The organism is Bacillus sp. AK031 (genome assembly GCF_053903065.1).
On record NZ_CP096424.1, the window covers coordinates 173015 to 288357 of the forward strand.

115 protein-coding genes, 5 pseudogenes and 2 riboswitches (2 of these 122 running past the window's edge) are annotated in these 115343 nt (G+C 44.1%); of the genes and pseudogenes, 90 read left to right on the forward strand and 30 right to left on the reverse strand.

Features of this window, described 5'->3' with window-relative positions; translation table 11 throughout:
- The 3 genes in view from M1E09_RS00825 to cls are tightly spaced (at most 51 nt apart) and all read right to left on the reverse strand, a layout consistent with a single transcriptional unit that may run on beyond the window.
- A protein-coding gene (locus tag M1E09_RS00825; protein ID WP_456273018.1) for a Dph6-related ATP pyrophosphatase crosses the window boundary here: on the reverse strand, window positions 1-327 show its start. The gene continues 336 nt to the left of window position 1, outside the view; the window shows 327 of its 663 coding nt (coding positions 1-327); the start codon lies at window positions 325-327; the stop codon falls past the left edge of the window.
- Window positions 328-344: 17 nt separating this feature from the next.
- Window positions 345-1298, reverse strand: a complete 954-nt coding sequence (gene uvsE / locus M1E09_RS00830) for a UV DNA damage repair endonuclease UvsE (protein ID WP_456273019.1) — start codon at window positions 1296-1298, stop codon at window positions 345-347.
- A 51-nt stretch (window positions 1299-1349) separates the two neighbouring features.
- Window positions 1350-2549 (reverse strand): cardiolipin synthase, encoded by a 1200-nt coding sequence (cls, locus tag M1E09_RS00835; RefSeq protein ID WP_456273020.1) that lies wholly within the window; start codon window positions 2547-2549, stop codon window positions 1350-1352.
- A gap of 251 nt (window positions 2550-2800) precedes the next feature.
- On the opposite strand from cls, the gene M1E09_RS00840 reads away from it, so the two are divergent.
- Together M1E09_RS00840 and M1E09_RS00845 are read left to right on the forward strand one after the other, a co-directional pair.
- Complete coding sequence (locus M1E09_RS00840; RefSeq protein WP_456273021.1) at window positions 2801-4918, forward strand: (Fe-S)-binding protein; 2118 nt, start codon at window positions 2801-2803, stop codon at window positions 4916-4918.
- Between the two features lie 584 nt (window positions 4919-5502).
- The gene (locus tag M1E09_RS00845; protein ID WP_456273022.1) at window positions 5503-6690 is read left to right on the forward strand and encodes an acetyl-CoA C-acetyltransferase; all 1188 of its coding nucleotides are present in this window, start codon (window positions 5503-5505) and stop codon (window positions 6688-6690) included.
- Here the strand turns inward: M1E09_RS00845 and M1E09_RS00850 are convergent.
- The gene (locus tag M1E09_RS00850) at window positions 6680-6877 is read right to left on the reverse strand and encodes a hypothetical protein (RefSeq protein ID WP_456273023.1); all 198 of its coding nucleotides are present in this window, start codon (window positions 6875-6877) and stop codon (window positions 6680-6682) included. The two genes, M1E09_RS00845 and M1E09_RS00850, sit on opposite strands and share 11 nt — an antisense overlap.
- Before the next feature lie 38 nt (window positions 6878-6915).
- Between M1E09_RS00850 and M1E09_RS00855 the strand changes: the two genes are divergently transcribed.
- The 7 genes from M1E09_RS00855 (at window position 6916) to M1E09_RS00885 (ending at window position 17569) form a co-directional block, all read left to right on the forward strand.
- On the forward strand, window positions 6916-7767 hold the full coding sequence (locus M1E09_RS00855) for a 3-hydroxybutyryl-CoA dehydrogenase (protein WP_456273024.1): 852 nt from the start codon (window positions 6916-6918) through the stop codon (window positions 7765-7767).
- A 77-nt stretch (window positions 7768-7844) separates the two neighbouring features.
- Complete coding sequence (locus M1E09_RS00860) at window positions 7845-8981, forward strand: acyl-CoA dehydrogenase (RefSeq protein ID WP_456273025.1); 1137 nt, start codon at window positions 7845-7847, stop codon at window positions 8979-8981.
- Between the two features lie 106 nt (window positions 8982-9087).
- A complete protein-coding gene (locus M1E09_RS00865) occupies window positions 9088-10227 on the forward strand; it encodes an acyl-CoA dehydrogenase (protein ID WP_456273026.1) in 1140 nt (379 codons plus the stop codon).
- Between the two features lie 302 nt (window positions 10228-10529).
- The gene (locus M1E09_RS00870; protein ID WP_456273027.1) at window positions 10530-11159 is read left to right on the forward strand and encodes a TetR/AcrR family transcriptional regulator; all 630 of its coding nucleotides are present in this window, start codon (window positions 10530-10532) and stop codon (window positions 11157-11159) included.
- Between the two features lie 21 nt (window positions 11160-11180).
- A complete protein-coding gene (gene icmF / locus M1E09_RS00875; protein ID WP_456273028.1) occupies window positions 11181-14447 on the forward strand; it encodes a fused isobutyryl-CoA mutase/GTPase IcmF in 3267 nt (1088 codons plus the stop codon).
- A gap of 657 nt (window positions 14448-15104) precedes the next feature.
- Window positions 15105-15659 carry a DNA-directed RNA polymerase subunit delta gene (rpoE, locus tag M1E09_RS00880; protein WP_456273029.1) on the forward strand — a complete coding sequence of 185 codons (555 nt, stop codon included), beginning with the start codon at window positions 15105-15107 and terminating at the stop codon, window positions 15657-15659.
- Between the two features lie 308 nt (window positions 15660-15967).
- Window positions 15968-17569, forward strand: coding sequence for a CTP synthase (locus M1E09_RS00885; RefSeq protein WP_456273030.1), 1602 nt, complete (start codon window positions 15968-15970; stop codon window positions 17567-17569).
- A gap of 87 nt (window positions 17570-17656) precedes the next feature.
- Here M1E09_RS00885 and M1E09_RS00890 read toward each other — a convergent pair whose 3' ends face one another.
- Window positions 17657-18175, reverse strand: coding sequence for a DUF2529 domain-containing protein (locus tag M1E09_RS00890; RefSeq protein WP_456273031.1), 519 nt, complete (start codon window positions 18173-18175; stop codon window positions 17657-17659).
- Between the two features lie 299 nt (window positions 18176-18474).
- Here M1E09_RS00890 and M1E09_RS00895 point away from each other — a divergent pair, with 299 nt between their 5' ends.
- The 40 genes and pseudogenes from M1E09_RS00895 to spoIID all read left to right on the forward strand — a co-directional run bounded on the left by M1E09_RS00895 (window position 18475) and on the right by spoIID (window position 55791).
- Window positions 18475-18837, forward strand: a complete 363-nt coding sequence (locus tag M1E09_RS00895; RefSeq protein WP_456273032.1) for a response regulator — start codon at window positions 18475-18477, stop codon at window positions 18835-18837.
- Between the two features lie 165 nt (window positions 18838-19002).
- The gene (locus M1E09_RS00900; protein ID WP_456273033.1) at window positions 19003-19860 is read left to right on the forward strand and encodes a class II fructose-bisphosphate aldolase; all 858 of its coding nucleotides are present in this window, start codon (window positions 19003-19005) and stop codon (window positions 19858-19860) included.
- 114 nt (window positions 19861-19974) lie between these two features.
- The gene (gene fsa / locus M1E09_RS00905) at window positions 19975-20625 is read left to right on the forward strand and encodes a fructose-6-phosphate aldolase (protein WP_456273034.1); all 651 of its coding nucleotides are present in this window, start codon (window positions 19975-19977) and stop codon (window positions 20623-20625) included.
- Between the two features lie 658 nt (window positions 20626-21283).
- A complete protein-coding gene (locus tag M1E09_RS00910; protein ID WP_456273035.1) occupies window positions 21284-22570 on the forward strand; it encodes a UDP-N-acetylglucosamine 1-carboxyvinyltransferase in 1287 nt (428 codons plus the stop codon).
- Between the two features lie 118 nt (window positions 22571-22688).
- Window positions 22689-23651 (forward strand): class II fructose-bisphosphatase, encoded by a 963-nt coding sequence (gene glpX, locus M1E09_RS00915; RefSeq protein ID WP_456273036.1) that lies wholly within the window; start codon window positions 22689-22691, stop codon window positions 23649-23651.
- 295 nt (window positions 23652-23946) lie between these two features.
- A complete protein-coding gene (gene rho / locus M1E09_RS00920) occupies window positions 23947-25212 on the forward strand; it encodes a transcription termination factor Rho (RefSeq protein ID WP_456273037.1) in 1266 nt (421 codons plus the stop codon).
- 282 nt (window positions 25213-25494) lie between these two features.
- A complete protein-coding gene (gene rpmE / locus M1E09_RS00925) occupies window positions 25495-25707 on the forward strand; it encodes a 50S ribosomal protein L31 (RefSeq protein WP_456273038.1) in 213 nt (70 codons plus the stop codon).
- A 360-nt stretch (window positions 25708-26067) separates the two neighbouring features.
- Entirely contained in the window at window positions 26068-26682 is a 615-nt protein-coding gene (locus M1E09_RS00930; RefSeq protein ID WP_456273039.1) for a thymidine kinase, read from the forward strand.
- A gap of 120 nt (window positions 26683-26802) precedes the next feature.
- On the forward strand, window positions 26803-27234 hold the full coding sequence (locus M1E09_RS00935) for a hypothetical protein (RefSeq protein ID WP_456273040.1): 432 nt from the start codon (window positions 26803-26805) through the stop codon (window positions 27232-27234).
- A gap of 173 nt (window positions 27235-27407) precedes the next feature.
- A complete protein-coding gene (gene prfA / locus M1E09_RS00940) occupies window positions 27408-28478 on the forward strand; it encodes a peptide chain release factor 1 (RefSeq protein ID WP_456273041.1) in 1071 nt (356 codons plus the stop codon).
- Window positions 28478-29347 (forward strand): peptide chain release factor N(5)-glutamine methyltransferase, encoded by an 870-nt coding sequence (gene prmC, locus M1E09_RS00945; protein WP_456273042.1) that lies wholly within the window; start codon window positions 28478-28480, stop codon window positions 29345-29347. Before prfA ends, prmC begins: the two co-directional genes overlap by 1 nt.
- Window positions 29348-29572: 225 nt before the next feature.
- On the forward strand, window positions 29573-30337 hold the full coding sequence (gene spoIIR / locus M1E09_RS00950; protein WP_456273043.1) for a stage II sporulation protein R: 765 nt from the start codon (window positions 29573-29575) through the stop codon (window positions 30335-30337).
- A gap of 109 nt (window positions 30338-30446) precedes the next feature.
- Window positions 30447-30890: a GNAT family N-acetyltransferase gene (locus M1E09_RS00955; protein WP_456273044.1), complete on the forward strand. Its 444-nt coding sequence runs from the start codon at window positions 30447-30449 to the stop codon at window positions 30888-30890.
- A 262-nt stretch (window positions 30891-31152) separates the two neighbouring features.
- Window positions 31153-32199 (forward strand): L-threonylcarbamoyladenylate synthase, encoded by a 1047-nt coding sequence (locus tag M1E09_RS00960; protein ID WP_456273045.1) that lies wholly within the window; start codon window positions 31153-31155, stop codon window positions 32197-32199.
- A gap of 105 nt (window positions 32200-32304) precedes the next feature.
- Window positions 32305-32859, forward strand: coding sequence for a manganese efflux pump MntP (locus M1E09_RS00965; protein WP_456273046.1), 555 nt, complete (start codon window positions 32305-32307; stop codon window positions 32857-32859).
- A 190-nt stretch (window positions 32860-33049) separates the two neighbouring features.
- Entirely contained in the window at window positions 33050-33502 is a 453-nt protein-coding gene (locus M1E09_RS00970) for a low molecular weight protein arginine phosphatase (protein ID WP_456273047.1), read from the forward strand.
- A gap of 161 nt (window positions 33503-33663) precedes the next feature.
- A pseudogene (locus tag M1E09_RS00975) lies at window positions 33664-33834 on the forward strand (methyl-accepting chemotaxis protein); the annotation flags it as partial.
- Window positions 33835-34284: 450 nt separating this feature from the next.
- Window positions 34285-34821: pseudogene (locus tag M1E09_RS00980) on the forward strand (methyl-accepting chemotaxis protein); the annotation flags it as partial.
- A gap of 196 nt (window positions 34822-35017) precedes the next feature.
- Window positions 35018-35464 (forward strand): ribose 5-phosphate isomerase B, encoded by a 447-nt coding sequence (gene rpiB, locus M1E09_RS00985; RefSeq protein WP_456273048.1) that lies wholly within the window; start codon window positions 35018-35020, stop codon window positions 35462-35464.
- A gap of 39 nt (window positions 35465-35503) precedes the next feature.
- The gene (locus M1E09_RS00990) at window positions 35504-36070 is read left to right on the forward strand and encodes a TIGR01440 family protein (protein WP_456273049.1); all 567 of its coding nucleotides are present in this window, start codon (window positions 35504-35506) and stop codon (window positions 36068-36070) included.
- Between the two features lie 229 nt (window positions 36071-36299).
- The gene (locus M1E09_RS00995) at window positions 36300-36836 is read left to right on the forward strand and encodes a sigma-70 family RNA polymerase sigma factor (protein WP_456273050.1); all 537 of its coding nucleotides are present in this window, start codon (window positions 36300-36302) and stop codon (window positions 36834-36836) included.
- Window positions 36829-37830, forward strand: a complete 1002-nt coding sequence (locus M1E09_RS01000) for an anti sigma factor C-terminal domain-containing protein (protein WP_456273051.1) — start codon at window positions 36829-36831, stop codon at window positions 37828-37830. Before M1E09_RS00995 ends, M1E09_RS01000 begins: the two co-directional genes overlap by 8 nt.
- 202 nt (window positions 37831-38032) lie before the next feature.
- On the forward strand, window positions 38033-39274 hold the full coding sequence (locus tag M1E09_RS01005; protein ID WP_456273052.1) for a serine hydroxymethyltransferase: 1242 nt from the start codon (window positions 38033-38035) through the stop codon (window positions 39272-39274).
- A gap of 153 nt (window positions 39275-39427) precedes the next feature.
- The gene (gene upp / locus M1E09_RS01010; protein ID WP_456273053.1) at window positions 39428-40057 is read left to right on the forward strand and encodes a uracil phosphoribosyltransferase; all 630 of its coding nucleotides are present in this window, start codon (window positions 39428-39430) and stop codon (window positions 40055-40057) included.
- 19 nt (window positions 40058-40076) lie between these two features.
- Window positions 40077-41225, forward strand: coding sequence for a non-hydrolyzing UDP-N-acetylglucosamine 2-epimerase (gene wecB / locus M1E09_RS01015; RefSeq protein WP_456273054.1), 1149 nt, complete (start codon window positions 40077-40079; stop codon window positions 41223-41225).
- 158 nt (window positions 41226-41383) lie between these two features.
- Entirely contained in the window at window positions 41384-43576 is a 2193-nt protein-coding gene (locus tag M1E09_RS01020) for a S8 family serine peptidase (RefSeq protein ID WP_456273055.1), read from the forward strand.
- A gap of 675 nt (window positions 43577-44251) precedes the next feature.
- A complete protein-coding gene (locus M1E09_RS01025) occupies window positions 44252-44473 on the forward strand; it encodes an AtpZ/AtpI family protein (RefSeq protein WP_456273056.1) in 222 nt (73 codons plus the stop codon).
- 6 nt (window positions 44474-44479) lie between these two features.
- Window positions 44480-44854, forward strand: a complete 375-nt coding sequence (locus M1E09_RS01030) for an ATP synthase subunit I (RefSeq protein ID WP_456273057.1) — start codon at window positions 44480-44482, stop codon at window positions 44852-44854.
- Window positions 44855-44876: 22 nt separating this feature from the next.
- Window positions 44877-45587: a F0F1 ATP synthase subunit A gene (gene atpB, locus M1E09_RS01035; RefSeq protein ID WP_456273058.1), complete on the forward strand. Its 711-nt coding sequence runs from the start codon at window positions 44877-44879 to the stop codon at window positions 45585-45587.
- 76 nt (window positions 45588-45663) lie between these two features.
- Window positions 45664-45876, forward strand: a complete 213-nt coding sequence (atpE, locus tag M1E09_RS01040; protein ID WP_006838507.1) for a F0F1 ATP synthase subunit C — start codon at window positions 45664-45666, stop codon at window positions 45874-45876.
- A gap of 167 nt (window positions 45877-46043) precedes the next feature.
- Complete coding sequence (locus tag M1E09_RS01045) at window positions 46044-46559, forward strand: F0F1 ATP synthase subunit B (protein ID WP_456273059.1); 516 nt, start codon at window positions 46044-46046, stop codon at window positions 46557-46559.
- Window positions 46556-47095 (forward strand): F0F1 ATP synthase subunit delta, encoded by a 540-nt coding sequence (locus M1E09_RS01050; RefSeq protein WP_456273060.1) that lies wholly within the window; start codon window positions 46556-46558, stop codon window positions 47093-47095. The genes M1E09_RS01045 and M1E09_RS01050 overlap by 4 nt, the downstream gene beginning before the upstream one ends.
- Window positions 47096-47197: 102 nt before the next feature.
- Complete coding sequence (gene atpA, locus M1E09_RS01055; protein ID WP_456273061.1) at window positions 47198-48706, forward strand: F0F1 ATP synthase subunit alpha; 1509 nt, start codon at window positions 47198-47200, stop codon at window positions 48704-48706.
- Window positions 48707-48814: 108 nt separating this feature from the next.
- A complete protein-coding gene (locus M1E09_RS01060) occupies window positions 48815-49672 on the forward strand; it encodes a F0F1 ATP synthase subunit gamma (protein ID WP_456273062.1) in 858 nt (285 codons plus the stop codon).
- Between the two features lie 82 nt (window positions 49673-49754).
- Window positions 49755-51173, forward strand: a complete 1419-nt coding sequence (gene atpD, locus M1E09_RS01065; protein ID WP_456273063.1) for a F0F1 ATP synthase subunit beta — start codon at window positions 49755-49757, stop codon at window positions 51171-51173.
- Between the two features lie 22 nt (window positions 51174-51195).
- On the forward strand, window positions 51196-51600 hold the full coding sequence (locus M1E09_RS01070; RefSeq protein ID WP_456273064.1) for a F0F1 ATP synthase subunit epsilon: 405 nt from the start codon (window positions 51196-51198) through the stop codon (window positions 51598-51600).
- A 271-nt stretch (window positions 51601-51871) separates the two neighbouring features.
- Entirely contained in the window at window positions 51872-52123 is a 252-nt protein-coding gene (locus M1E09_RS01075; protein ID WP_456273065.1) for a DUF1146 family protein, read from the forward strand.
- A 243-nt stretch (window positions 52124-52366) separates the two neighbouring features.
- On the forward strand, window positions 52367-53110 hold the full coding sequence (locus M1E09_RS01080; protein ID WP_456273066.1) for a YwmB family TATA-box binding protein: 744 nt from the start codon (window positions 52367-52369) through the stop codon (window positions 53108-53110).
- Window positions 53111-53142: 32 nt separating this feature from the next.
- Entirely contained in the window at window positions 53143-54459 is a 1317-nt protein-coding gene (murA, locus tag M1E09_RS01085; RefSeq protein WP_456273067.1) for a UDP-N-acetylglucosamine 1-carboxyvinyltransferase, read from the forward strand.
- Between the two features lie 318 nt (window positions 54460-54777).
- Window positions 54778-55791 (forward strand): stage II sporulation protein D, encoded by a 1014-nt coding sequence (gene spoIID, locus M1E09_RS01090; RefSeq protein WP_456273068.1) that lies wholly within the window; start codon window positions 54778-54780, stop codon window positions 55789-55791.
- A gap of 53 nt (window positions 55792-55844) precedes the next feature.
- Here spoIID and M1E09_RS01095 read toward each other — a convergent pair whose 3' ends face one another.
- Window positions 55845-56282, reverse strand: a complete 438-nt coding sequence (locus M1E09_RS01095; protein ID WP_456273069.1) for a VanZ family protein — start codon at window positions 56280-56282, stop codon at window positions 55845-55847.
- 198 nt (window positions 56283-56480) lie between these two features.
- Between M1E09_RS01095 and M1E09_RS01100 the strand changes: the two genes are divergently transcribed.
- Together M1E09_RS01100 and M1E09_RS01105 are read left to right on the forward strand one after the other, a co-directional pair.
- Window positions 56481-57389 carry a peptidoglycan DD-metalloendopeptidase family protein gene (locus M1E09_RS01100; RefSeq protein ID WP_456273070.1) on the forward strand — a complete coding sequence of 303 codons (909 nt, stop codon included), beginning with the start codon at window positions 56481-56483 and terminating at the stop codon, window positions 57387-57389.
- A 298-nt stretch (window positions 57390-57687) separates the two neighbouring features.
- Window positions 57688-57882, forward strand: coding sequence for a hypothetical protein (locus M1E09_RS01105; RefSeq protein ID WP_456273071.1), 195 nt, complete (start codon window positions 57688-57690; stop codon window positions 57880-57882).
- Window positions 57883-58072: 190 nt separating this feature from the next.
- On the opposite strand, the gene M1E09_RS01110 is transcribed toward M1E09_RS01105, so the two are convergent.
- Window positions 58073-58207 (reverse strand): hypothetical protein, encoded by a 135-nt coding sequence (locus M1E09_RS01110; protein ID WP_456273072.1) that lies wholly within the window; start codon window positions 58205-58207, stop codon window positions 58073-58075.
- A 38-nt stretch (window positions 58208-58245) separates the two neighbouring features.
- On the opposite strand from M1E09_RS01110, the gene spoIIID reads away from it, so the two are divergent.
- From spoIIID to M1E09_RS01150, 8 genes are all read left to right on the forward strand, one after another.
- Window positions 58246-58509 (forward strand): sporulation transcriptional regulator SpoIIID, encoded by a 264-nt coding sequence (gene spoIIID, locus M1E09_RS01115; protein WP_006838368.1) that lies wholly within the window; start codon window positions 58246-58248, stop codon window positions 58507-58509.
- A gap of 594 nt (window positions 58510-59103) precedes the next feature.
- Complete coding sequence (gene mreB, locus M1E09_RS01120) at window positions 59104-60105, forward strand: rod shape-determining protein MreB (RefSeq protein WP_456273073.1); 1002 nt, start codon at window positions 59104-59106, stop codon at window positions 60103-60105.
- Between the two features lie 106 nt (window positions 60106-60211).
- Window positions 60212-61051: a flagellar hook-basal body protein gene (locus M1E09_RS01125; RefSeq protein ID WP_456273074.1), complete on the forward strand. Its 840-nt coding sequence runs from the start codon at window positions 60212-60214 to the stop codon at window positions 61049-61051.
- A gap of 20 nt (window positions 61052-61071) precedes the next feature.
- On the forward strand, window positions 61072-61905 hold the full coding sequence (locus M1E09_RS01130) for a flagellar hook-basal body protein (protein ID WP_456273075.1): 834 nt from the start codon (window positions 61072-61074) through the stop codon (window positions 61903-61905).
- A gap of 14 nt (window positions 61906-61919) precedes the next feature.
- Window positions 61920-62204 carry a DNA-directed RNA polymerase subunit beta gene (locus M1E09_RS01135; RefSeq protein ID WP_456273076.1) on the forward strand — a complete coding sequence of 95 codons (285 nt, stop codon included), beginning with the start codon at window positions 61920-61922 and terminating at the stop codon, window positions 62202-62204.
- Window positions 62205-62314: 110 nt separating this feature from the next.
- Window positions 62315-62749 carry a 3-hydroxyacyl-ACP dehydratase FabZ gene (fabZ, locus tag M1E09_RS01140; protein WP_456273077.1) on the forward strand — a complete coding sequence of 145 codons (435 nt, stop codon included), beginning with the start codon at window positions 62315-62317 and terminating at the stop codon, window positions 62747-62749.
- Between the two features lie 251 nt (window positions 62750-63000).
- The gene (locus tag M1E09_RS01145) at window positions 63001-63324 is read left to right on the forward strand and encodes a hypothetical protein (protein WP_456273078.1); all 324 of its coding nucleotides are present in this window, start codon (window positions 63001-63003) and stop codon (window positions 63322-63324) included.
- Window positions 63325-63479: 155 nt separating this feature from the next.
- Window positions 63480-63863 (forward strand): hypothetical protein, encoded by a 384-nt coding sequence (locus tag M1E09_RS01150; RefSeq protein WP_456273079.1) that lies wholly within the window; start codon window positions 63480-63482, stop codon window positions 63861-63863.
- Window positions 63864-63900: 37 nt separating this feature from the next.
- On the opposite strand, the gene M1E09_RS01155 is transcribed toward M1E09_RS01150, so the two are convergent.
- Window positions 63901-64230 carry a helix-turn-helix domain-containing protein gene (locus M1E09_RS01155; RefSeq protein ID WP_456273080.1) on the reverse strand — a complete coding sequence of 110 codons (330 nt, stop codon included), beginning with the start codon at window positions 64228-64230 and terminating at the stop codon, window positions 63901-63903.
- Window positions 64231-64831: 601 nt separating this feature from the next.
- Window positions 64832-64925, forward strand: a riboswitch (cyclic di-GMP riboswitch).
- 36 nt (window positions 64926-64961) lie between these two features.
- Here M1E09_RS01155 and M1E09_RS01160 point away from each other — a divergent pair.
- Window positions 64962-65090 (forward strand): anti-repressor SinI family protein, encoded by a 129-nt coding sequence (locus M1E09_RS01160; protein ID WP_456273081.1) that lies wholly within the window; start codon window positions 64962-64964, stop codon window positions 65088-65090.
- A gap of 30 nt (window positions 65091-65120) precedes the next feature.
- Here the strand turns inward: M1E09_RS01160 and M1E09_RS01165 are convergent, their stop codons facing one another.
- The 3 genes from M1E09_RS01165 to M1E09_RS01175 form a co-directional block, all read right to left on the reverse strand.
- Entirely contained in the window at window positions 65121-65441 is a 321-nt protein-coding gene (locus M1E09_RS01165; RefSeq protein WP_456273082.1) for a helix-turn-helix domain-containing protein, read from the reverse strand.
- 104 nt (window positions 65442-65545) lie between these two features.
- On the reverse strand, window positions 65546-65986 hold the full coding sequence (locus tag M1E09_RS01170; protein WP_456273083.1) for a YwpF family protein: 441 nt from the start codon (window positions 65984-65986) through the stop codon (window positions 65546-65548).
- A 339-nt stretch (window positions 65987-66325) separates the two neighbouring features.
- A complete protein-coding gene (locus M1E09_RS01175) occupies window positions 66326-66925 on the reverse strand; it encodes a class D sortase (RefSeq protein WP_456273084.1) in 600 nt (199 codons plus the stop codon).
- Between the two features lie 359 nt (window positions 66926-67284).
- On the opposite strand from M1E09_RS01175, the gene M1E09_RS01180 reads away from it, so the two are divergent.
- From M1E09_RS01180 to M1E09_RS01210, 7 genes are all read left to right on the forward strand, one after another.
- Window positions 67285-68349: a hypothetical protein gene (locus M1E09_RS01180; RefSeq protein WP_456273085.1), complete on the forward strand. Its 1065-nt coding sequence runs from the start codon at window positions 67285-67287 to the stop codon at window positions 68347-68349.
- Between the two features lie 42 nt (window positions 68350-68391).
- Window positions 68392-68967 carry a signal peptidase I SipW gene (gene sipW, locus M1E09_RS01185; protein WP_456273086.1) on the forward strand — a complete coding sequence of 192 codons (576 nt, stop codon included), beginning with the start codon at window positions 68392-68394 and terminating at the stop codon, window positions 68965-68967.
- 91 nt (window positions 68968-69058) lie between these two features.
- Window positions 69059-69895, forward strand: a complete 837-nt coding sequence (locus tag M1E09_RS01190; RefSeq protein ID WP_456273087.1) for a TasA family protein — start codon at window positions 69059-69061, stop codon at window positions 69893-69895.
- A gap of 67 nt (window positions 69896-69962) precedes the next feature.
- Complete coding sequence (locus tag M1E09_RS01195; protein WP_456273088.1) at window positions 69963-70562, forward strand: TasA family protein; 600 nt, start codon at window positions 69963-69965, stop codon at window positions 70560-70562.
- 134 nt (window positions 70563-70696) lie between these two features.
- On the forward strand, window positions 70697-70999 hold the full coding sequence (locus tag M1E09_RS01200; protein WP_456273089.1) for a DUF5658 family protein: 303 nt from the start codon (window positions 70697-70699) through the stop codon (window positions 70997-70999).
- A 232-nt stretch (window positions 71000-71231) separates the two neighbouring features.
- The gene (gene ssb / locus M1E09_RS01205) at window positions 71232-71624 is read left to right on the forward strand and encodes a single-stranded DNA-binding protein (protein WP_456273090.1); all 393 of its coding nucleotides are present in this window, start codon (window positions 71232-71234) and stop codon (window positions 71622-71624) included.
- Window positions 71625-71672: 48 nt separating this feature from the next.
- The gene (locus M1E09_RS01210; RefSeq protein ID WP_456273091.1) at window positions 71673-71858 is read left to right on the forward strand and encodes a hypothetical protein; all 186 of its coding nucleotides are present in this window, start codon (window positions 71673-71675) and stop codon (window positions 71856-71858) included.
- 262 nt (window positions 71859-72120) lie between these two features.
- Here the strand turns inward: M1E09_RS01210 and M1E09_RS01215 are convergent, their stop codons facing one another.
- From M1E09_RS01215 to M1E09_RS01245, 7 genes are all read right to left on the reverse strand, one after another.
- Window positions 72121-74943 carry a DEAD/DEAH box helicase gene (locus tag M1E09_RS01215; protein WP_456273092.1) on the reverse strand — a complete coding sequence of 941 codons (2823 nt, stop codon included), beginning with the start codon at window positions 74941-74943 and terminating at the stop codon, window positions 72121-72123.
- Window positions 74936-76573: an SWIM zinc finger family protein gene (locus M1E09_RS01220; protein ID WP_456273093.1), complete on the reverse strand. Its 1638-nt coding sequence runs from the start codon at window positions 76571-76573 to the stop codon at window positions 74936-74938. The genes M1E09_RS01215 and M1E09_RS01220 overlap by 8 nt, the downstream gene beginning before the upstream one ends.
- A gap of 200 nt (window positions 76574-76773) precedes the next feature.
- A complete protein-coding gene (locus M1E09_RS01225; RefSeq protein WP_456273094.1) occupies window positions 76774-78390 on the reverse strand; it encodes an alkaline phosphatase in 1617 nt (538 codons plus the stop codon).
- 95 nt (window positions 78391-78485) lie between these two features.
- Window positions 78486-79742, reverse strand: a complete 1257-nt coding sequence (locus M1E09_RS01230) for an efflux RND transporter periplasmic adaptor subunit (protein WP_456273095.1) — start codon at window positions 79740-79742, stop codon at window positions 78486-78488.
- A 15-nt stretch (window positions 79743-79757) separates the two neighbouring features.
- On the reverse strand, window positions 79758-80417 hold the full coding sequence (locus M1E09_RS01235) for a hypothetical protein (protein WP_456273096.1): 660 nt from the start codon (window positions 80415-80417) through the stop codon (window positions 79758-79760).
- 136 nt (window positions 80418-80553) lie between these two features.
- On the reverse strand, window positions 80554-80682 hold the full coding sequence (locus tag M1E09_RS01240) for a hypothetical protein (protein WP_456273097.1): 129 nt from the start codon (window positions 80680-80682) through the stop codon (window positions 80554-80556).
- Between the two features lie 15 nt (window positions 80683-80697).
- Window positions 80698-80788, reverse strand: a riboswitch (cyclic di-GMP riboswitch).
- A gap of 66 nt (window positions 80789-80854) precedes the next feature.
- Window positions 80855-81262 (reverse strand): helix-turn-helix domain-containing protein, encoded by a 408-nt coding sequence (locus M1E09_RS01245; RefSeq protein ID WP_456273098.1) that lies wholly within the window; start codon window positions 81260-81262, stop codon window positions 80855-80857.
- Between the two features lie 208 nt (window positions 81263-81470).
- Here M1E09_RS01245 and M1E09_RS01250 point away from each other — a divergent pair, with 208 nt between their 5' ends.
- From M1E09_RS01250 to M1E09_RS01325, 16 genes and pseudogenes are all read left to right on the forward strand, one after another.
- The gene (locus M1E09_RS01250; RefSeq protein WP_456273099.1) at window positions 81471-81983 is read left to right on the forward strand and encodes a hypothetical protein; all 513 of its coding nucleotides are present in this window, start codon (window positions 81471-81473) and stop codon (window positions 81981-81983) included.
- Between the two features lie 123 nt (window positions 81984-82106).
- Window positions 82107-82268 carry a hypothetical protein gene (locus M1E09_RS01255; RefSeq protein WP_456273100.1) on the forward strand — a complete coding sequence of 54 codons (162 nt, stop codon included), beginning with the start codon at window positions 82107-82109 and terminating at the stop codon, window positions 82266-82268.
- Between the two features lie 233 nt (window positions 82269-82501).
- Window positions 82502-83080: a transposase gene (locus M1E09_RS01260; RefSeq protein ID WP_456273101.1), complete on the forward strand. Its 579-nt coding sequence runs from the start codon at window positions 82502-82504 to the stop codon at window positions 83078-83080.
- A gap of 178 nt (window positions 83081-83258) precedes the next feature.
- Complete coding sequence (gene hutP, locus M1E09_RS01265; protein ID WP_456273102.1) at window positions 83259-83705, forward strand: hut operon transcriptional regulator HutP; 447 nt, start codon at window positions 83259-83261, stop codon at window positions 83703-83705.
- A gap of 195 nt (window positions 83706-83900) precedes the next feature.
- Window positions 83901-85373, forward strand: a pseudogene (gene hutH, locus M1E09_RS01270) (histidine ammonia-lyase); the annotation flags it as partial.
- Between the two features lie 58 nt (window positions 85374-85431).
- Complete coding sequence (gene hutU, locus M1E09_RS01275) at window positions 85432-87093, forward strand: urocanate hydratase (protein WP_456273103.1); 1662 nt, start codon at window positions 85432-85434, stop codon at window positions 87091-87093.
- Window positions 87093-88373 (forward strand): imidazolonepropionase, encoded by a 1281-nt coding sequence (gene hutI / locus M1E09_RS01280; RefSeq protein WP_456273104.1) that lies wholly within the window; start codon window positions 87093-87095, stop codon window positions 88371-88373. Before hutU ends, hutI begins: the two co-directional genes overlap by 1 nt.
- Complete coding sequence (gene hutG / locus M1E09_RS01285; RefSeq protein ID WP_456273105.1) at window positions 88351-89307, forward strand: formimidoylglutamase; 957 nt, start codon at window positions 88351-88353, stop codon at window positions 89305-89307. The genes hutI and hutG overlap by 23 nt, the downstream gene beginning before the upstream one ends.
- 160 nt (window positions 89308-89467) lie before the next feature.
- Window positions 89468-90622 carry an IS4 family transposase gene (locus tag M1E09_RS01290; protein ID WP_456273106.1) on the forward strand — a complete coding sequence of 385 codons (1155 nt, stop codon included), beginning with the start codon at window positions 89468-89470 and terminating at the stop codon, window positions 90620-90622.
- Window positions 90623-90769: 147 nt separating this feature from the next.
- Complete coding sequence (locus M1E09_RS01295) at window positions 90770-91507, forward strand: NERD domain-containing protein (RefSeq protein ID WP_456273107.1); 738 nt, start codon at window positions 90770-90772, stop codon at window positions 91505-91507.
- Between the two features lie 958 nt (window positions 91508-92465).
- Window positions 92466-93449, forward strand: a complete 984-nt coding sequence (locus M1E09_RS01300) for a LysM peptidoglycan-binding domain-containing protein (protein ID WP_456273108.1) — start codon at window positions 92466-92468, stop codon at window positions 93447-93449.
- A 546-nt stretch (window positions 93450-93995) separates the two neighbouring features.
- Window positions 93996-95270 carry a group II intron reverse transcriptase/maturase gene (gene ltrA / locus M1E09_RS01305; RefSeq protein ID WP_456273109.1) on the forward strand — a complete coding sequence of 425 codons (1275 nt, stop codon included), beginning with the start codon at window positions 93996-93998 and terminating at the stop codon, window positions 95268-95270.
- A 203-nt stretch (window positions 95271-95473) separates the two neighbouring features.
- Window positions 95474-97468, forward strand: coding sequence for a penicillin-binding transpeptidase domain-containing protein (locus M1E09_RS01310; protein WP_456273110.1), 1995 nt, complete (start codon window positions 95474-95476; stop codon window positions 97466-97468).
- Between the two features lie 111 nt (window positions 97469-97579).
- A complete protein-coding gene (locus tag M1E09_RS01315; protein WP_456273111.1) occupies window positions 97580-98107 on the forward strand; it encodes a DUF6241 domain-containing protein in 528 nt (175 codons plus the stop codon).
- 110 nt (window positions 98108-98217) lie between these two features.
- The gene (locus tag M1E09_RS01320) at window positions 98218-98385 is read left to right on the forward strand and encodes a hypothetical protein (protein WP_456273112.1); all 168 of its coding nucleotides are present in this window, start codon (window positions 98218-98220) and stop codon (window positions 98383-98385) included.
- Window positions 98385-98522, forward strand: a pseudogene (locus tag M1E09_RS01325) (transposase); the annotation flags it as partial. The gene M1E09_RS01320 and the pseudogene M1E09_RS01325, both read left to right, overlap by 1 nt.
- Window positions 98523-98575: 53 nt before the next feature.
- On the opposite strand, the gene M1E09_RS01330 reads toward M1E09_RS01325, so the two are convergent.
- The gene (locus M1E09_RS01330; RefSeq protein WP_456275061.1) at window positions 98576-98923 is read right to left on the reverse strand and encodes a hypothetical protein; all 348 of its coding nucleotides are present in this window, start codon (window positions 98921-98923) and stop codon (window positions 98576-98578) included.
- A 100-nt stretch (window positions 98924-99023) separates the two neighbouring features.
- Between M1E09_RS01330 and M1E09_RS01335 the strand changes: the two genes are divergently transcribed.
- Window positions 99024-99683 carry a hypothetical protein gene (locus M1E09_RS01335; protein ID WP_456273113.1) on the forward strand — a complete coding sequence of 220 codons (660 nt, stop codon included), beginning with the start codon at window positions 99024-99026 and terminating at the stop codon, window positions 99681-99683.
- A gap of 147 nt (window positions 99684-99830) precedes the next feature.
- On the opposite strand, the gene M1E09_RS01340 is transcribed toward M1E09_RS01335, so the two are convergent.
- Window positions 99831-100130: a hypothetical protein gene (locus M1E09_RS01340; RefSeq protein ID WP_456273114.1), complete on the reverse strand. Its 300-nt coding sequence runs from the start codon at window positions 100128-100130 to the stop codon at window positions 99831-99833.
- A gap of 560 nt (window positions 100131-100690) precedes the next feature.
- Between M1E09_RS01340 and M1E09_RS01345 the strand changes: the two genes are divergently transcribed.
- From M1E09_RS01345 to M1E09_RS01355, 3 genes are all read left to right on the forward strand, one after another.
- Window positions 100691-101575, forward strand: a complete 885-nt coding sequence (locus tag M1E09_RS01345; RefSeq protein WP_456273115.1) for a helix-turn-helix domain-containing protein — start codon at window positions 100691-100693, stop codon at window positions 101573-101575.
- Window positions 101576-101682: 107 nt separating this feature from the next.
- Window positions 101683-103029, forward strand: a complete 1347-nt coding sequence (locus M1E09_RS01350; protein WP_456273116.1) for a UDP-glucose dehydrogenase family protein — start codon at window positions 101683-101685, stop codon at window positions 103027-103029.
- Window positions 103030-103204: 175 nt separating this feature from the next.
- A complete protein-coding gene (locus tag M1E09_RS01355) occupies window positions 103205-104758 on the forward strand; it encodes an S-layer homology domain-containing protein (RefSeq protein ID WP_456273117.1) in 1554 nt (517 codons plus the stop codon).
- A gap of 100 nt (window positions 104759-104858) precedes the next feature.
- On the opposite strand, the gene M1E09_RS01360 is transcribed toward M1E09_RS01355, so the two are convergent.
- The 6 genes from M1E09_RS01360 to M1E09_RS01385 all read right to left on the reverse strand — a co-directional run bounded on the left by M1E09_RS01360 (window position 104859) and on the right by M1E09_RS01385 (window position 109303).
- Entirely contained in the window at window positions 104859-105611 is a 753-nt protein-coding gene (locus tag M1E09_RS01360) for a hypothetical protein (protein ID WP_456273118.1), read from the reverse strand.
- A 209-nt stretch (window positions 105612-105820) separates the two neighbouring features.
- A complete protein-coding gene (locus M1E09_RS01365) occupies window positions 105821-106804 on the reverse strand; it encodes an S-layer homology domain-containing protein (protein ID WP_456273119.1) in 984 nt (327 codons plus the stop codon).
- 373 nt (window positions 106805-107177) lie between these two features.
- Entirely contained in the window at window positions 107178-108110 is a 933-nt protein-coding gene (gene tagU / locus M1E09_RS01370) for a polyisoprenyl-teichoic acid--peptidoglycan teichoic acid transferase TagU (protein WP_456273120.1), read from the reverse strand.
- 507 nt (window positions 108111-108617) lie between these two features.
- Window positions 108618-108758 carry a YvrJ family protein gene (locus M1E09_RS01375; RefSeq protein ID WP_456273121.1) on the reverse strand — a complete coding sequence of 47 codons (141 nt, stop codon included), beginning with the start codon at window positions 108756-108758 and terminating at the stop codon, window positions 108618-108620.
- A 73-nt stretch (window positions 108759-108831) separates the two neighbouring features.
- On the reverse strand, window positions 108832-109047 hold the full coding sequence (locus M1E09_RS01380; protein WP_456273122.1) for a DUF2922 domain-containing protein: 216 nt from the start codon (window positions 109045-109047) through the stop codon (window positions 108832-108834).
- 37 nt (window positions 109048-109084) lie between these two features.
- Entirely contained in the window at window positions 109085-109303 is a 219-nt protein-coding gene (locus tag M1E09_RS01385; protein ID WP_456273123.1) for a DUF1659 domain-containing protein, read from the reverse strand.
- A gap of 903 nt (window positions 109304-110206) precedes the next feature.
- Between M1E09_RS01385 and M1E09_RS01390 the strand changes: the two genes are divergently transcribed.
- On the forward strand, window positions 110207-110491 hold the full coding sequence (locus M1E09_RS01390; RefSeq protein WP_456273124.1) for a hypothetical protein: 285 nt from the start codon (window positions 110207-110209) through the stop codon (window positions 110489-110491).
- Between the two features lie 56 nt (window positions 110492-110547).
- Window positions 110548-110751 (forward strand): hypothetical protein, encoded by a 204-nt coding sequence (locus tag M1E09_RS01395; protein WP_456273125.1) that lies wholly within the window; start codon window positions 110548-110550, stop codon window positions 110749-110751.
- Window positions 110752-111264: 513 nt separating this feature from the next.
- On the opposite strand, the pseudogene M1E09_RS01400 reads toward M1E09_RS01395, so the two are convergent.
- Window positions 111265-112271 (reverse strand): annotated as a pseudogene (locus M1E09_RS01400) (glycosyl hydrolase family 18 protein); the annotation flags it as partial.
- Between the two features lie 199 nt (window positions 112272-112470).
- Here M1E09_RS01400 and M1E09_RS01405 point away from each other — a divergent pair.
- Window positions 112471-112677, forward strand: a complete 207-nt coding sequence (locus tag M1E09_RS01405; RefSeq protein ID WP_456273126.1) for a hypothetical protein — start codon at window positions 112471-112473, stop codon at window positions 112675-112677.
- A gap of 316 nt (window positions 112678-112993) precedes the next feature.
- Here M1E09_RS01405 and M1E09_RS01410 read toward each other — a convergent pair whose 3' ends face one another.
- The 3 genes from M1E09_RS01410 to M1E09_RS01420 all read right to left on the reverse strand — a co-directional run.
- Window positions 112994-113332, reverse strand: a complete 339-nt coding sequence (locus M1E09_RS01410) for a DsrE family protein (RefSeq protein ID WP_456273127.1) — start codon at window positions 113330-113332, stop codon at window positions 112994-112996.
- Window positions 113333-113415: 83 nt separating this feature from the next.
- Window positions 113416-114957: a class I adenylate-forming enzyme family protein gene (locus tag M1E09_RS01415; RefSeq protein ID WP_456273128.1), complete on the reverse strand. Its 1542-nt coding sequence runs from the start codon at window positions 114955-114957 to the stop codon at window positions 113416-113418.
- Window positions 114958-115042: 85 nt separating this feature from the next.
- A protein-coding gene (locus M1E09_RS01420; protein ID WP_456273129.1) for a L,D-transpeptidase crosses the window boundary here: on the reverse strand, window positions 115043-115343 show its final stretch. It continues 1175 nt past the right edge of the window; only the last 301 of its 1476 coding nucleotides appear in the window; its start codon lies beyond the right edge, outside the window; the stop codon is at window positions 115043-115045.

The window sequence follows — 115343 nt, forward strand, 5'->3', positions numbered from 1 at the left end:
GCGGATATCTTCCAGAAAGATATCACCAAAAGCAACTGTTGAAATTCCTTGGGCTTCGAGGGATTTCAAGGCAGCCTTCATGCTGTTCTCGTATTCCTCATTGCTGGCTCCGGCTTTCATCATCACCGGGAAGAGGGGAAGGCCAAGTGCCTCTGCCTGCTTTTTCAATAATGACAATGGTATGTCATGCATCATGACTCTTTTTTCTTCGTCAGCTAGTGTGGTCAGCAGTCCTGCCGGTTTCCAGTCTGGCGAAGAGTGGAGGCGGTTGAGCATGAGCATGCTGTCACGTCCGCCGCTCCACGATAAACAAACGTTCTTTTTCATAGAGAAATTCCTTTCCGCTACCAGACTAGTGTTCCGCCGCTCACCCGTTTGACCCCGCGGATTTTAGCGATATCTTCGGTCAGTTTCAGCATGGCGAGGTCCTTATTTTTGGCTTCAATCATCACATCGATATCCTGGTCGAGTCCTTTCAGCATTTTTAAGTAAGGCTGTACAAATTCGATATCGACATTATCGGCATGCGACCGGAATGCTTTTTCAGATTTAGGTGAAGAAACATGGATTTTCGGCCTTAAATTACGATGCTTCCAGGTATCCATTATCCTTGGGAGGTAGTGTTCCAGGGGCTCGGGACTCGTGTTTGCAGCATGATGATGGACATCAAGAATCATAGGTATCTTCTCTTTTTCACAGACTTCCAGCGTTTCTTCCACATTGTAAGTCTTGTCATCATTTTCAAGTGTCATAATTTTTTTTACATGAGAGGGGAGCTTTCGCAGGTTCTCATGAAAGCGGCCCAATGCCTCTTCTTTGTTTCCGTAGGTACCGCCGATATGAATGTTGATCAGTGAGCGGTCCTCCACATTCATGGCTTCAAGCATCATATAATGAAAAACCATATCTTCCACAGCATTATCCGTAACGGTATCCTTCGGGCTTGTAAACAGGGTGAACTGGTTCGGATGGTAGCTTGTCCTGATATTGAACTTCTTGATGATCTCGCCAAGTTCCTCCCATTCCCGGCGGAAAGGGGAAACAAAATCCCACTGTACTTCCGGATGTGTCGCAAGCGGAACCATCGAACTCGACATTCTGTACAGATTGATTTCATGTGAAGCCAGGTAGTACAGGATGCGCTTTGTATGTTCAAGATTTGCTGCCGTTACTTCGAGCAGCTTTTGCTCCCGTTCTTCAGCAGGGAGTTCGCTGTATCGTTTAAATGTCATCGTTTTGGAGGGACTTGCATCCCATAATGCCAGAGCATTGGCGACAAATCCAAGCCGTAATTGCATAATTTCACTCCCGTACAAAAAATAATCTCCCCTCAACGGAAGGGAGGTTCATTACAATAATATCGCAATCATTGAAGCGATTCCTTCTTTGATCCTCGTGAATGTGCTGACCGAGTTCAATTCGTCCAGGTTCAAAGGGGTTGAGCCTTCAATATCCTTCTGCACTTCCTCCAACACTTGGTCAACGTAGGATTGAGTGTAAACAAAGTTATTCAGTTCGAGATTGACATAGAGGCTGCGCAAGTCGAAGTTGGCTGTTCCCATATCAGTGAATTTTTTGTCTACGATAATTAATTTGGCGTGGTAGAATCCGCCCCTGAATTGATGGATCTCCGCCCCGTACGGCAACAGTTTGCGGTAGTGTTTGTAAGAAGCCTCTTTTACAAGTAAATGATCAGCTTTATAAGGGGCGACAATCGTTACCTTAACACCCCTTTTGAGTGCCGCAATCAACGCATTCATCAATTCATCAGAGGGGATGAAATAAGGTGTCCCAATGAAAATCGATTCTTTGGCATTAGAGATGAAATTGACAAACTGGCTCTCGATCTTAAAGCCTTCAGAAGGGAAGAACCTATGTTCAACAGACCCCTTTTGCAAGTCGGGAAAACATTCACCGCTACTCGGAATTTCTTCCCCGGATGCCCGCAGCCAGTCGATGCAGAACTCTTTCTGCAAGTCGGCAGTGCCTTCTCCTTCGATTCTCATATGGTAATCTCTCCAAGGAGACAGATCCGGGTCTTCATCAATGTATTCCCTGCCGACATTGTATCCGCCCAGGTACCCTATTCTTCCATCAATTACGCTGATTTTCCGGTGGTTACGCTGCTGGATGGAAAAAAATAAATAGGGGAGGTGCGGCTTTTCACAGAAATAGACATCAAGGCCTTCAGCTCTTAATTCTTTAACCTTCTTTTTTGAGATATGGTAGCTTCCCCCCCTGTCCATAATCAGGCGGACCTTGAGACCTTCTTTCGCCTTCTTTACCAGCAGGTCAAAAAACTGCCTACCCAAATGATCATCTTTGACTGTATAAAAGAGACAGTTGATCGTGGAGGTTGCGCCTTCAATGTCGGAAAACATTTTTTCAAAAAACTTCGGTCCGGTAGAAATAAGTTCAATGTCGCTATGGCGTTTGGGATAATCCCTCCGGTATGCGTTCCGGACAAAATGTTTCCGCCCGAAATGAAAATCAACAACAGCCCAGACGATGATGGCCGCAGTTATTAATAAAATGATAAAAAACCACATATAATCACTCTTTCATTGCTAGTAAAGGTAGTATGCCCAACTTTCCTTTAATCATCTTTTCCCTTTAGCCCGCCTGTGAAAACGGGTTACGCTAAATTGCCTGCTTTTATAAAAAAATAGGTGGAAAATCGTTGACTGAATGCTCATTCACTATATAATAGAGGTAGGGAACATTCTGAATATTATTTCCTTTTTAAAATTTGCAACAAAGGGAGAAGAAATCAAGGTATTAAGAGGGGAGAGTCTATAACATGGACGTTTTGTTGTGGATAAACTGGATTGCATTCATTCTTGTAACCGCTTACGCAGTCAGTTTATTCGTATATGTTGTGAAAACAAGGATTGAGTATATCAAACTCGGGAAGAAAGTCGAGTTTGATAATAATGTGAAAGAACGCATGAAGAAAATTGCCGTGAATGTTTTCGGTCAGAAGAAGCTCTTGAAGGATAAGAAGAGCGGCGCGATTCACGTCATGTTCTTCTATGGATTTATATTAGTTCAGTTCGGTGCGATCGATTTTATCTGGAAAGGGCTTGCGCCTGGATCACATCTGCCTTTGGGGCCTTTGTATCCTGCCTTTACGTTCTTCCAGGAGATTGTCACACTGACGATTCTGATAGCGGTCGTCTGGGCTTTCCACCGCCGCTATGTTGAAAAGCTTGTCCGCTTGAAAAGGGGCTTTAAATCAGGTCTTGTACTACTTTTCATCGGCGGATTGATGCTTTCTGTACTTCTTGGAAATGGTATGGGGCTTATCTGGCATGGCCATGAGCTGGGCTGGACGGAGCCGATTGCTTCCTTGTTTGCCGGCGGTCTGGGCTGGATAGGAGAAACAGCGTCCATTGTCATTTTCTATGTGGCATGGTGGATTCACTTATTGTTCCTGCTTGCATTCCTTGTGTACGTGCCGCAATCCAAGCACGCTCACTTGCTTGCCGGTCCTGCCAATGTGTACTTTAACCGCCTGGACAATCCAGGAAAGTTAAAACCGATTGATTTTGAAGATGAAACCGCCGAGAGTTTCGGTGTGGGGAAAATCGAAGAATTCAATCAGCTGCAAATGATTGATTTCTACGCATGTGTTGAGTGTGGACGCTGTACCAATATGTGCCCGGCTACAGGGACAGGGAAAATGCTGTCTCCGATGGATCTGATCGTTAAGCTGCGTAACCACTTAACAAACCATGGTGCGGCCGTAACATCCAAGAAGCCTTGGGTGCCGACGATGGCTTTCAATAGTACACAAGGAAATCAGCTGGCAATGGCTGCTGCCGGTCAGGGTGCAGAAGAAGCTGCAGCAACACTGGACTACAGCCCAAGCTTGATCGGGGACGTCATCACGGAAGAAGAAATCTGGGCATGTACGACTTGCCGTAACTGTGAAGACCAATGTCCGGTCATGAACGAACACGTTGACAAAATCATTGACCTTCGCCGTTACCTTGTCCTGACTGAAGGGAAAATGGATGCCGATGCACAGCGCGCGATGCAAAATATCGAGCGTCAAGGAAACCCTTGGGGCCTTAACCGCAAAGAGCGTGAAAACTGGCGTGAGGGAAGAGAAGATGTTCATATTCCAACTGTAAAAGAAATGAAGAAAGCCGGAGAAGATTTTGAATACCTATTCTGGGTCGGCTCAATGGGATCATTTGATAACCGAAGCCAAAAAATAGCGCTTTCTTTTGCCAAGCTTTTAAATGAAGCCGGCGTCAAGTTCGCAATTCTTGGAAACAAGGAGAAAAACTCCGGGGATACTCCTCGCCGTCTGGGCAATGAGTTCTTATTCCAGGAGCTTGCAACATCAAACATTGCGGAATTCGAGAAACATGAAGTGAAGAAAATCATCACCACCGACCCGCATGCTTATAACATTTTCAAAAATGAATATCCTGACTTCGGCTTGGAAGCAGAAGTTTTCCATCACACGGAAGTACTTGCACAACTGGTCAAAGAAGGCAGGTTGAAACCGCAATACGAAGTGAATGAAACGATTACCTTCCATGATTCCTGCTACCTTGGCAGATACAACGAAGTGTACGAACCGCCTCGTGATATCCTGAAAGCCATTCCGGGAGTTAAGCTGCTTGAAATGGAAAGAAACAGACAAAACGGTATGTGCTGTGGAGCCGGCGGAGGCTTGATGTGGATGGAAGAAGACAAAGGCCACCGCGTCAATGTCGCCCGAACAGAGCAGGCGCTTGAAACCAACCCATCTGTCATTAGTTCCGGCTGTCCTTACTGTCTGACGATGCTATCAGATGGTACGAAGGCGAAAGAAGTGGAAGACAACGTTTCAACACTGGACGTAGCAGAATTGCTTGAGAAAGCAGTTTGCGGCGATCCGAAAGATACGACAATCGCTTCTTAATAAAAAATAAAATGTTAAGGCTGGTGGAAAGTTACGCTGAGTTGTTGGAGCGGAAGGCACTCGACTCCTGGGGGATTAGCGGGACAGGTGAGACCCCGCAGGCGAATCCAGCTCCAGCGGCCAGCACCTAGCGGATTTCGGTCTCCTTCCTTGCGATAAGTCATCATCAACTCATCTTGTTCGTTGTGATTCCTTTATCTCATGCAGGAGCCCTCCAATCCGTACGGTGCTGAACGGCCGCTTCCACTTTTTATGAAGCCAAGGAGGCTCACCGCCCGCCCCCTAGGAAAGCGAGTGGCTGGAGCGGAAACAACGGTTTTTTATTAAAGCCAACCTGTAAATAGTATCAATTTTCAGCAAAGTTATTCCATTCATACTATTTTTACTTTAGAATAGAATGGTAAAGGCTTACAAAATTGTTTTCTAAGAAATAACAGGGTCTGGTCCCGGATAGTATCGATTCGATGTTATGGCTGCCAGGCCCTTTCTTTTCATAACAGTTTTGAGCGAGCGTTCAGTCGAAAAGTTGAAAGCGGTATCAATTGTGGGAAAATTATAGATTTTACAGAAAAGGAGAGAGTGAAATGGGGAAAACAGTCATTCTTGATGGTGCACGCACACCGTTTGGTAAATTTGGAGGAGGCTTAAGTTCATTTACAGCATCGGAGCTTGGCGGACTTGCAGTAAAGGAAGCCCTGAAAAGAGCCGGCGTTGAAGGCAGCGACGTAGAAGAGCTTATCCTTGGATCGGTTTTGCAGGGTGGACAGGGACAAATTCCGTCACGCCAGGCATCACGCCACGCGGGCCTTCCTTGGAATGTAAGAACCGAAACAATCAACAAGGTGTGTGCATCCGGTATGCGAAGTGTCACGATGGCCGACCAGATCATCCGTGCAGGGGATGGGGAAGTCATTGTAGCAGGTGGTATGGAATCGATGTCAAATGCTCCGTACATCCTGCCGAAAGCACGCTGGGGAATGCGCATGGGCGACTCTCATGTAAAAGACCTGATGGTTCACGACGGACTCACTTGCAGCTTTAACAATGTCCACATGGGCACATACGGAAACAGCACTGCGAGCGAATTTGAAATTTCCCGTGAAGATCAGGACCGCTGGTCAGAACGCAGCCATAAGTTGGCGGTGAAAGCAACGGAAGAAGGCATTCTTTCAGAAGAAATCACAGCTGTTCAGGTACAGCAGCGTAAAGGCGATCCGATTACGGTGGACCGTGATGAAGCACCTAGAAAAGACACATCCATAGAAAAACTATCAAAACTGTCCCCAGTTTTTGGTTCAGATGGATCGATTACAGCAGGAAACGCACCGGGAGTGAATGACGGAGCAGCTGCTATGGTCTTGATGAGCGAAGAACGCGCCTCTAAAGAAGGGAAAGAACCTTTAGCTTACATCCTTGGCCATACGGCGATTGCACTGGAAGCTGAGAACTTCCCGCAAACTCCAGGATTAGTCATCAATGAACTTTTGAAAAAAACAGGCAAAACATTAGAAGAAATCGATTTATTTGAAATAAATGAAGCGTTCGCGGCAGTCGCATTGACGAGCGGGAAAATTGCGAATCTGGATGAAAGCAAAGTCAACGTGAACGGCGGAGCAGTGGCAATCGGCCACCCGATCGGCGCCAGCGGAGCAAGAATCATCCTTACACTGGCTTACGAGCTGAAACGACGCGGAGGCGGAATCGGAATTGCCTCCATTTGTTCAGGCGGCGGCCAGGGAGATGCGATTATGATTGAGGTGCCTAAGAAGTAAGAGGTTTTAGCTGGCGGGGGAGAAGCTCTTCTGGGAAGGCGGCGGTGAGAAAGGTGTCGGAGTTTGTCGGTTCGCCGATAAATGTCCACTTTCCGCCGATAAACCGGTGATTATCGCCGATAAATGCTTCGAAACCGCCGATAAACCGGCCAAAACCGTCGTTAAATTGAAAAACGCCGATGAACAAAGAAACCAACAGCATTAAACAAAGGGGAGAAACCATAGATGAGTATCAAAAAAGTAATGGTAGTAGGCGCAGGCCAGATGGGATCCGGAATTGCCCAAGTATGTGCACAGGCAGGATTCAGCGTGAAACTGAACGATTTGAAAGAAGATTTTGTACAGCGCGGCATGGGTGTCATCAATAAAAACCTTTCCCGCTCGGTGGAAAAAGGCAGAATGTCAGAAGAAGACAAAGAAAAGGTTCTTGCCAACCTAACCCAATCTACAGACCTGCAGGATGCCAGCGATGTAGACCTTGTGATTGAAGCAGCAGTTGAAAACATGGATATCAAAACAAAAATCTTTGCCCAGCTGGATGAAATTGCTCCGGCACATGCAATCCTCGCTACGAACACTTCTTCACTTCCGATTACGGAAGTGGCGGCAGCGACGAAACGTCCGGAAAAAGTCATCGGCATGCACTTCATGAACCCGGTACCGGTGATGAAACTCGTTGAGATCATCCGCGGACTGGCGACAGCAGATGAAGTGTACCAGGAAATCGAAGACATGACGAAAACATTGAACAAAGTCGGCGTAGAAGTGGAAGACTTCCCTGGATTCGTATCCAACCGTGTGTTGATGCCGATGATCAACGAAGCGATTTATACACTTTATGAAGGAGTGGCGACGAAGGAAGCGATTGATGAAGTCATGAAGCTTGGCATGAATCACCCAATGGGACCGATTACACTGGCTGACTTCATCGGGCTCGACACTTGCCTGTATATCATGGAAACCCTTCACGAAGGATTCGGAGACGATAAATACCGACCGTGTCCACTGCTTCGCAAGTATGTGAAAGCCGGCTGGTTAGGCAAAAAGACAGGCCGCGGTTTCTATTCTTACGAGTAAGTTGATTTTTATCAAAGCTAAAAAGCTGCCACAGGCAATACAGCCTGGCTGAGAATAACATCAGGGAGGAAAACAGGATGGATCTGCGTTTTACAGAAGAACAGCAAATGATGAGAAAAATGGTCCGCGATTTTGCCCAGACGGAAATCGCACCATTTATTGAAAGAATGGAAGAAGGGGAGTTTCCAAGAGAAATTCTGAAAAAGATGGCTGACCTTGGCCTGATGGGAATCACAATCCCTGAAAAATACGGCGGATCAGAGATGGACTTCACCTCTTATATCAGTGCCATCCATGAATTATCCAAGGTGAGCGCTACAGTGGGTGTGATCCTGTCCGTTCATACATCGGTCGGAACGAACCCGATCCTTTACTTCGGGACAGAAGAACAGAAGCAAAAGTATGTGACAAAGCTTGCGACGGGTGAATATTTGGGGGCATTCTGCCTGACTGAACCTGCTGCAGGTTCTGACGCGGGAAGCCTGAAGTCACGCGCTGTCAAAAAAGACGACCATTATGTGATAAACGGCTCTAAAGTATTCATCACAAACGGCGGCGAGGCAGATGTCTATATCGTCTTTGCTTCCACAGATCCTGAAAAAGGCGGACGCGGGGTTTCAGCCTTTATTGTGGAAAAAGATACACCGGGGCTTGTCATCGGAAAAGATGAGCACAAAATGGGGCTTCATGGCTCAAGAACAGTGCAGCTTACATTTGAAGATATGAAAGTTCCTGCTGAGAATCTTTTAGGAGAAGAAGGCCAAGGATTCAAAATCGCAATGGCTAACCTTGATGTCGGCCGTATCGGAATCGCTGCCCAGGCACTTGGAATTGCAGAAGCTGCTTTTGAATATTCAACTGATTATGCGAAAGAGCGTGTTCAATTCGGCAAACCAATTGCGGCACAGCAAGGAATCGGCTTCAAGCTCGCTGACATGGCAACAAGCGTGGAAGGAGCGAAACTATTAGTCTACCGCGCTGCCAACATGAGAAGCGAAGGCTTGAATTGCGGGAAAGAGGCGTCCATCGCCAAGTTGTTCGCATCGAAAGCAGCAGTCGATGTCACTACAGAAGCCATCCAGGTATACGGGGGTTACGGTTATACAAAAGAATATCCGGTAGAAAGATTATTCCGAGATGCGAAAGTGACCGAGATCTACGAAGGCACAAGCGAAATCCAAAGAATGGTTATCAGCAAGAACCTATTGAAATAAACGGCATGCTTTAATGCTCTAAAGCGCTAAGAGGGACTGTCCCTTATCGCGCTTTAAAGTGTTAAAGCGCCGACAACCTATTAAACAGACAAACGGGGGAAGAGAAATGAATTTCAAACTATCAGAAGAACATGAAATGATCCGCAAAATGGTCCGCGATTTCGCGAAGAACGAAGTAGAACCGACAGCAGCAGAGCGCGATGAGGAAGAGCGCTTTGACCGCGAGTTGTTCGATAAGATGGCTGAGCTTGGGTTGACAGGTATTCCTTGGCCGGAAGAGTACGGCGGAATCGGCAGTGATTACCTTGCATACTGTATCGCAGTTGAAGAATTATCACGCGTATGTGCTTCAACGGGCGTTACTCTATCGGCACACACATCTTTGGCGGGATGGCCGATCTATAAGTTCGGTAACGAAGAACAAAAGCAGAAATACCTTAAGCCGATGGCGCAAGGCGAGAAAATCGGCGGATATGGTTTGACTGAGCCGGCTTCAGGTTCAGATGCAGGCGGAATGAAAACGACTGCCAAGCTTGACGGCGACGACTATATTTTAAACGGATCAAAAATCTTCATTACGAATGGCGGTATCGCTGACATCTATGTTGTATTCGCTTTAACAGATCCTTCCCAAAAACAGAGAGGAACATCTGCATTCATCGTTGAGAGCGGATTTGAAGGCTTCTCAGTCGGCAAGAAGGAAAAGAAACTGGGTATCCGTTCATCACCGACTACGGAGATCGTTTTTGACAACTGCCGTGTGCCAAAAGAGAACATGCTTGGCCAAGAAGGAGAAGGCTTCAAGATTGCAATGATGACATTGGATGGAGGCCGTAACGGAATCGCTGCCCAGGCAGTTGGAATTGCACAAGGTGCCCTTGATGCTTCGATTGCTTATGCAAAAGACCGCGAGCAGTTCGGAAAACCGATTGCAGCCAACCAGGGTATCTCCTTCAAGCTGGCTGACATGGCGACAAGCATCGAAGCATCACGCTTATTGACTTATCAGGCAGCTTGGCTGGAGTCTGAAGGTCTTCCATACGGTAAAGAGTCTGCGATGTCGAAGCTGATGGCTGGTGACACGGCAATGAAAGTAACCACAGAAGCTGTACAGATTTTCGGCGGCTACGGATATACAAAAGACTATCCGGTAGAGCGTTACATGCGTGATGCGAAAATCACACAGATTTACGAAGGAACACAGGAAATCCAGCGACTGGTCATTTCCCGTATGGTGACGAAGTAATAATTGGATTTTTAAGGAGAAGGGGGAAAGTGGACCTTAGTTGAGACTTCTTTCTTAAAACAGGGTTTTATTCTAAGGAGGGCAGTTGATCTTAACGGTCCATGTGTTGATTGGAGCGGAAGGTGTGCGACCTCCTGCGGGATTAGCGGGACAGCTTGAGACCCCGCAGGCAAAGCCGAGGAGGCTCAACGCCCGCCCCGCGGAGTCGCACACCTGGAGCGGAAATCCCCCCTCAAAAGAACAAAGGGGATAATTTGATTTATTGGGAGAAAACAGGTGGTCAACAAAGGCGGTCGGTTAATGTGAATAAAAAGAGAGAAGTTCATGCTTCAGTAAAAGATGAACGGCTGGTAGAAAAGCGGCGCGATGAAATGATCCGCGGAGCTGTCTCTCTCTTCAAACAGAAGGGGTTTCACCGCACGACGACTAGAGAGATTGCCAAGGCGGCCGGTTTCAGCATCGGGACGCTGTATGAATATATCAGGGCTAAGGAAGATGTCCTTTACCTGGTTTGTGACAGTATTTATGAACAGGTTCGGACAGAGCTTCAGGGAATGGATACAAACAAGGGGACACTTCAAAGCCTGAAGCTCGGGATCGACCATTATTTCAGGGTGATGGACAACATGCAGGATGAAGTTCTTGTCATGTACCAGGAAGCGAAGTCGCTTTCAAAGGACGCACTTCCATACGTTCTGCAAAAAGAGCTTGAGATGGTCGGCATGTTCGAGACGTTAATCAAGAATTGCTGTGAAAATGGCGAGTTGAAGCTCGATGAAAGCAGAATCCACCTGCTTGCCCAAAACCTTTTTGTCCAGGGGCAGATGTGGGGATTCCGCCGCTGGGCACTGCGAAAGAAATATACACTCGAAGAATACATCGAGCTGCAGACAGAGCTGTTGTTTGCCGGTATCAACGGATTTTTAGAATAGTTAGCGAACAGGGGGAGAACGATGAGTACTGTTGAAATTTATAAACCAAAGCATCATGTTCGTTTTGTAACGGCTTCAAGCTTGTTCGACGGCCATGACGCTTCTATTAATATCATGCGAAGAATCATCCAGGCGAGCGGAGCGGAGGTGATCCATCTTGGACACAATCGTGCCGTAGAAGAGGTCGTCAATGCGGCTATCCAGGAGGATGTGCAGGGAATTGCCATCTCATCTTATCAGGGAGGGCATGTCGAGTACTTTAAGTATATGTACGACCTTCTGAAGGAAAGAGGGGCTTCACATATCCGCATTTACGGCGGAGGCGGCGGAGTCATTATTCCTCGGGAAATCAAAGAACTCCATGAGTACGGCATTGCCCGTATTTTTTCACCGGAAGATGGCCGGACTCAAGGCCTTCAAGGGATGATCAACAAAATGATCGAAGAGTGCGACTTCCCGACCGTCACATCTTCTGTCGGAGATGAACTGAACAAACTGCAGGCCGGAAATATCAACACTGTTTCCAAGTTGATCTCGCTTGCTGAATATCAAATTAACTCCAATGAAGAAGCGGCAGCAACAGCACAGTCGGTCCTTTCTGAAGTGAAGTCAATGGCAAGCGCTGTGCCGGTCGTTGGGATCACAGGAACAGGCGGGGCAGGAAAAAGTTCATTGACAGATGAGCTGATCAGACGTTTCCTGAATGAAATTCCGGAGAAAAAAGTCGCGATTCTTTCCATTGATCCGACCAAGCAAAAGACAGGCGGTGCGTTACTAGGTGACCGTATCCGCATGAACGCAATCTTCAACAACCGCGTATTCATGAGAAGTTTGGCAACACGAGGATCCAAGACAGAACTTTCATTGGCAATCAAGGATTCTATCAATGTTGTAAAAGCAGCAGGATACGACCTTGTCATAGTCGAGACATCCGGTATCGGGCAAGGGGATGCGGAAATCGCTGAAATCTGTGATCTGTCCATGTATGTCATGACAAGCGAGTTCGGTGCTCCGTCACAGCTTGAAAAGATCGATATGATCGATTTTGCCGACCTGATTGTTATCAACAAGTTTGAGCGCAAAGGGTCGGAGGATGCGAGACGCCAGGTGCAGAAACAGTATCAACGCAGCCATCTGCTGTTTGATAAAAATCTGGATGAAATGCCGGTATATGGTACGATTGCAAGCCAGTTCAATGATCCGGGCACGAATGCTTTGTTCGCGGCACTGGTTGAAAAAATCAATCATAAGTTGGAGCTTGGCTGGACAACGCCATTCTCTAAAGATGTTGATGTTGAAAAACAAAATGTCATCATTCCGAATGACCGCCGTTACTACTTAAGAGAAATCTCTGAAACAGTGAGAAATTATCATAGAAAAGCAGAAGAGCAAGTAGGCCTTGCGCGCAAACTGTTCCAACTGAACGGGGCAATTGATGCTGTGAAGGAACAGGAAGCGAATGAGGAAGTCGTGGCTTCTCTGGAAAGTTTGAAGAAAAATGTTGAAGAAAAACTGACTCCTGAATCAAAGAAAATCCTTGATGGATGGGAAGAATTCAAGGAGAAATATGGTGCAGAGCAGTATGTGACAAAAATCAGGGATAAAGAAATCATCACCGAGCTGAAAACGAAGAGCCTGTCCGGAATCCATATTCCGAAAGTCGCTCTTCCGAAATATAAAGATTTCGGTGAAATCCTTGGCTGGGTATACAAAGAAAATGTACCGGGTGCCTTCCCTTATACGGCAGGCGTGTTCCCGTTCAAACGAAAAGGCGAAGATCCTAAGCGCCAGTTTGCCGGAGAAGGAACGCCGGAAAGAACGAACCGCCGCTTCCATTACCTGTCTAAAGACGATGATGCGAAGCGCTTGAGTACGGCATTTGATTCTGTAACTCTTTATGGAGAAGACCCGGATCACCGACCTGATATTTACGGAAAAGTCGGGGAGAGCGGTGTCAGCATCTGTACATTGGATGATATGAAAAAGCTTTACGCAGGGTTTGACCTTTGCGCTCCCTCAACTTCCGTATCTATGACGATTAACGGACCTGCGCCTATCATCTTGGCCATGTTCATGAACACCGCGATTGACCAGCAAGTGAAAAAGAAAGAGGAAGAGCTTGGCAGAACGCTCAGCCTTGAAGAATTCACCGAGGTGAAAGAAGCGACATTGAATGTTGTGCGCGGAACTGTTCAGGCGGATATTTTAAAAGAAGACCAAGGGCAGAATACTTGTATCTTCTCAACTGAATTTGCGTTACGAATGATGGGTGATATCCAGCAGTACTTCATCGACCACAAAGTACGCAATTACTACTCTGTATCGATTTCCGGCTACCATATCGCAGAAGCGGGAGCGAACCCGATTTCCCAGCTTGCATTCACGCTTGCAAATGGCTTCACGTATGTTGAGTACTACTTGAGCAGAGGCATGGATATCAACGACTTCGCACCGAATCTATCATTCTTCTTCTCAAACGGACTTGATCCTGAGTATACCGTAATCGGAAGGGTTGCCCGCCGGATCTGGGCGACAGTCATGAGAGATAAGTATGGCGCGAACGAGCGAAGCCAAAAGCTGAAGTACCACATCCAGACATCCGGACGCTCCCTGCATGCACAGGAAATCGACTTTAACGATATCCGTACAACACTTCAGGCATTGATGGCTCTGCAGGATAACTGTAACTCCCTTCATACCAATGCGTATGACGAAGCGATTACGACACCGACAGAAGAGTCTGTCCGCCGGGCAATGGCGATCCAGATGATCATTACAAAAGAACATGGTCTTTCGAAAAATGAAAATCCGCTGCAAGGGTCCTTTATCGCAGAAGAATTAACGGATCTTGTAGAAGAAGCGGTTCTGACAGAATTCGAACGTATCAATGACCGCGGCGGTGTATTAGGCGCCATGGAAACTCAGTACCAGCGCGGAAAAATCCAGGAAGAATCCATGTACTATGAAATGAAGAAACATAGTGGTGAGCTTCCAATCGTAGGGGTGAACACGTACTTGAATCCTAACCCTCCATCCGAAGAACAGATGGACAGCATGGAACTTGCACGTGCAACGAAAGAAGAGAAAGAAACGCAAATCAGCAACCTGCGCAACTTCCAGGAGCGCAGCAAGGACAGCACAGAAGAAGCATTGAAATCATTAAAAGAAGCGGCTGTAGGCGGCGGCAACATCTTCGCCGAACTAATGGAAACCGTCAAAGTTGCAAGCCTGGGCCAAATCACAAGAGCACTATATGAAGTAGGCGGGCAATACAGAAGAAACATGTAAGCCCACATCAACTGATCCAAAGGCCAATGCCTTTGGATCAGTTATTTTAGCCTTTACCGCTTTAAAGCGACGAAAGGGACAGTCCCTCTTCGTGCTTTAAAGCGGTAAAGACTTATGACCTGTTTTTTAACACAGATTTAATATTACAATCGCTCATTTTCTACTATAATAGGAGAAGAGTAATGTTTTCGGTTGCACAGGACATATGGCAGGGAGTGACGTTGTGAAATATATTTTTAAGTACGGCCTGTTTATAACAGGGTGCGTAATTTCTATATATCTTTATCAAAATCTGCTGGGTTCAATCCCTCTCTTGCTGTTGTCTGTTTACTTTTTTTATGAAGCAATCACGGAGTTCTCCAGTAACTCAGTGAGAGAGAGGCACGCCAAGTTAGAAGGAAAAGGGGAATTGCCCTGAATCAGCTTGAAAGGAACAGCTGAACAAGGCAATTCTCTTTTATTTTACCCTCAGCAATCCCCAGGCGATTTTTTCTACATGAACTTGGAAAAAAATAAAAGAAAAACTGCATAAATCTAGCATAAACCCATCTATATTGTTTATAATGAATAATATGGTTTTTAGGCAAATTCGTGAATTATGCCCTTTAGTCACTCTTTATTTAATAGAGTGTGAAATAGAGAAAGGAAGTGCGTCAGATGAGTTTAAAGCAATTATCGACGGAAGAATTGCGTCAAAAGTCCTTCATTGAACTAGCACATGAACTGCTTTCAGAGAAAAAACAGGCAGTAGCGTTTAACGACTTATTAAAAGAAATCGGCAAATTGCAAGGATTATCAGAGGAGGAAATCCGCTCCCGTATGGTGCAGTTTTACACAGACCTGAATGTTGACGGCCGTTTCATCGCATTAGGTGAAAACCGCTGGGGCATCAGAGCATGGTATCCGGTCGACCAGATCGAAGAGGAAACCGTACCGACAATCAAACCTCGCAAGAAAAAAGCCAAGAAAAAAGAAGAAGATCTGGAAGAGGACTTCGATGAAGAGGATCTTGATTTTGACGATCTTGATGACCTGGATGAAGAAGATCTTACAGATGATGATGACGATCTCGATGACGACGATGATCTGGATGCAGATGATGATGAAGAAGAAGTCGATGATGAACTGATTGATGAAGACGAATATGACCTTGGCGACGATGAAGAGGAAGAAGAAGTCGACGAAGAGGACGATTCGGAAGAAGACAAATAATCTGTTCTTGACAACTTATGTCGAGGAAGGTAGTATTTTATTTGGGCTCCTTTTAGAAGGATCAGAACTTAAACTCAACGCTCCCCTTACTACGGTAAGCGGGGGCGTTTTTTGTTTTTTGCACCCCCTTGATGCTGATCCAATAAGCTTTTCCTGCTTTATTTTCAGGAGAACGCCGGCTGTTTTGCCAGCTGGCGCAGGAAGTTTGTTGAATCAGACCTTGGATTAATTTCATCTTATGAGACTAATGTTCAGCCCTGCTGAACATACTTTTTTTAGACACTAACTTGGAGAAGGGGGCACTTTGCATGACAAAGTATATTTTCGTAACAGGCGGTGTAGTTTCCTCATTAGGAAAAGGAATCACTGCTGCATCACTTGGAAGACTATTAAAAAACCGCGGGTTGAAAGTAACAACCCAAAAATTTGATCCTTATATCAACGTGGATCCTGGTACAATGAGCCCGTACCAGCATGGAGAAGTTTTCGTAACAGATGATGGTGCGGAAACAGACCTTGATTTAGGACATTACGAGCGTTTCATCGATATCAACCTGAATAAATACAGCTCTGTGACAACAGGGAAAATCTACTCAACTGTATTGAAAAAAGAACGCCGCGGCGACTATCTGGGCGGAACGGTTCAGGTTATTCCACATATTACAAACGAAATCAAAGAACGGGTTTTCCGTGCGGGCCGCGAAACCAACGCTGACATCGTCATCACGGAAATCGGCGGAACAGTAGGGGACATCGAATCCCTGCCATTCCTTGAAGCCATCCGCCAAATCAAGAACGATGTAGGACGTGACAATGTGATGTACATCCATTGTACACTTGTGCCATACATCAAGGCTGCCGGTGAAATGAAAACAAAACCGACGCAGCACAGTGTTAAAGAACTGAGAAGCCTCGGTATCCAGCCAAATGTAATCGTTGTGCGTACGGAAATGCCGATGACTCAGGATATGAAAGATAAAATTGCGTTGTTCTGTGACATCGATCAACGTGCGGTAATTGAAGCGATGGATGCGGATACATTATATGCTGTGCCGATTGCCCTTCAGGATCAGAAACTTGATCAGCTTACGTGCGAGCACTTGAAGCTTGATTGCGGTGAAGCAGACATGACAGAGTGGAATGAACTGCTCCACAGAGTGCGCAACCTGAGCAAGAAAACGAAAATTGCACTTGTCGGGAAATATGTAGAACTTCAAGATGCGTATATTTCAGTAGTGGAAGCCTTGAAACATGCAGGCTACAACTTTGATGCTGATGTTGAAGTGAAATGGCTGAACTCTGAGTTAATCAACAGTGAAAACGTGGATGAGTTGATGAGTGATGTTGACGGAATCCTCGTACCTGGAGGCTTCGGTGACCGAGGTGTCGAAGGAAAGATCACTGTCACAAAATATGCACGTGAAAACAAAGTGCCTTTCCTGGGCATCTGCCTTGGCATGCAGCTGGCTTCCGTCGAGTATGCCCGCAACGTGCTGGGTTACGAAACAGCCCACTCAGCTGAGCTAAATGCCGAAACACCATACCCGATCATCGACTTGCTTCCAGAGCAAAAAGATATCGAGGACATGGGCGGAACACTTCGCTTAGGCCTTTACCCTTGCAAACTGATCCCGGGAACAAAAGCATATGACGCTTATGCAGGTGAGGTTGTGTACGAACGCCACCGCCACCGTTATGAGTTCAACAATCACTTCAGGGACCAAATGGAAGAAGCGGGCTTCATCTTCTCCGGTACGAGTCCTGACGGCCGATTGGTTGAAATCATCGAGCTTGCGGATCACCCTTGGTTTGTGGCTTCACAATTCCATCCGGAGTTCACATCCCGCCCAACGCGTCCGCAGCCGCTATTCCGCGATTTCATCAATGCGGCATTGGAGAATGCGAAGTAATAATATTTAAATATGGAAAAGAGCCGGAACCTATTCAGATTCCGGCTCTTTTATTTGGTTGAATGGTGAGCTTTAGGGGATAACTACTCAATACTCCTCCAGCATCTCTTCCATCGAAAACCTGATCAGATAGTAGATATAAAGGGCTGCTATACTGGAAGGAAAGCCAACACGCTCTCCCATTTCTCCAGGAAGCATGCCTTTAATGAGCTTAGTGTCGATATGGATGTCAGCCAAGTCCACCAAACCATCATCCTCTGGGTTGGCAACCCCCGAAATGGCTGTAAAAGCAATACCTCTTTCTACAAGCTCACCAGCGAGACTAACGGCCTCTTCATCTGACGAAAAACGGGAAACAAGCAGCACGCGGTCCGCTTCAGTCAAATCTTCCACTGAATCAAGTGCCTTCGCACCTTCCAGCTTCTCATGCCCGTAAAGTGCCTCTAGCGTGACACTTTCCATTTCAGCAAACCCTTTTATGTAAATATGTCCTTCCCCGACAGAAGCCTGGGCAAGAAGGCGGGCTCCATCTTCAATCGAAAATTCCTCTTTATCGGCAATCCGGTTGAAAAGTCCCGAAAGCTGTGTCGTGAACATTTTAATCATTTATTATTTCTCCTTTCTCATAAGAAAGCCTTATCGGCAAAAAAACGATGAGCCAAATGGATACGTGATAAATTATAAATTTGCCAGGGCTGAATGTAAAATTATCCGAAAAAGAAGGAGTTTGGCAGTCCTGCGTTGAAGTATACTCTTGAATTAATATATCATGATACATAATTACTATATAACGTTTTATCCTGTAATAAAAAAGAGATTCAGCAAAAAAACGAACAAAACAGCACCGCATATGCGGTAGCTTTTACCACGTTTTACGTGTGAATAAGAGGGGAAGAGGTGGACTAATGAAAGAAAAAATTCTTATAGTTGATGATCAATTTGGTATCCGGATTTTATTGAATGAAGTATTGCAAAAGGAAGGGTACAACACGTTTCAAGCGGCCAACGGAATCCAGGCCTTGGATATCGTGGATAAGCACTCCCCTGATCTGGTATTGCTCGATATGAAGATACCGGGAATGGACGGTATTGAAATTTTAAAGAGAATGAAACAAAAGGATGCAGATATCCGCGTCATCATCATGACGGCATACGGAGAACTGGATATGATCCAGGAAGCCAAGGATTTGGGAGCATTGACTCATTTCGCCAAACCGTTTGATATTGATGACATTCGGAACGCAGTCAAACAATATGCGACAATGTAACCCTTTCCAAATAATTGAAAATACACAATAGTACTTCTTTTTATAAAAAAGGGGCGGTCTGTTGGTAAAATGTTATCCTTTTTGGTATTATACAGATGAAATTGCAAACACTGAGAAACGGGTAACCAGTTTACATACTGACTCAATAAAAGGAGGAAAAACTTCATGCCTTTAGTTTCAATGAAAGAAATGCTGATCAATGCAAAAAATAACAGTTATGCTGTCGGGCAATTCAATTTAAATAACCTTGAGTTCACTCAAGCAATCCTGCAAGCTGCAGAAGAAGAGAAATCACCGGTAATCCTTGGTGTTTCCGAAGGTGCAGCACGCTATATGGGCGGATTCAAAACAGTTGTGAAAATGGTTGAAGGTCTTTTGGAAGACTACAACATCACAGTTCCTGTCGCTATCCACCTTGACCACGGTTCAAGCTATGATAAATGTAAAGAAGCAATCGATGCAGGTTTCACATCTGTTATGATTGATGCATCCCACGGTCCTTTTGAGGAAAACATCGAAATCACTTCTAAAGTGGTTGAGTATGCACACTCTAAAGGTGTTTCTGTTGAAGCAGAACTTGGCGTTGTCGGCGGTCAAGAGGATGATGTCGTTGCGGACGGCGTTATCTATGCTGACCCTAAAGAGTGCCAGGAGCTTGTTGAGCGTACTGGCATCGATACATTGGCGCCTGCCCTTGGTTCTGTTCACGGACCATACAAAGGCGAGCCGAACCTTGGATTCAAGGAAATGGAAGAAATCGGTGCAGCTACTGGAGTGCCTCTGGTACTTCACGGCGGTACAGGAATTCCGACAAAGGACATCCAAAGAGCGGTATCTTACGGTACGGCAAAAATCAACGTAAACACTGAAAACCAAATCGCATCTGCGAAAAAAGTGCGCGAAGTACTTGCAGAAGATCCAAATATGTACGATCCACGTAAATATCTTGGACCTGCCCGCGAAGCCATCAAGCAGACGGTTATCGGCAAAATGCGTGAATTCGGTTCTTCAAACCAGGCATAAGCCAAATATAAATAGAATTCAATACAACCCTTATAGAAACCGCCTTAAGTGTATAAGGCGGTTTCCGTTCATTTAAACTGTTTTGAAAATTTAGTCGAAGGAAGTGGAATTGTAATGAAGTTTTTTATTGATACAGCCAATATGGATGAAATTCGTGAAGCGTTTGAGTGGGGAATCATTTCAGGAGTAACGACGAATCCTTCTCTAGTTGCAAAAGAAGAAGGAGTATCCTTCCATGACCGCCTGAAAGAAATTGCGGACCTTGTCCCAGGTTCTGTTTCTGGTGAAGTCATTGCACTCGATGCTGAAGGCATGATCAAGGAAGGCAGGGAACTTGCAGCTATCGCTCCGAATATCACGGTAAAAGTTCCAATGACACCTGAAGGGCTTAAAGCCGTTTCTGTCTTCTCAAAAGAGGGAATCAAAACAAATGTAACGCTTGTATTCAGTGCGAACCAGGCCTTGCTTGCGGCAAGAGCGGGAGCAACTTATGTATCGCCGTTCCTTGGAAGGCTGGATGATATCGGCCATGACGGAATGGAACTGATCGAGAAAATCGCTGAAATCTTTGCTATTCACGGGATCGAAACAGAAATCATCGCCGCTTCCATCAGACACCCGCAGCACATCACGGATGCAGCACTAAGAGGCGCGCATATTGCGACAACTCCATACAAAGTGTTGGGTCAATTGTTTAAACACCCGCTGACAGACAAAGGAATCCAAGCATTCCTTGATGACTGGAGTGCTAGAAAAGAAAAATAATCTAAGTGCCGGTGTTCTTATTCCAAATACAGATTTGGATAGGAATGCAATTCTTTAGATGTGTAAATCTATGCTTAGAAAAAAGTAAGGTTTCTTTTTAAAAGGCTCTTTTCGAATAGATGATGCCTTTGAACGCTATTTTACCCTCTCCCCTTTTACATAGGGGGATTGGAGCGGAAGCCGTGCGACCTCCTGCGGGACTAGCGGGACAGGTGAGACCAAGGTTACGTACCCACTGGAACGTAACCCCGCAGGCGAAGCCGAGGAGGCTCAACGCCCGCCCCGCGGAGTCGTACGGCTGGAGCGGAAATCCATAACTCTTCAACAGCTGAATCTTTCCGAAAAGAGCTTAATAAAACACATTAGTTTTTTCTGCAACACAGTATTAGTGTTGGATGAAAAACAACATATCGACAAGATTTATAGTAAAAATGATATAAATTTTAAAAAAATCTAATCACCTATACATGTTTTGGCGAATTATGTATAAACTAGTAGACAATACTTCTTAGAATTATTTTTATTGGTAAAAATACCCACAAAAATATCCGGAGGCAAAAAGCATCATTTGGGATGCTTCGGCTGAAAGGAACAACATGAATAAATCGTTGCTAAGTTTATGGAAAATTCATCATGGAAATATGGAAGGGAGTCTAAAATGGAAAAGCTAAAAATTGCAGGCGGTTATCCACTGAAAGGGACCATAAAGGTAAGTGGAGCGAAAAACAGCGCTGTAGCCCTCATTCCGGCAACCATTCTTGCCGACTCTCCAGTAACAATTGAAGGATTGCCTGATATCTCAGATGTCCAGACACTTCAGGCATTGCTTGAAGAAATCGGCGGACATGTTTCGTTTGAAGACGGTGAGATGAGAGTGGATCCGTCACAAATGATTTCGATGCCGCTGCCAAGCGGCAGAGTGAAAAAGCTGAGAGCGTCCTATTATTTAATGGGTGCCATGCTCGGCCGTTTCAAAAAAGCGGCGATCGGCCTGCCGGGCGGCTGCCATCTTGGCCCGCGTCCAATCGACCAGCACATTAAAGGATTTGAGGCATTAGGTGCCGAAGTGACCAATGAACAGGGTGCTATTTACCTGAGAGCGGACGAGCTTCGCGGTGCCCGTATCTATCTTGATGTTGTCAGCGTTGGTGCCACGATTAATATCATGCTGGCGGCTGTAAGGGCAAAAGGTCAGACAATTATAGAAAATGCTGCGAAAGAACCGGAAATCATTGATGTAGCAACACTTTTAACAAATATGGGTGCAAGAATCAAAGGTGCCGGTACGGATGTCATCCGTATCGATGGAGTCGAGAACTTAAGCGGCTGCCGCCATACAATTATCCCGGACCGTATCGAAGCAGGTACCTTCATGATTTTAGGTGCTGCGGCAGGTGAAGGTGTATTAATTGATAACGTCATCCCTCTTCACATGGAATCTTTGATTGCGAAGCTCCGTGAAATGGGTGTTCCAATTGAAACGAGTGATGAGCAGATTTTTATCGGAAAAGCCGAGAATCTGAATTCCGTGGATATTAAAACGCTTGTGTACCCAGGGTTCCCGACTGACTTGCAGCAGCCATTCACATCATTATTGACGAGGGCAAAAGGTTCTGCAGTCGTGACGGATACGATCTATTCGGCACGCTTCAAGCATATCGATGAACTTCGCAGAATGAATGCCAACATAAAGGTTGAAGGCCGTTCGGCAATCATCAACGGACCTGTGCAGCTTCAAGGCGCCAAAGTCAAAGCGAGTGACCTGAGAGCAGGTGCAGCGCTCGTGGTTGCGGGACTGATGGCTGAAGGTGTTACAGAAGTAACGGGACTTGAGCATATCGACCGCGGATATAGCAGCCTGGTTGAGAAGCTTGAAGGTCTGGGTGCGACAATCTGGCGTGAAAAGATGACGCCGGAAGAGTTAGAACAATTGAAAAGCTCCTGATAAACATGCTTTTTTAAAATAATCCTGTCTCTATTCACTTAATGTGTTACAATATATTTATTATTATGTTATACAATTCGCAAATAAAAATATAATTGTGACACAGGAGGCAGAAATCATGGAAAGAAGTTTATCAATGGAACTTGTACGAGTGACGGAAGGAGCAGCTCTTGCTTCAGCCCGTTGGATGGGAAGAGGAAAAAAAGACGAAGCTGATGGAGCAGCAACATCTGCAATGAGAGATGTGTTTGACACTGTACCAATGAAGGGAACAGTTGTCATTGGGGAAGGGGAAATGGATGAGGCCCCAATGCTTTATATCGGTGAAAAATTAGGGACAGGCTATGGCCCGCGTGTTGACGTAGCGGTTGATCCCCTTGAAGGCACAAACATCGTTGCATCAGGCGGCTGGAATGCTCTTGCTGTTCTGGCGGTCGCTGATCACGGCAACCTGTTGAATGCTCCAGATATGTACATGGACAAGATTGCGGTTGGCCCTGAAGCTGTCGGGCAGGTCGACATCAATGCATCCGTTCTGGATAACCTGAAAGCAGTCGCACGCGCGAAAAATAAAGATATTGAAGATGTAGTGGCAACGGTCCTTAACCGTGAGCGCCATGCCCATATTATTGCCCAGCTGAGAGAAGCGGGAGCACGAATCAAGCTGATCAATGACGGAGATGTTGCCGGTGCGATGAATACGGCATTCGATCATACGGGTGTTGACATTCTCTTTGGTTCTGGCGGAGCACCTGAAGGAGTTCTTGCCGCAGTAGCACTGAAATGCCTTGGCGGAGAAATCCAAGGGAAGCTTCTGCCGCAAAACGATGCCGAAGCGGAACGTTGTGTAAGCATGGGCCTTGATTGCAGCAAGATTTTGCGAATGGAAGACCTGGTAACCGGCGATGATGCTATCTTTGCAGCAACAGGTGTTACAGACGGAGAACTTTTACGAGGCGTCCAGTTAAAAGGGACTCACGGTTTGACACACTCTGTTGTCATGAGAGCCAAGTCCGGTACCGTCCGCTTCATCGACGGCCGCCACAGCTTGCAAAAGAAACCTAACCTGGTAATCAGATAATCATAAAGACAAAAGGTCAGCTTTGACGGCTCTGAACCGTTAAAGCTGGCATTTCCTATATAAAGAGAAAGATGCGGGTATTCCTCTGCCCGGCATGACTTTTCCTTCCCTTCTTATTCCTAGTTGATTTACCATGAAAAATGTGGTTAGATAGTAGTTGTTTTATTTTCAAATATATATAAATACTTCACAAGAAATTGCTTCTTTATTTCTTCATTTCAATTTTCCAGCAATTTTTTCCTATCATAACGTTCTCCATATGGTAGATTTCAAATAATTAAAGAGTGGTGTCATTATGGAATTAACGATCAAAAGCCTAGAAAACATGAAATTAAAAGAACTTTATGAATTAGCGAGAGAATATAAAGTATCTTATTATAGCAAGCTTACAAAAAAAGAGTTGATCTTCGCGATCCTCAAAGTGAGAGCTGAGAAAGAAGGATATTTCTTCATGGAAGGCGTATTGGAAATCATCCAGTCAGAGGGATTCGGATTCCTGCGCCCGATCAATTATTCGCCAAGTGCGGAAGATATCTATATTTCTGCGTCACAGATCCGCCGCTTTGACCTTAGAAACGGAGATAAAGTGTCCGGGAAAGTCCGTCCTCCTAAGGAGAATGAGCGTTATTTCGGGTTGCTGCATGTAGAGATGGTTAATGGAGAGGAGCCGGAAGCTTCAAAAGAGCGTGTCCACTTCCCTGCATTGACTCCTTTGTATCCAGATCGTCAAATCAAGCTGGAAACAACGCCTAACAAAATCTCCACACGAATCATGGATCTTATTTCTCCTGTTGGATTCGGACAGCGCGGATTGATCGTTGCCCCTCCAAAAGCAGGGAAGACGATGCTTTTAAAAGAAATCGCCAATTCAATCACGACCAACAATCCGGAAGCCGAATTGATTATTCTTCTGATCGATGAGCGTCCTGAGGAAGTAACCGATATTGAGCGCTCGGTTGAAGCGGAAGTTGTCAGTTCAACCTTTGATGAAGTGCCGGAAAACCATATTAAAGTGGCAGAGCTTGTATTGGAGCGCGCGATGCGTCTTGTAGAACATAAGCGTGATGTCATTATCTTAATGGATAGTATTACTCGTTTGGCCCGTGCTTATAACCTGGTGATCCCGCCGAGCGGCCGTACTTTATCAGGCGGTATCGATCCGGCTGCGTTCCACCGTCCGAAGCGTTTCTTCGGTGCCGCGCGTAATATTGAAGAAGGCGGCAGCTTGACTGTACTTGCAACGGCGCTTGTCGATACTGGATCTCGAATGGATGATGTCATTTATGAGGAATTCAAAGGGACAGGAAACATGGAACTTCATCTGGACCGCGCACTTGCAGAAAGAAGGATCTTCCCTGCGATTGATATCCGCCGTTCCGGAACGAGAAAAGAAGAACTTCTTATTCCTTCTGAAAACCTTGAGAAGCTGTGGGCGATCCGAAAAGCAATGTCCGATGCACCGGATTTTGCCGAAAAATTCCTGCGCAAGCTGAAGAAAACCAAAACAAACGAAGAATTCTTCGATATCCTGCATGAAGAATCAAAAGGCAGGCGCTCCTAGCGCTTGCCTCCTTTAAAGCGCTAAAAGGGACTGTCCCTCTTCGTGCGTTAAAGCGTTAAAGGGGACTGTCCCTTTTGCTGCTTTAAAGTGGTAAAGTGAAATCTTTTCCAGCATAAAACCAGGTTGCATTATTTGGGTGGACTTGTTATAATATTGTCAGTGTGTTTTTAAAGTGGATGCGGTAAGGGGCTGGTCAAACGGCTTATGCTCATATCGCATATTTTGGAATATGTAATATATAACTCTGTCTCAGATGATTCAGGGCGGAAGGAGATGAAAAAAATGAAACAAGGAATTCATCCAGCTTACAACAAAGTGATGGTTACATGTGCTTGCGGTAACGAATTCGAAACAGGTTCTGTTGAGAAGGAAGTTAAAGTAGAGGTATGTTCTGAGTGCCATCCTTTCTACACTGGTCGTCAAAAATTCGCTGATGCCGGCGGACGTGTTGATCGTTTCAACAAAAAATACGGCCTTAAAAACCAACAACAGTAATTTTAGAAAACCTATGGCCGGGTCCTGTGTCCCTTTAAGCCTTTGTGCGTAAAGAGGACCGGGATCCGCTGGTTTCTAATTTTTAAAGAAAACAGGCAAGGATAATTATGCTTGCCTGTTTTTTATTTCTCTTTTATGAGAAAATAATAAAGAAATGCACCTATAGAGGCAGTGGATACACTGTGCCTCTTTTTTTCTGAACTTATTCTGTTAAAGCATTCTTTCAAGGGGCTCCCAAGCTGTTTTTGAACTTATTTTTTTATCCTACAAGGCGGGCACTTGAATACATATGGATGCATGTCGATAGATGGAATGCGATTGAAACAAAAGTGCCAGACGAGGAAGGAGAGGGCTAATTTCATGTATCTCATGAAACAGACCGGTTGGTTGGAAGTAATCTGCGGAAGCATGTTCTCTGGAAAATCTGAAGAGTTGATCCGTCGCGTCAGAAGAGCGCAATTTGCCAAGCAGGAGATCAGGGTTTTTAAACCGAAATTAGATAACCGTTATAGTGAGGAAGCAGTCGTTTCACATAATGGAACTTCTGTCATTGCCAAGCCTGTGGAATCATCGGCAGATATTCTTGGAGAAGTGTCTGTGAGCGTTGATATCGTTGCGATTGATGAAGTCCAATTTTTTGACGAAGGCATTGTCGAAGTCGTTCAAAAGCTTGCCGACAGCGGACATCGAGTAGTTACGGCAGGTCTTGACCAGGATTTCCGCGGAGAACCATTCGGTCCGATGCCCCGCTTGATGGCTGGTGCCGAGCAGGTGACGAAGCTTCAGGCTGTTTGTTCTGTTTGCGGATCTCCTGCAAGCCGCACGCAGCGTTTGATCAACGGAGAACCTGCAGGCTATGATGATCCGATTATCCTGGTGGGTGCGTCCGAAGCGTATGAACCGCGATGCCGCCACCACCATCAAGTTCCAAAAGGAATCAGCGTCAGCCAGGAAGCTGTCGTTAAAAAAATATAGATATCTTTTATGCCAGGAGTGAGCGGACTCCTGGTTTTTTTTATGGGGAAAAACGCCAGTATAAGTGCGGAATAACCTTCTGTTCCTGGGACAACCTATGGTCAGGAGGTGTTTTTTAAAATGAAGAAATTCTCAATTGTTCTTTTGCTGTCAATCTTGCTGACCGCGTGTGGAACTCAGAATGATAATATGTATGTCCAAGATGAAGACCAGGACGGCAGAACCTTCGTCAATAATGACTTGAACGATGTTGATACAAACCAAAACGTCGATACACCGATGGAAACGAACCAGAATCCAAACTTTATCGACTTATCTGAAACACAGCCGAATAAAGGCACGGATGTCAACAAAGCCCGCGAAGTTATTGAAGTATACACGGATTATGAAGCAGATGAGGTCTGGATCAATGGCGAGCAGATGTGGGTGACAGCCCATACAGATGAACAGCTGTCACAGGACAAGCGGGAAAAGGAAGAGGCGGATCTTCGTAAACGCCTTACAAGAGCGATCCCTCGTTATAAAATCAATGTGAAAATTACAGAGCGGTAAGAGGGCAGCCCCTTTTACCGTTTGCTTCCTTATAAGGCGAGGTAGCTTTTTCCTGGAAAAATTCATAACGTCACCAGCGGTAGAAGAGGGATCTCTCTTTTACCGTTTCTTGTGTTTAAAAGCTGCATATAATATAATTAGACTGTTATGGATTAAAATTGAGGTGAATAGCTGTGTTCGATCGTTTACAAGCAGTTGAAGATCGTTATGAAAAGCTGAATGAGCTTTTGAGCGACCCGGAAATTGTGAATGACCCAAAGAAGCTAAGAGAATATTCAAAAGAACAATCTAACATCCAGGAAACTGTTGAAGCATATCGTGAATATAAGGAAGTTACGGCTCAGTTCAAAGATGCGAAATCGATGCTGGAAGAAAAACTTGACGCAGACATGCGCGAGATGGTGAAAGAGGAAGTATCTGAACTGGAAGACAGAATCGAAACCCTTGAAGAAAGGATGCGGATTCTGTTAATCCCGAAAGACCCGAATGATGATAAGAACGTTATCATGGAGGTCCGCGGGGCTGCGGGTGGAGACGAAGCTGCCCTGTTCGCCGGCGACCTTTACCGCATGTACAGCCGTTTTGCTGAGGCGCAAGGCTGGAAAACGGAAGTCATGGAAGCCACTTCGACAGGTGTCGGCGGTTATAAAGAGATCATCTTTATGCTGACTGGAAACGGAGCATACTCCAAAATGAAGTATGAAAACGGTGCCCACCGTGTTCAGCGTGTACCGGAAACAGAATCCGGCGGACGTATCCATACGTCAACAGCAACAGTTGCCTGCTTACCGGAAGCTGAAGAAGTCGAGATCGATATCCATGAAAAAGATATCCGTGTCGATACATTCGCATCCAGCGGACCGGGTGGACAAAGCGTTAACACGACGATGTCAGCTGTCCGTTTGACGCATATGCCGACAGGAGTCGTGGTTTCATGTCAGGATGAAAAATCCCAGATCAAGAACAAAGAAAAAGCGATGAAGGTTCTTCGTGCCCGTGTCTACGACAAGTTCCAGAGAGAAGTACAGGCAGAATACGATGCGAACCGTAAGTCGGCTGTAGGTACCGGTGACCGTTCCGAGCGTATCCGTACGTACAATTTCCCGCAAAACCGAGTGACGGACCACCGTATCGGTTTGACGATCCAAAAGCTCGACCAGATTTTAGAAGGTAAAATGGATGAAGTCATTGATGCCCTTATCCTTGAAGACCAATCTAAACTGCTTGAGAGAATGGAAGAATAATGAGCAGATGTACAACTGTGTTCGAAGCCCTCAAATGGGCTTCTTCTTTTTTAAAAGAAAATAAGCGGGATGAAAATGCGGGAGAACTTCTGCTGACACATTTGCTGGAGATGGACCGGTCACAGCTGCTGGCGAATCAGCGGATGGAAATCGGTGAGAAAGTAAGGATGGAGTTTGTCCGGGGAATCACGGATCATGTCCATGGAACACCGATTCAGCATATTATCGGATATGAGGAGTTTTACGGCCGAAGGTTCCGGGTCAACGAGAATGTGCTGATTCCGCGGCCGGAAACAGAAGAGCTCGTTTATTATATGCTGGAAAAAATGAAGAGGCATTTTGCCGGAGTTGAAGAGGGCTTGCAGCTTGCCGATATTGGGACAGGCAGCGGTGCGATAGCGGCTACACTGAAGCTTGAGCGTCCGGAGTTGTCTGTCTTGGCAGTAGATATATCCTCTTCAGCGCTGGAAGTTGCGAGCAGGAATGCAGAGGAGCTTGGCGCGCGGGTGGAATTTTTGGAAGGTGACCTGCTGCAGCCGTTGATTGATGGCGGCGTAAAACTGGATGTATTGGTTTCAAATCCGCCTTATATTCCATTGACGGATCTGCCGGAGATGTCAGTTGTCGTAAAAGACCATGAGCCACACTCGGCACTTTTTGGCGGAGAAGACGGGCTGGACTTTTACCACCGTTTCATGGAAGAACTGCCGGAAGTCATGAAGGAGAAATTCCTGATCGGGTTTGAAATCGGTGTCGGCCAGGGAGAAGCCGTGGCAGCCATGCTGCGAAGAGCCTTCCCATCCGCTGCTGCCGAAGTCATCCACGACATCAACGGCAAAGACCGGATGGTGTTCTGTACTTCAGGATGAATTTTTGCTTTAGTACACTAACGCATTATAGGGGACTGTCCCTCTTCGCGGATTAACGCATTAACGCGTCACCGTGCTAAGAGGGACAGTCCCTCTTGTTGCGTTAACGCAGGGAAGCAAAGTTATGATTCTAGTATTTATGTATTTCTGAAACTTTCTCGATTTTGCTAGTTTAAGAATCGCCATTTCTGTCCACACTGTTTTACTGAAGGGACGGTGGAGGAAATGAAATCAACTAAATTAGCATGGATGTACATTATTACTCTTTGTGTTGGAACGATACTGAGTTTATATATACCGAAACAGGAATCGATCTCGGCGGAACAACAGGTGCAGGTGATCCCGAATGAGGCGATCCGGTTAAGGATTCTGGCAGACAGCGACAGGGAAGAAGACCAGGCAGTCAAACGCATGATCCGTGACCGGGTCAATGAGGAAATCACAGCTTGGGTGGAAAGCCTGACTTCACTTGATGACGCTCGCTCTACCATCAAAGCCGGCCTTCCGGAACTGCAAGGTATTGCTGAAGAAGTCATGAAGGAACAAGGTTTGGATCAAACTGTGAATGTAGAGTTCGGCAAAGTGGATTTTCCTACTAAGCTATACGGACAGTTTTTATATCCTGCCGGCGAGTATGAAGCGATTCTGATTACTCTCGGCAGTGGAAAAGGCGCAAACTGGTGGTGTGTCCTGTATCCGCCGCTATGTTTCCTTGATTTTTCAAATGGAACAGCCGTACAGAGTCCCGGGTTTGAAACAAAAGCTGAAGCAAGTGAGCTGGAGACAGAGGCTGGGGGCCAAGTGGCAGAAGAGCCAGTTGAAGTTCAGCCCTCTGAAAAAACGAAAATAAGCGAACCCGGTGGACAAGTTGTGGATAAGCAGGAAACTAAAATGACAGCTACCGAAGAACAGCTTTTTGTAAAAGAAGAAGAAAGTGAAGTAGAGGTACGCTTCTTCGTAGTAGAATTCCTGAAAGGACTAGTAAAATAATGGCCAGCCTGTAAAAGAGATTCTTTCGAAAAAGAATCTCTTTTTTGTTCTATTTACTCTCTCACTACATATCTATTAAACATAGAGAAAATTGAAAGAGGTGCAGGAAATGTTGAAAACAATTAGAAGAGCTGTGGAAAATGATAAGGCGGCAATTCAAGCCTTCCTTGAAAAGGCGGGCTTAAGTGCGGCCGGAGTGGGAGAGTCCATCAGCAACTTTTTGATAGTGGAAGATGAAGAAGGCTCGATCAACGGTACGCTCGGCTTGGAAATCCATGAGAGAACGGGGTTGCTTCGCTCGCTTGTTGTAAAGCCGACGATGGATGGAGAGGATTTATTTGCGCTTTTCCAAGAGATTTTGCAGCTCGGAAAAGAAAAAGAGTTATCCACTCTCTACCTCGTATCCAACAAGCAGGCATCTGTGCAGTTTTTCCACCTGCTCGGCTTCAAACAAGTGGATAAGTCATCATATCCTGAAAAATTAAACCAATTCACGCACGCACAACAACTATCCACAGTGGATAACTGCACAATCATGACCTTTGAATTTTAATTAATTTAGCAAAGTAACGCGTTAAAGCGGTGAGAGGGACAGTCCCTTTCACCGCTTTAGTGTGTTAAAGTTATTTTCTAAGATGTTAACATAGTTATTCACAATTATTTGAAAGTTATACACATTTTGTGGATAAGAGTTGTATAACTTTTTCAATTCTTATATACTTGCAAAAGTAGAAATGATATAGGATAGTTAAAATTCAACGAAAAACAAGCTTTTTCGACATAAATCCTGTTTAACAAGACAAAGGTGGATCACAATGAAAATGAATTACTGGACTGTGGAGAATAATGTGGATATAAATAAAAGTTGTCCACAGATTGTGGAAGCATCTCAATTTTTAAGGGATAACGATGTTGTTGCCTTTCCAACAGAGACGGTTTACGGTCTCGGGGCGAATGCAAAATCCGATGAGGCAGTGGACAAAATTTTCGCTGCTAAAGGCAGGCCTAGCGATAATCCACTGATTGTCCACATATCCAACAAGGAACAATTATCTGAACTGGTTGAGGATATTCCGTCTTCGGCAGAGACGTTGATGGCGGAATTCTGGCCTGGTCCTTTGACGATTATTTTTAACAAAAAAGCAGGCGTTCTGTCTGAAAGAGTAACAGCGGGGCTGGATACGGTTGCTGTCCGGATGCCTGATCATCCTGTGGCGTTGGCGCTCATTGAAGCGTCAGGGCTGCCGATTGCTGCTCCAAGTGCGAACCTTTCAGGGAGGCCAAGCCCGACTGCCGCCCATCACGTTGCCAAAGATTTAGACGGCAAAATTAGCGGCGTGATTAATGGCGGGGAAACGGGAGTTGGGGTCGAATCGACGGTCGTTGACTGCACTTCTGACATTCCGGTCATTTTAAGGCCAGGCGGAGTTACGAGAGAAGAATTGGAGAAAGCAGCCGGTCCGGTATCTGTGGATCCTGCATTAAAAAGCGGTGAGGGCGCACCAAAATCACCGGGGATGAAGTATACTCACTACGCACCGGATGCACCATTAATTTTGCTGGAAGGATCAGACGAATGGATTCAGCGCCAGATTAATGAAAAAAGAAATGAAGGGTTAAAGGTTGGTATGCTGACGACGGTCGAAAACGAGACTCGCTTTGAAGCTGATCATATAATAGTTTGTGGAAGCCGTTCGAATCTCAGTACGGTTGCGCATTCACTATACGAAACCCTTCGCCATTTCAACGAAAGTGATGTCGATATCATTTTTTCAGAGACATTTCCCCAAGAAGGAGTCGGCATGGCGATCATGAACCGGCTAATGAAAGCCGCAGGATATAATGTAGTAAAAGAAAATTAACATGGACAGCAGAGCATTATCTGCTGTTCATTTTTATTTAACAGAAATAAATGCCTTTGGACGTGCATAGAGTGTGATGTAGGCACGTCCAAAGGAGGAAATGAAATGACGAGCATAATAGCGGAATTGTTTACGTTGATGTTGATGGCATTTGCACTTGGGATGGATGCCTTTTCGATAGGTATTGGAATGGGAATGGTTCAATTACGGTTAAGACAGATTTTTTACATAGGACTTACGGTAGGGATATTTCATGTATGGATGCCGCTTTTGGGAATGATTACAGGCAAGTTCCTGTCGGAAAAATTCGGATCATTCGCAGCTATTGCGGGCGGCGTTCTCCTCGTCGTGCTTGGGATCCAGATGGTGCTCGCCAGTTTTAAGGATGATGAAAGTTCGGTGATGACACCGGTCGGCTTCGGGTTATTGCTGTTTGCTTTGAGTGTGAGCCTGGACAGTTTCTCAGTAGGATTGACACTGGGAATTTTCGGGGCGAGAACCGCTGCAGCCGTCATCTGTTTCGGTGCAGCGGCAACGATATTGACTTGGATCGGACTGCTGATTGGCCGCCGTGTCCAGGGGTGGCTCGGTTCTTACAGCGAAGCACTCGGGGGCTGCATTCTCTTTGCCTTTGGAATCAAACTGCTGCTGCCGTTTTGATAGGGTGCTTTAGTACATTAACGCGCGATAGGGGACTGTCCCTCTTCGTGCGTTAATGCGTTAATACGCTAAGAGGGACAGTCCCTTTCAGTGCTTTAGTGCGCTGAAGGGACTTTTGTAATTTTGTCATATATTTTTGTTTGCAGAGCTATAGAGTTGTCGATAGATGGCTTATAATGGAGATAAGGAGATGGTTAAGTTGAATATTTTATTTGTTTGTACAGGAAACACTTGCCGCAGCCCGATGGCTGAAGCGCTGTTAAAACATAAAGGAAAAGACCGTTTCAAGGTGAAATCCGCCGGTGTTTTTGCGGCAGATGGACAAAATGCATCATTTCAGGCTCAAGAAATTCTAAAAGAAAACGATATAATACATGAACACCAATCCAGTTCTCTGACCCCTGAACATATTCAGTGGGCGGAATACATTTTTACGATGACCGAGGGCCACAAACAAAGTATCACCAGAATACATCCTCAAGCGGCAGACAAAACGTTCACTTTAAAAGAATTTGTCACAGAAGACGAGTTTGACCGTGATGTTTCAGACCCGTTCGGAGGAAGTGTGGATATCTATCGCGGTACATATAAAGAGCTGGATGGGTTGATTGACAAGATGATAGAGAAACTTAAGAATTCATGAGGAGTACGGAAGGGGAACTTGGCGTGAAAACGAAAGAGAAGAGAAGCTACAAATTCGGTTTGAGGAAGAAATTGGTCTTATTCATTACTTTTCTTGCAATCATTACTTACTCAACGAGTGCACTTTTTATTTATTACATCCGTCCTAATTTTGCCGCTGATATGAACGAGGCGGTCTTCACGACGGCAACACTTGCACTGGGAATCTTCTGGTCGGGTGTGCTTGCATTTTTTGCAGCAGGATTCATCACCAAGCCTCTTCAAAAATTGGAGAAAGCTGCAATCGAAGCTTCTCATGGCAACATTCAGGAAGATGTGGAGCTGCCGAAGTCGGATGATGAAATCCGCTCTCTGGGTACAGCATTTAATTCCATGCTCGCAAACCTGAGGGAAATGGTTCAAAACATTGATGATAATTTTAACAAAACCAATGATACAGTGATCAATATTTCGAGCGCTTCATCAAAAGCGTCCAAGCAGGCAGAGGGAATTGCGGTGACGATTGGAGAAATTTCTGCCGGTGCAGAGAGTTCAGCTGTTTCCATTCAGTCAACAGCGGAGTCAGTCGACGATGTCATCCGGATTGCTCAGGAAGTTCAGAACCGTTCGAAATCATCAGCGACAATCTCAACTGAAATGCTGAATGATCTTCAGGAAAGTAAAAAAGTAATCAACTCCCTTGTAGAGGGTATCGAAGGTCTTGCCAAAGGGAATGAAGGTTCACTGGAAGCCGTTCGCCGTTTGGAAGATAACGCGAAAAAAGTGGAACAGATCATCCAGCTTGTTGGAGATATTGCCGCCCAAACGAACTTGCTGGCGCTTAATGCGTCCATCGAAGCAGCAAGAGCCGGTGAACATGGAAAAGGATTTGCGGTTGTAGCCGAGGAAGTCCGCAAGCTTGCTGATGAAAGTGGAAAAGCAGTGCAGGGCATTTCAGACCTGATTAAAAACATTCAGTTGGAGGTTGGCAATGTAGTCGGCAGAATCACGACTCAAGTGGAAAACGCTAATAACGAAGTGAAAAAAGGCACCCAAACGAATGTGGTGATTGGTGAAATGACATCCACTATCAATGAGATGGCAGAATCCGTACAACAGATTTCCGGCCTGGTTGATGAGCAGATGCAATACATCGAATTAACATCCAGACAATCACAGGAAGTGGCGGCGATTGCCGAAGAAACGTCAGCGGGGTCTGTGGAAGTGGCTGCTGCAACGAAAGACCAGGCATCCGTGATGGAAAACGTGGAACAGCTCGCACTAGATTTGAAAAAGCAGGCCGAAAGCTTGAAAAATACGATTACCCGCTTCCACCTTTAGGAGCGGTTTAGGCTGTACTCTTTTTTGGAAGGGTGCAGCTTTTTTAGAGTTTTTTCCTGCGTGACTGTCACGCCCCGGAATTTGTCAGATTTTGTCGGGGGAGAATTAAGACATCGGCAAAAACAAAATTTCTTTATAATTTTTGAAGGGTATGTAAAAATTAAACTATAACTCAAAATGGCAGGAGGAATACGGCATGAAAGTCGCAATTGCATCAGATCATGGCGGAATAAACATTCGTGAAGAAATTAAAGGGTTAATGAGTGAAATGGGTATTGAGTTCGATGACTTCGGATGTGAATGCGATACATCCGTGGATTATCCTGATTACGCCCAGCCAGTGGCCGAAAAGGTGGCAAACGGCGAGTATGACCGCGGAATTCTTGTATGCGGAACAGGAATTGGCATGAGTATTTCTGCGAACAAAGTAAAAGGGATCCGCTGTGCGCTTGTGCATGATGTGTTTAGCGCGAAAGCTACCCGTGAACACAATAACACCAATGTCCTCGCAATGGGTGAAAGAGTCATCGGTCCAGGCCTTGCCCGCGAAATTGCGAAGGTATGGCTAGAAACAGAATTTGAAGGCGGACGGCATGAGCGCCGCATTGGTAAAATTACCGAGTATGAGGAGAAAAACAGCTGAAAACAGTTTTCTAAACGATGAGAAAAGGAGGCAGCAATCATGGATGTCGAAGTTCTCAAGAGTCAGCTTCAAACGATATTGGAGGAGTTTAAAGGTCAGGCTCCATTAAAAACAGGAAATCTTCTGGTAGTCGGCTGCTCAACATCTGAGGTAATCGGCCAGCGAATTGGGACAGCCGGCACGTCAGCTGCAGCAGAAATAATTTTTTCAGAGATACAATCATTTGCGGACAAGCAGGGTGCAGGCATTGCTTTTCAATGCTGTGAGCATCTTAACCGCGCATTGGTAATGGAAAGAGAGTGGGCTGAGAAAAAAGGGTATGAGGAAGTATCAGTAGTGCCTGTCAGAACAGCCGGCGGTGCGATGGCGACATTTGCTTACGAAAATTTCGAAGACCCTGTTGTCGTCGAGTTCATAAAGGCAGAAGCAGGCATCGATATCGGCCAGACCTTTATCGGCATGCACTTGAAGCACGTAGCCGTACCAATCCGGGTATCACAAAAAATGCTCGGTGAAGCACATGTCACACTCGCCAAAACCCGTCCAAAACTCATCGGCGGAACAAGAGCGGTCTATGAACCAAAACCAGAAAATAAATCCTGCTGACAAGGCAGTCAAAAAAGGCGGACAAACTTCCGCCTTTTTTCTTTGAGTGAATAAACACTTTAGTACATTAACGCGTGATAGGGGACAGTCCCTTTTGCTGCGTTAAACCACTAAAGGGGACAGTCCCTCTTTGTGCTTTAAAGTGGTAAAGCGAAACTTTTTGAAATTTTTTTGTAACATTTCTCCATGTCAAACGTTGTGTATATAAAGAGAAAAAGGGGGGGAGCTGGTGCATGATGAGAAGAAACGTAATCTGGAAGGGGTATACCGGAAGTATGCAGAACAGTTATTTTACTTTTTGGTAAAGCTTTCAGGTTCAAAGGAAACGGCTGAGGACCTTGTGCAGGAGACGTTTATACGTGCAACGGTTTCCCTCGAATTTTCCAAGACAGATAATGCCAAGGCCTGGCTGTTCAAAGTGGCTAGGAACGTTTACCTGGATGAATGGCGGAAGCGGAAAAGGCGGGAGAGATGGCCGTTTCTGTCCAGGTTGATGAAGGAAAAAGAACTGCTGAGCCCATATGGATTGCCTGAGGAAGAAGCACTCAAGAAGTCAACAATAGTGGAAATGAATGAGCTGCTCAAACATCTTCCGGAAAAACACAGGACGATTCTTTATTTAAGAGAATACGCGGAATTTTCCTATAAAGAACTCCAAGGGGCCCTGGATTTAACGGATGCCCAGGTGAAGACGGAGTTGTACAGAGCCAGGAAAAAATTGAGAGAACTATATGAAAAGCAAGAAAGGAGTGAAGACAGTGAGTGAGTGGAATAAAGATATCGAAAATAAAATCATGCGAAAATACCGTTTTAAGTTTACTGCCCGGATCGTCCAAGTCGTTATAGCCATTTTTCTTCTGTATTTCTTGTATATGACGGGAGTAAATATGATTGCAGATTCTCAGAAATGGGATCAGAAACATCTCCACAATATTAACCTGATGTTGGACTGGAAGTTCCCCAACATAAAAACAACGCAAACTTTTCCGATGAGTGAGACCGATGCCTTAATGACTCAGAGAATGGATGTGCCTCTGGTCGAGGAAATTGGAAAAGAAGATTTTCCGATAGGCACCATTCATATGGAAAAGGGCCTGCTCCCTGATAAGGGAGAACTGACCTATCAATGGGACCAGGAACAGCAAGATCGATTCTTCCATTTTTACCTGCCGGGATATCCGGAATCAGGCAAGAAATTTACTCCCAAACCAATAGAATCAGCATGGTCGACATTGGAAAAAGTACATGAGGGTACGGTAGCTGAAATGGCTTTTTCGATAACCGAATTCCAAGAGGCAAAAATTTTGCAAGAGAAATTGGAGGAGTACGATCTCAAGGTGTTGTGGATGCCGCTTTATACAGGTGAGTTCAAGGACTTCGAGCCTGGGTCCTATTCTTCGACCGGGAATAATATCATTCTTGAAGGACAGTTCGGGATATCAAGCGGCCGGGTGACCGGGGACGATTACGCCCCTGCCTCCCAGATGCTGCTTCACACCTCTCATATGGAAGAGTTGCAGAATCTTATGCTTGAGAGTATGGAAAGGCTGTTGAAAGAGGAAGACGAAAGCTATTACGAACGATTCCTCGGCTTAGATCACCTGCAAGAGCGGTATGATTATCTTAGAACAGAAGGCTTCCCCGTATATGGAGCAGTTGTCACAGGCCCTGTAAAAGAACTTCTCAAACTAAAAGAAATCGAAGGAATCCACGGAGCCCAAGTCGGCCGTATGGAATACTGGAACTGGGACATCTATTAAACTTCACTGCTTTACCACGTTAATGCGCGATAAGGGACTGTCCCTCTTCGTGCTTTAAAGCGGTAAAGCGCGCACATCCGCTTGCCATTTTTACAAGTTTATTCTCAAAGGGAAACATGATAGAATATAGAAGGAATTTGTAATTTTGAGATATTAGTAGAAACGGAATGTAAACGTTTCCGTAATTTGAAGGGGGATCCGTATGAGCAAGATTGCAGCACAAGACCAAGAGTTATACCAAGCTATTCAAGATGAACTTCATCGCCAGCAGACGAAAATCGAGCTGATTGCTTCTGAAAACTTCGTAAGCGAAGCCGTAATGGAAGCACAGGGTTCGGTATTGACCAATAAATATGCAGAAGGCTATCCTGGACGCCGCTATTATGGTGGATGTGAACATGTTGACGTGGCAGAAAACCTTGCGCGCGACCGTGCGAAGAAGATTTTCGGCGCAGAACATGCGAACGTACAGCCGCACTCTGGTGCACAGGCTAACATGGCGGTATACTTCACAGTTTTAGAGCAGGGAGATACAGTCCTTGGAATGAACTTGTCTCACGGCGGACACTTGACTCACGGAAGCCATGTTAACTTCAGCGGAATCCAATATAATTTCGTTGAATACGGAGTAGATAAAGACAAACAGGTCATCGACTATGATGATGTGCGTGAAAAGGCGCTTGAACATAAGCCGAAAATGATCGTAGCCGGCGCAAGTGCTTACCCAAGAGAAATCGATTTCAGCAAGTTCCGTGAAATCGCAGATGAAGTAGGAGCATACTTAATGGTGGATATGGCTCATATCGCCGGACTTGTTGCTGCAGGACTTCACCCGAACCCGGTTCCACACGCAGACTTTGTCACAACAACGACTCACAAAACGCTTCGCGGACCTCGCGGCGGGATGATCCTTTGCAAAGAAGAATTTGCGAAGAAAATCGATAAATCGATCTTCCCTGGAATCCAAGGCGGACCTTTAATGCATGTCATTGCAGCTAAAGCAGTCGCTTTCGGTGAAGCACTTCAGGGTGATTTTAAAACATATGCGCAGAACGTAATCGACAATGCAAAGCGCCTGGGTGAATCCCTTGTAAAAGAAGGCATGCAGCTTGTGTCTGGTGGAACGGACAATCACTTGCTTCTGATTGACCTGCGATCAATGGACCTGACAGGTAAAGTCGCTGAAAAAGTTCTTGATGATATCGGGATCACCACAAACAAGAACACAATCCCATTCGACCCTCAAAACCCATTCGTAACAAGCGGTATCCGTATCGGAACGGCAGCTGTGACGTCACGCGGATTCGGCGCTGAAGAAATGGATGAGATTGCATCAATCATCGCGTTTACATTGAAAAACCAGGAAGATGAGCAGAAGCTTCAAGAAGCACGCAATCGTGTAGAAGCACTTACGGGAAAATTCCCTTTGTATGCAGATAAATAATTTTGACCAAAAACCGCCACTCGTATGGCGGTTTTTTTACGGTAAAATGACATCTCTGTACAAACGTTGCCACTCACAGTTCTTTTAGGTAAAATAGGACGGAGCATAAATATAGAAAGCACAGTAATTTTACATAAAGAAGGAGAGATTTCAATGGGAAAAGTATATGTATTCGACCATCCATTAATCCAGCATAAGCTGACTTTCATTAGACAAAAAGAGACGGGAACAAAAGAATTTCGTGAACTGGTGGATGAAGTGGCTTCCTTAATGGCGTTTGAAATCACTCGTGATATGCCGCTTGAAGAAATCGAAATCGAAACGCCGGTAAGCAAGGCGATTACAAAAACGCTGGCTGGTAAAAAATTAGGAATCGTGCCGATCCTTCGTGCCGGCCTTGGTATGGTGGACGGAATCCTGAAGCTGATTCCAGCAGCAAAAGTAGGACATGTCGGCCTGTACCGTGATCCCGAAACATTGCAGCCGGTAGAATATTACGTGAAACTCCCAAGTGATGTTGAAGAGCGTGACTTCATCGTTGTCGATCCGATGCTGGCAACAGGGGGATCCGCAGTCGAAGCGATCAACTCCCTCAAGAAGCGCGGCGCCAAAAACATCAAGTTCATGTGTTTAGTTGCATGCCCTGAAGGAGTAGACGCCATTAAGAGTGCACACCCTGACGTGGATATCTTCATTGCAGCACTGGATGAAAAACTGAACGAAAAAGGCTACATAGTCCCAGGACTTGGCGATGCCGGTGACCGTTTATTTGGAACGAAATAAGAATAAAGCAGGTGAAATCATGAAAAAGCCTATTAAAGTAATGACCATTTTCGGTACAAGGCCGGAAGCGATCAAGATGGCTCCATTAGTATTGGAATTGAAAAAATATCCTGAGCACTTTGAAACCGTTGTGGCCGTTACAGCTCAGCACCGCGAAATGCTGGATCAAGTGCTTGAGATCTTTGATGTAAAGCCTGACCATGATTTGAATATCATGAAAGACAGACAGACACTCATTGATGTAACGACACGCGGACTCCAAGGTCTTGATAAAGTCATGAAGGAGGTCAAACCGGATATCGTGCTTGTGCATGGTGATACGACGACAACCTTCATCGCAAGCCTTGCCGCATTTTACAATCAAATTGCGGTCGGCCATGTTGAAGCAGGCCTTCGTACCTGGAATAAATATTCTCCGTTCCCTGAAGAGATGAACCGTCAGCTGACCGGAATAATGGCGGATCTGCATTTTTCACCTACAGAAAAATCAGCTCAGAACCTTCTTGGCGAGAATAAAAAAGAAGACAGCATCTTTATTACAGGAAATACGGCAATCGATGCCCTCAAGACGACTGTAAAAGATGAATATTCACACGAAGTGCTTGATAAGATAGGGGATGACAGGCTGGTATTGCTGACAGCGCATCGCCGTGAAAACCTAGGGCAGCCGATGAGGAACATGTTCCGAGCAATCAAACGACTTGTCGAAGAACATGATGATATTCAGGTTGTATACCCTGTCCACCTGAATCCGGCAGTGCGGGAAGTAACAGATGAAGTACTTGGAAACGATCCGAGAATTCATCTCATCGAGCCGCTCGACGTCATCGACTTCCATAACTTTGCTTCGAGAGCTTACCTGATCCTTACTGATTCCGGCGGTGTCCAGGAAGAAGCGCCATCACTTGGTGTCCCTGTTCTCGTGCTTCGTGACACAACGGAAAGGCCAGAAGGAATTGAAGCAGGGACTCTTAAACTTGCAGGTATAGAAGAAGAGAATATCTACAACCTTGCAAAAGAACTGATTACAGACCGAGCTGCATACGACAAAATGTCCAAAGCGGCGAACCCGTATGGAGACGGATTCGCTTCACTGAGAATCACAGAAGCAATCCGCTACCACTTCAATAACTTAGAAGAAAGACCAAAATCATTCAAACCGCAATAACCCAAAAATCCCGCCCCTTACCCCGAGGCGGGATTTTTTAGTACTTTAAAGCACTAAAAGGGACAGTCCCTCTTCGTACTTTAAAGCACTAAAGCGCCACCCCCATGCATACCATCCCCTTCCAAGAGAGAAGCTAATGAAAAAAATGGAGGGATTCTATGCGTAAATTTCTCATTTTCATCCTGATTCTCTCACTCCCTCTGAAAACAGAGGCGGCAAGTTTTGATATGCCGGCACTCCCTGAAAATCCGGACGAGGAAGAAATCATCATCATCCAAACAACCCAGCCGGTTGATAAAGCCTCCCTAAATAAAGAGCTCAACCGCTTTCCTTCTATAGAAATAAGATTCATTTTTGATGAACTGATCACAGGCTACTCCATCCAAGGAAAAAAATCAGAGATCACGAAATATATAGCGGCTCACCCAACGGCAAACCTTGTAACCACCTCCAAAGCCCAAACCTATAAGATCCAAAGGGACAGCACCATCCCATTCGTTGGCGCTGAAAAAACAAGGGGCTATTTCGATGCCAAAGGCGACAGGCTGACTGGAAATGGGGTGAAAGTCGGAATTATCGATACAGGGATGGATTTGCATCACCGTGACCTTTCCGTAAACTACAAAGGCGGCAGGGATGTGGTCGACGGTGATGAGGACCCGATGGAAACCATGGCGGGCGGCGGCTACGCGACCATCCACGGCACTCATGTAGCAGGGATTATAGGTGCGAACGGCTCTCTTCAAGGGATGGCTCCGGATGTAGACCTGTATATTTATCGAGCGCTTGGACCGGGCGGCCGCGGGTCAACTGATCAGGTACTCGCAGCCATCGAAGCAGCCGTTAAAGACAAAGTGGATATTATCAATCTGTCTCTAGGCAGTGAAGTAAATGGCCCCGACCTGCCATTAAGCCAGGCTCTCGACAAAGTGGCCGAAATGGGGATCCTCCCTGTCGTGGCCAGCGGGAATTCCGGACCGGGAGACTGGACAATTGGGACTCCTGCGACTTCCGCAAAAGCACTTGCCGTTGGCGCTTCAACTCCGCCGACAGATGTTCCATACCTCATTTATAACGGACAAAAAGTCCGCTTGCTTCCTATAGAAAGAAGTGCTAAGTGGCGGAACAAACGAAGGATCGACCTGTTTGACGGAGGCATCGGAACAAAAGACGAGCTGAAAGGAACTGCCGGAAAAATGGCATTGATAAAAAGGGGAACCCTGACCTTTGAAGAAAAAATAAACAATGCCGAAGAAGCAGGAGCAGAAGGAGTGCTCCTCTATAACAATACGGAAGGACCTTTCCAGGCGATGATCGGAAATCCAACAGACATTCCTGCTGCGGTTATTTCAAAAGAAATTGGGCAAGTTCTTCTTCAAGCCAGCCAGCCCCTTTCTATAAAAGTTAAAAACGAACAAGACAGACTCGCTCCTTTCAGTTCAAAAGGTCCCGTAACTGTGAATTGGATGATCAAACCCGATGTGACGGCTCCCGGGGTCGGAATCAACAGCACCGTCCCGGATGGATACCTGTCACTGCAGGGTACGAGTATGGCCGCACCGCATGGAAGCGGGGCTGCTGCTATTTTAAAACAGGCACATCCGGAATGGAGCGGAGCGGACATTAAAGCGGCATTGATGATGACTGCACAAGAAATCCAAAACGAAAAAGGAATTCCCTACAAGGTATATGAGCAGGGAGCCGGCAGAATCCAGGTCGATCAGGCGTTAAAACTCGAAACGCTCGTCCAGCCCTCTTCCATATCACTCGGAGGACTTGAAGGCCGATCCAAGAAGTTTTTAGAGAAAAAGCTGACTGTGAAAAATAATAGCTCGGAAACGAAAACCTATTCCATAAGCCCGGAAGCGGAAAAAAGAAATTTACGATGGGAACTGCCGCTCAGTTTTGACCTCAAACCGGGTGAAGAAAAAACGATGACAGTTAGGGCGATTATAAAAAGATTCCCTAAGAAACATGAACTATGGGAGGGGAGGCTGATTCTATCAGAAGGAACAAACGAATACCTGCTTCCATATCTGATTGCGGTTGGCACTCCTGACTACCCGCGGATCATGGGCTTCGCCGCAGTCCCGGGCGATGCTCCGGATACACTCAGGTATGAAGCCTATCTCCCGGGAGGAGCGGAGGAGTTTGCACTCGCTATATTCGATCAGCAGACGATGAAACTTATTTCCATCCTCGATCAACGAAAGCAGGCAGGGCATGGGATGATTTCAAAACAAGTAACACTTCCTTCTTATATAAAAGGGAAATCATTCTACGCAGTGGCGTTTGTGCGGAATAAAGGAGAAGAAGATTATCTGGAAAACCTGATTGAGTGGTATAGGTGAGGTAGGGTGCGAGTGGAAAATACTCATTAATATTCGTGTGATTATTCTTTTAGTGAGTTCTGAGTGCCATATTAGTAAATGGAGCGGAAAGTGCACGACATCCTTGGGATTAGCGGGACGTCTAGTTTCAGCGCACAGCCCTGGGGATAAGCAGGGCCCTTCCGCTTTGGATACAGGTGTGTTCAAGCTAACTTAACCATTGGAACGTGATACCGCAAACCAGCTCCAAGACCTCAACGGCTAGCGTCCTGCCCAATCCCTCCATCGCGATAAGTCATTTTTGAATCGCTATGGCTCTTCGTGATTATTCTATTTCAATGCGAGGCTGGGGCAGTCCGTAATCCGCTGAACGGGCCTTCCCGCTTCTTAGGCCAAGAATGGAAGCATTTACAAACCAACTTACCCTTACAACTTCACGCCCCTTCCTTTATAATGAAATAGGCAACGGAATTCCGCATATTTCTACAATTTTGTTCAAATTGTGAACAAAATAGAAACACGTGGAGGGGTTGTGAACTTTTTCACTGTAACTCATTGACATCATTTCAGCCCTATTGTATGCTTACAAAGGATATGAATGATAGGGTTTTCACAAACTTTATCAGGAAGAAAACGCTTTTACATTTATTGAAAGTGTAAGAGTTTACCGCAAACCCCGGAAATGTAGGGATGCCTATGCGTCAACGTAATAGACGCCCGTTACAGGCCATGGCTTTATACACAGCCATTCTCTCGCAACTTGTCGGATCCATGCTGATCGGTATCTTCGGAGGAAGATGGCTGGACAGTTACATGGATACCACACCACTTTTTTTAGTAATCGGACTACTCCTTGGACTAGCAACAGGAATTTATGCAATGCTCCGTACAGTCCGCACTTACTTTTCAGGAGACTAATGTTATATGCCGGAAATTCAACAGATGTTCATCAGACATCGCAAGTACATATTTTTCCTGCTCGCCATCTATGTTCTTGGCTGGGGATTCACGGACTATCAGTCAGTATTCCTCGGACTTATACTCGGGACAGGCATCAGCTTGTTCAACCACTGGGTAATGGTCAAAAGGACAGTTAAGTTTGGAGATAAGGTATTGGCAGGAGAAAAAGTTCGATCTTTGGGAACGTTTTCAAGAATGGCAGGAGCCGCTTTTGCAGTCATCGTTGCCATGGAATATCCGGACACATTCCATCTTCTGAGCGTTGTTATTGGATTAATGACATCATATCTTGTCATTATGATAGATTATTTGATTCAACAGCTTCAACTTCATAAATAGCGGGGAAGAGAGGTGAATTTCATTGCATCATGAAAATCCTACCGCTGAGTTTCTGGGCTTAACCTTTAACTTGGCAAATGTATTAATGATTACAGTAGCAAGTGCGTTAGTATTCCTGCTTGCGGTTGTATCAACCCGGCGATTAGCCATGAAGCCAACCGGTATTCAAAACTTTATGGAATGGGTCATGGACTTCGTCAAAAACATTGTAAAAAGCAACATGGACTGGAAAACCGGAGGAAGGTTCCACATCCTCGGAATAACATTGATTATGTACATCTTCGTATCTAACATGTTAGGTCTTCCGTTCTCAGTGGTCATTGACCACGAACTCTGGTGGAAATCACCGACAGCTGATCCTACCATAGCATTGACGCTTGCGGTAATGGTTGTTGGTCTATCACACTATTATGGTATAAAAATGAAAGGTTTCGGTGAATACGGAAAAGATTTCTTTAAGCCTATGTGGTTCTTGTTCCCGCTGAAAGTTATCGAGGAATTTGCAAACACTCTCACATTAGGTCTTCGTCTTTACGGAAACATCTACGCTGGTGAAATCTTGCTTACACTATTAGCAGGTTTGGCTGTTACAGGCGTAGGCGGCACCCTTGCAGCAGTATTACCAATGCTTGCCTGGCAGGGATTCTCGATATTTGTTGGTGCAATCCAATCATTTATCTTCGTAATGTTATCAATGGTCTACATTTCTCACAAAGTGAGCGCAGACCATTAATATATACCTGTTCAGCAATGAACAAAAACCTATTTAAGAAAAACTATTTTTCATACATTTAAGGAGGAACTTTATAATGGGTCTATTAGCAGCAGCAATCGCAATCGGTTTGGCAGCACTTGGTGCCGGTATCGGTAACGGTCTTATCGTATCTCGTACAGTTGAAGGTATCGCACGTCAGCCAGAAGCACGTGGTATGCTTCAAACAACAATGTTCATCGGGGTAGCACTAGTAGAGGCGATTCCTATCATCGCCGTTGTTATCGCGTTCATGGTACAAGGTCAATAATCGGAAGTTACACTCGTTCCAAAATGGCGAAGATCATTCCTTGAGAACCTTCGCCATTCCTTTATGTTCATGACTTCAATCACATGTTTTGTGAATATAGCAATACTTATAAGTTAAAAAAGCGGATCTAAAAGAGAAGCTATGTCTCTTGAAGGGAGTGAAATCGCGTGCTAACAAACGCATTTGTCCTTGGTGCAGCGGGATTTAACGGTGGAGACATCCTATTCCAGCTTGCCATGTTCATCATCTTGCTAGCGTTATTGAAGAAATTTGCATGGGGCCCATTAATGGGAATCATGAAAGAACGTGAAGATCATATTGCAAGTGAAATCAATGCGGCGGAATCAAGCCGTACAGAAGCAAACAATTTGCTTGAAGAACAGCGCCAGCTTTTGAAGGAAGCTCGTCAGGAAGCTCAAAACATGATCGAGAACTCCAAAAAGCAAGGTGACCAACAACGTGAAGAGATCATCGCAACAGCCCGCGCTGAAGGTGAGCGCATGAAAGAAGCGGCTAAGCGTGAAATCGAAACTCAGAAAGAACAAGCTGTCACTGCTTTGCGTGAGCAGGTTTCATCACTATCTGTCCTTATCGCATCTAAAGTGATCGAGAAAGAATTGAGTGTTGAAGACCAGCAGAAATTGATCAATGACTATATTCAAGAGGCAGGAGAAGAGCGATGAGTAATATTGCAGTAGCAAAACGCTATGCGATAGCTCTTTTCGAGATTGCCAAAGAACATAACCAGTTAGAATCAGTTGAAGTAGAGCTTCGCATAGTCAGAACAGTATTCGAAGAAAACAAAGAATTGGATATCCTTCTTGAAACTCCGCGTATTTCCGTAGAGAAGAAAAAGGAAATCCTCAAAGAAGCGTTCTCATCTGCTTCGCCATATGTAATGAATACTCTGATGCTTCTTGTGGATCGCCATCGCGCAAACCAGATTACAGCACTAATTGATGCTTATATCGACCTTGCAAATGACGAACGCGGAATTGCTGAAGCGAAAGTTTACTCTGTCCGTCCTCTGGATGAAGCAGAGAAAGCAGCGGTGTCTGCCTCTTTCGCGAAAAAAGTCGGAAAAAGTTCATTGCGCATTGAAAACATTACTGACTCGAGCCTTCTTGGCGGCATGAAGCTGAGAATTGGCAACCGCATTTTTGACGGAAGCCTTAAAGGCAAGTTAGAACGCTTAGAGCGTGAATTAATTCGTAAATAAGCCAGTCCGGACAACCCGGGAGCTGCTTGAACGATAAAACAGGGACTCTTACTTAAGAGTTACCCTGACAAAATCCAATGTAACCATAGAGGGGTGAAATTCATGAGCATTAAAGCTGAAGAAATCAGTGCGCTGATAAAAAAGCAAATTGAAAACTATCAGTCAGAAATGAAAGTAAGCGACGTAGGTACGGTAATCCAGATCGGGGACGGTATCGCACGTGCTCATGGCCTCGACAACGTCATGGCTGGAGAGCTTGTTGAGTTTTCAAACGGTGTCATGGGTATGGCACAGAACCTTGAAGAAAATAACGTAGGTATCGTAATCCTTGGACCTTACCGTGATATCAAGGAAGGCGATGAAGTTCGCCGTACAGGCCGTATCATGGAAGTTCCTGTAGGTGAAGAACTTATTGGCCGCGTTGTAAACTCACTTGGACAACCAGTTGATGGTCTTGGCCCAATCAATGCTACAAAAACTCGTCCAATCGAAAGTAAAGCAACAGGTGTTATGGACCGTAAATCTGTTCATGAGCCGCTTCAAACAGGTATCAAAGCGATTGACGCCCTTGTGCCAATCGGCCGTGGTCAGCGTGAGTTGATCATCGGAGATCGCCAAACAGGTAAAACTTCTGTAGCGATCGATACAATCCTTAACCAAAGAGATCAAGATATGGTATGTATCTACGTAGCTATCGGACAAAAAGAATCTACAGTACGTAACGCTGTAGAAACTCTCCGTAAGCATGGTGCGCTTGACTACACAATCGTAGTTACAGCATCTGCATCACAGCCGGCTCCAATGTTATTCCTTGCGCCATATGCAGGTGTAACAATGGGTGAGGAATTCATGTTCAACGGCAAGCACGTTCTTGTTGTGTATGATGACCTTTCCAAGCAAGCTGCAGCATACCGTGAACTTTCACTACTATTACGCCGTCCTCCAGGCCGTGAAGCATTCCCTGGTGACGTATTCTACTTGCACAGCCGTTTACTCGAGCGTGCAGCTAAATTAAGTGATGAGAAGGGTGCCGGTTCAATCACTGCACTTCCGTTCGTTGAGACGCAAGCAGGCGATATCTCTGCTTACATCCCGACAAACGTTATCTCTATCACAGATGGACAGATTTTCTTGCAGTCTGACTTGTTCTTCTCTGGTGTACGTCCAGCGATCAACGCCGGTCTTTCTGTATCACGTGTAGGTGGGTCCGCACAAATCAAAGCGATGAAGAAAGTATCTGGTACACTGCGTCTTGACTTGGCAGCATACCGTGAGCTTGAAGCATTCGCACAATTCGGTTCTGATCTTGATAAAGCGACACAAGCGAAACTAAATCGTGGTGCGCGAACAGTAGAAGTACTGAAGCAGGATCTTAACAAACCGTTAAAAGTTGAAAAGCAAGTTATGATTCTTTATGCATTGACGAAAGGACACCTGGATGATATTCCAGTTGGAGATATCCGTCGCTTCGAAGAAGAATTCCTTAGCTGGTTAGATCACAACCATACTGAGTTGTTAGACCATATTCGCACTACAAAAGGTCTTCCTGAAGACGATGCAATGAAAGCGGCTATTAACGAATTCAAGAAAACTTTTGCTAAGTCTGAATAATCGATTACCCAATATACACTCCGGCAGGCCTTTGAGCAGACAAGCACAAATGGCCCTGCCTTGTGTTTACGGTAAGGTCTGAAACAATAAAAAGGGTGGTGAGAACCAGTGGCATCGTTACGCGACATTAAATCTCGTATAACTTCTACGAAAAAGACGAGTCAAATAACTAAAGCTATGCAAATGGTTTCTGCATCAAAGATGGCCCGTGCTGAAACGAATGCAAAAGCATTTGTTCCTTATATGGAAAAAATCCAGGAAGTCGTTTCATCGATCGCTCTTGGAAGCACAGACGCATCCCATCCGATGCTAGTCTCCCGCCCCGTTAAAAAAACCGGCTACTTGGTCATCACATCTGACCGCGGTTTAGCGGGAGCATATAACAGTAATGTTATACGACTTGTCCATAATCAAATCAAAGAACGTCATTCATCCAATGATGAATTTGCTATAATTGCAATCGGCCGTATCGGCAGGGACTTTTTCCAAAAACGTGGCTTCAATGTAATCGAAGGCATTACCGGAATCCCTGATCAGCCGAGTTTCTCTGATATCAAAGATATCGCGAACAAAGCAGTCGGCATGTTCTCTGATGGCGCTTATGATGAGCTGTACTTATACTACAACCATTATGTGAGTGCCATTCAGCAAGATGTTACTGAAAAGAAGGTTCTGCCATTGACAGATCTTGATACTTCAGCAAAATTGACATCTTACGAATTTGAGCCTTCTGCAGAAGATATTTTAGAAGTACTGCTTCCTCAATATGCTGAGAGCTTGATTTACGGTGCATTGCTTGATGGTAAAGCCAGTGAGCATGCTGCACGTATGTCAGCGATGAAGTCTGCAACGGATAATGCGAAGGAATTAATCAACAGCTTATCCCTTTCTTATAACCGTGCACGCCAGGCTGCCATCACTCAGGAAATCACCGAAATCGTCGGTGGAGCAGCTGCATTAGAATAACCAATCACTACGGCTGGAGGTTTCATCCTGCCCAGCCTTTTTCTTATAATATGTCGTCAAATGCTAGATAGGAGGGAAAAAGATGAACAAAGGACACGTTCTTCAAGTAATGGGTCCGGTTGTTGACGTTAAGTTCGAAAGCGGTCAACTGCCTGATATCTTTAACGCTCTTGTTGTCAAACAAGAAGCGAAAGCAGATGCTAAAGGCATCGATTTAACACTAGAAGTTGCCCTTCACCTAGGTGATGATACGGTCCGTACAATCGCGATGGATTCCACTGATGGATTGACTCGCGGAATCGAAGTAGCAGACACTGGAGCTCCTATCTCAGTTCCAGTTGGTGATGTTACTCTTGGACGTGTATTCAACGTACTTGGTGAAACAATTGACCTTGATGAAGAAATCGACAAAAGTGCCCGCCGTGATCCAATTCACAGAGAAGCACCTAAATTCGATCAACTTTCCACAGAGGTTGAAATCCTTGAAACTGGTATCAAAGTAGTAGACCTTCTTGCTCCATATATCAAAGGTGGTAAGATCGGACTATTCGGTGGTGCCGGCGTAGGTAAAACAGTATTAATCCAGGAGCTTATCAATAACATCGCCCAAGAGCACGGCGGACTTTCCGTATTCGCTGGTGTAGGTGAGCGTACTCGTGAAGGAAATGACCTTTTCCACGAGATGAGCGATTCTGGCGTTATCAAGAAAACAGCAATGGTATTCGGCCAAATGAACGAGCCGCCGGGAGCGCGTATGCGTGTTGCCCTAACTGGTCTTACAATGGCTGAATATTTCCGTGATGAACAAGGACAAGACGTTCTTCTGTTCGTTGACAACATCTTCCGTTTCACGCAAGCAGGTTCCGAGGTTTCCGCCCTTCTTGGCCGTATGCCTTCAGCGGTTGGTTACCAGCCGACACTTGCAACGGATATGGGTCAATTGCAGGAGCGTATCACATCAACTAATGTAGGTTCTGTAACATCGATCCAAGCGATCTATGTACCTGCCGATGACTACACGGATCCAGCTCCAGCAACGACTTTCGCTCACTTAGATGCAACAACGAACCTTGAGCGTAAGCTTTCTGAGATGGGTATCTACCCTGCGGTAGATCCGTTGGCATCTACTTCCCGTGCACTTTCTCCTGAAATTGTTGGAGAAGAGCACTACAGTGTTGCACGTCAAGTACAGCAGACACTACAGCGTTATAAAGAACTTCAAGATATCATCGCAATCCTTGGTATGGATGAGCTTTCAGATGACGATAAATTGATTGTATCACGCGCACGCCGTGTTCAATTCTTCTTATCTCAAAACTTCCACGTTGCTGAACAGTTCACTGGCCAAAAGGGTTCATATGTTCAGGTTAAAGATACTGTTCAAGACTTTAAAGAAATTCTTGAAGGTAAATATGACCACATTCCAGAAGATGCATTCCGTCTAGTAGGTCCAATGAGCGACGTACTTAAAGCAGCAAAAGAGATGGGTGTAGAAGTATAATCAGGGACCAGGAGGGAATAAAATGAAGACATTAAAGGTCAATATTGTCACTCCCGATGGCCCAGTGTACGAATCTGAAGTGGAAATGGTAAGCACCAAAGCTCAGAGCGGTGAGCTTGGAATCCTTCCAGGACATATTCCAATGGTTGCTCCATTGCAAATCGGTGCCGTCCGTTTGAAAAATGGCAACGACACTGAGCTTGTAGCTGTCAGCGGCGGCTTCTTGGAAGTCCGTCCTGATCAAGTGACAATTCTGGCGCAATCAGCAGAGAGATCGCAAGCGATCGACGTTGAACGTGCCAAACAAGCAAAAACTCGTGCAGAAAGCCGCCTAGATGCGAGCAAGGAAGAAATCGACTTCCGCCGCGCAGAACTTGCACTGCGTCGTGCAATGAACCGTATCAACGTTCACGAACGCAATTTCTAAACCAAAAACCCAAACGCCTTTCCCAAGCGGAAAGGCGTTTTTTTATGTGGTACTTTAGTACTGTAAAGCGCGATAGGGGACAGTCCCTCTTATGACTTTAAAGCGGTGAAGCGCTAAGAGGGACAGTCCCCCTTAATACTTTACAGTGTTAAAGAACTCTGAAATATTTGTAAAATTTATTCATATGGGGTTTACATGTGCTACAATAGGGTATGTGTCGAAATTTGCTACAGGTTTATGTCGATTTTTTTACATAAAAGGAGTTTTATGAATGATTGAGGGATTCGGACAGCAGGCATTATTCAGTATGCTTGTTCATTTAGCTTTCATTGCTGTCAGCTTCTGGGCATTGCAGGCTTTGAACTTTGACAAGTTTCTAAGAGCCAGCAGGGTATTCCAGGCAAGGCTGCTTTTTATCTTGTTATCAATTGCAATAGGATCGATTGTCGGAAATTTCTTTCTTGACTATCTGATGTGGTCGCAGCAGCTGCAGTATATTTTGCAATCCGTCACCAATTTGTAAAAAAATAGGTCGTTGTACATGTATGCAAATGCTTCGGCATTGAGTATGATTTCTATTGTGTGTTTCTTTTCACAAATGCAGAGAAAAGCATACGAATCACCGTTCCATTGTCACAAACATCGAAGATAAGTCTAAACTATATAGAGAACAAAATTGCCTCAGGAATATGTAAAAAGATGAGGACAATTCCCAAGTATGTTCCGCCTTTTACAGGAAACACTGTGACTAAGGGGGAGAGGGATTATGAAGAGATATTTTACATTGCTGCTGGCAGGCTTAATGGGGATTTGTTTTATCATCGCTCTTAGCGGGAATTATACGAATGCGGCCAACCATTCATCAGATATAGAAATACTTGCAGATGCAGTAGAACAATCGGATGGGCGTATTACTGAATGGTCTCTATATGCAAGGGAAAATTTAAATTTCTCCACGGATAAAGGTTTTACAACTTTTATCAAAACTATGCAAGAGAATAACCCGGACTTTAGTTGGATTTATGACCAGGACAAAGACAGAAATGAACTAAAAGGTTTAATTCAACATTCAACCGGGGTAGAGATTATTAAAGTGGTGACGACAAAAGCTGACAACCACCACCTTTCGTATATGATATACGAATTCCGCGGAATCAAATGGAATCATCTTACGAAGCAAACTGTTCAAGACCATTATTTTCCTAAAGTGAAAGATCTTTTCGAAGGAGATCCATTAATTTTCTCTTGTATCAAAGGCGAATTCAGTGATACACTTGACGGAGTTTTATCAAAGCAATCTAACAAGTTACTATCTATTTTAGATGCAAATGAGTTGGAATCATTAAAAGAAAACGATTTTTATTCGATATCGGCTTTTTCTAATAAATTCGAACAACATGTGCCGACTGAAAATCAAGACATGAACTTGCAACTAGGCCTACGGAAAAAAGGAATGGGCGCACAGACAACCTTTGTCATTGGCACACCCATCCTTACGGTTGAATATTAATATAGAGAAATTGGACGCGGAGGGGAATACTCTTGGAAAAAATCATCGTCCGCGGCGGCCAGAGACTAAACGGCACTGTGAAAGCAGAAGGTGCAAAGAATGCTGTTTTGCCTGTGATCGCTGCTACATTATTAGCTAGTGAAGGAAAGAGCGTCATTAAGGATGTACCAACTCTCTCCGATGTATATACTATCAATGAAGTATTACGTCATTTAAATACAGATGTTACGTTTTTAAATAATGAAGTAACTGTAGATGCATCCAGAGAGTTATTTGTAGAAGCACCATTCGAATATGTTCGCAAAATGCGCGCATCTGTTCTTGTCATGGGTTCATTGCTTGGAAGAACAGGGAAAGCCCGTGTAGCTTTGCCTGGTGGCTGTGCAATCGGTTCAAGGCCGATCGACCAGCATTTGAAAGGCTTCGAAGCGATGGGAGCAAAAGTGAAAGTCGGCAACGGTTTCATTGAAGCTGAAGTTGACGGAAAACTTAAAGGTGCCAAAGTTTATTTGGATTTCCCAAGTGTGGGAGCGACTGAAAACATTATGATGGCAGCTGTACTTGCTGAAGGTACAACTGTTCTTGAGAATGTTGCAAAAGAACCTGAAATCGTTGACCTTGCAAACTTCCTGAACAAAATGGGAGCCAATGTTAAAGGTGCGGGTACAGGAACGATCCGAATTGAGGGTGTAGAACGCCTATATGGTGTTGAGCATAACATCATTCCTGACCGTATTGAAGCAGGAACATTCATGGTTGCTGCAGCCATTACAGGTGGAAATGTACTTGTAAAAGGTGCAATCCAGGAACACATGTCTTCCCTTGTTGCTAAAATGGAAGAGATGGGTGTTACGATCATTGAAGAAAAAGAAGGCTTGAGAGTGATCGGCCCGGATAAATTAAAGCCGGTCGATATCAAAACAATGCCTCACCCTGGGTTCCCGACAGATATGCAATCCCAAATGATGGCCCTGCTGCTTTGTGCAGAAGGAACCAGCGTCATTTCGGAAACCGTATTTGAAAACCGCTTCATGCACGTCGAAGAATTCCGCCGTATGAATGCTGACATCAAGATTGAAGGACGTTCTGTGATCATCAATGGTCCTGTTTCTCTTCAAGGTGCAGAAGTCGGTGCAACCGATCTGCGTGCAGCAGCAGCATTGACAATTGCCGGACTTGTGTCAGAAGGGTACACTCGTGTAACCGAACTTCATCACTTAGACCGCGGCTATGTGGACTTCCATAAGAAACTGGAAGCACTCGGAGCAGATATTGAGCGTGTCACTGAAGTGGAAGAAGACGTTGACGTAACAGCGAACGACCAAATCATTTCTGATCTAAATGCATAAATATAACTTTGATAAAGCTCTGTAGCCACAGAGCTTTTTTCAATTTTCAGAATAACATATCAGGCAAGCTCTTCCAAATGATAAGGCCAGAAATCCTTTGGGGTAATCATCCACTAAAGAGGGACTGTCCCCTATGCTGCTTTAACGCGCTAAAAGGGACAGTCCCTTATAACGATTTAAAGCATTAAAGCAAACACGCATTCAAACAATTTTTTCCCATTTCAAAGTTATAATTGCTTGTCCAAGCCCATACATATGAAGTGAGGTGGAGAAGTTCAGGACTTCTTCGCTTTAATTATTAACATGGAGGCATCGGACATGAAGCAATTCAAACCAGTACTCATTACAGTCGCAATTCTTATGGCAGTCACATTCCTCGTTCCTACACTCCTAGTGCTTCCCTTCTCAGGTGATGAAGCAGGCAGCGAACTAGATGAAACCACCAAGAAGCCGGAAAAAGCCACCCTTTTAGAAGATTCTGTAGAAGTTGCCGTATACAGATCTGCGAAAGAAATAATTGAAAAGATTCCCTTAGAAGAATATGTCGTTGGAGTCGTTGCAGGAGAAATGCCTGCTGATTTTGAAATAGAGGCGTTGAAGGCACAAGCATTGTCTGCACGGACCTTTGTAGTCACCCAGATGATGAATAAAGATGAAAATGTACCTGAAGGTGCAGATGTGACTGATACAGTAGATGATCAGGTATTCAGGAGTACCGAGGACCTGAAGCTGCAATGGGGTGCCGACTATCAGTGGAAAATGGATAAAATCACTCAGGCTGTCTTAGAAACCAAAGGAAAAATCCTTACTTATGAAGGAAATCCCATATCAGCGCAGTTTTTCTCAACCAGCAACGGATATACCGAAAACTCTGAAGCATACTGGGCCAATTCCCTGCCATATTTAAAAAGTGTGGAAAGCCCGTGGGATAAAGAATCACCAGTATTTAACGATCAAAAAGTAGTACCGTTATCTGAATTTCAAGAGAAGCTGGGTATCGCCCTTGAGGGGGATAACTCTGTCGGTACCATTACAAACCGGACCCCGGGAAAACGTGTCGGTACGGTCGTGATCGGCGGGAAGGAATTCACCGGCCGTGAGATAAGAGAAAAGCTCGATTTGCGTTCTTCCGACTTCACCTGGTACCGCAAGGGAGATCACATTGTCATTACGACCAAAGGGTTCGGCCACGGAGTCGGCATGAGCCAATATGGTGCCAACGGAATGGCCAAAGAAGGGAAAACCTATGAAGATATCGTCACTCATTATTATCAGGATGTGAAAATCTCTTCCTCTGAAACAATCCTTAAGCAGTTTACTGCAAAAAAATAGAAACAAAAGGAGCGGCCTGAATCAACAGGCCGCTCCTTTTTCCTTACAATAAATTATTCCCCGTTCAACTTCACCCGGACCCAATCCATTCCCCTGGCAATCACATGTGTCTTCTTCCCAAAATATGTCCGATTGACAATCAAAAGGCAAACTGCAACGCCCAGCAGGTCTTTCGCCGCGTCAATAAGCGTCGCTGACCGATAAGGAACGAACGACTGATGGATCTCATCCGTCAACCCGTAGAAGCCTGCAATCATAGCTGCAAGGAAGCTTGCGGCATATGTAAGGCGGCCATGCGCAAGCAATGCCAAGACAAATAATACATAAAGAATGGCAAATTCAATTAAATGCAAGGATTCTTTAAAGGTGCGGTCAAACCACTCATCCTGCATGCTGATAACCATATCATCCGGATTGCTCGACATATACCAAATCAACATCATATATAAAAATGGAGCAGCCGTGAGTGCCCATTTAATCAACTTTCTCATGAAAAATCCCTTTCTTATCAGAAATCTGCTTTTATTTATTTTACCACTTATCCAGTTTTCTTCCATGCTTTAAAAGAAAATGTGATAAATAATACATATTTATAATCAGTTTGTCGAAAGATAAGAAGTAAAAAATTTTTTCAGGAAGATGTATATATTTTTTTCAAAGTGTTCAGAATGATTGCTGAGGTGATGAAAATGAGAGAGGAAGAAAAGAAACAACCTTCTCAGAAATTTTTTAAAAAACGTTGGGCATACCCAGCAATCTATCTAGCAAGTGCAGCAATCATTATTACAGCAATCCTATGGTATCAAGCAGCTGGAAATGATGTTGCAGAGCAAGACCTTGGTTATGAAGAGGATGTTCAGACTGGTAATGAGTTTGATCGTCCAGCAGTTGAAGTTAACCGGACAATGGAAAATTTCGTGATGCCTGTAGCCAATGAAAATGAAGTCGTCATCGAAAAAGAATTCTACGATGTAACGGCTTCAGAGGAAGAACAAGAAGCAGCATTGATTGTGTACGACAATCAGTATCATCCGAACCAGGGGATCGACATTTCAATGGATGGCAAGGAATTTGATGTACTTGCAGCAATGAGTGGTACAGTTACAAAGGTTCAAGAAGATTCTCTACTTGGAAACATGATTGAAATTGAGCATGACAAAGGAATCGTTACACGCTATCAGTCAGTGAAAGATTTCGCAGTTAAAGAAGGCGATGCTGTTAAGCAAGGACAAAAGCTTGCTGCGGCTGGCCAAAGCTTGTTCAATGAAAAAGCTGGAGTTCATGTACACTTTGAAATCCGCAAAGATGATGTTGCCGTTAACCCAAGAGACTATGTGAATAAATCTTTAGCCACTTTGCAAGAAGTTACTTTCGATGAGAATCAATCAGGTGTAGATGCTGAAGGGGCAGAGGATCAAGAAGAATCCCATGTACCGGATGCAGCTGACAGCCAAAGTGAAGACGGTTCTGAAGAAGAAGGATCTGAAAGCACTCAAAGTGAAGACGATGCTGCTGAAGAAGGAACTGACACTGAGGACAGCGCAGACCAGGGTTCTGAAGAAGGAACTGAAGAAGATAACAGTTCAGAAAACGAATAAAAAAATAAACGAAGGGTTGTCCAAATTTGGACGGCCCTTTTTGAGTTAAAAAAATTTCCGGGGAAATTCGACTTCTTCAATATTATTAAAAGAAAATATTTTAACTCAAGGCAAGCGATTTTTAGACCTGCTAAAAGTATCCTGAAAAAATAACAGTCTATCCTGATAACTCTGAAATCCCGGTTCTTGTCTATGAAAAGTGATTGACCAGGGAAGCCGTGCTGGTATGATAGAACATACACCTTAATTTTCTGATAATTTATAAAAAGGACATTTTCAACTGTAAGGAGGAAAAAAGATGCTCTTATATTTATGTTTTATTGTAGTCACAGGGATATGTCTCATCATGGCCTTAAAAAAGAAAAAGGCCTTCTTTCTTGTCATTCCATTGGTTTCGATTTGCGTATATGGTATCGTTCAGCTGTTTCTGCTGCCATCCCCGCTTGTCGGTATCATAGATTTGGTATTTAGTTTCCATGATCTGCTTCAGTGATAAATGGCATTATACGTCCCACGCCATTTCCCCGCAAAATAATGAATAGAGAGTCTCACCGGAAGAATTCAGAAAATATCGACTAAACACTTGTCCTTATTCACTTTTTCGTGCATATATCTTGACCATGCTTAATAAAATGATACAAACCTGACAAAAAAGAGAGTGTTTGAGGTGAAGAGTCGTTATTTCAGACAGCGTAATATGCCATCGTCATGTTCATATCTTGTAGTGCCAGAAAGCCGACAAGCAATAAATAAAGCTTTCTGCCGCAAATAAAGCAGCAATTGCGGTTATCCAGTATAATAGCTAGAACGAGTCTCATTTCACACTTCTCCATCCAATTTAGGGAGGTAGAGTGGTGTGCACGATTACATCAAAGAGAGAACAGTAAAGATTGGGAAATATATCGTGGAGACAAAGAAAACCGTTCGCGTCATCGCGAAAGAGTTTGGCGTATCGAAAAGTACAGTCCATAAAGACCTGACAGAACGATTGCCTGAAATCAATCCCGAATTAGCAAATGAAGTAAAAGATATCCTCGATTATCATAAATCAATCCGCCATCTCCGCGGGGGCGAAGCAACCAAGAAGAAGTACAAAAAAGATGAGCTTGAGATCAATTAAAAAGTACCAGGTATCAAGATGTATATGATACCTGGTACTTTTTGTTGTTCTGCCTGGGTAAATGGGTGTTTAAAACATTTTTTATAAATGTGGTGCTGATTTCCGCTCCAGGTGCGCGACTCCGCGGGGCGGGCGGTGAGCCTCCTCGGCTTTGCCTGCGGGGTCTCACCTGTCCCGCTAGTCCCGCAGGAGGTCGCGCACCTTCCGCTTCAATCCATTGTAATATCCTTATATCAAAGTCAAACTTTATTTGATGTTATTCCTAGTCAGAAACTGCATATTTCTTCTCTACAAGCTAGCTTTCAAGCTGATCAATCACAATTTAGTTCATCTCCGCAAACCCGCCATTTGCAACACCTGCAAAAAAGCAGTCATTTTACATACCCAAACGTAATGAATTGTTAAACTGTTTTTCTTGACATTTTTTAGACAATTAGTATCTTTTTTCGACACCTATATGGTAAAATAATAAATTAGGTGAAGTTTTCCTTCACTGCTGAAATTTTAACAATAAAACCCACAACGATACATCTTGAAAATATAATGCAACAAATAAATGAACGCGTTGAAAAGAAGAAGGGAGAACGGAAACAGATGTTTGCGAAAGATATTGGAATTGACCTAGGAACGGCGAATGTACTGATACATGTAAAAGGAAAGGGAATCGTCCTTAATGAACCTTCTGTCGTGGCGATTGACCGTACCAACAATAAAGTCCTTGCAGTCGGTGAAGAGGCAAGGCGCATGGTCGGGAGAACGCCTGGCAATATCGCTGCAATGCGTCCGTTAAAAGACGGCGTAATTGCTGACTTTGATGTAACGGAAGCAATGTTAAAACACTTCATCAACAAATTGAATGTAAAAGGGTTCCTTTCCAAGCCTCGCATTCTGATCTGCTGCCCTACAAACATCACAAGTGTTGAACAAAAGGCAATCAGGGAAGCGGCTGAAAAAAGCGGCGGGAAAAAAGTTTACCTTGAAGAAGAACCAAAAGTCGCGGCAATTGGTGCCGGAATGGATATCTTCCAGCCTTATGGAAATATGGTTGTAGACATCGGAGGCGGAACAACGGACGTTGCGGTTCTGTCAATGGGAGACATTGTAACGGCTTCTTCCATTAAAATGGCCGGTGACAAATTCGACGCTGAAATCCTTAGCTATATTAAAAAAGAGTACAAGCTGCTGATCGGAGACCGTACAGCAGAAGATATTAAAATCAATATTGGAACGGTATTCCCAGGATCCCGTGACGAGTCGATGGAAATCCGCGGCCGTGACATGGTATCAGGACTTCCAAGAACAATCACTGTAAAATCAGCTGAAATCGAAGGGGCTCTCCGTGAATCGGTAGCTGTCATCGTGCAGGCTGCGAAAAACGTCCTTGAAAGAACACCGCCAGAGTTGTCAGCAGACATCATCGACAGAGGCGTAATCCTTACAGGCGGAGGAGCATTACTCCACGGAATCGACCAGCTTCTCGCTGAAGAGCTTAAAGTACCTGTCCTTGTCGCAGAAAATCCTATGGACTGTGTAGCAATCGGAACAGGCATCATGCTTGAAAACATCGATAAAATCAGCAGAAGAAAAATCAGCTGAATCCAATAAACACCAATTAAAAATACCAGTAAAGCCATAACATTCCCAGAAATGTTCCGATATAATGAAAGAAGAATGATTGTACGTAAAAAAAGAGGTGTAAACTATGCTGCGCGGATTTTATACGGTTGCTTCCGGAATGCTTTCACAGCAGCGGAAAACCGAAATGCTGTCAAATAACCTGTCTAACGCCAATACTCCGGGATATAAAGCGGACCGAACGTCCATGAAAGCTTTTCCGGAAATGATGCTGGCGATGAATGGCCAACAAAATATTCCGACTGAAAACGGACTTACACTCCCTATGTCCCAGCGTGTAGGAGCATTAAACACAGGTGTATATATGCAGGAAACGATGCCGGCATTTTTACAAGGTGATCTTCAGGAAACGGAAAGGAAGACAGATGTTGCGCTTGTAGACGGCAATATCCCTGTCGATCCGGAAACAGGCCTTCGCGGTGGAGTGTTCTTTGCCCTTCAAGGAGGGGATGGGACTCCCCGTTATACAAGGAATGGTAACTTTACTCTTGATGGACAAGGCTATCTGACTTCAGCAAGTGGGATGTATGTTCTTGATCAAAACGGCCAGACAATCCAGCTGCCGAAAGATGACTTTGCAATAACCGGTGAAGGCCGTGTGCTTGTTGACGGCGTTGAAACAGCAAGGCTTGGAGTTGGTTTTGCAGAGAACGCCAACTTGCTTGTAAAGCAAGGGGACGGGCTTTTCGTCACAGAAGATAACGAACCTCTTCCTGATGCATATAACAGTGATGCAACGTTCAGTATGCAGCAGGGCTCTATTGAACGCTCGAATGTAGATACAGCCAGGACAATGACGGACATGATGGCAGCATACAGGACATTTGAAGCAAACCAGAAGGTCCTGCAGGCATATGACCGAAGCTTGGAAAAAGCAGTAAATGAAATCGGCCGTGTGAATGGCTAGTCAGAAAGGGAGACTGACCGATGAACCGAACGATGATTAACGCAACCAATACACTGAATCAGCTGCAGAAACAAATGGATACGATCGGGCACAATCTCGCTAACAGCGACACCAACGGTTACAAACGCAGAGAAGCGATGTTTTCAGAACTGCTTTTCCAGCAAGTCAGCAACCATAAAGGTGATACCGATAACAATGGCCGGTTGACTCCGAACGGCATCCGCCAGGGAACGGGAGCAAGGCTTTCGCAATCTGAAATCAACTTGAAGCAAGGTGCACTGAAGACAACGGGTCGCAATCTTGATTTTGCCCTTACCAGCAGCAATCAATTCTTCAAGGTACTGGTTCAAGGTGAAGAAGGTGCAGATGTCCGTTATACCCGTGACGGCGCCTTCTACGCCAATCCGATTGGAAATGGTGAAATGATGCTGGTCAATGGACAGGGTCACCCTGTGCTCGATGAGAATGATAACTTCATTACCTTTGGTGAGAATATGAAGAGTGAAGATATTGTGCTTAAAGACAGCGGGCAATTGACCATTGCAGGCATCCCTTTTAATCTTGGTGTCGTATCCATTGAAAAACCACAGTTTATGCAGCAAATCGGCCAGAACCTCTTGGGTCTTCCAAATGATTATGAGGGGCTTGGTGTTAACGAAGGCGATATATTGACCAACTTAAATGGTGGTCTCAGAAACAATATTGGACTTGCCCAAAGCACCCTTGAAGCATCCAATGTCGATATAGGAAAAGAAATGACGGACATGCTGAACGTCCAAAGAGCTTATCAATTTCAAAGCCGCTCCATTTCGATGGCAGACCAAATGATGGGGCTTGTAAACGGAATCCGTTAAAAGGAGTTAAGACAATGACTGAAAAAGAGATTCTGCAAGAAGGAAAAACAAGAGAAGAAATCAAAGCTGAAAAAAAGGATAAAAAGAAAAATACAGCTGAGGAAAAGCCAGGCAGATGGGTGCGGATCCGTCTGCTTCCAATCTGGCTGCGCGTCCTTCTTTTTGTCATCCTTCTTGCCGGAAGTCTCATTGGAGGAGCCATGGTCGGCTACGGCATCATCGGGGACGGCAAACCAATGGATGTATTGGAGAAAGCAACCTGGCAGCATATCATTGATATAGTGTTGAAGGATTCATAATATTTCCGGTCTTCAATAAGAAGGCCGGTTTTGCTGTTTATAAAAGAGAAATTCAGGTAGAATGTATAGAAGAAGACAATACATAAACGTAAATAATAGGAGGCAATACAATGCTTGATATTACCCAGATTAAAGAAATCATCCCACATCGTTACCCATTCCTGCTTGTCGACAAGATCGTTGAAATCGAAGAAGGAAAAAAAGCGGTTGGAATCAAAAATGTGACAGCTAATGAAGAATTCTTTAACGGCCATTTTCCAAACTATCCAGTAATGCCTGGAGTTTTGATCGTTGAAGCTCTTGCTCAAGTAGGAGCAGTGGCTATGCTGAAAAAGGAAGAAAACCGCGGACGCCTGGCATTCTTCACAGGAATCGACAACTGCCGTTTCAAACGCCAGGTAAAACCAGGCGACCAGCTTCGCCTTGAAGTCGAAATGGTGCGCTTCCGCGGTGCCATCGGCAAAGGAAAAGCCATCGCAACAGTAGATGGAGAAGTAGCCTGCGAAACCGAAATGATGTTCGCGCTCGGAGAAAAACAAGAATAAATAACAAACAAAAGGCCCAGCTGTCAAACCAGCTGGGCCTTTTCAATGCAGCAACGCGTTACCACACTAAGAGGGACAGTCCCCTATTGCACATTAACGTTTTAACGCGCTAAGAGGGACTGTCCCTCTTAGCGCGTTAAAGGATTAAAATTTATGAATTTGCATGCAAGTTCCCAAAAAAATGGGGAATGCTATCAAAAGACCAGAGAGATAGGTCTCAAAATTTCTTGAATTGAAAGGAGTCATACACAATGAATAAAAAGCTATTAGCCATCCTTGGTGGATCAGCACTTTCCGCAATGCTACTTGCAGGTTGTAACGCCAACCAGGAGCCGCCTCCGGAAGATGAGGCTCCGATGGAAGAAGAAGCTCCTGATACAGACATGGGAGAAGATAACGGAGATATGGACATGGATATGGATACAAACGACGGTGAAGGTAATATCACTGAAGACGACAATGGAAACATTGACGATAACGAAAATGGCGACATGGGCAATGAAAACGGTGAAGGACCAGTTGATGAGCTTGAAGATGAGTTGACTGATGACGAAGAAAACAATAATAATCAGTAACACTGCAAAGAGAACCGGAATTCCGGTTCTTTTTTTTTGAGAGGATTTCCAACATTTTCAGTAGTGATTGTTTTCTCTCAATAACTCTAAGAGAGCTTAATGTGATATAGTAAGTATATTGGAGAGCATTTTATATTAGGAGGTACTTCGCCTGAATGATTAAAAATTTGCCACAGGGAATGAAGATAAGCATTTCCCGTTCAATCACGACCGCATTTGAAAGTTATATGGAAGAAATACATTGGAACGAAGATAAATTCGACTTGGCTGAATTTGCAAGAACTTGGCGAGAGTATATTACCAATAATGCATCTTGGTATAAGCAATTATCAGACCAGGAAAAAAATGACCCGGCATTTCATGAAGATCTGGCAAAAAAGATTAATGAAATCATAGAAAAAATCCTTTCGGAGAAACCATCTGAGCAGCAAATCGAAGAAATTGAAGAATTGCAAAAGCAGTTGAATACAGACTACCCTTATTCCTGCAAAGCGGAAGCCAGGTATGTTTTAAATATTCTTAAACAACAAATGAGCTAATAGGAAGAACTTGAAACCATGGTTTCAAGTTCTATTTCTATTCAGCACGCAAATTCCTCCTTTTTATCTCCATAAGTGTTGTGAAATGAATAAATTCTTCTTTAGTCAGGCCCTGCTGAATCGCATCCTTTAATAAGTGAATCCAATCATCCTCTACCTGCATATTTTCTGATTCGTCTAATATAATCATATCTAGAGGCACACCCAATGCATGAGCAATCTTTTCGAGCACATTTATCGAGGGATTTTTTTGCAGCCCCCTCTCAATGGAACTAATATAAGATTTCGATATATCGGCAGTAAAGGCTAACTCGTTTATGGTGATTCCTTTCCGTTCTCTGAGTAGTTTTATTTTTTCACCAACCATAGTCTGAACACCTTCTTCAAAAAGTTTTATTATTCATTATAACGAACTAAATGTTTTTTATAAAATTAGCATATTTAAGAAAGATTCAGTAAACAGAAGGGATTCTTAGAAAAGTGTTCTTTATTAAGAATAAATGAAAGAATTCAGTATTTAGTGTTGGAAGTTATATCCTTTATACTAGGACTATCAGATCGATATAACGAACGAAAGGGGTGGAACCATGTATAAGAAGAATTGCCAGCGCTGCAGCCGATCCTCATTCAGCTCTACAGAAATGGGAGAATGGATATGTCCATCTTGCGGAAATGACCTCACAGCTTCTCCATTTTTCGATGCATCAAGTTTCATTCAAATTAACCAGAAGGTTGTCCCTCTCGAAAAAAAACTAAAGGCTTACAGTAAAACATTCCCATGTAGAACAACGATCGTTCGACAAAAATCACTCTAAATTATTTTAATTTACTGAAAATTAACGCGGTTTAGCAGAAATTGTAAAAATTTATAGGATAAAAGTTGCCCATCACAGCAAATTTTTACACAAAATAGGTTTCTCTTATTAGTATAATGGTTATAGTTAAATAACTGGTTAGCCAACGGGATAGTCAGACAAAGGCAAACTCATTGAAAGGTGAGGACGCAAAGTCACAGATCTAAGGCAGGATAATCGATTTTGCTATGATGGCTGGATTGCCTGAAATACTAAGAGTATTTTAGGAGGAGATTTTACAGTGGTGGAAAAAGAATTAGATTTGGAATGGATTAACTTGATCAAGGAAGCAATGTCAGTAGGGGTCACCAAAGATGAAATCCTAGAATACCTACATACGAATAGAGAAGAACGAAAAGTACTTGTAAAATAAAAAAGCTGTTCCCGGCGAAGGGAACGGCTTTTATTTTTGATTCAGTTTCCATTTATTAAATTCAATGAACTCACGGAACTGCTCTTTGCTGATACCGGAATCCATCGCCTGTTCAACAATGCTGACCCAGTCTGAATCAATATGCTTGTCTTCCACCGTGTCATATAGCAAAGAATCAACCGGAACATTCAACGCTGAAGAGATCTTCTCCAAAAATTGAACCGATGGATTCTTCTGTAAGTTTCTTTCAATCGAACTCAAATAAGATTTCGCAACTCCGGCTTTCTCAGCCAGCTCCGTCATCGACATCTTTCTCTCTTGTCTAAGCTTCTTCACTCGTTCCCCGATCATTACCGTTCACATCCTGTACGCATAATCATCCTAACCTTACTGCTATTATACCACAAAGTAAATACAGACTTTAGTGGAATTTGTCATTTTTTGTCTAAAAAAGTTCAGTTGCTGGTTTTGGAAGCAACAGCAAGCCTCGGTTTAGATTTCATCTTATCTTTAAATTCCTGAACCAAGCCAGTTCCCTGGAATCCTTTTTCAACAAGATCATCAAGCAGGAGCTCCGCATACTCATTCCGCTGCTTCTTCAATTTACCTTCAAACAGAATGCTTAAGTTAAAATCCATTGACTTAATGCAGCTGATCCTTGTCATGAACGCCGCCGGATCATTATCCGGATGGGAAATGACTACCTGAACTTCCAAATCATCCTCTTCCTGCTGGGCATCACGGAAAAAGTCATAATACTCCTTCTTCATGCAACCCTCGATCAGCCAGGTGCCTTTTTCATCTTCTTTATTAATAATTAAACCGTCCACTATTTCAATATCCTTAAGATCATCGTTTTCAACAACTTGAAGTGTGATTACTTTAAAGGTTTTCATGAACGATCCTCCATCTCAATAGTTTGTACAAATTATAACATATTGAAGATTCAAAACATAATAGGGCAATTATATCTCTTTCAAACAGAGGTGTTGATTTCCGCTCCAGGCACTCGCTTTCCTGGGGGCGGGCGGTGAGCCTCCTCGGCTTTGCCTGTGGGGTCTCACCTGTCCCGCTAATCCCCCAGGAGTCGAGTGCCTTCCGCTCCAATCAACGTCGTGGGAATATAATAATAATCTGTTACCACGACGATCATTCTCAGCGCACACTATGAAGAAATAATATTCGTGCTCTTCAAAATGAGAATGGATAGTAAAAACATTGATTAGCAGCAGGCGCTACTCTACGCGTTTTGCGTTGATGATGTAGCGCTCTTCGGTGCTTGATAAATATTCGAATGGATAACAGGTTGATAAAGTCAGGATCTCGTCTGGCGATGTAGTCTGGACTACTGACATATCATCTTCCTTTACGATGAACATCTCGTAAATTTCATATGTGAACTTTCCGCTCTCCATTTCTATATGAAGAAGGTCGCCTTCTTTTAAATCCCCCATCTTTTTAAAAACGGTGTCCCGGTGGCCGGCGAGAAAAATACGGTCCTGCTGGTTCGGCAGCTTTGTTGAAGAATAGTGGCCGACTCCTTTTTCCAGTTCCTCTTCATCTGTTCCTTCTATAATGGGAAGTTCTCGATCGAGGGCGGGAATGTCGAGGATACCGAGGACATCTCCTTGTTCGAATGAGTAACTACTTATAGAAGGTTCTTTTTCATTCTCACTGTCAGGTTGTTCTTTAGGAAGAACTTGTGCTTTGGCTTCCTGGAGAGCCTTGTCTTGGTGTTGTTTTTGTGAGTATAGTTGGTATCCCGCATAGCCAATTAAGCTGATACCGCCGACCAGCATGGCGATACTTAGAAATCTTAGTAGTTTATTAAACAAGTTAATACCTCCTAATAGTGGAAAATATCTAATTTTATTTTCACATAAAAAAGAATTATTGTGTATTTCTTTTTCTTTTATATTCATCTATAAAATCTAAACCTATTGAAATCAAGGGTTTCAGGTGATTTACAGGCTACTTGTTCTTAATAAAACACATAAAGTTCATTATAAATTACAAAATAGTAAGAAAACTTGAGATATTTCCAGAAAATTCATGTTTAATGTTCTTTTTAACGAAAAAACGACCGAATTTCGGGTTTTTCAAACTAATATAAATGTCCTATACTCACATTAATAGTTCGCTAAAGAGAACAAAACAGCGAACAAAACTTAATAGTTAAAGGAAGTTGAGGGTTATGAAAAAACATTTCACCAACTTCGTTCTTAAAACCTTACATAAAGCAAAGCGTTCACTAAAAAGGACGGACGAGGGAGGGAGAACCATTAGATACTCTCGATTCAGGAAGTTTAGAAGGAAAAACAAGGGGTTAAGTGTTTTTGCTCAGGTGATTGCAATTTGGTACCTTGGGATGTTTGCTGCTACATATTTCACTAGTGATACTGGAGCTTACTTTAATGATGTTGAGAGTATTTCAGGAACAATTTCAGCCGCAGCAGATTATTGTGCTGAAGCAGAAGAAGATAGTGAATTTTGGAAAAAGTATTGTGAAGAGTTAAGCAACAAGCATGATAATTCAGGAATAGGAAATGGTCCAGATACTTCAGATCAAGATACTGGAGAGGGAACAGATCCCGACAACCCAGGTCATAACAAGGATGACTGTGATGATCATACAAGTGCCAATTGCTCTGAAAAGAAAAAAATCTCAAATCTAAAAGAGAATCATACCAGCAACTCAGTTACATTAACTTGGAGTAACCCAACCTTCCAAAAATTCACCTCAGTAACAGTCTTTAGAGATGGAACAGAGGTAAGTAAAAATATTGTTAACGGCCAGTATGAGGATGAAGCTCTTCAACCTTCAACTAGATACTCCTATAAACTAGTAGCCTTTGATAAAACAGGTGAAGAAATGGACGAATCCATCATAGAAGTAACAACAACAGCAACAACGGAACAACCTGAAGAGGAAACAAGTAAAGACCAAACGGAGGAACAGCCTGCTGGAGTAGATTCTGATGAGACACAAACAGATACCACGGCTCCTGCAGAAGTTACAAACATTAAGACACAGAGCAATGGTGCCAACATAACCTTTAACTGGATAAACCCAGCTGACTCTGATTTCGCCTATGTAAAGATTTATTTAAATGGAAACGAAGAGCCTATTGAAAAAGAAGTAACAGATATAACAGTATCAATAAAACAAAAACCAAAGGAGAAAGCGACGTATAGAATCACAACAGTAGATACTTATGGCAATGAATCCCCTGGTACATTAGTGACTGTCAATCAATAATTGGTTAATTTACTAAATTAACTTAACTGAAAGGTGATAAAAATGAATACAAAAAAAATAATGAAGATCAGTAGTAATATAGTCAGTATCGTGCTATTCATAGTTTTAGTTTTTATGATATTTGTGGTTATTTCTTCAAAGGCTTCTGGAGGAGAGCCCCAATTTCTAGGATACCAACTTAAAACTGTTTTATCTGGATCGATGGAACCAACCTTTAAAACTGGATCAATTATTGCTGTCAAACCAGTTGAAGATCCAACTAGCTTGAAAAAAGGTGATGTCATTACTTTCATGCAACAGGACAACAACATAGTTACCCATAGAATTACAGATGTAATAGAAAATGGAGATCAAACAATGTACCACACCAAAGGGGACAATAACACTGATCCCGACACAAATCCAGTTTTGGCTCCAAATGTATTAGCAAAGTATACCGGATTCACTATTCCATTCTTGGGATATTTCATAGATTTTGCAAAATCAAGTAAAGGTACTGCAATACTCTTAATAGTTCCAGGTATTCTACTGCTAGGGTATTCAGGATTCTCAATCTACTCAGCATTAAAAGAGCTTGATAAGAGTCAATTAAAAGAAGATGCACAAAAAACAGCTTAATCTTGGTTGTACTCCTTATAAAAATATAAGGGTTCAATATATAAACTACATACCTTCAAAAATGAAGGCAAAATTAGGAGGAGAAATTATTATGACAATTAAAAAGAAATTAGGTTTGGGAGTAGCATCAGCGGCATTGGGTTTATCTCTAGTAGGTGGCGGAACTTGGGCAGCATTTAATGACACGGCGACGATTAATAACCATTTTGCTGCTGGAACACTTGATCTGGAAGTTGGTAAAGTTGCTACTAAAGCAATTAACTTTGACTTAACAAATATGAAGCCAGGAGATAGTGTTAAAAGAGTATTTGAATTAAAGAATGCCGGAACTTTAGCCATCAAAGAAGTTTTACTAGATACTACTACGGATAACTTTGATGGTGGAACGGATTCACTTGAATCAGAATTCCTTTCTCAATTTGAAATCGATATCTTCCAAATTGACAATGAAGATGACGCTTCAAATAACTACCCTAAGGGAACCTTAGTAGAAAATAATCAAACTCTTACTTTAGCAGACCTTGTCAATAATACTTACTCTGGTAAAGTAAAAGCAAAATATCTCTCAAATGGAAAAATTAATCTAGCACCACTGGCTGTTGACCCGGGAGAGGAAGGATATAGAGGTATTCCAAATTCTCCAGTTGACTCCGATAAAGTTGTGATTGAAATCCGCTTTAAAAACGATCCAGATAAAGTGGCTGGAACTAATGAATATGTACAAAACAAATACATGGATGATAGTGTTGACTTCTTCTTCAACTTAGAAGCAACCCAGTGGAGTGGCGTAGAAGTCCGTTCCCAAGATGGAAATGGGAAAGTGAATAATGGTGTTCAAGGCTCTGCAGACGATACAACCACTCCGGTAACACAACCAAATCCAAGAACAACTGGCGATGATACACACACGGAAGAAGTAACAGACTGATATTAGTTAGCAATACAATGTAGGAAAGGCGGTTTATGCCGCCTTTTCTTATAAAAAGAGGGATATAATGAAAAAATCTTTCTACATGTCACTGGTTTTATTCATACTATTTTTAATACCCGCGGAAGCCTATGGAGAGACAAATAATCCTTTAGACATTTCTACAAGTCCTCACAAGATACTTTTTGATCTGACGAACCTTAAACCTGGAGATACGATGTCACGTGAACTACTAATAGAAAATAAAGGTGAACAAGAATTCGATTATGTTCTCTCTAATAAATTCTTAGAAGGGTCAAAAGAATTTTATAGTCATTTATTACTTACCGTTTCGGATGGAAAAGGAGTAGTTTACGATGGAAAGCTAAAAGATTTCTCAGAGCTGCCTTCTCGATCTTTAAAGATTTCCAATCAAGAGACTTTGCTTTTTAAAGTAGAAGTACCATATTACTTAGATAATGCTTATCAAGGTTTAAGCTGTGACTTCGAATTCAAACTATATGTAGAGGGCACACTGGGCGGTGTCCTACCAGCAGACGGTCCTAAACTCCCTGCTACTGCTACAGATATATTTCAAACCTTGTTAATAGGAGCGATACTTTTGATTTCAGGAATAACCCTGTTTAAGTATCAAAGCAGTAGAAAATTAAACATACAAAAAGATTGAAGGCATTGATCGTGAAAAAAACTCAATGCCTTCATAGTATTGTAACTACAAAATTTTCGTTGAAAATTCAGTTTGTTGGGTATTCTTTTAACAAACAGTTGTAAAATATAAATGTATCAAAAGCAGGTGCTACAATGAAAACCCTACTTCATCTTTTAGCATTACTTAACATCCTCGATGCACTAATAACCCTAATAGGCTTAAAGGGTAATCACATAGAAGAAGCTAACCCCCTTATGGGGAGCCTGTATACCACTCATCCATTACTATTTCTATTCACCAAGCTATCCCTTTCAGCGATTTTATATCTTGTTATCTACTATGATCATTTCCCAAAAAAGAAATGGTTCACGGCTCTAACCTATACTGCTGCCACCCTCTATACATTTACCCTCATCCTACACTCCATCTGGATCACCCAAGCTTTAACACATTAACGCAAAGAGGGATTGTCCCTCTTTGCGTTAATGTGTTAAAGGATAGAAAAATTTTATTTTCCTTATTATTGCTTTTTGAATTCTTCTCTTGTGTGAAAACCATGTTTTCACATTTATAAAACCAGTTTTTCTGTATTTTTATCCTTCTAAATTAATTATTCCTCTATTTTACATTCCGAACCAAACCGTCTATCCTATACTTACCAACGAAAGAAAAGAGGTGAGAGAAAACATGATAAACCAAGTCACGTTGGTAGGAAGATTAACAAAAGATCCCGAGATGCGTTACACGTCCGAGGGGAAGGCGGTGTTGAATGTGACGCTGGCGGTGAACCGGCAATTCAAAAATCACGAAGGAGAATATGAAGCGGATTTTGTGCTGTGTACGATGTGGAAAAGGGCTGCTGAAAACACGGCGCGGTACTGCAATAAAGGTTCTGTTCTAGGTGTAGTGGGACGCATCCAGACCAGGAATTATGATAATGAACAGGGGAAACGCACATATGTAACAGAAGTTGTGGCGGAACAGGTGAAGTTCCTTGATACGAAGCCAACGAAGCCGGCTTCTAAGCAAAAGCCGCAGGCGAAACAGCCGGAAGTGGAGAAGGCCATTCCGGTATTCTAAAAAATAGTCAGTTTGGTTTGTGATTAAATGAGAAGGAGCCTATCCTTTATGAACAGAAATGACTCATTAGAACGATTAATTGAAGATCTCATAAGAAAGCTTGCGCGGGCAAATGTTGAACTCTATTACTTATCGCAACGAGTGGAACTGCTGGAAAAACAACTATCACCTGATAAGCCTCAAAAAGTAAAAAAGACATTTTCCTTTGTTTCCAACACCTCTAAAGTTAACTAGCAAACGTTTCATTTCAAAAACCTGATTGAACAACCTCGATTCATACTTCTAGTCACCCTCCTATATAGAAAGTTAATCTGCATATTATACTTCGAACTATTTCTTCACTTTTTGCCAGTTCACTATGAGCTGGCTTTTTCTTATGAATTGGCGCCTCAACTCTTTAAAGCACTAAAAGGGCCTGGCCCTCTTAGTGCTTTAAAGGGTTAAAGGAACCATGAAAAAACTCAAACTGCCATCTGGGCAGTTTGAGTTGAAGGTGTTATTCCAACGACAACAAGCTGTGCAAATCCCGGTCGGAAAGTTCTGTCATCCACTGATCGCTTTGGATGATTTCATCATTCAATGCCTGTTTTTTCTCAAGCATCATGTCAATTTTCTCTTCCAACGTACCGGAAGCAATCATTTTATGGACATGGACGAAACGGCTCTGCCCGATACGGTAGGCCCTGTCGGTTGCTTGGTTTTCGACGGCCGGGTTCCACCAACGGTCATAGTGGACGACATGGTTGGCAGCGGTCAGATTCAAACCGGTTCCCCCCGCTTTCAATGACAACAGGAATACCGGGAACTCTCCATTTTGGAATCGCTCCACTAGGGTATCTCGCTGAGTCTTGCTCATGCTTCCATTCAGGAACGGAACATCGACGCCGAACTTCTCCTTCATGACGCTTTGGATCATCTCCCCCATTGAAATGTACTGGGTGAAAATCAGGCAGGCTTCACCGGAATCCAGGACGGCTTCAACGATATCCGTAAGCTTCCGCATTTTCTCCGAGCGTTTTTCGATATTCAATGGCTGTGGCTCTTTCAAGTAAAGAGCCGGGTGATTGCAGAGCTGTTTCAAGCGGTTGAGCATCTGCAGGACAAGTCCTTTTCGCTCAAAGCCGCTCAATGTTTCAAGCTGGGCAAAGGTATCTTTGATGAGCTGCTCATAAAGGGATGCCTGCTCAGCCGTGAGTGCACAGTATTCTTTTTGCTCGATTTTATCCGGCAGGTTGAGTTCGACCTCGGGATCCTTTTTCGTACGGCGCAATAGGAATGGCCTGATTTTTGCCTGAAGTTCTTTTACTTTCTTTTCATTTTCCTCTTTTTCGATGGGAAGGATATAGCTCTTTTGGAACTGCGTGAATCCTCCGAGATAACCGTGATTTAAGAAATCGAATATCGCCCACAGTTCTGACAAGCGGTTCTCCATTGGTGTTCCTGTTAAAGCAATGTGATGCTTTCCTTCAAGTTTTCGGATCGCCCGTGATTGTTTCGTGTTGGCATTTTTGATATTCTGCGCTTCATCAAGGGCGATTGCCGTCCACTCAACCGTTTCCAGCTCTTCAAAATCCAGATGGGACAATCCGTATGAAGTCAGGACGACATCGGCATCGAGTATCGAGCGTCCGAATTCGATGCCTTTATTGCGGTTGGGGCCATAGTGCAATTTTACCTTGAGATCAGGCGCGAATTTTTCAAGTTCGCGCTGCCAGTTTCCAAGGACGGAGGTCGGTGCGATGATCAGTGATGGCGCATTTGGATTTTCCTTCTCTTTTACCTCTTGCAAATAAGTGATCAGCTGTACCGTTTTTCCGAGTCCCATGTCATCGGCAAGGCAAGCGCCGAACCCGTATCTTCGTAAAAACAGCATCCAGCTCATGCCTTGCTGCTGGTAAGGGCGCAGTTCTCCTTGGAATTCAGCAGGTGTCGGTACAATCGGTACTTCTGCCGTATTCGTCAGGGTATCGATCATTTTTTTCATCGAGCGGTTCAAGTCGATTTGAATCTTGGCGAATTCATAAGGATCATAGTCGTCATCGTCCAGCATATCTTCGTCCTCATCACGGGGAACGAGCTGCTGTTCCAACATATCCTGAATTGAAATGCCTTCCTGTTTCGCCTTGCTCATCAGTTCCTGGATGCGGCGGATCATCCCCGGATCGAGTTTCATCCATTGGCCGCGGATTTTGACCAGGCGCCGCTGATCGTCGACAAGCCGTTGGAAATCATCTTCGGAAAGCTCCATTCCGTTCATTGACAGTCGCCAGTCAAAGTCGAGCACGGCATTCAAACCTACAAAGGAAGGACGGTAGGAACTGTCAGTGTTCTTGACTTTGGCTTTGACCGTCATCTGGGCATCCTTCATCGCTTGCCACCACGCCGGGAGCAGGATTTCGATGTCGAGGTCGAGGAACTTTTCGCTCAGAACGGTCAGGAAATCCCATGCATCATGCTCATCCAGCGAGTTCCGGATTTCGCCGCCCTGGTCCAGAAGCGGAAGCATTTTCATCCAGCGGTTCTGCTCTTGTTTCACTGTTTCTAAATGAGTTTTATAGGAAGGAGGAAGCCGGTCGTTCCCAAGGGAATACACTTTTTCTGTCCTTTTTTTATCGCGGAGAAACGTTTCCAGTTCCCACGGGTCATGCTCTTCCAATGGCTCTGTCAGGCGCAGCCCCAGCGTGAACGGAGTATCATCTTCTGTAAGGCCGACCCACTCACTCCATTTTTCTTCATCAAAATAGGCCTGGAGTTCTTCCGGGGTCAGCGTGCTCTCTTCTAATTTTTTCAAGCGGGTGAAAAGATGCTCGCTTCCTCCGGAGGAAAGGGACTGCCGCACGGACCGTTGATACCAGTCGGATACGAATTCTTCAGTGGATTCTTCACCGATATCCTCCTGCCAGAATTCTTGCGGGAAGTTATCCCATATTTCGTCTGGAACATGGAAAGACAGTCCACTTTCAGCCATTTCTTCAAACCGGGGAATCCACTTTCCTTCCAAAATCGAATCATAAATGACCGGTGCCGCTGCAAGGCACTTCTGGCCGAGCTCATCCCAGTGCCACTCAATCATGCCGCTGAAGGATTCGTTAGCAAATAAGAGAAGCAGCTCCCAGCTCGTGACTTCGATTCCTTTTCTTGTGCTATGTTCTTTCGGAAGAACCATGGTCCCGTAATAGCTTTCTTCATGCCAGAGGAAAAGCTGGCCTTTCCAGTCATCGACGGGGACTTCAAAGCCGCTGTCATTTTCGCAGTAAAGGAAGAAGCGCCCGTTATCCATTGGCTCAACAAATACGTGCAATAAGCGAGTTTTAAGCATCGATCAGCTTCCCCTTTCTGCATTCTTCGTGGAACGCGCGCAGGCGTTTTGTTTTTTCTAAAATAAGATCTAAGTAAGTTTGGAACTGATCCTGTTTCTTCAGTTTTTTATAGAGCGTTCGCAGTCTCTTTAAATATTTGACGGCCTGCTTATAATTGTCGCGGTTGCGTCCCGAAAGGTAAAATTCAATCCCTTCGTGGTAGAGGGGGAGGACCAGCTGCGGCGCTGCCTTGGCAGCGGTCTTGAGCCCCAGGTTTTCCATCTCCCTGAGGTCGTATCCGACAAAACGCTGAAGCTCGACCCATTCGCGGTACGATTTTACGCTGAGAAGGAACTCATTGTACCAGAAATAGCTGTATGGCAGGAGAGCGACAAGCAGCTTCTTGAGCAGGGCTGGTTCGTTCTCCGTCATCCAGTCGATCGGCAGCGTTCTGAGAAACCACCGTGAAAACGCTGTGCTCTCATATGAAGGCAGGCTGTTCACATAGGAGGGTACCTTTGGCAGGATGCTTCTTAGAAAGAGAGCGCCCTGTTCATATTTTTTATTTTGAAAAAGCTGTTCCAGCCAGAAGTCGGAGTAAGGAACAATGCTCGGTCCCATTTCTTCGATTTCCTTGGTTGCCAGGTCGTTATCCTCGAGCAAAATATACTGGTGCAGCAGGGCAAGCGAGTAAAACAGGTCTTCGGGCTTGCGTTCATCTTCGAGCCTTGCCACTTCAGCCTGGCGCCATGCCTTCTTTTTGAACAGGTAGTACCAAAGGAAGCGGTAGATCTCTGCTTTCGCCAGCGTGCTGTTCTCGGTTGAGGATGCCAGCTCTTCCGTCCGGTTCTTTAAAAATTCAATGAAAGGATCGAATCTGAATGGCATGGCATGGACGGACAGCTGCTTGACACTGTCGAACATTTCATCGACTAGAAACTCGTAAAGACTTGGGTCCTGTTTTTCTCCTTTATAAAACATCACCATCCGGTCAATGTTTTGAAAAAGAAAGAACGATGCATACAGCTGATAAAGCGGCTTCCACTCCCGTTCAAACGGCGCATCCTTCATCAGGCGGCGGAAGAAGTTCTGGATATGTAAGTCGAGCAGATGGGAATTGCGGTGAAAAGCCTCCTTATCCCACTGTTTAAGCTGATACTGAAGAAACTCCCACCATTCCTCAGGAGTATCCCCGCGCTGCTTACGTTCATTCAGGAGATCACTCGCTTTTTTTATGCTGCCTTCATGCTTTTTGAGGATATCCTGCAAATTCGGCTTTTCGCCAGTGGATGGTTCAGGGTCCTTTTTGTTCGCAGCGGTGCGCCATTCATGAATCCAATTGGTGACAGGGTTAGTTTTACTGTAAACCGCCAAAAACGCAGCCATGCGGTGGCGGCACCAGAAGGCTTCCGGACACGAACATTTGCTGAGCCGCGGAAATTCCATTTCAAGCGTTACCTTGACTGGGGTGACATCCTGGACGTCCCCGGTGATACTGTCATCATGAAACTTCAGGTTGGAGACAAGGTTCTGCCGGTACAGCAGCAAACCTTTTTGAACATATTTCTGCTTCTCGCTGCCATAGGGAAGCTGCTGCAATAGGTATTCACTTAGAGGTCCCAGTTTCTCCTGTAATTCCGTTGCGTTCATATCGTTAAGCCGCCTCCCGTCTGATTCCGTTCAAAATTTAACCATTCTTTTATTATAACGCAAATCAAACCGAAAATGGAGAGGGCCGGACATCCAATTGGATGTCCGGCCATTTAAGGTTTAAAGTGGAAAGGGTACTTTAGTACTTTAAAGCGCGAAGAGGGACAGTCCCTCTTAGTGCTTTAAAGCATTAAATCAACTCACTCTATATGGATATAGAAGGTATCGCCGTTGTAGACGTTGACGGCTTTGAGCTCGATTTGTTCTCCGTTGCGGATCATGATGTTTTTGTTTTCTGGGAACTCCAAGGTCTCCTGGCCATTCTTTGCGACAAATTTCGGGTTGTGACTGTCACGAGTGTCGATTTTTGTCTCATACCCGCGCTTCCCATAGTACTCCTTAGCATCCACATACCAGCCATCAAACCTGTCAAGTTCCAGTCCAAGGTAATCAGATACAGCCTGTGCCAGGTCGGTGTTCTCATGAAGACCCGTCGGTTTCCCGGGTCCATAAGCATAAAGGAATACGTCTTCTCCTGTGTGGCCATGGGTGGTGAAGCCGAGGGATGCCCGCTTGCTGAGCATCGCTGACATTTCCCCTTCAAGCTCCGTGACGGTCAAGGCTTTTTCGACTCTGCAGTATTCTTTGTCGCTGTACTCCTCGAGCCCGTAGGAAGCCATGATATCCTTCAGGTTGGATCGGTCATCCTTCAGTTGAGAAGATGCACCTTTCACTGTCAATTTGGCTTTCTTCAAAGGTGCCAGGAAGTTTTCTACAGGTTGATCATAATAGTCTTTATCGGTTGTCCCATTGCCAATTGTAAGCCCGCTGTTCCCATGATCGGTCACAGCGATCACCAATGTATTTCCGTCCGACTTAGCAAATTCGACAGCTTCACCAACTGCCTCATCAAACGCCAAAACCTCACTGATCATCCCGACCGGATCATTTTTATGGGCCGCCCAGTCGACCTTGCTTCCTTCCACAAATAAGAAAAAGCCGTTTTCCACTTGTGAGAGGTGGCCAATGGCAGCTCCTGTCATTTCCTTCGAAGAAGGTTGTTCCGGCAGCAGCTCCTTCCGGTCAAAATCATACGCCATATCTTCATCCGCAAAACTGCCCCAGAGCCTGCCGCCGCCTGACGAACGAGCACCAAGCAAATCGCTCCTGTTCTCAACCAGCCGATAGTCCTTTTCCTCCATGACTTCAAGTAAATCCTCGTCATCCAACCGCGCAGATTCTTTCGTCTTCAGCATCCCGTCATCATTGGCCATTTCTCGTTCCTTGCCGGTATGAAGCCAGGCGAGCCCGCCGCCTAACACGACATCGATTCCCTGATATACCTGCTGCTCGGCAATATCGCTGAATTCATCGCGGTTTTTCACATGAGCAGAAAACGCTGCAGGTGTGGCATGCTGGACAGGTGAAGTCGAAACAATCCCGGTTCCCAATCCCTTCAGGCGGGCGGCTTCAAGTATATTGACAGCAGGCCGCGAAGTCTCGTCATCCGGCACCATGCCGATATAGTCCGCATTGGTTTTGAAGCCCGTCGCCATTGCCGTACCTCCGGCAGCCGAATCCGTAATCGCCGACTGGGCGGAGTATGTCCGCACGCCTCCGGTCAGAATGGCATCCAGAGCAAGCGACCCGCCTTTATACCAACGTGCCAGGGTGACGATATCCGAATTCGTTCCATCCATGATCATGAAGATGACGTTCTTCTTCGCCGGTTTAGCTAAAATGCAGGAGGGAGGGGTAACAAAAAAAACGAAAGACAATAATAACAGCACAATCAGTACGATTTTAATTCTTTTCATAAAAGCCTCCTATAACCTCAGTCACCGTTATTATTAGATAGGCTGTTTTTTCTATACAAAAACGCCGTACCCTTTAAGGCAAGGCGCAAAGTTTTTTATTTCCTTTCAAGAATCCCCAAGAGGATGTTTTCTAGAATTGTATGGCTATCCGCTCTCGTAATCGCGGTAACCGTCAGCCTGTCAAAATCAACCGGCGTCACAAACGTTGAGCCTGCTACTACAAAGGAATCTGGATCTGTTACATAGAATTCATCCTTCTTCAAGCCCTTCTGAATTTCGACTCTTCCCTCGGATTTCATGCCAACGGTAACTTTTCTTTTTTCCAGTTTTCCTTCATCAGTCAGGACCAGCATGTATTTTTTCAGTCCGTCTTTAAGAAGGCTGTCTTCAGAAACGGTCAGGACATCCTTCGCTTCCTCGGTAATGATTGAAAGGGAGACATGGTATCCTGGACGCAGAGTTTCTAATTCCTGTTCTTCTGCAAATTCAATTTTAAAAGGATAGGAGCTCGAGCCTTCTTCTGTAATGGTATCTGAAGGAAGAGCGGCAACGTCTGAAACAAAGCCTTTCAACTTGTCTTTTACAGCCGATGAATGGATGAGCGCTTGCTGGCCTTCTATCACCTTCAGCGTTTCCTGTTCATTCAGGTTTCCCTCGACGACAGGGGAGGTAGAGGAAATGGCGATGATCGGGTTGTCCAGTTCGCGGGATACCTTTTTCACGACACCATCCAGGACGCTTTGGACCGTCAATTCGGTTTCATACGATCTTAAGTCATCCAGCTGTCTTTCAAAGTTGTCAATTTTGTTCTCCAGACGTTCAACTTCCAATTCTTTAGCGGCCATTTCCTGTTCAACGAAGTAGTCGATTTCCAGTGAACTTGCCTCCATGCTTTCATCGGGAGGGAATTCTTCAGAAGCCGTCGTCCTCGGGGCTCTTGTATCAGAGCTGGAAGGCCTTAAGGAACGCAGATCGCTGATATGATCCTCAATGCTGTCAATTTCATCCTCCAGCTGCTCGATTTCCGATTCCAGGTAATTTTCCTGCCTTAGCGTATCCTCTGCTTCATAGGTGAAAAGGTCTGTTCCTGCGGTAACTTCGTCGCCTTCTTTAACCAGAAACTCTTTAAACGTACCGTAGCTGTCATCAAAGTAGACGTAGCTTTCTTCAGCAGGAGCGAGAACAGCCACCTTTTCCAAGGAGTTTTGCAGGTCGCCGGTTTTGATGGTCTTCCATTCTGAGATGAAAGAATTCCGGTCGATCTTGCTGTCTGCTTTTTCGATTAAATAGACATTTGCAGCGATGAACATGAGACAAAGAACCGCCGCAGTATATAGGATTTTTTTATTCATGGATGTTCACCGCCTTTACACTAAAATCGAGAAGTCTATATAGGCTAAAAATGCTGTAATGCACCAAAATAACAGGTTGATAAGGATGACCCACAGCAGGATCATGCCGTTTTTCTTTTCAGTCAGCCATTTCAAGCCGGCAAACTGTATAAACATTGCCCATAGTTTAAAAAGGGAAATGCTGCCGAGGAAGTACTTCAGCCATTCATTATCTGTCAGTGACTGCCCGATAACTCCCAGCGCAAGTGGTGATGAATACCAGTTTAAAGACAAGAACGTGAACAGCGGCAGATACGCCAGTTTTTCCAGCAGTAAAATGAGAAGTATAACTCCTTGCAAGACAGCCAGTTTCTTGAATTCTGCTTCGGACAATGTCCAGAAAAGAAGGGCGGGAATGAAAAGGATAACAGCCCCATACAAAAGCCCCAACACCAGCCTGCCCAGTAAAAAGTAAAATTTATGCAGTTCAAAATCCATTGATTCTAATGCCGTCAATTCTTTCGAAAGGGGGACCGTACCCCAGCCGAACGCGGCGTTTATTCCGAAAACGAGCATTGATAAAAAGAATAATAGAATAATGTTTTTTGTAAAACCTTTTAATATCTCTGATTCTCTTAATTGATAAAAATATATAGAAGGATGCAATAATCCTTTGAACAGCCTGACTTCATTCATGTATGTATTCCCCCAATGGTTTCTAATCCCTCCACTTATTTTATCGGAAAAGCGTGAACTTTTCCATAAATTGTAGAAATATAATACAAGAGTACGAAAAAAGGGCTCCCTATGAGAGGAGACCCCCAATTTGAGGTTAAATTGAATAAGTCAGAAATGTAACCCCGGCAAAAAAACCAATCATAAGAATGAAAATCGTAAAATACATGATCCATTTTTGCCGTATTTTTTTCACCTTGATTTCCTCAGGTGTCAAAAATTTCATAGAATGATCCTACTTTTTGGCGGCTGGCTGATATAGTGAGCGCAGGCCCACTTTAGTCCCTTTAGCTTTGCGTCGTTATTTTTCAATAACTTTGCCTTTTTCTTTCAGACTCTTATTCTATCGACACTAACACTAATTATTTTATAGGAAATAAGTCGGTTTTTGTCAGAAATTATTTTTCCATGGTTTTCATTAGGGAGGACAGCTTATTGAAGAAACGTTCCTGCTTCTTTTGATCATAATAAGAAGCTGTTGAGATCAATTTCCTTAGATCCGGATAATCTTTTAGCATACTTATGGCGCGTTCTAATTCACTGTCTTCAAAGTTTTCTCGTAAAACCATTGGAGACCCGTCGCGATTTTCTGAAAAGGGAGTGCCAACCACCATATCATATAGTTGCTGAGGTGAAAGTTGATAAAGCTTGACCATATTGCTCAGCACATCATTCGGAAGTCCTCTTTTTCCGCGTTCATATTGGGAAAGGGAGCTCTTGCTTATATTTAAACGCTTCGCAGCTTCTACTTGTTTCAGGTCCAAAACTTCTTTTCGATAATATTTCATTCCTTCATTCAAAGCCATAGTATCACCTGCAATCTACTCATAGTTGTAAATAACATAACTAATAAACAGGTGAAGAAATCAAAAGTTAACAAAATGTTAATCTTAATAAGTTTACATTTTGTTAACTTTAAAAAATAAACCACAATTATACATTTTTTTCCTATATAGTAAATTACAGGGTGAAAATAGTCCTATTTTGTCAAAAATTGAATAGTAGGAGGAAAAGATGAAAAAACAGGTAATGCTGCTTAATTGTTTGCACAGGGATGGTCGGCCAGCGGATGTGAAGGATTTTTATTTAATATTTAGAGGGAAGTTTACTGATGAACCCTTTTTGCTCACTTCTATAAGGAATTTTTCATTAGCAATGAAGAGTTTAACCTATAGTGAAAGTTCGTTAAGAACCTCCGGATTTTTAAGCTTTTTACAAATACCGTTGACTAACTCAACTCAGTTTTTATTGAGGGCTGATATCAATGGCTATAAAAGTATCCTGGTTTTATCAATTAAAGACAACACAATACAGTTGAAACCGGCAACCGTCTTTGATGAATTAACAGAAGAAATGTTCACCCATATCCTTACCTGTTTTACATTGAAAAGAAAAAATAAATATATATCGTTTTTGTTACAGCCGCACAAAGACAAACCCTTAAAAAGCAGCAACCATCCGCTAGAAAACGACAATAGCTCCGTAAAATTTGTAAAAAAACCGCATTTTCCTAATACTTTCACATAAAATCCAAATATTGTATTTACGAAACTTGTAGCTTTCTGGTAGAGTATGTATATTCATTAAGTTTAACATTCTGCAAGATTGGTAAATACAATAATACAGACAGGTATATTAGGAGGTAATCTTTTGCAACAAGATCCAACCAGGGAACAGCAGCAGCTACTCAATCTCATGCAAAAAGCCTTTGACAAAGCAAAACACACAAACATGGATGCTTCCAAAATGGTAAGCTGGCTACAAAAAGAATTGCAAACTGAATATACATTCGCAAAAGAAAAAGCGCTTTAGGCTTGCAAAGTCCAAAAGTGCTTTTTTTAATTTTTATGTAAGCGCTTTACCGCTTTAAAGCCCGAAGAGGGACAGTCCCCCTTAATGGATTAACGTTGTAACGCGGCAGTGTGCTAAGGGGGACTGTCCCTCTTAGCTCGCTAATGTATTAAAGTGTTTTTGTCCATAAAGCAGGAAACAGGCATGGCGGGCAAGAAAGTATAAGGGTATCCAAATTTGAAAGGAGTGCTTTAATGCCAAGACAGCCCCGAAACTGGTCTCCAGGTTCAACGTACCATATCATGATGCGCGGGAACCGAAAGTCCGTCATATTCCACGAATCAAAAGACTACAGGAACTACCTGAACCTTCTCCAACGATCCTCCAAGCAAAATCCATTTCTGCTCCACTCATACTGCCTGATGAACAACCATATCCATCTGCTGCTCGAAACGATCCAAGCCTCTCCAACGGTTATCTTCCAGCAAATCAACACCTGCTATGCGATGTATTACAACAAAAAATATAATGCAGTCGGACACCTCTTCCAGGACCGATTCAAAGCAAAACACGTTGACACAACCTCCTATCTGCTGGGTGTCAGCAAATACATCCACCTAAACCCTATTGAAGCAAACCTCGTCAGACAGCCTGAACTCTACCCTTGGAGCAGCTACTCCTCTTATTACCATCAACAAGACAATCCATTGATTCACACTGAAAAAATCCTCTCCTTCTTTCCTGAAGCACCATCAACCCATTACAACGAATTCATCCGGAGAAAGCTCACTTACAAAGAAAAGGAAGAAGCAGAAACCTTTCTGAGGCCATGAAGAACGCTTTAGTCCTTTAACGTATTAAGAGGGACAGTCCCTCTTAGCGCTTTAGCGCGTTAATAATCTACCAATCTAAGTTTCTAAAATATCCCTCTAATGCATTGACCGCCCTCATAAAAACACATACAATGATGGTAAGTTATTAGTAAATTCAGATATTGAAGGTGCGGAAGCCATGAGAATAGTAGATCAACACCGCATTGGGAAAAGCGCGCTCCTTCTTCTTTTAATGGAAGAAGATGAAAGCGATGTCAACGCTCAATTCAATGAATTGAACTGGAAGTATTGCACAGGCAAGGTCGGTTCGATGAATGTCCAGAAGATTGTTGCGGCCATTGAAACAGCGGCGAAACGGAATAATATCGTCAGAGAAGATCTCTACAGGGAGATGCACTCGCTGTACCATGCCACGATGGAAGCCATTTCCGGCGTTACCCGCGGGCAGAACCAGCTTGGTGAAATCCTGAGAACGGTCGGGCTGAGGTTCTCCGTAGTCAGAGGAACCCCCTATAAAAACGCCGAAGAAGGCGAATGGATCGCAGTAGCGCTTTATGGCACAATCGGTGCACCGATCAAAGGCCTTGAACATGAAACCATCGGCCTCGGAATCAACCATATTTAATATGTAAGAGCCTATAGTGATAAGAAATCAGGAGGCTCGATGACAAGCTTATTTGTCGTCGAGCCTCTTTTTGTTTGTTAAAGACAGATAAAACTCTAACTCTTTAACACTTTAAAGCGCTAAGAGGGACAGTCCCTCTCAATGCTTTAAAGCGTTAAAGGGTGCGTATCAAAAAACTCATAAAGGGTGAATAAAATGATTGAACTAACAGGACATACATTGACATTGGAACAAGCAAAAAAAATCATCTATCAAAATGAAAAAGTATCAATTTCGAAAGCAAGCCTCCAAAAAGTAAAACAAAGCCGTGAAGCGGTGGAAAAAATTGTCCGTGAAAAGAAAATCGTCTATGGAATTAACACAGGATTCGGGAAATTCAGCGACGTCCTCATCGACCAGGAACATGTCGAAGAGCTTCAATTGAACCTGATCCACTCCCATGCTTGTGGAGTAGGCGATCCATTCCCTGAAAAGGTATCCCGAGCCATGCTCCTTTTAAGAGCGAACGCCCTCCTGAAAGGCTATTCCGGCGTCAGGCCAATCCTGATTGAAACACTTATCGAACTGCTCAACAAGCAAATCCACCCGGTCATCCCGCAGCAGGGATCGCTGGGAGCAAGCGGAGACTTAGCGCCTCTGTCTCACCTGGCACTCGCGCTGATGGGGGAAGGAGATGTTTTTTACCATGGCGATGTCCAGCCGACTCTGCCGGTACTCTCCAAAGAAGACATCATGCCGATTACGCTTCAGGCAAAAGAAGGCCTCGCCCTCATCAACGGAACGCAGGCGATGACCGCAATGGGCGTGATCAATTATATAGAAGCAGAGCAGCTCGCCTACCAGGCTGAAATGATCGCTTCCATGACAATTGAAGGCCTCCAAGGGATTACGGATGCATTTGACGAAGACATCCATATCGCAAGGGGCTACCGCCAGCAAATCGAAACCGCAGAGAGAATTCGCAACCACCTGGAAGGAAGCCGCTTGACCACAACTCAAGGCCAGCTCAGGGTCCAGGATGCTTATTCCTTACGATGCATCCCGCAGGTCCACGGAGCCTCCTGGCAGGCCCTGGATTACGTAAAAGAAAAGCTCGAAATCGAAATGAATGCGGCGACCGACAACCCGCTCATCTTTGAAGACGGTGAAAAAGTCATCTCTGGAGGCAACTTCCACGGCCAGCCGATTGCCATTGCCATGGATTTCATGAAAATAGCGATTGCCGAACTGGCAAATATCTCAGAAAGAAGGGTGGAAAGGCTCGTCAATCCGCAGCTCAATGACCTGCCGCCTTTCCTGAGTCCGGAACCGGGTCTTCAATCAGGAGCGATGATCATGCAATACTGTGCGGCCTCACTCGTATCGGAAAACAAGACACTGGCCCACCCGGCAAGCGTCGATTCGATTCCATCATCGGCCAACCAGGAAGACCATGTCAGCATGGGCACCATCGGGGCGCGTCACGCCTATCAAATTTTACAAAACACAAGACGGGTTCTTGCGGTTGAACTCATCTGCAGCCTGCAAGCCGTGGAGTACAGGGGCATTGAAAAAATGGCGCCGGCCACTCATAACTTTTATAAAAATGCCCGCAAGTCTGTTCCAACAATTACAAAGGACCGTGTTTTCTCCAAAGATATCGAAAACATGCAGGCCTGGATGCAGGAAATGAACTGGCAGGACTATAACTCTATCAATAAGATCACTATAAAGGGAGGAACCTATAATGGAAAAAACTCGTCAAATCAGAGCAAAAAAAGGACTCGAAATCGAATGTAAAGGCTGGGAGCAGGAAGCGGTCCTAAGAATGCTATATAACAATCTGGACCCAGAGGTGGCGGAAAAACCGGAAGACCTTGTCGTGTACGGAGGGATCGGGAAAGCAGCAAGAAATTGGGAATCATTCGATGCGATCGTTAATACGCTTCGCACGCTCGAAAATAACGAAACGATGTTAGTCCAATCAGGAAAACCAGTCGGAGTATTCAAAACGCATGAAGCGGCTCCAAGGGTCCTCCTTTCAAACTCAGTCCTCGTACCAAAGTGGGCCAATTGGGAACACTTCCATGAACTCGACCAAAAGGGCCTGATGATGTACGGCCAGATGACGGCGGGAAGCTGGATCTACATCGGCACGCAGGGAATTTTACAAGGAACCTACGAAACATTTGCAGCAGTCGGTAGAGAACACTTCAATGGTTCATTAAAAGGAACGATCACATTGACAGCCGGACTCGGCGGAATGGGTGGGGCCCAGCCGTTAGCCGTCACAATGAACGGCGGCGTGGTGATTGCCGTGGACATTGACCCTGAAAGTATCCAAAAACGTATCAAAACCAAGTATCTGGATGTAAAAACAGACTCCCTTGATGAAGCGTTAATGATGGCATACGAAGCAAAAGAAGCGGGCAACCCACTGTCAATCGGCCTTCTTGGAAACGCAGCGCTGGTTCATCATGAATTGTTGAGAAGAGGAGCGAAAATCGATATCGTCACTGACCAGACATCTGCTCACGATCCACTTAACGGCTATGTACCTGAAGGCTATACTGTAAAAGAAGCAGAGGCTGCAAGAAAAGACAATCCGGAGCTCTACACAGCCCAAGCTAAAAAAAGCATGGCGAAACACGTCGAGGCGATGCTCGAATTCCAGAAGCGCGGCAGCATCGTATTTGATTACGGAAACAACATCCGCCAGGTCGCCTTAGATGAAGGTGTAGAGGAGGCATTTGCCTTTCCTGGATTCGTCCCTGCCTACATCCGACCTTTATTCTGCGAAGGAAAAGGGCCGTTCCGCTGGGCCGCGTTGTCCGGTGATCCTGAGGACATCTATCGTACGGACCGCCTGATCAAAGAACTTTTCCCGGAAAATAAGGAGCTCATCCACTGGATCGATATGGCGCAGGAAAAAGTGGCGTTCCAAGGGCTGCCTTCCCGTATTTGCTGGCTGGGCTACGGCGAGCGTGTGAAAATGGGGCTTGCCATCAATGAGCTTGTAAAAAAAGGTGAGCTAAAAGCACCTGTAGTCATCGGCCGTGACCACCTTGACTGCGGATCCGTCGCTTCTCCAAACCGCGAGACAGAAGCAATGAAAGACGGCAGTGATGCAGTAGGCGACTGGGCAATCCTGAACGCGCTGATCAACACGGCGGCAGGCGGTTCGTGGATCAGCTTCCACCACGGCGGCGGAGTCGGTATGGGATATTCGCTTCACGCCGGAATGGTTGTCGTGGCTGACGGTTCTGACCTGGCACACGAACGCCTTGAGCGCGTCCTGACAACCGATCCGGGAATGGGTGTCATCCGCCACGTCGACGCAGGCTATGAAAAAGCAGAAGAAACAGCAGATAAATGGGATATCACCGTTCCTATGAAAGGAGACAAATAATGACTCAACATTACGATGTACTGATAAAAAATATCGGGCAGTTATTGACGATGGAGCACGGCGACGGGCCGATCAGGGGGGAGCACATGTCAGAAGCTCCGATGATTGAAAATGCTGCACTTGCCATCCATGACGGAAAAATTGCCTGGATCGGAAAGTCTACAGAAACGACTGACCTAAAAGCAAACCGCATGATTGATGCCAAAGGCAAGCTGGTTACACCAGGCCTTGTCGATCCGCATACACACCTGGTATTCGGCGGCTCTCGTGAACATGAAATGGCCCTGAAGCAGCAGGGTGTCCCTTACCTGGAAATTTTAAAAAGAGGCGGCGGCATCCTTTCCACGGTAAAAGCAACCCGTGATGCGACAGAGGAAGAGCTTCTGGAAAAAGCCCGCTTCCACCTCGACCGCATTCTTTCCTATGGAGTCACCACAATGGAAGCGAAAAGCGGGTACGGCTTGGAAAAAGAAGCAGAGCTAAAGCAGTTACGCGTCGTGAAGAAACTGAACGAAGAACACCACATCGATCTGGTATCAACCTTCCTTGGTGCTCATGCCATCCCGCCTGAGTATAAAGAAAGATCGGATGAATTTTTACAAGAGATGCTCGATCTGCTCCCGGAAATCCAGAAAAAGGGGCTTGCCGAATTCGTTGATATCTTCAGCGAGACCGGGGTATTCACTGTTGATCAAGCACGCAGCTATTTGCAAAAAGCCAAGGAAATGGGCTTTGACGTTAAGATTCATGCTGATGAAATCGACCCGCTTGGCGGAACGGAAATGGCGGTCGAAGTCGGCGCTAGAAGCGGAGAGCACTTGGTTGGTGCTTCGGAAAAAGGCATTGAAATGATCGGAAAATCGGACACTATTGCCGTTCTGCTGCCAGGAACTTGTTTTTACCTGAACAAAGACAGTTATGCAAAAGCAAGAGAGATGATCGAAGCAGGAGCAGCAGTTGCTCTGTCAACGGATTTTAACCCTGGAAGCTCACCGACAGAGAACCTGCAGCTGATCATGAATCTGGCCGCTTTGAAGATGAAAATGACGCCGGAAGAAATCTGGAATGCCATCACCGTCAATGCTGCCCATGCAATCAACAGAGGTGAAAGCGCCGGAAAAATTGCCCTTGGACGTAAAGCGGATATCGTCCTATGGGATGTGCCGAACTACCACTATGTTCCGTACCATTATGGGGTGAATCACGTGAACACCGTGTGGAAAGCAGGAAAAGCAGTGTATGGAAAGGAGCGGGAAGATGAGCAGGTTTACACATCTTAGAGGCGCAGGCAAAGCCCAGTTCCAGGATCGTTTTACAAAAAAAGCACATGAACTGCTGACACCATGGACGGAAGGGAAGAAGGGGGATATCGCTCTCGTAGGGGCCCCCCTTTCCAAGTCCTCGATCAGCCATTCAGGGGCGAGCTTTGCCCCCGAGGTAATCCGCCGGTGTCTCGGCTCGTATTCTACTTTTGCCATTGAAGAGGAACGTGAGCTTTCCGATCACACTTTTATCGACTTCGGCGACATTCTGATGCACCCGACAAGCATCGTCGAGTCGCAGAACAGAATCTATGAATCTCTGACTCAAGTTTGGGCAGAAGACGCCGCACCTTTTACCGTCATCTTGGGCGGCGACCATTCCATCTCCACTTCTTCCATAGAAGCGTTGACAGAACATAAAGGAAGAGTCGGGGTCATCCAGTTCGACGCTCACCACGATCTGCGGAATGTCGAGGATGGGGGTCCTACGAACGGAACGCCATTTCGCAGACTGCTGGAGAGAGGCATCTTAAAGGGGGAGGACCTCGTGCAGATTGGGATCCGAAATTACTCCAATGCCGGAGCCTACTATCAGTATGCAATGGAGAACGGTGTCAGCGTCTATACAATGAATGAAGTCAGAGTGCGGAACATCGCCCACATCATGAAAGAAACTTTAAAAATGCTAGAAGAAAAAGTCGACACCATCTACCTGTCAGTAGACATGGACGTCCTTGACCAGGCATTTGCACCGGGCTGCCCGGCCATCGGACCAGGAGGGATGGACACAGAAACCCTCATGGAAGCCGTCAGCATCGGCTGTAAACACAAAAAAACAGCCGCCATGGACATCGTCGAAATCGACCCAACCCTCGACATCCGAGACATGACCAGCCGAGTAGCAGCCCACCTGCTGCTCAACAGCATGAAGGAACGCACTGCATCACACTAACGCACTAAAAGGGACAGTCCCCTATGACGCTTTAACGCGCCAAAGGGGACTGTCCACGGGTATTGATTAACCATTAAATGTAAAATAAACGGTATCATTAGACAAAAAAAGCCACTCTCTTTTAGAATGTTTGTTACCTCTAACAACACTAAAAAGGAGAGTGGCTACATTGACTAACTTTAACAAATTATCCGAGGTTCTTCAAACGTTCATTACTGACGAAGAGGTGGAAAGCCTCTGTGAGAAGTGGGGTTATCGTGACACGGCAAGAAAATTTTCCGCCCACGATTTGGTACGCTTTTTTGTTATTTCCTCTGCGAAAGATTGGAAAAGCTTCCGAGATGCCGAAACCAAGATGCCCCAAGAAGACAGTTTGCCTTCAGTTGACCACTCAACCCTCGCCAAAAAGGCTCAAAAGGTCTCTTATCAGATCCTACAAGAACTATTTTCTCGCTTAGTCAATCGCTTAGGGCGTGGAATGCGCCGAGCACTGTTTAAACCCTATAAACTATTCGCGGTCGACTCCACAACCATTACTTTTCAACATCCAGATAGGAGCTGGGCGGGTTACACCCGCACTCGCCACGCTATTCGTCTCCATACAAAATTCGATGTAGAAGAAGGACAACCTGCCCAGGTCATCCATACAACCGGGCGGCACCACGATGTCATGGTAGCACCCAAGCTATATGAAGACTCGGAGCCTCTGTCCATCATCACCGCAGATAGAGGATATGCAAGGACGAGAGACTTTGAGGATTTACACGAACACAACCAATTCTTTGTGATTAGAGTCGCTAACTCCTTCTCTCTCTCGGAAGAGATGGAACACAGTGTACCTCTGGATGAAGAGGGCGATGTGAAAGAAGACCTGACAGCCTTTATCGGAAAACGTTCCCGTAAGACAAAGAGTCGATTCAGAGTGGTTACGTTCACCGACAACGAAGGAAACAAAATAAGAGTTGCGTCGAACTTAATGATGATGTCCCCTGAAGACATTGCTTATATCTATAAGCTCCGCTGGCAAATCGAGTTGTTTTTCCGTTGGGTAAAAGGCAATCTGGATCTTTCCAATCTCTTTGGAAATTCGCCGAACTCTGTATATAGCCAGGTTTATGGCACTCTTATCAGTTACTTTCTTTTACGCTGGAATTACAATCAAACAAAAGAAGAGTGGGATATCCTGCACTCTTTCACCTTTATAGAATTCACTCGTCGTTACATAGCACTCACCTTACCTGTGGAGGTAAGGTGTGCAATCAAGTCCCTTTTTGAACAAAGGGGAAGTCTGTGCCAATCTCTTGGAAAAATATAGCTAATCAACACCCGTGGGGGGCTGTCCCTTTTAGTGCTTTAAAGTGATAAAGGGAAATCCTTTCCTTCTATTTACTATATGTATCAATCGGCTGGTGTAAAAATATGGTATTATATGAGAGTAATATTCAATACGGAGGTGAAAAGGTTGTTAATTATTTATGTGCTCCTGGTAATTGCAGCAGCTTGCCTCAGCTTACCTAAGGTGAAAGGAATGATCGGTGAGGGCTGGGTGAAATTCTATTTAAGAAAGCTGGACCAGGAAAAATATTATATCCTGCATGACATCCTGCTGCCTGGCCAAAATGGAAACACAACTCAAATTGATCACGTTGTTGTTTCTCCTTATGGGATTTTTGTAATTGAAACGAAGAACTATAAAGGCTGGATTTTCGGCAGTGAAAAAAGTAAAAAATGGACTCAGCAAATTTATAAGCATAAACAGCAGTTCCATAATCCCATCCATCAAAACTATGGCCATATCGGAGCAATCAAAGATGCTCTAGGAGAGCAAATCAAACTGCCTTATATCTCCATCATTGCATTCAACACTAAAGCAGACTTGAAGAAGATAGATGTATCCACGCCTGATGTCCATGTTACATATGATACTAGAATAAAAAAAGTAATTGACTCATATGGAAATAAGAGGATTTCCAATCCCTATGCTAAAGCGGTATATAATCATCTGAAGTCTGCAGTGATAGAAGGTAAACAAGCTTCCAAAGATCATGTTACACAACTAAAAACGGACCGCATACAAAGTAAACAAAAAGTCAGAGATAATATTTGTCCAAAATGCGAAGGGGAAATAGTCCCCAGGAAAGGAAAGTATGGTTCCTTTAAAGGCTGTGAAAATTATCCGAAATGCCGTTACACAGCATAAGTAGCACTGAAATATTTCCAATTAAGAAAAAACAACAACGAGAGGATGCCCCGCGTTGTTGTTTTTATTTCATTAAAATTGTAACACTCCCCATTAAAGGCAATGCTTTCAATGCAAAAATGATCGTAAACACCATAAACGAAATAAACAGCGTTATCACACTCGCGATCCACCCCAGAACCAAATGCATTCCCCATAACCTTTTAATCTTCCAGAGATAATAAATATCCACCACGATTAATAAAGGAATTGGTGAGACCTGTAATAAATATAGAAAAGAAGTATTTAGAAAAAAAACTAGCCCAAAAATCGCAAAGAAAACAATAGGAACTAAAGAATGATATAAATAAAAATTTCGAATGTACCTTTTTTTGTCCAATGACTTCACCTCTTAATCTTGAAAAACAAGCTATTCAAAAGATCCACTACATTTTACCACACAACCACCTTTAGTGCGTTAAAGCGCGATAGGGGACAGTCCCTCTTCACGCTTTAACGTATTAAAGTCCACACACAAATAACACTCCTGACCTATCCAGATCAGGGAGTGTTTTGATTAATAACAACCTTAAGATCTTATGTAATATTTGTAACAATACTATCATGATATAGTAACACTGTTATCACAACTGTTACACAAAAACCCTCGCTAAACGGCTCTATATCAACGTTTTTAGGTGTATATTTACACTTTCAACCCCGAGAAAACTAGTAAAAAAAACCAAAAACTATAAATTTCTGAATAATTTTATTTACTAAAATATCTCAAACCCCAGCAGGGTCTAAGGCTCATAGAATTTACACCAAAATCAGGGTTAATCTGGTAAATAGGTCGGAAAACATTTCCACTTAAATTCCTGTTTTTCTGCGCTACAATAGATTTCGTTATCAGCTTTCAGACAAATGAATCAAATCTGAAAGCAAAAAATCTAGCAGAGAAACAAAGGAGAAATTTTCTATGAAAAAATCAGTTATAGCTTTGTCAACTGCCGCTATGTTATCAATGGGTTTTTCATCATATACACAAGCAGCGAGTCATACAGTACAGTCAGGCGATACACTTTCACATCTGGCTAAAAAATACAGCACATCCGTTTCACAACTTAAAGACTGGAACAACCTGAACTCAGATCTTATCTATGTAAACCAAAAACTGGAAGTTGGCGGAGAAACAGCAGCGCCGGCACAATCGACATCTGCAAAAACGTATGTAGTAAAAAGAGGGGACTACCTTTCTAAGATTGGCAGAAACTATGGGGTGTCAGTCAGCAACCTTAAAAGCTGGAACGGCTTGAGCACCGACTTGATCTTCCCTGGCCAGCGCCTGAAGGTAAGCGCAAGCGGATCAACGTCTTCAGCACCAGCTAAAACAGTATCTTCCTTACAAGGTGACACATACACAGTAGTATCCGGTGATACACTCAGCCACATCGCGAAAAGATATGGAGTATCTGTGCAGCAAATCAAAAACAATAACGGACTAAGCAGTGACCTTATCCGTGTAGGCCAAAAACTATCAATCTCTAACACTGAAGTAGCAAAACCTGCAGTACCTGTAGTAACAAAAGTATCAGGCGCATTAAATGACAGTGTAGGCGTAATAAATGAAGCGAAGAGACATTTAGGAACACCATATGTATGGGGTGGATCAACTCCATCAGGCTTTGACTGCAGTGGTTTCATTTACTATGTTTACAAACAAGCAGGCATGAACGTCAGCAGAACGAATGCACTTGGCCTTTGGAATGAAACAACACGAGTAAGCAACCCGCAGCCGGGAGATCTTGTGTTCTTCAGCAACACATACAAGCCAGGCATTTCTCACGTAGGAATTTACTTAGGCAACAATGAGTTCATCCATTCCGGAAACAGAGGAGTAGAAGTCACAAGCTTGAGCAATACCTACTGGAACCCGAAAATCACAGGCTACACTCGCTACTAATAAAAAAACGATTCGACCCTTCCCCGCCAGGAAGGGTTTTTTCTATGTGTGCCAGGCATGGCAACTATCTAGGTGGTGAAAGTCCACTGTGGGGGTACACATCGACCAACCACTAAGGAAGCGCAAGGTACTTATTGTGAAATAAGGGCTGGAGGAAGCGTGGAATAAAATCTTGGCTCGACGAACAGAAATCTGATACAAAGGCTTTATAAAGGGATGAAGTTCCATAACAAACTAAAGTCCAAAAGATGTGCGTAACTTTATGAAGTAAATCAGGCGAGTAAAAGAGGAAAGATAGTTGTCTTACCCTGGGAGATCTTGCGGATGTACAGGAGTACAGTCGAAAAAGGTTAGTCGCAAGAAGTCAGCAGAAGCCATAGTAGTGAAGCGAATTCATGAAGGGCGGAACAATTTATAGTGTTTCGACACCACGAACGCGTAAGTGACCTACTCCGAATGTGTTAATGGTGAAAGTATGAGCGTACCTCAGAGGATAGCCAAAATACGAGATATCACTTACTACGTGAGAGGAAAGGAGAAACGAGTGTGGAACTTTTAGAACAAATCCTTAGTAATCAAAATATGAATGAAGCCTACTTGCGTGTCTATAAAAATAAAGGCGCTAGTGGGATAGATGGGGTAACGGTCGATGAACTAAAGCAATACCTGAAGGAAAACAAGGATGAATTGCGGAAGCGCATCAGAACAAGAAAATACCATCCACAAGCTGCCTTAAGAGTGGAGATCCCAAAAGAAAACGGAAAGATGCGCAAATTGGGAATACCAACAGTAGTGGACAGAGTTGTTCAACAAGCCATTCATCAAGTTCTCAGTCCGATATTTGAAGAACAGTTCAGCGAATTCAGTTACGGATTCAGACCAAAAAGAAGCTGTGAGATGGCAATTATTAAAAGCTTGGAATTTCTGAATGAAGGACATGACTGGGTTATTGATATCGATCTTGAAAGATTCTTCGACACAGTCCACCATGATAAACTGATGCGCATTATATCTCAGACAGTTGATGATGGAGATGTCATTTCATTAATTAGAAAGTACTTAGTTAGTGGAGTCATAGTAAATGGAAAGTATGAAGATACACCTGTCGGTACTCCGCAAGGAGGAAACCTCAGTCCACTACTGAGTAATATCATGTTGAACGAACTAGATACAGAACTTGAAAATAGAGGATTAAGATTCGTAAGGTACGCTGATGACTCACTTATTTTTGTGAAAAGCGAAAAAGCAGCGGACCGAGTAATGAAATCAATTGTGAAATTCATTGAGAAAAAATTAGGACTTATAGTCAACGCAGAGAAAAGTAGGATTGCCCGTCCCAAAGAACTGAAATTTCTAGGATACGGATATTATTACGACTATAAGAACAAGAAATATCAAGTGAAACCTCATCTAAGTTCAATACGGAAATTTCAAAGAAAACTTCGCCAACTCACAAAACGAAACTGGAGTGTTCCATTAGACTTTCGAATTTTGAAATTGAAACAAGTCGTTTTTGGATGGGTGAACTACTTCAGGATTGCCAATATGAAAGAAGTGACCAAACAAATAGACCAGAAGCTCCGCTCTAGAATAAGGGTCATCATCTGGAAACAATGGAAAGTTCCGAGTAAACAAATCAAATCGCTTATTCAACTAGGGATTCCGAAGGAAGAAGCGAAAGGACTAACCTTCTGCAGAAAAGGTTATCGGTTTATAGGACTTTCTAAAGTGGTCCATAGAGCAATTTCAAATGAAAGACTAAAACAGAGGGGACTCCCTTCTGTTTTAACCCATTATCTAAAAGTACACACTGTAATATAAGTTGAAGCGCCGTATACGAGACCCGTACGTACGGTGTTGTGAGAGGGGCGAAAATAATAACATGATTATTTTCCCTCTACTCGATTTACCTTATAACTACCCCCTTCCCAAAAACATAAACCTTTTTTATAAAAAAATCTTGTGAAGTTTATGGAATAATTTTCATAGAATAGTGGAAAAGCATAATGAGGGGGTATTTTATAATGAAGAAACTTGGATTTATATTCATACTGATATCACTTATTTTCATTGCCGGCTGCCAGGAAAAGCCACAGCCTGACGATCGCCTTGAAGCATATATCGACCTTTGGAATAAACGGGATTTTACCCAAATGTATAACCAGTACCTAACCGAAGAAAGTAAAGGAGTCTATGCAACGGAAGACTTCATCAATCGCTATGAAGACCTGTACGCCGACCTGGAAGTGAAAAACCTAAAGATAGCTTACATACAGCCAGAGGAAGAGCAAAATTGGGAGGAGCAGGAAAGTGTAAAACTTCCGGTCGAAATCAAAATGACTACCCTTGCAGGGGATATTCAATACAAAAAAGAAATAGAACTTATCAAGGAAACGATGGATGAAAAAGAAAACTGGTACCTCAGCTGGGAGCCTTCCCTCATCCTGCCAGATCTTGCACAGGGTGATAAAGTCAGAATCCAGACCATTCCTGCACAAAGAGGCGAGATATTCGACCGGAACGGCAACCCGCTTGCGATGAACGGAGAAGTCTATCAAATCGGGGTTGTTCCTGAAAAATTCGCTTCCGAAGATGCTGAAAAAGTTGCCCAGCTGCTGGACATCACGCCTGAATATATCAACAGCCAAATGAACCAAAGCTGGGTCAAGCCGGAGCATTTCGTCCCGCTGAAAAAAATCTCGGTCGACAACCGTGAATTGGCAGTAGAGGTAACCACCATAAATGGATTATTCAGCAAAAAGGCCGAAGCGCGGGTATACCCATACGCTGAAGTCACCGCCCACCTGATTGGCTATACTGGAAAAGTGACAGCAGAGGATCTTGAAGACCTGGAAGGCAAGGGGTATACAGGCCAATCCATCATTGGAAAAAGAGGGCTGGAAGAGCTTTATCAGGAAAAACTCCGCGGGAAGAACGGCCACGTAATATCAATTGAAAAGGAAAATGGAGACAATGTAAATGTCGCGATGACTGAGGTTCAGAACGGAGAAAATCTGACGCTTACCATTGATGCCGACATGCAGAGGTCCATTTATGAGCAGATGAAGGACGAAGCGGGAACAGCTGCGGCCATCCACCCTAATACTGGTGAGGTCCTCTCGCTGCTAAGTGTCCCATCCTTTGATCCGAATCAATTTATCTTAGGCATGTCGACGGAAAACTATCAAGCCTTACAAGAAGATCCAGACAAGCCGCTGCTCAACCGATTTGCCAATACGTATTCACCAGGTTCGACCCTGAAGCCAATCACCGCTGCCATCGGATTGAAGTCAGGAAAACTGGATCCGGCTAAAACGTACGCCATTCCGGCAAAACAATGGCAAAAAGACCGATCATGGGGAGGTTACTTTGTCACAAGGTTTTTAGATAATGACACCTCTGTCGATCTTGAAGATGCCATCAAGTTCTCCGATAACATTTATTTTGCCAGAGCAGGGCTTGATATGGGAGCCGAAACATTCCAGCAAGGCCTGAAAAATTTCGGCTTTGAAGAAGAGCTGCCATTTGCCTATCCGATTGCCAATTCTAAAATTGCCAACGAAGGGGAAATCAAAGAAGAAATCCAGCTGGCCGACTCAGCCTATGGCCAGGGGCAAATCCAGATGAGCGTTCTCCACCTCGCCAACTCATTTGGCGCCATCATCAATGACGGAATTATGATGAAACCATTGCTGCTGGACGGGTCAGAGAAGGAAGTCTGGAAAAATGATTTGCTGACAAAAAATCAAGCTGAACTCCTGAAAACGGACCTTAGAAAGGTCATCACAGAAGGAATCGCCGGAAAAGCTGCCGTCGAGGGAAGAGCCATTTCCGGAAAAACCGGAACAGCCGAAATCAAAGCCGAACAAGGCACCACAGGAAAAGAAAACGGCCTATTCGTCAGCTATGACCAAAACAAGCCTGACTTCATTCTCGCCATGCTGCTCGAAAATGTAGAGGAAAGAGGCGGGAGTACGCATACGGTTGAGGTTGCGAAGAAGTTCTATCTAAATTGGTGACTGTCACGCCCCGTTTTTTGTCGAACCATCATTCGGGTGGTGACTGTCACCACCCGAAATATGTCGAATCAACTCTTCAACGTTGAACACTCCTGAGGGGGAATCTGGCTTATGACCAAAGCAAAGAAGACAGCACTTTTCATTCTAATAATTCTATTACTTGTAACCGTTTCAGCGGGCTCAATTTTCATTTATTTCAATGAAAAGGGAGCAGGAGGGAACTTCGCAGGGAACAATAATTCCGAAGAATTCGAAGGAGAAGAAACGCAGCCTGAGGGTGATACGGAGAATCCTTTCGGGGAACCTTTTCTGTCACCTTTAAACGAAGGTATCATTCAGCAGTACATCCATGCAATGAGCCATCAGAAAGTCGAAGCTGACAAGAAATGGTCCTTTTACAGAATGACAGACGAAAGAATTCTCTACCTGCTGGGCGAATTGGATAAAGGAGATTACAAGCACGAACAAATTTACAGAGATATCCTGATAAAGTGGCATGAAGGGAACTTCAGCGAAGCGGATCACGACCACAACGAAATCTGGACCATGCTGGGCGGAACCGTCGGCAGGGCTGAAGGGCTACTGTCTAATGAGGAAGAACAGGCGTATCTAAGAAAACAAAAAACAGAACAAAGATGATTCGTGACAGTCACGCCTCGGAATTTGTCGATGGCTGTCACTTTCTTTGCAGGTATTTTCAAAAGAGAAGAGAATACTATAATAAGCCAAAACGAAAGGAAGGTGAATACATGTCCAGAAAGAAACGAAACTGGTCGCCAGAGCATTTTTACCATGTTTCAACTCGAGGCAACAGGAGAGACCCTCTCTTCCAAGACGAAAAAGATGCTGCTGCGTTCCTATCCATCCTCACTAAAGTCCACAGCAAAACCTCATTTGAAATTGCTCCTACTGCTTAATGACCAATCACTACCATCTGCAGGTCCGCTCTTCAAAAAATGATCTCTCTACTGTGATGTCCATGATCAATTGGAGATATTCAAGGTACTATAACACAAGATATTGCCTTACAGGCCATGCTTACGATGAGAGATTCTTTGCGGAGATTATTCCAAGGTCAACAAGCAACCTTAATCTAAGCCACTATATTCATATGAACCCGGTCAGGGCCAATATGGTCTCAGATCCCCTTGAATACGGTTGGAGTTCTTTCCAGTACTTCCATAACCTCTCCCGGACATACCCGTCATTCTTCAGTCCGCTCCACCTGCTCAACCATTTTGAAGGCTCCCTTTCAGAAAAGCAAAACCAGTACCTTGGTAGCTTGGAGAAGTACAAAAGTAAATACATGTAACAGCCTAAGAGAAGTGTTAAATGATCTCTCTTGATCCTCCCTACAAGAGAAGAAATATCTTTATAATAATCAATTATTCCATACTTGGTTTTCTTTAAAACAACATCTAAAAAGTTGGAATTTATGTGATTAAGAACCTTCACAAGATGGAACTTTTGAAGCATTTAGTGAAAGATAAAAAGTTTAAATTCCTTCTGGTCGGAAAAACACATAACATACTAATCTATTCAAGGGGAGATTACTTTGAAAAAATATAAATTAGCAAAAGTACTATCAGTAAGTGCATTATCTGCACTTCTCATTGCCGGCTGCGCAAATGAAGAGGGGAGTGTAGGTACTGAGGACACAGAAGAAACAGTTCAGGATGAAACCAGCGAAGAAGGACAGGAAGAAGCAGAAGAAACAGACCAATCGAATGAGCCAGAAGGATCTGAGGTTGGAACGCGTTCTAATCCTGTGCCAATGAATGAAGTCGCCACCATTGAAACAGTGACTACCGACGACTCAATGAATGAATATGAGACAACGATTGAACTATCGGTTAATGAAGTGATCAGAGGACAAGAAGCGTATCAAATGCTGACAGAAATGAATGAATATAACGAAGAAGCACCTGAAGGCTATGAATGGATGCTTGTAAACGCTAAAGTAAAAGTATTGGATTCGGAAACAGAAGATTATCCATTTATGATTGACGGCATCATGAACTTTGAGTTTGTGAGCGAAAGCGGAGATGTATACAGCGGTGATATCGTGGGTACCACAACACCGGAATTCTCATTTCAGATGTACAACGGAAGTGAAAAAGAAGGTTATTTAGCGGGCCTTGTTAAAACGGGAGAAGACGTGACCATGGCATATGATTCCTGGAATGGCGGCAAAGTATTCTTCAATCTACAATAACTAACCTAAAAATCCCCTTCTAAAAGGGGATTTTTGTTAGTGAGTTTCAAGACTAAGAAAACACTTGGTTGATGAGAGTCTCCTGATCAAGGCGATTCGACAAAAAACCGGGGTGTGACTGTCACCAATCCAAGCCCAATCCAATCCTCAAGCAATCATTTCCTTCGTAAGCCCTGATATCCCAATCACCTTCAGGAAGTGGGATATCATCTTCAACACTGTATATTTATATTCTTCAATGACGTCTAGTTCTTTTAAGACTGCGTATTTGTTTTTGCGGAAGTTATGGGGTCCGGCTGAATGAATACTCTGGGAGTTAGTGAGCGTATACGTGCAGACTGTGGCTTCTCCCACTTTCATTTTTGACGTTTCGAATTCAAAGTGGAAGACGATTGCCAGCTCATCATCGATATAAGACGGAATGACCTTCATTTCAATCTCACTCATTTTAAAACCTCCCTGATCATTTTGTAAATTAAGAATATCAAACTTTTACAAAACGGGGGTTTCGCCTAGAAGAGGGAAAATCTCCGAAAAAGGGACTATGGATTGGAAAATCGGGTTTTTCTCCAATTTATATAACTTCGGGCATATTCCTAAAAGAATATAGTGGCATCCTGCAGATAATGATAAACTGAAAAAAAGCACTCCGCTTTGGAAGTGCTTTCTTACCAGTAAGTATAGGATTTTAGTGAATGTTTGGAAGTTCAGTATTAGTCGGAGTTGCTCCAGCTCCAAAAGCTGTAGTACCTGCTACTCCAAATACTAGAAGAGAAGCTGCAAGGATTGCGATTAATTTCTTTTTCATTAGGTATTTCCTCCCTTTATTAAGTGAATGTTCATCAGATATGATAAAATATCCTTGTTAGTTATATTAAAACATATTAGAAAATTCTCATCATTTCCGGTTTAGGGGCTTTTATAAGAAATATTAGGGTGTTTATTAGGAAAATCGCCTTTATTCGAGTGAAAATATAATTATAGGCATATTTTTTAGGGGGATACGAATGGATTTTTCTGCAGTAGGCAAAAAAATTAGAGAATTACGAAAGAATATCGGGCTCTCCCAGGAAGAATTGGCTGAAGGAATCTGTACGCAGGCACAAATAAGTAAGATAGAAAAAGGGATTGTCTATCCTTATGCTTCAACGTTATATCTTATTTCCCAAAAGCTTGGAGTCGACGTCAACTACTTCTTTGATATTGGCATGACGCCGCGCCTCGATTATGTACAGGAGGTGGCGCACCAGTTGAAAGTGGCAAGGCGGACCTTTGATTATCAGGGAATCAGACAGATTGTGAAGGCTGAAGAAGAGAACCCGCTGTTTTCACAAAATAACCTAAACCTTCAACTCCTGTTATGGCACAAAGGAATCTACGAATACGAATTCGAGAAAAATGCAGAAAAAGCTATTGCAACGCTCCAAAAAGCGATCAACCTGACAAGGCAGAAAAACAAGGTATATTCAGAGAAAGAGATAGAAATCCAAATCTCCATCGGTATCATTTACTTCCAAGAAGACCTGGAAAAAGCAATGGATATTTATGAAACGATCAAGGGAGAGATTCAAATGCTTCCGAATCTCTACGACTCCACCATTAAAACACGGTTATACTACAATTACGCACGCGTGCTGACCAGGCTGCAGAAGTATGATGAGTCCATCGCACTCTGTAAGGACTCGATCGAATGGTGCATCGAGAAGGATACTATGTTCCTTCTAGGAGAACTGCACTATCAAATTGGCTATAACTACGAACTGCACGGGGAAATCCAGCAGGCAAAAGCATATATGGAAAAAGCCTTGATCGTTTTTGAATTGCAGAAGGACGACAAATACATCCAGATCATTCAAGCGAAAATTGAAGGCATGTCCAGTAAAACGCACTGACAATATTGTTGGTGCGTTAATTTATTGTAAAATATCTTTGAAAATGTGCTAACATTTTAACCAATTTGATAGAATTTAATTATCTTAATCAAGGCAGGTGCATTTAAATGCTGGAGGCATCTTTTAAAAAGATCACCGTCATCGGTACCGGATACGTAGGTTTGGTAACAGGTGCGTGTCTGGCTGAAATAGGGAACACGGTCACATGTATCGATATTGATCATAACAAGATCTGGATTCTCCAACAGGGAGAATCCCCTATTTATGAACCTGGAATTGAAGAAATGATTAGAAAGAACTTAGAGGAAGGGAGGCTTTATTTTACTGCCGATTATAGAGAGGCATGCTCAGACGCAGATTTCATCTTCATCACTGTTGGAACACCCCAAAACGGAGACGGTTCTGCAAATCTTACTTTTATAAAAAATGCTGCACAGCAAATCGGCCGGACTGTCAGGAAAAATGGAGTGGTGATCGTCACGAAGAGTACAGTTCCGGTGGGAACAAATGCGAAAGTGAAAAAGTGGGTGGCTGACTCTCTCGAAGCAGACATCTGCTTTGAGGTCGCTTCCAACCCAGAGTTCCTGCGCGAAGGCTCTGCGATTGCAGATACGTTTGAAGCGGACCGCATCGTCATCGGAATTGAATCCCAAGAAGCTGCCGACCGGATGAAAGAACTCTTCAAGCCATTTCAAACGAGGATTCTACAAACATCACTGGAAAGCGCTGAAATGATCAAGTATGCGTCCAACGCCTTTCTGGCGACCAAAATCAGCTTCATCAACGAAATCGCCAACCTTTGTGAAAAATTAGAAGCGGATATCGAGGAAGTCGAACAGGGTATGGGGATGGACTGCCGGATAGGTTCGCAGTTCCTGAAGGCTGGAATCGGATATGGGGGCTCTTGTTTTCCAAAAGACACAAATGCGCTGGTGCAAATAGCAGGGGGCATCGAGCACCAATTTGAACTTCTGGAATCCGTCATCAGGGTCAACTCCCGCCAGCAAATCAAGTTGGTGAGCAAAGCCCTTGCACACTTTGAGAAGCTTAAAGACAAAAAAGCGGCACTCTTAGGGCTCGCCTTCAAACCCAATACCGATGACATAAGGGAAGCGGCGGCTATTGAAATGATCAAACAGCTGCTCCACTACGGCGCTGAAGTTACAGTCTTTGACCCGTTCGCCATGGAAAATACAAGAGAATTGTTTGGCAATCGCATTAGGTATGCCGGCAACACCCTGGAATCCGTCAGAGGCGCTGACATGGCCTTCATCGTCACAGAATGGGAACAGTTCCGCACCTTGACCCTGGAAGCCCTGGTAAAAGAAATGAGAACCCCGGTCGTCTTCGATGGCCGCAATTGCTTCACGTTGGAAGAAGCAAGACAAGCCGGCGCCGACTACTACTCCATAGGAAGAAAGCCATTGAAGCATTCGACAAAAACCGGGTCGTGACTGTCACGCCACGGTTTTTCTTTAGGTTCCAACCCAGAATTCCCTCTCCGATTTCGACAAATTCCGGGGCGTGACAGTCACCAAATATACCACAATTTAGCTATATACAAGTCTTGGTAAACAATATAAAATATTCTAGATTTCAAATATTTTACAAGAATGTAGAGGGATGAAAGTGACAAGATGGTTGACTGCCCTTGTGGCGATTTTGGTGTTGTCGTCGGTTGCGCTGCCTTTGGAAAAGACGAGTGCCGCTTCTTTTTCAGATGTTACGATGTATCAGGAAGAGATTGAGTTTCTTACTAGTTTGCAAGTGATTAAAGGGTATGATGACTGGACATTCAAACCGGCACAGCCGATCAAAAGGATTCAAGCGGTCCAGATGATCTTAAGGGATCTGGGAGAAGAACCAGGCGGTTCGCCGAATCCGGGATTCACAGACATGAAGCCAGGGAGCTACGGATATGAAGAAGTGGCCAAGGCTGTGGAGCTTGGGATTATCTCCGGAAAAAATGACGGAAGATTCGATCCTTGGGGAACACTGACACGCGGCCAGATGGCCAAGATTTTAACCAATGCTTACGGCCTTTATGGAATCTATCCTTACGAATTCACAGATGTCCAAATCGGTTCCTGGGCGTATGAGTATGTAAGCCCTTTAGCTGCGAATAATATTACGACTGGATACGACGACGGTACGTTCAGGCCGGATATTCCACTATCAAGAGCCCATTTTGCTGTGTTTTTAGCGAGAATCATAGATCCTTCTTTCCAAAAACCTAACAACAAGCTAAAAGACAGCTTGATTGAAGGGCTGTTTGATTTTAAGGTGTTAGATTATGACGCTCATCCGACAGAGCCGATCATCTATGTCCTTGATGGCAAATCAAACTCTGTGGTTGAATTGAATATTGAAAATCAGGAAGTGAATGCTGTTGAGCTGCAGTTTCCAGTTGAAAGAATGGATTATGCAAACGGTAAAATTTTTGTAACCCAATTAAAAGGTCAACACAGCTATTATTGGTGGGATGAAGATCAAGAGGGTGCTTTTGCGGTCATCAACACAGACACGATGGAACTTGAAAACACCATCCATATTAAGCTGGATCCATATGATATTGCTGCTGATGATAATGGGGTGGTGTATGTATCTTCAGGTTCGGGACAGCATACGAACATCGAAAGCTTTAATAGTGTTACGGGAGAGAAGTTGAGTTCTCAGTCAGCGTATCAAATGACGTTGATCAGTATGCATCCTTCTCAAAACCGTCTTTATTCTATAACCACTACGGTTTCTCCGAGAAAGATAGGCAGGTACTCTATCGCAAATGGTGCTCTTACACCAGAAGTAAGGTCGCCTTACCATGGTGATTATGACCTAACTACAGATATAACAATCTCAGACGATGGAAGTTATCTATTCAATGGTACCGGCCACATATTTGAAGCTTCTGCATCACAATCTGCTGACATGGTGTTTGCAGGAAAGCTCGACCAGCCATATAAGGCAATCGCTTTCGACATCGACTATAACGAATTCTATACGGCGGACAACAACAACGTCGTCCGTGCTTACGACTACAACCTGATGAGACCGATCTACCAGTTGGATACCTACGGAAACATCCAGCACATGATCTACAAAGACAACAAACTCATCTTCTTCACAACCGTCAAACTGCCAAACTCAGCCAAGAGCTTCACTGGTTTGGAAACGATAGCTTATTAGTATGTGTGACTGCCACAATCCGAGTTTTGCAGTCAACACCTTATTTTTTGTTGAATGCCAAAAAAACCCCCTCACTCTAAATAAGTGTGAGGGGGTTCTATTAATCTCCATAATTTACAATGATGGAGTTATCTTTCTTATAGATTTGGTAACCGGAGAATCTTGAAAATTCAACATCCACTTTTGCTCCTGTCTCTATTACAACATCGACATTGGTGGAAAATCCATTTGCTTTTTGGAAGTCTTCATTCCCAGAAAAGAAATCTTTGAGGACGTCAATATCTTCAACCTCTGCACTTGCGGTTCCAGGTGAAAACAATAATAACGGTTCATTACCTTTGATAAAAGCGAACAAATCAGAGTTCTCAAGACCGTAAAGCCTTGCTCCGAACTTCTGTGCCTTCGCGGCTAATTTTTTGAATTTATCTTCATCTGTAACGTCTATATAAACATCATCTCCATGCTTAATCCGTTCAGGCTCAGGTGATGTCGTTTCATCCGAAGTTAAATCTTGAGTAGGGTCTTCTTTTTCAGGAGTAGACTCAGTATCAGATGATGAAGATCCTTCAATGGAAGAACCATCTTTATTATATTGTGGGGTGTGGTTATCTTCTGGATCGAGAGCATTTTCTGTATCTTCAGTGTCTTCAGGGATGACATTTTGTTTATCTTCCTGTTCATTATTCTGTCCTATCTTTTCAGAGGCACTTTCATCCTGCTCTTCCTTCACCGGCGGATTCTCCTCACCATTCGTAGCCGTTACCGTACTTTTAGTCCCTTGATAATGAAAAGCGCCGACAGCCAAAAACAACACCGTGAAAAAGGCAACAATTGAAAGCTTCTTCTTCATCATTCTCCCCCTTGAAAATCTAAAAATTATTCTTACTAATTAGACGATTTCAAAGAAGGAAAGTTTCGAAAATATTACAATCTGATTACATTAGGTAATAGTACCCAAAGATACTTCGGGTAATCCTATCCAATTCGGTTAATCCCAGTCACGCCCCGGAAATTGTCGAACCACAAAAAAAAAGACCCCAAAAAGGGCCTCCCAATAAATCTCTATTTCGTAATAAACATCTGCACCCAGTAATACCTGTAAGGGCCGCCTTCCGCATACCCGACTCCCATATGAGTGAAGTGCGGATTCAGCATATTCTCGCGGTGTCCCTGACTGTCCATCCAGGAAGAAACAGCGACCGAAGGAGATGAATCCCCGGCAAACAGGTTCTCACCCGCGCGCATATAAGAAACGCCGAACGATTTCAGCATATCGAACGGACTGCCATAGGTAGGGGATGTATGGGAGAAATAACCGTTAACCGCCATGTCCTTCGCTTTCAGCATCGCCACCGGCTGCACTTCAGTTGAAATCTTCAATGGAGGCGCACCAACCTTTGCGCGCTCAATGTTCGTCAGCCTCAGAATCTCAGAAGCTTGGAAGCTCTCACTTTTATAGTTCAATGTCCGGTCAATGAACACCACCATCTGGGCACGGCTCACAGAATCATTCGGGGCATAATAAGAATTGCTCACCCCGGTCGTAATTCCGCTCGCCACCAATGGTGTAACATAAGGGTAGGCCCAGAAACCAACGGGAACATCCTTGAAGACCTTGGAACTTTTACCGGTAATATCAAAAGAATTCACCAGGATCTTTGCCATCTGCCCTCTCGTTAATGATGCCGAAGGGTTAAAATAAGTTACATTATCAAAGACTCCCTCATCCGTAAGTGCTGAGATATAAGGATACGCTTCATCACTCACAGGTACATCCGCAAACTTCGGCTTTGGTCTGTTGCGCGTATCAATGTCCAACGCCCGTCCGATAATCAGTGCAGCCTGCCTCCGAGTGACCTTATAATTAGGCCTGAACGTGCCGTCATCATAACCTTTGATGATGTCCAAACTGCTAATATATGAAATTTCATCTTTAGCCCAGAAGCCGGCGGAAACATCCGTAAACCCGCCGGCAGCTTCGGTGCTCAACGATGAAAAAGGAAATACTAGGCTGAGAGTCATAAGAACCAACAATAGTTTCTTCAATCAATCTTTCCCCTTTCACTATCAAAATTTCTTTCATCCTACCGAAACCGTAACGCTACTGAAAGAGACCTACTACATATGTCGATATACCTATCAAATTAAAACCAATTATAGATAAGGCAAAAACTCTCATGATAAAAAATAGTGAATGGTTATATTGATTCATTTCGCTGCTAAATAAAGTGAGGGCAGGCTTCGTGGAAGTGGACTGAGTATCTTGTTGAAAAGATTATGCGGTTATTCACAAAAAAAAATTAAGGAAGTGAAGATCCACACCAATGAAAAGCCCCGACTAAAAAATAGCCGGGGCTTTTCATCTGATATTAATCGACAAATCTCGGGTTGTGACTGTCACGAGATCTAGTCACGAAATCTACTCAATCCCCATATGCTCCTTCAACTCACCCTGCAAGCGAGCAATTTCTCCCTCAGATATCACAAAGTAATAGATTCCATCAATCTTAGTGCCGGATCCGTCTTCGATCTGGATTTGATTGATATCCTTTGCTGCCGCTTTGTAGTGTTTCTGGATGTCGATCATCTGGTCGAAGGTCAGGTCGGTTTTGACATTGTTGCCAAGTGCATCGAAGATATTGTCAAATTTCCACAGGCTTGAGACACTTGCGCCTTCCTGGATGATTCCCTGGATGATCTGGCGCTGGCGCTGCTGCCTGCCGAAGTCGCCGCGCGGGTCTTCGTATCTCATCCGGGTAAAAGCCAAAGCTTCTGCACCGCTCAATGTCACTTCGCCCTTAGGAAAATCATAACCGCCGGAAGAGAAGCTCAGGTCATTCTGAACCGTGATGCCGCCGACTGCATCGACGATCTCCTTAAAACCTTCCATATTAATCTGAACAAAATGATCGATCGGAATATCCAACAGATTCTCCACCGTATCCATTGCCATTTCCACTCCGCCGAAAGCATACGCGTGGTTGATCTTATCTCTTGTTCCGTGGCCAATAATGTCGGTGAGTGTATCACGCGGAATGCTCAGCATTTTCACGGACTCTGCTTCAGGATTCACCGTCAATACGATCATGGTATCTGAACGCCCTTTATCGCCTTCACGTTCATCTACACCCATCAGCAGCACAGAGAACGGCTCGCGGGAACTGAACTCCACATCCTTCGTCCGCAGGGAAGATTCCCGTTCCGTCGGAGTATGCATCGTTTCAACGGCCTTATTCAATGAATGGTAGACACTATAGGCATAAGCACCGCCGCCAATCAGCAGGACCAGCAGGAGGATGCCGGTCACCTTCAGCCAGGTGCGCTTCTTCTTTTTATGTTTATCTGTTCTCATTTCGAGTAACCTCACTTTTATTCAAACTAAAGAATAGAATAGCAAATTACCGTAAAAATAGATAGATGCCATAAAAAAAACCTTCCGTTCAGGAAGGTTTATTCCGCGATAAAAAAGTCTGTTAAAAATTGTGCCACACTTCGGAAGGTATTCATCTCGAATATCATACATATGCTTGACTGTGGTAGATCAACCTCTTTTTCGAGGGGGGGTAATCGAGGAAGAAAGCTTTTTCAGCTTTCGGTTAAACTCAATAATCATTAACTCTGGTGTCATGGGCAATACTTTCAGCATCGTCATTTGAATCTCTTCTTTCCATGAAATAATCACTCTGTTTATTTACGATAAATATATAACTCATACAAATTATCAGTAGGTTAATAGGTCGGAATTCATTGGTTTTATGTGGTGGACGGGGAGCGTATGAGAGACAGAGGGACACATGAAAATCGGTTGTTCTTCATAAAAGACATGTCATCGTGACATGTCTTTTTTCTTTCCCTTCCATTATTGATTCTTCATCTCTTGCGGCAGCAGCCTAATAGATGCAATGACAGCTTCAAGCTTCGTTTCTATTCTATGAAGCAGATACATTGTCACGACAATCGGAAATCCCACTTCTGAGACGAACGAAATCACTTGTTCCAAAATGGTCACCTCCTTCAGTTTTTTTATAAAAAAAGGTGCCCTTTAGCCAAAGCCGAGGGGCACCTTTCATCCATTACACTTCGTATTCCGTGACATTACGCTCGATCACACGAGCGCCCTCAACAGCTACAAGAGCACCACTGTTGCTTTGGAAGACATTCGTTGCGATTAATGTGTCCATTACCTGCATTACTTGTTCAGTATCTACTGGCTCGACAGGGTCATTAATTGAAATTCGTGCCGTTTTTCCAAGCTGGGTAAGAAATTGCAGTTCCAATGTTTTAGCCATTACGTTTCACCTCCTTCCTATTAATCTTCAACACTCCTTACGCGTTGATGTCATAACTGTCATTCTTCTCGATCTGCACAAGCGGCTTTTCGCTTAATCCCGCTAGAGATTGAGCAGCTTGAAGTATTTCGTCTGGTGTTGAAGAGTAGTTGATATTGGAGTAAGTCTTGTTTGAGTACTGCGGCTTGCCATTCTCATCCACTCCGTTATCATAGACCATTCTCAGTTTAATACTTGTTAAATCTGAAGTTGCCATTTGCCTCACCTCCCTTCAGTTTCTATATAGAGAGGAGGGAAGGAAAAGGACACCCCGGATTTTTAATTTTTCAGGACAAAGTAAATCGGTACCTTTCTGGCGGCTGTTATCTTAAAAGGAATAATGACTCAACGTCCTCGCGGTTTCCTCCATTTCTGCACGTTACTCTTAAGCTAATCACTGGATACGACAGTCGGCTATCAGGTGTGATCAGTAACAGATTTGATATTCAGCCTTTCTTATAATCGATAGTCTTACAGACATATCAGTAAAGGAAAATAGAAGGTTAAGAGGCAATCCGAAAACGTGTAAGGGTGACAGAAAAGGCAGTATGACCTTTATGGGCAGCAGACTTGCAGCGGCACGGGTCCATATGACCTATTGATGAAAAGCAGCTTTCAAGGAACCAACATCTGCTGCTTCTCTCCCCGACTATAGTAAAGGATTTGGTTTTGGTGGATGAGATAAAAGTAGAAAGAGGGTAATACATACGGTCATATTAATTACTTGCAGAGGGGTTTGATTTATGTGGCGCACGGCAACTTTAAGGTTCCGGTCGAAGAGCACGATTAAGCGTAGCGGCAACTACCTAATGGAGCTTGGATTTTTAAAGCGGAAGCGAAATACGGGACGCTTTGACAATTTGTCAGGGTAATAGGGAAGGATTTTTTTAAAAACGGCAGAACGGCTGCTGAACAGTTGGAGTACGACGGGAAAGCAGCTGCTGTACAACAAGAAGAACTTAAGAAAGATAAAAAAGAAAAAGAGATAAGAAATCGATACTCAATTGAAACCCTGGGGGACAGATTTACTTAAGATGAAAATCAGTTACCACTTTTCAGAAGGTTTTACAGCAACACCCTGACATTAAGGACAAGGGACCTAGCCCGAAAAAGCTAACCATTGACGAATGATACCCATATACCCGAAGGAAACATTATCAAGAGCTATCAATCTATTCATCATGGCCATCTTGATTTTTACCTTGAAGATATGTACTGGCTTTCTTGGAAAGGGATCTATCAGTTTTTGAAGTATTCGGATGGATGTTCCCAACAGGATAACCTCGTTATTCAGGGTGTAATGAGAGTATTAGAAAGGAAGAATCTTGTCAGTTTTGAAGGGTTTTCACAACTGTTAACGGTTGATGCTGCCTCCTGGCAGTATAACCAACCGCCTGAACTATGAATTGGTCTTTTGAAGAGTATATAAATTTCTGAGTGGAATTATAGGAGGGGATAAGAATGCAACAGGAGATCATTAAGTCAATAGAGGATGTACGGTCAGTGGTGGACAACTCGATATTATTGTTAAGGGATTTAGACTCTATCTTTTCAGGGGGGAATCCTCTTCCTGTGCTTGGGAATGCTCCTAGGACCGAATCAAGCAAGAATATCAACCAGTCACCAAATGCTAATGGTACTTTTATTCCTCAATTCATGTTTTAGCCGTATAGCAATAAAGATAAATTAGAAAGAAGGAAATAATGCAAGTCATTGCAGTGAACATCCAGTTTTTCCATTCCCGACACCCTTCTATGCCACACTTTTGATTGCAGGATCCTTTACCTTTGCAGAGCCAGTGAAAGATCCTAAAACAGTACTTGGCAACTGGTGGCTGAAACATGCCGCACTGGAGGTAGATTCCTATGAGGACTTAATTGATGAGAAATCAACTCACGTACTCCTTTTGAAAAAGATTCCACGATTGTGTCGTTCTTTGTGCTACCTATATTAAATATTAAGAGGAGAGCGGATTTGGTGGTAGTTGTTGAACTGTTGTTTATAATAGCTAGTCTGAAAGAATGAAGGACAGGGGGACTTATTTAACAAGGTATTAGATGTGGAACTCGGAAATGAATGCATGAGATCAAGACTATAAACCTTGATCTCATGCGTTTTTTTGAAGTTATATACATAAATCAACTAGTTTTGAACTTATTTTCTGCCTCTTTTTAATGTTCACAGTTTCTTAATTGTGAAGTTATCATTAAGCAATGCCCAGTAGCTGACTCCGCGCAGGTTGTATTGCTTGATCATATCGAACTTGGCTTGCGCACTGCGGGCATCCTCGAACCATACTTCATGGCCTTGGCCTTGTTCATCTACATAACGGACGTATGGTGACTGGGTGGTTGTGTCGTATTGAATGGTCGCTCCGTATTTTACGGCGCGGCGAATGGCTTCTTGCGGGCTGAAGGTTTCGGCTTCTGTTCCTTGAACGTGCAGGATCTTCCAATCACGAGCGTATATTTGGAAGCCTAAGAAGATTTTTTCAGCAGGCATGACCGACAGTGCATATTCGACGACACGACTCATCTGGTTGATCGGCGATATGGCTTGCGGCGGTCCCATTCGGTAGTCCCATTCATAGGTCATGAGTACGACAAAGTCGGCGATCCTTCCGTGTGCCTCATAGTCATGGGCGGTATACAGCAGTCCTGCCTAAGCGGCACTTACTTTCGGGGCTACCGCAGTTGAGAGGAAATATCTTTGCGGGTGAAGGCGGTCGACTGCCTGCTGGAGGAATTGGTTATACAGCCCGCGGTCCTCGGGCAGTACATTTTCAAAGGCGATGTTAAGTCCCTGATAGCCTTTGGCTTTCATTATTCTGAGTGCGTCACTTAACAGGTTTTCTCTATATTCCGGAGTGGCGAGAACGTGTGAGCGAGGTTGGACCCGGCTTCCGTTGTGGTGAAGTTGGTGATCGACAGGATAGGGGCCACATTATTTTCTAGCGCCGTTTCGACCATTAATTCATCACGCATTGGACTGAGAGTTCCGTTCTGCGTAATCATATAGGCGAACGGACTGAGATACGTAAGGAGCGGGTTTAATTCTTCTATTGATTGAGCTGCTGCTTCAGGTGCCTGGTATGTATAGGCATTGGCTTCTATGGACGGTTTGGAACTCGGGATGGCCAGCTGGATTCCAGGATAGATCAGATTAGGGTTCTCCATTTGATTTTCTGGGGGGAGATGCAGGAAGGATGAGATCCACGTCACTCAATTTGTTCATTTTGATTTTCACTCAAATGCTTTTCAGAAACTTTTAAAAATACTAGCTGGCTCATTTTTACTATAGTAAAGTATTACTAAATAAATTTGGGTATTTTACCCAAAGGATGGATGAAGACCCTATTAAACATATAAGAAAGGGATGGTAAGGATGGAAATTGACACTTTATGGGATGAGGTTGTTCAAATTGCTGGGTCTAAGAAAAGAGTTTCAACCTTAAAGGGGAAAGCAGCGGCTAATATTATCTCAGTAGAAGAAAATGGGAGAGTGCGGCAGAAGTTTGTAAAGAAGCCATTAGTGGAACGGTATGTGTTAGGTTTGATGAAACTCGTACCTGCCTTTGAAGACATTTATTAAGCTTAAATAAAGTGGAGCTGCACTTATATTGCAGACAGATCTATTAATGAACTGCTGCAAGCTTTATGCAGAAAGGAAATCATACCGGAAATTCTTCAATATCCAATACCTTAAAGACAAGCTTGGAGCGGGACCTTTCTCTATTTATAGAGTGGCAATTCCGCGGTTTATTCATGGTCTAGCATTTATAACAACTTGTACATTAGCTACAGGGAAATTCCTGTTTAATGGGTGGAGGGAGAGTGTACAATTGTTCAGAGACGACAGAAAATCGGTATCAGCTTCCATAGAAGGAAGCTGATAATCATATCTGGATTCACGCAATCGTCAATACTTCATGTTTACTGGCAAGTTCAATGAAATGCCCCATTCCGCTGATTTCTCCGACAATTAACTGTTCTTCCACTTCATAATAGTCAACGCAGGTCTTGCAAGCGTAAACCGGTACACCTTGTTCGGCGATCTCTTTTAAATGGACAGAGACAAGCGACTGCTCGGTTAGCGTCAATACTCCGCGGTTCATTAAAAAAATCGCTTCCGGCTTTTCATCACGTTGTTTTAATAAGGTGATGAAGGTTTCTAGCACTCCTTCGCCAAGGTCTTTATCTCCGTTGCCAAGTTGGTCGGAACTGACTAGGATCACTTTGTTTTTCATATGTATAATCTCCTTTTTGACAGGACGATAGGCACAGAGGGACAGAGCTGTCCATCTGACTCCCTCTGTATCGCCATGGCCCCTTATATTTTGACTTGGTTATTGTCCCAATATTGAGAGCGCAATTCAACCTTCAGGATTTTACCGGATGGGTTGCGCGGCAGCTCTTTTACAAAGTCAACGGATTTTGGCTTCTTGTAGCTGGCGATTTTTCCTTCGCAGTAATTGATAATTTCTTCTTCTGAGAGGGCTGTTCCTTCTCGTGGAACGACGATCGCTTTGACGGATTCTCCCCATACCGGATCCGGGATCCCGATAACGGCGACATCAAGGATGCCAGGGTGTGAATAAAGCGCTTCTTCAATTTCCCTTGGATAGATGTTGACACCGCCGCTGATCAGCATATCCTTCTTGCGGTCGACGATATAATAATATCCTTCTTCATCCTGCAGGGCCATGTCACCGACTGTGAAGTAGCCGTCTCTGAAAGAAGCTTCGTTGGCTTCTGGATTTTTATAATATTCATCCAGCAAATAGGGAGATTTGATATATAATTCGCCGATTTCACCGGTTTGCACAGGCTTTTTTTCATCATCTAAAATCAGGCATTCGACCAGCGGGAACGGCTGTCCGACACAGCGGTCTTGTCGGCGGATATCTTTCGGTTTGATGTTAAGGGTGATGGCACTTTCGGTTGATCCGTAAAATTCATGAAGGTCGACTTCCGGGAAGAAATCAAGGACATCCAGCTTCGTTTGCGTTGGCAGGGCGGACCCGGCCGAAATCAACACCCTCATGGAGCTGACATCATACTTGGCCTTCGTTTCTCCGTCCAAACTCACAAGGAAGTTGAACATTGTCGGCGCCATGAACGTGTTGGTCGCTTTGTATTTCTCTACATCGGCAAGGAATTCTTCTGGATCAAAGGACTCCTGGATGACGAGGGTGCCGCCAGAAATCAACTGCATCATCAGGAAGATCCATGGGGCAGCGTGGTAGATAGGGCCAGGCACGATATGAATATCGGATTCATCGATTTTGTATTCATAAGCGGCAGCCATACCCGTGAGCATGCGAGAGCGGTGGGAGATTACCACACCTTTTGGTTTTCCGGTCGTCCCCGACGTGTAGCCAAGGTAAAGAGTATCTGTTTCATCTACATGTACTTCAGGTTCTGCTATGGATCCCCGTTCGATGAAAGTTTCATAATTGATCATGTTTTCTTGTGATGTACCATCAACCACTATCACATCTTCTAAACCATTTAATTGAGGGAAGAGTTTTTCGATTTCAGCTGCGTATTCATTGGTTGTGATGAAGCCGCGGCTTTCTGAGTTTGTAACGATATACTCAATCTCTGAACCTACTAACCTATAGTTGATAGGAACGATTATGACGCCTATCTTTGACAGTGCGGTGATGATTTCTATGTAAGCGGAATGGTTCTTCATCATCACAGAAACTTTGTCGCCCTTCTTATAACCTTTAGAAAGGAAAGCGTTTGCGAGTTGGTTTGCGCGATTGTTCAGTTGACTATAGGACCAGCGCTGATCCTTGAAAATCATTGCGTCTTTTTCCCTGAATTTCTTTGCATTCTGATTCATAATCGATCCAAACGTTAGCACACTAGCACATCCTTTTTGAAGTGAGTTTAGGTATATGGATATTGTACAAAATATTCAGATAATAGACAAATAAAGAAGGATGGGCTCAGCCTGCCCATCCAAAGACTTCGTTTGCTATTTGGTTTATTATTGGCTTTTCCTGTGGTGAGAGAACATCCAGGTTTGCAATTATGGGTAGTCCCGTCTCAGATGGAGTGTTTTTTACGATAGAAACGGCCGCTCCTTTTGGTACAAAATCAAAGATGTCCTGCACATCTTCATTTAAGAGTCGGATACATCCGAGTGATTTTTCCTTGCTGATGGATTCTGTATCGTAGGTGCCGTGGATGGCATACTCGCCCATTCCGAGTCCTGCTTCACCAAACATATTTTTGTGAATTCCCTCA

Excerpts from the sequence above, each read along its gene's own strand:
- sipW (WP_456273086.1), top strand. The coding sequence starts at position 68,392 with ATGAATACAAAAAAAATAATGAAGATCAGTAGTAATATAGTCAGTATC.
- M1E09_RS00930 (WP_456273039.1), top strand. The coding sequence starts at position 26,068 with ATGTATCTCATGAAACAGACCGGTTGGTTGGAAGTAATCTGCGGAAGC.
- M1E09_RS01315 (WP_456273111.1), top strand. The coding sequence starts at position 97,580 with ATGACCAAAGCAAAGAAGACAGCACTTTTCATTCTAATAATTCTATTA.
- M1E09_RS01225 (WP_456273094.1), bottom strand. The coding sequence starts at position 78,390 with ATGAAAAGAATTAAAATCGTACTGATTGTGCTGTTATTATTGTCTTTC.
- M1E09_RS01145 (WP_456273078.1), top strand. The coding sequence starts at position 63,001 with ATGAATAAAAAGCTATTAGCCATCCTTGGTGGATCAGCACTTTCCGCA.
- M1E09_RS00885 (WP_456273030.1), top strand. The coding sequence starts at position 15,968 with ATGACAAAGTATATTTTCGTAACAGGCGGTGTAGTTTCCTCATTAGGA.
- M1E09_RS01395 (WP_456273125.1), top strand. The coding sequence starts at position 110,548 with ATGCAACAGGAGATCATTAAGTCAATAGAGGATGTACGGTCAGTGGTG.
- M1E09_RS00960 (WP_456273045.1), top strand. The coding sequence starts at position 31,153 with ATGAAAATGAATTACTGGACTGTGGAGAATAATGTGGATATAAATAAA.
- M1E09_RS01380 (WP_456273122.1), bottom strand. The coding sequence starts at position 109,047 with ATGGCTAAAACATTGGAACTGCAATTTCTTACCCAGCTTGGAAAAACG.
- M1E09_RS01350 (WP_456273116.1), top strand. The coding sequence starts at position 101,683 with ATGCTGGAGGCATCTTTTAAAAAGATCACCGTCATCGGTACCGGATAC.
- M1E09_RS01165 (WP_456273082.1), bottom strand. The coding sequence starts at position 65,441 with ATGATCGGGGAACGAGTGAAGAAGCTTAGACAAGAGAGAAAGATGTCG.
- M1E09_RS01215 (WP_456273092.1), bottom strand. The coding sequence starts at position 74,943 with ATGCTTAAAACTCGCTTATTGCACGTATTTGTTGAGCCAATGGATAAC.
- M1E09_RS01340 (WP_456273114.1), bottom strand. The coding sequence starts at position 100,130 with ATGAGTGAGATTGAAATGAAGGTCATTCCGTCTTATATCGATGATGAG.
- M1E09_RS01105 (WP_456273071.1), top strand. The coding sequence starts at position 57,688 with ATGCTCTTATATTTATGTTTTATTGTAGTCACAGGGATATGTCTCATC.
- M1E09_RS01050 (WP_456273060.1), top strand. The coding sequence starts at position 46,556 with ATGAGTAATATTGCAGTAGCAAAACGCTATGCGATAGCTCTTTTCGAG.
- prmC (WP_456273042.1), top strand. The coding sequence starts at position 28,478 with ATGAGCAGATGTACAACTGTGTTCGAAGCCCTCAAATGGGCTTCTTCT.
- hutP (WP_456273102.1), top strand. The coding sequence starts at position 83,259 with ATGAGAATAGTAGATCAACACCGCATTGGGAAAAGCGCGCTCCTTCTT.
- rpmE (WP_456273038.1), top strand. The coding sequence starts at position 25,495 with ATGAAACAAGGAATTCATCCAGCTTACAACAAAGTGATGGTTACATGT.
- M1E09_RS01235 (WP_456273096.1), bottom strand. The coding sequence starts at position 80,417 with ATGAATGAAGTCAGGCTGTTCAAAGGATTATTGCATCCTTCTATATAT.
- M1E09_RS00895 (WP_456273032.1), top strand. The coding sequence starts at position 18,475 with ATGAAAGAAAAAATTCTTATAGTTGATGATCAATTTGGTATCCGGATT.
- upp (WP_456273053.1), top strand. The coding sequence starts at position 39,428 with ATGGGAAAAGTATATGTATTCGACCATCCATTAATCCAGCATAAGCTG.
- M1E09_RS01130 (WP_456273075.1), top strand. The coding sequence starts at position 61,072 with ATGAACCGAACGATGATTAACGCAACCAATACACTGAATCAGCTGCAG.
- mreB (WP_456273073.1), top strand. The coding sequence starts at position 59,104 with ATGTTTGCGAAAGATATTGGAATTGACCTAGGAACGGCGAATGTACTG.
- hutU (WP_456273103.1), top strand. The coding sequence starts at position 85,432 with ATGGAAAAAACTCGTCAAATCAGAGCAAAAAAAGGACTCGAAATCGAA.
- M1E09_RS01300 (WP_456273108.1), top strand. The coding sequence starts at position 92,466 with ATGAAAAAATCAGTTATAGCTTTGTCAACTGCCGCTATGTTATCAATG.
- fabZ (WP_456273077.1), top strand. The coding sequence starts at position 62,315 with ATGCTTGATATTACCCAGATTAAAGAAATCATCCCACATCGTTACCCA.
- M1E09_RS00910 (WP_456273035.1), top strand. The coding sequence starts at position 21,284 with ATGGAAAAGCTAAAAATTGCAGGCGGTTATCCACTGAAAGGGACCATA.
- M1E09_RS01260 (WP_456273101.1), top strand. The coding sequence starts at position 82,502 with ATGCCAAGACAGCCCCGAAACTGGTCTCCAGGTTCAACGTACCATATC.
- rpoE (WP_456273029.1), top strand. The coding sequence starts at position 15,105 with ATGAGTTTAAAGCAATTATCGACGGAAGAATTGCGTCAAAAGTCCTTC.
- icmF (WP_456273028.1), top strand. The coding sequence starts at position 11,181 with ATGAGTACTGTTGAAATTTATAAACCAAAGCATCATGTTCGTTTTGTA.
- M1E09_RS00955 (WP_456273044.1), top strand. The coding sequence starts at position 30,447 with ATGTTGAAAACAATTAGAAGAGCTGTGGAAAATGATAAGGCGGCAATT.
- spoIIR (WP_456273043.1), top strand. The coding sequence starts at position 29,573 with ATGAAATCAACTAAATTAGCATGGATGTACATTATTACTCTTTGTGTT.
- M1E09_RS01195 (WP_456273088.1), top strand. The coding sequence starts at position 69,963 with ATGAAAAAATCTTTCTACATGTCACTGGTTTTATTCATACTATTTTTA.
- M1E09_RS01025 (WP_456273056.1), top strand. The coding sequence starts at position 44,252 with ATGCGTCAACGTAATAGACGCCCGTTACAGGCCATGGCTTTATACACA.
- M1E09_RS00845 (WP_456273022.1), top strand. The coding sequence starts at position 5,503 with ATGGGGAAAACAGTCATTCTTGATGGTGCACGCACACCGTTTGGTAAA.
- tagU (WP_456273120.1), bottom strand. The coding sequence starts at position 108,110 with ATGAGAACAGATAAACATAAAAAGAAGAAGCGCACCTGGCTGAAGGTG.
- M1E09_RS01405 (WP_456273126.1), top strand. The coding sequence starts at position 112,471 with ATGGAAATTGACACTTTATGGGATGAGGTTGTTCAAATTGCTGGGTCT.
- M1E09_RS01360 (WP_456273118.1), bottom strand. The coding sequence starts at position 105,611 with ATGATGAAGAAGAAGCTTTCAATTGTTGCCTTTTTCACGGTGTTGTTT.
- M1E09_RS00860 (WP_456273025.1), top strand. The coding sequence starts at position 7,845 with ATGGATCTGCGTTTTACAGAAGAACAGCAAATGATGAGAAAAATGGTC.
- M1E09_RS01190 (WP_456273087.1), top strand. The coding sequence starts at position 69,059 with ATGACAATTAAAAAGAAATTAGGTTTGGGAGTAGCATCAGCGGCATTG.
- M1E09_RS01155 (WP_456273080.1), bottom strand. The coding sequence starts at position 64,230 with ATGGTTGGTGAAAAAATAAAACTACTCAGAGAACGGAAAGGAATCACC.
- M1E09_RS00855 (WP_456273024.1), top strand. The coding sequence starts at position 6,916 with ATGAGTATCAAAAAAGTAATGGTAGTAGGCGCAGGCCAGATGGGATCC.
- M1E09_RS01245 (WP_456273098.1), bottom strand. The coding sequence starts at position 81,262 with ATGGCTTTGAATGAAGGAATGAAATATTATCGAAAAGAAGTTTTGGAC.
- rho (WP_456273037.1), top strand. The coding sequence starts at position 23,947 with ATGGAATTAACGATCAAAAGCCTAGAAAACATGAAATTAAAAGAACTT.
- M1E09_RS01080 (WP_456273066.1), top strand. The coding sequence starts at position 52,367 with ATGAAGAGATATTTTACATTGCTGCTGGCAGGCTTAATGGGGATTTGT.
- wecB (WP_456273054.1), top strand. The coding sequence starts at position 40,077 with ATGAAAAAGCCTATTAAAGTAATGACCATTTTCGGTACAAGGCCGGAA.
- M1E09_RS00900 (WP_456273033.1), top strand. The coding sequence starts at position 19,003 with ATGCCTTTAGTTTCAATGAAAGAAATGCTGATCAATGCAAAAAATAAC.
- M1E09_RS00990 (WP_456273049.1), top strand. The coding sequence starts at position 35,504 with ATGGATGTCGAAGTTCTCAAGAGTCAGCTTCAAACGATATTGGAGGAG.
- M1E09_RS01310 (WP_456273110.1), top strand. The coding sequence starts at position 95,474 with ATGAAGAAACTTGGATTTATATTCATACTGATATCACTTATTTTCATT.
- M1E09_RS00890 (WP_456273031.1), bottom strand. The coding sequence starts at position 18,175 with ATGATTAAAATGTTCACGACACAGCTTTCGGGACTTTTCAACCGGATT.
- M1E09_RS01030 (WP_456273057.1), top strand. The coding sequence starts at position 44,480 with ATGCCGGAAATTCAACAGATGTTCATCAGACATCGCAAGTACATATTT.
- uvsE (WP_456273019.1), bottom strand. The coding sequence starts at position 1,298 with ATGCAATTACGGCTTGGATTTGTCGCCAATGCTCTGGCATTATGGGAT.
- M1E09_RS01410 (WP_456273127.1), bottom strand. The coding sequence starts at position 113,332 with ATGAAAAACAAAGTGATCCTAGTCAGTTCCGACCAACTTGGCAACGGA.
- atpA (WP_456273061.1), top strand. The coding sequence starts at position 47,198 with ATGAGCATTAAAGCTGAAGAAATCAGTGCGCTGATAAAAAAGCAAATT.
- M1E09_RS01320 (WP_456273112.1), top strand. The coding sequence starts at position 98,218 with ATGTCCAGAAAGAAACGAAACTGGTCGCCAGAGCATTTTTACCATGTT.
- fsa (WP_456273034.1), top strand. The coding sequence starts at position 19,975 with ATGAAGTTTTTTATTGATACAGCCAATATGGATGAAATTCGTGAAGCG.
- M1E09_RS01170 (WP_456273083.1), bottom strand. The coding sequence starts at position 65,986 with ATGAAAACCTTTAAAGTAATCACACTTCAAGTTGTTGAAAACGATGAT.
- M1E09_RS01075 (WP_456273065.1), top strand. The coding sequence starts at position 51,872 with ATGATTGAGGGATTCGGACAGCAGGCATTATTCAGTATGCTTGTTCAT.
- M1E09_RS01110 (WP_456273072.1), bottom strand. The coding sequence starts at position 58,207 with ATGAGACTCGTTCTAGCTATTATACTGGATAACCGCAATTGCTGCTTT.
- M1E09_RS01210 (WP_456273091.1), top strand. The coding sequence starts at position 71,673 with ATGAACAGAAATGACTCATTAGAACGATTAATTGAAGATCTCATAAGA.
- spoIID (WP_456273068.1), top strand. The coding sequence starts at position 54,778 with ATGAAGCAATTCAAACCAGTACTCATTACAGTCGCAATTCTTATGGCA.
- M1E09_RS01250 (WP_456273099.1), top strand. The coding sequence starts at position 81,471 with ATGAAAAAACAGGTAATGCTGCTTAATTGTTTGCACAGGGATGGTCGG.
- M1E09_RS00935 (WP_456273040.1), top strand. The coding sequence starts at position 26,803 with ATGAAGAAATTCTCAATTGTTCTTTTGCTGTCAATCTTGCTGACCGCG.
- M1E09_RS01240 (WP_456273097.1), bottom strand. The coding sequence starts at position 80,682 with ATGAAATTTTTGACACCTGAGGAAATCAAGGTGAAAAAAATACGGCAA.
- M1E09_RS01100 (WP_456273070.1), top strand. The coding sequence starts at position 56,481 with ATGAGAGAGGAAGAAAAGAAACAACCTTCTCAGAAATTTTTTAAAAAA.
- M1E09_RS01005 (WP_456273052.1), top strand. The coding sequence starts at position 38,033 with ATGAGCAAGATTGCAGCACAAGACCAAGAGTTATACCAAGCTATTCAA.
- atpD (WP_456273063.1), top strand. The coding sequence starts at position 49,755 with ATGAACAAAGGACACGTTCTTCAAGTAATGGGTCCGGTTGTTGACGTT.
- atpE (WP_006838507.1), top strand. The coding sequence starts at position 45,664 with ATGGGTCTATTAGCAGCAGCAATCGCAATCGGTTTGGCAGCACTTGGT.
- hutI (WP_456273104.1), top strand. The coding sequence starts at position 87,093 with ATGACTCAACATTACGATGTACTGATAAAAAATATCGGGCAGTTATTG.
- M1E09_RS00970 (WP_456273047.1), top strand. The coding sequence starts at position 33,050 with ATGGTTAAGTTGAATATTTTATTTGTTTGTACAGGAAACACTTGCCGC.
- M1E09_RS00965 (WP_456273046.1), top strand. The coding sequence starts at position 32,305 with ATGACGAGCATAATAGCGGAATTGTTTACGTTGATGTTGATGGCATTT.
- glpX (WP_456273036.1), top strand. The coding sequence starts at position 22,689 with ATGGAAAGAAGTTTATCAATGGAACTTGTACGAGTGACGGAAGGAGCA.
- M1E09_RS01070 (WP_456273064.1), top strand. The coding sequence starts at position 51,196 with ATGAAGACATTAAAGGTCAATATTGTCACTCCCGATGGCCCAGTGTAC.
- ssb (WP_456273090.1), top strand. The coding sequence starts at position 71,232 with ATGATAAACCAAGTCACGTTGGTAGGAAGATTAACAAAAGATCCCGAG.
- M1E09_RS01345 (WP_456273115.1), top strand. The coding sequence starts at position 100,691 with ATGGATTTTTCTGCAGTAGGCAAAAAAATTAGAGAATTACGAAAGAAT.
- M1E09_RS01230 (WP_456273095.1), bottom strand. The coding sequence starts at position 79,742 with ATGAATAAAAAAATCCTATATACTGCGGCGGTTCTTTGTCTCATGTTC.
- M1E09_RS01020 (WP_456273055.1), top strand. The coding sequence starts at position 41,384 with ATGCGTAAATTTCTCATTTTCATCCTGATTCTCTCACTCCCTCTGAAA.
- M1E09_RS01125 (WP_456273074.1), top strand. The coding sequence starts at position 60,212 with ATGCTGCGCGGATTTTATACGGTTGCTTCCGGAATGCTTTCACAGCAG.
- M1E09_RS01220 (WP_456273093.1), bottom strand. The coding sequence starts at position 76,573 with ATGAACGCAACGGAATTACAGGAGAAACTGGGACCTCTAAGTGAATAC.
- M1E09_RS01135 (WP_456273076.1), top strand. The coding sequence starts at position 61,920 with ATGACTGAAAAAGAGATTCTGCAAGAAGGAAAAACAAGAGAAGAAATC.
- hutG (WP_456273105.1), top strand. The coding sequence starts at position 88,351 with ATGAGCAGGTTTACACATCTTAGAGGCGCAGGCAAAGCCCAGTTCCAG.
- cls (WP_456273020.1), bottom strand. The coding sequence starts at position 2,549 with ATGTGGTTTTTTATCATTTTATTAATAACTGCGGCCATCATCGTCTGG.
- M1E09_RS00840 (WP_456273021.1), top strand. The coding sequence starts at position 2,801 with ATGGACGTTTTGTTGTGGATAAACTGGATTGCATTCATTCTTGTAACC.
- M1E09_RS01385 (WP_456273123.1), bottom strand. The coding sequence starts at position 109,303 with ATGGCAACTTCAGATTTAACAAGTATTAAACTGAGAATGGTCTATGAT.
- M1E09_RS01200 (WP_456273089.1), top strand. The coding sequence starts at position 70,697 with ATGAAAACCCTACTTCATCTTTTAGCATTACTTAACATCCTCGATGCA.
- M1E09_RS01095 (WP_456273069.1), bottom strand. The coding sequence starts at position 56,282 with ATGAGAAAGTTGATTAAATGGGCACTCACGGCTGCTCCATTTTTATAT.
- M1E09_RS01150 (WP_456273079.1), top strand. The coding sequence starts at position 63,480 with ATGATTAAAAATTTGCCACAGGGAATGAAGATAAGCATTTCCCGTTCA.
- M1E09_RS01180 (WP_456273085.1), top strand. The coding sequence starts at position 67,285 with ATGAAAAAACATTTCACCAACTTCGTTCTTAAAACCTTACATAAAGCA.
- M1E09_RS00865 (WP_456273026.1), top strand. The coding sequence starts at position 9,088 with ATGAATTTCAAACTATCAGAAGAACATGAAATGATCCGCAAAATGGTC.
- rpiB (WP_456273048.1), top strand. The coding sequence starts at position 35,018 with ATGAAAGTCGCAATTGCATCAGATCATGGCGGAATAAACATTCGTGAA.